Annotated in this window: 115 protein-coding genes and 1 other RNA gene (2 of these 116 running past the window's edge); 27 read left to right on the top strand and 89 right to left on the bottom strand. The window is 55.6% G+C overall.

Annotated features, from left to right (window positions below; translation table 11 throughout):
* Positions 1-1,031: the beginning of an ATP-dependent DNA helicase DinG gene (gene dinG, locus IEW65_RS05370; RefSeq protein ID WP_188638468.1), read on the bottom strand. 1,099 nt of this gene lie to the left of the window's left edge; only the first 1,031 of its 2,130 coding nucleotides appear in the window; its start codon is at positions 1,029-1,031; its stop codon lies beyond the left edge, outside the window.
* 5 nt (positions 1,032-1,036) lie between these two features.
* Positions 1,037-2,311, bottom strand: a complete 1,275-nt coding sequence (gene rhlB, locus IEW65_RS05365) for an ATP-dependent RNA helicase RhlB (protein WP_188638467.1) — start codon at positions 2,309-2,311, stop codon at positions 1,037-1,039.
* A gap of 145 nt (positions 2,312-2,456) precedes the next feature.
* Between rhlB and IEW65_RS05360 the strand changes: the two genes are divergently transcribed.
* Positions 2,457-2,705, top strand: coding sequence for a hypothetical protein (locus IEW65_RS05360; protein WP_188638466.1), 249 nt, complete (start codon positions 2,457-2,459; stop codon positions 2,703-2,705).
* A complete protein-coding gene (xthA, locus tag IEW65_RS05355) occupies positions 2,705-3,532 on the top strand; it encodes an exodeoxyribonuclease III (protein ID WP_188638465.1) in 828 nt (275 codons plus the stop codon). The genes IEW65_RS05360 and xthA overlap by 1 nt, the downstream gene beginning before the upstream one ends.
* Before the next feature lie 70 nt (positions 3,533-3,602).
* On the opposite strand, the gene IEW65_RS05350 is transcribed toward xthA, so the two are convergent.
* The 14 genes from IEW65_RS05350 to IEW65_RS05285 all read right to left on the bottom strand — a co-directional run bounded on the left by IEW65_RS05350 (position 3,603) and on the right by IEW65_RS05285 (position 16,583).
* Entirely contained in the window at positions 3,603-4,523 is a 921-nt protein-coding gene (locus IEW65_RS05350; protein WP_188638464.1) for a hypothetical protein, read from the bottom strand.
* Between the two features lie 151 nt (positions 4,524-4,674).
* Positions 4,675-5,769, bottom strand: a complete 1,095-nt coding sequence (locus IEW65_RS05345; RefSeq protein WP_188638463.1) for a tetratricopeptide repeat protein — start codon at positions 5,767-5,769, stop codon at positions 4,675-4,677.
* A gap of 83 nt (positions 5,770-5,852) precedes the next feature.
* Entirely contained in the window at positions 5,853-6,605 is a 753-nt protein-coding gene (locus IEW65_RS05340; protein ID WP_188638462.1) for an energy transducer TonB, read from the bottom strand.
* The gene (locus IEW65_RS05335; protein ID WP_188638461.1) at positions 6,602-7,009 is read right to left on the bottom strand and encodes an ExbD/TolR family protein; all 408 of its coding nucleotides are present in this window, start codon (positions 7,007-7,009) and stop codon (positions 6,602-6,604) included. Before IEW65_RS05335 ends, IEW65_RS05340 begins: the two co-directional genes overlap by 4 nt.
* Entirely contained in the window at positions 7,002-7,544 is a 543-nt protein-coding gene (locus IEW65_RS05330) for a MotA/TolQ/ExbB proton channel family protein (protein ID WP_188638460.1), read from the bottom strand. The genes IEW65_RS05335 and IEW65_RS05330 overlap by 8 nt, the downstream gene beginning before the upstream one ends.
* A gap of 1 nt (position 7,545) precedes the next feature.
* Complete coding sequence (locus tag IEW65_RS05325) at positions 7,546-8,907, bottom strand: MotA/TolQ/ExbB proton channel family protein (RefSeq protein ID WP_188638459.1); 1,362 nt, start codon at positions 8,905-8,907, stop codon at positions 7,546-7,548.
* On the bottom strand, positions 8,904-9,683 hold the full coding sequence (locus IEW65_RS05320; protein ID WP_188638458.1) for a DUF3450 domain-containing protein: 780 nt from the start codon (positions 9,681-9,683) through the stop codon (positions 8,904-8,906). Before IEW65_RS05320 ends, IEW65_RS05325 begins: the two co-directional genes overlap by 4 nt.
* 260 nt (positions 9,684-9,943) lie before the next feature.
* On the bottom strand, positions 9,944-10,915 hold the full coding sequence (gene nrdF, locus IEW65_RS05315; RefSeq protein ID WP_188638457.1) for a class 1b ribonucleoside-diphosphate reductase subunit beta: 972 nt from the start codon (positions 10,913-10,915) through the stop codon (positions 9,944-9,946).
* A gap of 41 nt (positions 10,916-10,956) precedes the next feature.
* A complete protein-coding gene (gene nrdE / locus IEW65_RS05310; protein ID WP_188638456.1) occupies positions 10,957-13,167 on the bottom strand; it encodes a class 1b ribonucleoside-diphosphate reductase subunit alpha in 2,211 nt (736 codons plus the stop codon).
* Complete coding sequence (gene nrdI, locus IEW65_RS05305) at positions 13,134-13,583, bottom strand: class Ib ribonucleoside-diphosphate reductase assembly flavoprotein NrdI (protein ID WP_188638455.1); 450 nt, start codon at positions 13,581-13,583, stop codon at positions 13,134-13,136. The genes nrdE and nrdI overlap by 34 nt, the downstream gene beginning before the upstream one ends.
* Positions 13,584-13,592: 9 nt before the next feature.
* Positions 13,593-13,814 carry a glutaredoxin-like protein NrdH gene (nrdH, locus tag IEW65_RS05300; RefSeq protein WP_188638454.1) on the bottom strand — a complete coding sequence of 74 codons (222 nt, stop codon included), beginning with the start codon at positions 13,812-13,814 and terminating at the stop codon, positions 13,593-13,595.
* 250 nt (positions 13,815-14,064) lie between these two features.
* Complete coding sequence (locus IEW65_RS05295; RefSeq protein ID WP_188638453.1) at positions 14,065-14,676, bottom strand: superoxide dismutase; 612 nt, start codon at positions 14,674-14,676, stop codon at positions 14,065-14,067.
* Between the two features lie 216 nt (positions 14,677-14,892).
* Positions 14,893-15,819: an electron transfer flavoprotein subunit alpha/FixB family protein gene (locus IEW65_RS05290; RefSeq protein ID WP_188638452.1), complete on the bottom strand. Its 927-nt coding sequence runs from the start codon at positions 15,817-15,819 to the stop codon at positions 14,893-14,895.
* A 14-nt stretch (positions 15,820-15,833) separates the two neighbouring features.
* A complete protein-coding gene (locus IEW65_RS05285) occupies positions 15,834-16,583 on the bottom strand; it encodes an electron transfer flavoprotein subunit beta/FixA family protein (protein WP_188638451.1) in 750 nt (249 codons plus the stop codon).
* Positions 16,584-16,960: 377 nt separating this feature from the next.
* Between IEW65_RS05285 and IEW65_RS05280 the strand changes: the two genes are divergently transcribed.
* Positions 16,961-18,625 carry an electron transfer flavoprotein-ubiquinone oxidoreductase gene (locus tag IEW65_RS05280; RefSeq protein WP_188638450.1) on the top strand — a complete coding sequence of 555 codons (1,665 nt, stop codon included), beginning with the start codon at positions 16,961-16,963 and terminating at the stop codon, positions 18,623-18,625.
* Between the two features lie 44 nt (positions 18,626-18,669).
* Here IEW65_RS05280 and IEW65_RS05275 read toward each other — a convergent pair whose 3' ends face one another.
* The 18 genes from IEW65_RS05275 to IEW65_RS05190 form a co-directional block, all read right to left on the bottom strand.
* The gene (locus IEW65_RS05275) at positions 18,670-20,187 is read right to left on the bottom strand and encodes a diguanylate cyclase domain-containing protein (RefSeq protein ID WP_188638449.1); all 1,518 of its coding nucleotides are present in this window, start codon (positions 20,185-20,187) and stop codon (positions 18,670-18,672) included.
* A complete protein-coding gene (locus tag IEW65_RS05270) occupies positions 20,180-20,605 on the bottom strand; it encodes a phosphate ABC transporter substrate-binding protein (RefSeq protein ID WP_188638448.1) in 426 nt (141 codons plus the stop codon). The genes IEW65_RS05275 and IEW65_RS05270 overlap by 8 nt, the downstream gene beginning before the upstream one ends.
* Positions 20,606-20,616: 11 nt before the next feature.
* Complete coding sequence (locus IEW65_RS05265) at positions 20,617-21,786, bottom strand: porin (RefSeq protein ID WP_229755479.1); 1,170 nt, start codon at positions 21,784-21,786, stop codon at positions 20,617-20,619.
* Positions 21,787-21,973: 187 nt separating this feature from the next.
* The gene (locus IEW65_RS05260) at positions 21,974-24,190 is read right to left on the bottom strand and encodes an ATP-dependent helicase (protein ID WP_188638446.1); all 2,217 of its coding nucleotides are present in this window, start codon (positions 24,188-24,190) and stop codon (positions 21,974-21,976) included.
* Positions 24,187-24,747, bottom strand: a complete 561-nt coding sequence (locus IEW65_RS05255) for a DUF1285 domain-containing protein (protein ID WP_188638445.1) — start codon at positions 24,745-24,747, stop codon at positions 24,187-24,189. The genes IEW65_RS05260 and IEW65_RS05255 overlap by 4 nt, the downstream gene beginning before the upstream one ends.
* Positions 24,748-24,776: 29 nt before the next feature.
* Entirely contained in the window at positions 24,777-25,610 is an 834-nt protein-coding gene (locus IEW65_RS05250) for a TatD family hydrolase (RefSeq protein ID WP_188638444.1), read from the bottom strand.
* A 36-nt stretch (positions 25,611-25,646) separates the two neighbouring features.
* A complete protein-coding gene (locus IEW65_RS05245) occupies positions 25,647-25,982 on the bottom strand; it encodes a PilZ domain-containing protein (RefSeq protein WP_188638443.1) in 336 nt (111 codons plus the stop codon).
* A gap of 23 nt (positions 25,983-26,005) precedes the next feature.
* The gene (locus IEW65_RS05240) at positions 26,006-26,989 is read right to left on the bottom strand and encodes a DNA polymerase III subunit delta' (protein ID WP_188638442.1); all 984 of its coding nucleotides are present in this window, start codon (positions 26,987-26,989) and stop codon (positions 26,006-26,008) included.
* Positions 26,980-27,633 carry a dTMP kinase gene (gene tmk, locus IEW65_RS05235; RefSeq protein ID WP_188638441.1) on the bottom strand — a complete coding sequence of 218 codons (654 nt, stop codon included), beginning with the start codon at positions 27,631-27,633 and terminating at the stop codon, positions 26,980-26,982. Before tmk ends, IEW65_RS05240 begins: the two co-directional genes overlap by 10 nt.
* A 54-nt stretch (positions 27,634-27,687) precedes the next feature.
* Positions 27,688-28,692, bottom strand: coding sequence for an endolytic transglycosylase MltG (mltG, locus tag IEW65_RS05230; protein WP_188638440.1), 1,005 nt, complete (start codon positions 28,690-28,692; stop codon positions 27,688-27,690).
* An 18-nt stretch (positions 28,693-28,710) separates the two neighbouring features.
* Positions 28,711-29,532 carry an aminodeoxychorismate lyase gene (gene pabC, locus IEW65_RS05225; protein ID WP_188638439.1) on the bottom strand — a complete coding sequence of 274 codons (822 nt, stop codon included), beginning with the start codon at positions 29,530-29,532 and terminating at the stop codon, positions 28,711-28,713.
* A gap of 6 nt (positions 29,533-29,538) precedes the next feature.
* Complete coding sequence (gene fabF / locus IEW65_RS05220; protein ID WP_188638438.1) at positions 29,539-30,777, bottom strand: beta-ketoacyl-ACP synthase II; 1,239 nt, start codon at positions 30,775-30,777, stop codon at positions 29,539-29,541.
* Between the two features lie 194 nt (positions 30,778-30,971).
* On the bottom strand, positions 30,972-31,205 hold the full coding sequence (acpP, locus tag IEW65_RS05215; protein WP_008956801.1) for an acyl carrier protein: 234 nt from the start codon (positions 31,203-31,205) through the stop codon (positions 30,972-30,974).
* 124 nt (positions 31,206-31,329) lie between these two features.
* Positions 31,330-32,073, bottom strand: coding sequence for a 3-oxoacyl-ACP reductase FabG (gene fabG / locus IEW65_RS05210; protein WP_188638437.1), 744 nt, complete (start codon positions 32,071-32,073; stop codon positions 31,330-31,332).
* 52 nt (positions 32,074-32,125) lie between these two features.
* On the bottom strand, positions 32,126-33,085 hold the full coding sequence (gene fabD, locus IEW65_RS05205; protein ID WP_188638436.1) for an ACP S-malonyltransferase: 960 nt from the start codon (positions 33,083-33,085) through the stop codon (positions 32,126-32,128).
* A gap of 154 nt (positions 33,086-33,239) precedes the next feature.
* Positions 33,240-34,253, bottom strand: coding sequence for a phosphate acyltransferase PlsX (gene plsX, locus IEW65_RS05200; RefSeq protein ID WP_188638875.1), 1,014 nt, complete (start codon positions 34,251-34,253; stop codon positions 33,240-33,242).
* A 40-nt stretch (positions 34,254-34,293) separates the two neighbouring features.
* Complete coding sequence (rpmF, locus tag IEW65_RS05195) at positions 34,294-34,464, bottom strand: 50S ribosomal protein L32 (RefSeq protein ID WP_009099300.1); 171 nt, start codon at positions 34,462-34,464, stop codon at positions 34,294-34,296.
* Positions 34,465-34,500: 36 nt separating this feature from the next.
* On the bottom strand, positions 34,501-35,049 hold the full coding sequence (locus IEW65_RS05190) for a YceD family protein (RefSeq protein ID WP_188638435.1): 549 nt from the start codon (positions 35,047-35,049) through the stop codon (positions 34,501-34,503).
* Between the two features lie 159 nt (positions 35,050-35,208).
* Here IEW65_RS05190 and IEW65_RS05185 point away from each other — a divergent pair, with 159 nt between their 5' ends.
* On the top strand, positions 35,209-35,811 hold the full coding sequence (locus IEW65_RS05185) for a Maf family protein (protein ID WP_188638434.1): 603 nt from the start codon (positions 35,209-35,211) through the stop codon (positions 35,809-35,811).
* 2 nt (positions 35,812-35,813) lie between these two features.
* On the opposite strand, the gene sppA is transcribed toward IEW65_RS05185, so the two are convergent.
* Genes sppA through IEW65_RS05170 form a run of 3 tightly spaced genes read right to left on the bottom strand, consistent with a single transcriptional unit; the run spans position 35,814 to position 38,586 of the window.
* Positions 35,814-36,929 carry a signal peptide peptidase SppA gene (sppA, locus tag IEW65_RS05180; protein WP_188638433.1) on the bottom strand — a complete coding sequence of 372 codons (1,116 nt, stop codon included), beginning with the start codon at positions 36,927-36,929 and terminating at the stop codon, positions 35,814-35,816.
* Positions 36,930-36,981: 52 nt separating this feature from the next.
* Positions 36,982-37,632, bottom strand: coding sequence for an HAD family hydrolase (locus IEW65_RS05175; protein ID WP_188638432.1), 651 nt, complete (start codon positions 37,630-37,632; stop codon positions 36,982-36,984).
* 12 nt (positions 37,633-37,644) lie between these two features.
* Positions 37,645-38,586 carry an RluA family pseudouridine synthase gene (locus IEW65_RS05170; protein ID WP_188638431.1) on the bottom strand — a complete coding sequence of 314 codons (942 nt, stop codon included), beginning with the start codon at positions 38,584-38,586 and terminating at the stop codon, positions 37,645-37,647.
* Between the two features lie 687 nt (positions 38,587-39,273).
* Here IEW65_RS05170 and rne point away from each other — a divergent pair.
* Positions 39,274-42,564: a ribonuclease E gene (gene rne / locus IEW65_RS05165; RefSeq protein WP_188638430.1), complete on the top strand. Its 3,291-nt coding sequence runs from the start codon at positions 39,274-39,276 to the stop codon at positions 42,562-42,564.
* A 62-nt stretch (positions 42,565-42,626) separates the two neighbouring features.
* Here rne and murB read toward each other — a convergent pair whose 3' ends face one another.
* The 7 genes from murB to IEW65_RS05130 are packed head-to-tail and all read right to left on the bottom strand — an operon-like array spanning position 42,627 to position 50,163.
* The gene (gene murB, locus IEW65_RS05160) at positions 42,627-43,643 is read right to left on the bottom strand and encodes a UDP-N-acetylmuramate dehydrogenase (RefSeq protein ID WP_188638429.1); all 1,017 of its coding nucleotides are present in this window, start codon (positions 43,641-43,643) and stop codon (positions 42,627-42,629) included.
* On the bottom strand, positions 43,633-44,100 hold the full coding sequence (locus IEW65_RS05155; RefSeq protein WP_188638428.1) for a low molecular weight protein-tyrosine-phosphatase: 468 nt from the start codon (positions 44,098-44,100) through the stop codon (positions 43,633-43,635). Before IEW65_RS05155 ends, murB begins: the two co-directional genes overlap by 11 nt.
* Positions 44,097-44,888, bottom strand: a complete 792-nt coding sequence (gene kdsB, locus IEW65_RS05150; protein ID WP_188638427.1) for a 3-deoxy-manno-octulosonate cytidylyltransferase — start codon at positions 44,886-44,888, stop codon at positions 44,097-44,099. Before kdsB ends, IEW65_RS05155 begins: the two co-directional genes overlap by 4 nt.
* Entirely contained in the window at positions 44,888-45,097 is a 210-nt protein-coding gene (locus IEW65_RS05145) for a Trm112 family protein (RefSeq protein WP_188638426.1), read from the bottom strand. The genes kdsB and IEW65_RS05145 overlap by 1 nt, the downstream gene beginning before the upstream one ends.
* Positions 45,090-46,106: a tetraacyldisaccharide 4'-kinase gene (lpxK, locus tag IEW65_RS05140; protein ID WP_188638425.1), complete on the bottom strand. Its 1,017-nt coding sequence runs from the start codon at positions 46,104-46,106 to the stop codon at positions 45,090-45,092. The genes IEW65_RS05145 and lpxK overlap by 8 nt, the downstream gene beginning before the upstream one ends.
* Entirely contained in the window at positions 46,103-47,839 is a 1,737-nt protein-coding gene (gene msbA / locus IEW65_RS05135) for a lipid A export permease/ATP-binding protein MsbA (protein ID WP_188638424.1), read from the bottom strand. Before msbA ends, lpxK begins: the two co-directional genes overlap by 4 nt.
* Before the next feature lie 56 nt (positions 47,840-47,895).
* Positions 47,896-50,163: a DNA internalization-related competence protein ComEC/Rec2 gene (locus IEW65_RS05130; RefSeq protein WP_188638423.1), complete on the bottom strand. Its 2,268-nt coding sequence runs from the start codon at positions 50,161-50,163 to the stop codon at positions 47,896-47,898.
* Between the two features lie 97 nt (positions 50,164-50,260).
* On the opposite strand from IEW65_RS05130, the gene IEW65_RS05125 reads away from it, so the two are divergent.
* A complete protein-coding gene (locus tag IEW65_RS05125) occupies positions 50,261-50,812 on the top strand; it encodes a DUF2062 domain-containing protein (RefSeq protein ID WP_188638422.1) in 552 nt (183 codons plus the stop codon).
* A gap of 12 nt (positions 50,813-50,824) precedes the next feature.
* Here IEW65_RS05125 and IEW65_RS05120 read toward each other — a convergent pair whose 3' ends face one another.
* Together IEW65_RS05120 and IEW65_RS05115 are read right to left on the bottom strand one after the other, a co-directional pair.
* Positions 50,825-51,523 carry an ABC transporter ATP-binding protein gene (locus IEW65_RS05120; RefSeq protein ID WP_188638421.1) on the bottom strand — a complete coding sequence of 233 codons (699 nt, stop codon included), beginning with the start codon at positions 51,521-51,523 and terminating at the stop codon, positions 50,825-50,827.
* Between the two features lie 10 nt (positions 51,524-51,533).
* Positions 51,534-52,775 carry a lipoprotein-releasing ABC transporter permease subunit gene (locus tag IEW65_RS05115; protein WP_188638420.1) on the bottom strand — a complete coding sequence of 414 codons (1,242 nt, stop codon included), beginning with the start codon at positions 52,773-52,775 and terminating at the stop codon, positions 51,534-51,536.
* Positions 52,776-52,973: 198 nt separating this feature from the next.
* Here IEW65_RS05115 and IEW65_RS05110 point away from each other — a divergent pair, with 198 nt between their 5' ends.
* On the top strand, positions 52,974-54,044 hold the full coding sequence (locus IEW65_RS05110; protein WP_188638419.1) for an agmatine deiminase family protein: 1,071 nt from the start codon (positions 52,974-52,976) through the stop codon (positions 54,042-54,044).
* 10 nt (positions 54,045-54,054) lie between these two features.
* Positions 54,055-54,957: a carbon-nitrogen hydrolase gene (locus IEW65_RS05105; RefSeq protein ID WP_188638418.1), complete on the top strand. Its 903-nt coding sequence runs from the start codon at positions 54,055-54,057 to the stop codon at positions 54,955-54,957.
* A gap of 95 nt (positions 54,958-55,052) precedes the next feature.
* Here the strand turns inward: IEW65_RS05105 and IEW65_RS05100 are convergent, their stop codons facing one another.
* The 4 genes from IEW65_RS05100 to IEW65_RS05085 form a co-directional block, all read right to left on the bottom strand.
* Entirely contained in the window at positions 55,053-56,009 is a 957-nt protein-coding gene (locus tag IEW65_RS05100) for a Nudix family hydrolase (protein WP_188638417.1), read from the bottom strand.
* Between the two features lie 77 nt (positions 56,010-56,086).
* Positions 56,087-57,316, bottom strand: coding sequence for a bifunctional glutamate N-acetyltransferase/amino-acid acetyltransferase ArgJ (argJ, locus tag IEW65_RS05095; RefSeq protein WP_188638416.1), 1,230 nt, complete (start codon positions 57,314-57,316; stop codon positions 56,087-56,089).
* 36 nt (positions 57,317-57,352) lie between these two features.
* Complete coding sequence (gene secA / locus IEW65_RS05090) at positions 57,353-60,079, bottom strand: preprotein translocase subunit SecA (protein ID WP_188638415.1); 2,727 nt, start codon at positions 60,077-60,079, stop codon at positions 57,353-57,355.
* Positions 60,080-60,147: 68 nt separating this feature from the next.
* Positions 60,148-60,519: a hypothetical protein gene (locus IEW65_RS05085; protein WP_188638414.1), complete on the bottom strand. Its 372-nt coding sequence runs from the start codon at positions 60,517-60,519 to the stop codon at positions 60,148-60,150.
* Positions 60,520-60,630: 111 nt separating this feature from the next.
* On the opposite strand from IEW65_RS05085, the gene IEW65_RS05080 reads away from it, so the two are divergent.
* Entirely contained in the window at positions 60,631-61,101 is a 471-nt protein-coding gene (locus tag IEW65_RS05080; protein ID WP_188638413.1) for a DUF721 domain-containing protein, read from the top strand.
* A gap of 105 nt (positions 61,102-61,206) precedes the next feature.
* On the opposite strand, the gene lpxC is transcribed toward IEW65_RS05080, so the two are convergent.
* The 17 genes from lpxC to rsmI form a co-directional block, all read right to left on the bottom strand.
* Entirely contained in the window at positions 61,207-62,118 is a 912-nt protein-coding gene (lpxC, locus tag IEW65_RS05075) for a UDP-3-O-acyl-N-acetylglucosamine deacetylase (protein ID WP_188638412.1), read from the bottom strand.
* Between the two features lie 157 nt (positions 62,119-62,275).
* A complete protein-coding gene (ftsZ, locus tag IEW65_RS05070) occupies positions 62,276-63,460 on the bottom strand; it encodes a cell division protein FtsZ (protein ID WP_188638411.1) in 1,185 nt (394 codons plus the stop codon).
* Between the two features lie 34 nt (positions 63,461-63,494).
* On the bottom strand, positions 63,495-64,784 hold the full coding sequence (ftsA, locus tag IEW65_RS05065; protein WP_188638410.1) for a cell division protein FtsA: 1,290 nt from the start codon (positions 64,782-64,784) through the stop codon (positions 63,495-63,497).
* A 311-nt stretch (positions 64,785-65,095) separates the two neighbouring features.
* The gene (locus IEW65_RS05060; protein ID WP_188638409.1) at positions 65,096-65,824 is read right to left on the bottom strand and encodes a cell division protein FtsQ/DivIB; all 729 of its coding nucleotides are present in this window, start codon (positions 65,822-65,824) and stop codon (positions 65,096-65,098) included.
* 30 nt (positions 65,825-65,854) lie between these two features.
* Positions 65,855-66,784, bottom strand: a complete 930-nt coding sequence (locus IEW65_RS05055; RefSeq protein ID WP_188638408.1) for a D-alanine--D-alanine ligase — start codon at positions 66,782-66,784, stop codon at positions 65,855-65,857.
* Positions 66,781-68,193: a UDP-N-acetylmuramate--L-alanine ligase gene (murC, locus tag IEW65_RS05050; protein WP_188638874.1), complete on the bottom strand. Its 1,413-nt coding sequence runs from the start codon at positions 68,191-68,193 to the stop codon at positions 66,781-66,783. The genes IEW65_RS05055 and murC overlap by 4 nt, the downstream gene beginning before the upstream one ends.
* A 53-nt stretch (positions 68,194-68,246) precedes the next feature.
* The gene (murG, locus tag IEW65_RS05045) at positions 68,247-69,344 is read right to left on the bottom strand and encodes an undecaprenyldiphospho-muramoylpentapeptide beta-N-acetylglucosaminyltransferase (RefSeq protein ID WP_268234701.1); all 1,098 of its coding nucleotides are present in this window, start codon (positions 69,342-69,344) and stop codon (positions 68,247-68,249) included.
* 18 nt (positions 69,345-69,362) lie between these two features.
* Positions 69,363-70,544 (bottom strand): putative lipid II flippase FtsW, encoded by a 1,182-nt coding sequence (gene ftsW / locus IEW65_RS05040; RefSeq protein ID WP_188638872.1) that lies wholly within the window; start codon positions 70,542-70,544, stop codon positions 69,363-69,365.
* Between the two features lie 11 nt (positions 70,545-70,555).
* A complete protein-coding gene (gene murD, locus IEW65_RS05035) occupies positions 70,556-71,935 on the bottom strand; it encodes a UDP-N-acetylmuramoyl-L-alanine--D-glutamate ligase (RefSeq protein WP_188638407.1) in 1,380 nt (459 codons plus the stop codon).
* 69 nt (positions 71,936-72,004) lie between these two features.
* Complete coding sequence (mraY, locus tag IEW65_RS05030; protein ID WP_188638406.1) at positions 72,005-73,087, bottom strand: phospho-N-acetylmuramoyl-pentapeptide-transferase; 1,083 nt, start codon at positions 73,085-73,087, stop codon at positions 72,005-72,007.
* Positions 73,088-73,096: 9 nt separating this feature from the next.
* Complete coding sequence (locus IEW65_RS05025; RefSeq protein WP_188638405.1) at positions 73,097-74,452, bottom strand: UDP-N-acetylmuramoyl-tripeptide--D-alanyl-D-alanine ligase; 1,356 nt, start codon at positions 74,450-74,452, stop codon at positions 73,097-73,099.
* Complete coding sequence (locus tag IEW65_RS05020; RefSeq protein WP_188638404.1) at positions 74,452-75,942, bottom strand: UDP-N-acetylmuramoyl-L-alanyl-D-glutamate--2,6-diaminopimelate ligase; 1,491 nt, start codon at positions 75,940-75,942, stop codon at positions 74,452-74,454. Before IEW65_RS05020 ends, IEW65_RS05025 begins: the two co-directional genes overlap by 1 nt.
* A gap of 16 nt (positions 75,943-75,958) precedes the next feature.
* Positions 75,959-77,665 carry a peptidoglycan D,D-transpeptidase FtsI family protein gene (locus IEW65_RS05015; RefSeq protein WP_188638403.1) on the bottom strand — a complete coding sequence of 569 codons (1,707 nt, stop codon included), beginning with the start codon at positions 77,663-77,665 and terminating at the stop codon, positions 75,959-75,961.
* Positions 77,662-77,997, bottom strand: coding sequence for a cell division protein FtsL (gene ftsL / locus IEW65_RS05010; RefSeq protein WP_188638402.1), 336 nt, complete (start codon positions 77,995-77,997; stop codon positions 77,662-77,664). The genes IEW65_RS05015 and ftsL overlap by 4 nt, the downstream gene beginning before the upstream one ends.
* 1 nt (position 77,998) lies before the next feature.
* Positions 77,999-78,952 (bottom strand): 16S rRNA (cytosine(1402)-N(4))-methyltransferase RsmH, encoded by a 954-nt coding sequence (rsmH, locus tag IEW65_RS05005; RefSeq protein ID WP_044629181.1) that lies wholly within the window; start codon positions 78,950-78,952, stop codon positions 77,999-78,001.
* 52 nt (positions 78,953-79,004) lie between these two features.
* Positions 79,005-79,376, bottom strand: an RNA gene (gene rnpB / locus IEW65_RS05000) — RNase P RNA component class A.
* A 32-nt stretch (positions 79,377-79,408) separates the two neighbouring features.
* On the bottom strand, positions 79,409-80,266 hold the full coding sequence (rsmI, locus tag IEW65_RS04995; RefSeq protein WP_188638401.1) for a 16S rRNA (cytidine(1402)-2'-O)-methyltransferase: 858 nt from the start codon (positions 80,264-80,266) through the stop codon (positions 79,409-79,411).
* A gap of 112 nt (positions 80,267-80,378) precedes the next feature.
* On the opposite strand from rsmI, the gene IEW65_RS04990 reads away from it, so the two are divergent.
* From IEW65_RS04990 to IEW65_RS04975, 4 genes are read left to right on the top strand one after another with little or no spacing between them, the layout of a single operon-like run.
* Positions 80,379-81,887 carry a penicillin-binding protein activator gene (locus IEW65_RS04990; RefSeq protein WP_188638400.1) on the top strand — a complete coding sequence of 503 codons (1,509 nt, stop codon included), beginning with the start codon at positions 80,379-80,381 and terminating at the stop codon, positions 81,885-81,887.
* Complete coding sequence (locus IEW65_RS04985) at positions 81,877-82,248, top strand: YraN family protein (RefSeq protein ID WP_188638399.1); 372 nt, start codon at positions 81,877-81,879, stop codon at positions 82,246-82,248. Before IEW65_RS04990 ends, IEW65_RS04985 begins: the two co-directional genes overlap by 11 nt.
* A 22-nt stretch (positions 82,249-82,270) precedes the next feature.
* The gene (locus IEW65_RS04980; protein ID WP_188638398.1) at positions 82,271-82,864 is read left to right on the top strand and encodes a phosphoheptose isomerase; all 594 of its coding nucleotides are present in this window, start codon (positions 82,271-82,273) and stop codon (positions 82,862-82,864) included.
* Positions 82,865-82,908: 44 nt separating this feature from the next.
* Positions 82,909-83,481 carry a BON domain-containing protein gene (locus IEW65_RS04975; protein WP_188638397.1) on the top strand — a complete coding sequence of 191 codons (573 nt, stop codon included), beginning with the start codon at positions 82,909-82,911 and terminating at the stop codon, positions 83,479-83,481.
* A gap of 79 nt (positions 83,482-83,560) precedes the next feature.
* Here the strand turns inward: IEW65_RS04975 and IEW65_RS04970 are convergent, their stop codons facing one another.
* From IEW65_RS04970 to zapE, 8 genes are all read right to left on the bottom strand, one after another.
* Positions 83,561-84,052 carry a ClpXP protease specificity-enhancing factor gene (locus tag IEW65_RS04970; protein ID WP_188638396.1) on the bottom strand — a complete coding sequence of 164 codons (492 nt, stop codon included), beginning with the start codon at positions 84,050-84,052 and terminating at the stop codon, positions 83,561-83,563.
* A gap of 61 nt (positions 84,053-84,113) precedes the next feature.
* Positions 84,114-84,740 carry a stringent starvation protein SspA gene (sspA, locus tag IEW65_RS04965; RefSeq protein WP_188638395.1) on the bottom strand — a complete coding sequence of 209 codons (627 nt, stop codon included), beginning with the start codon at positions 84,738-84,740 and terminating at the stop codon, positions 84,114-84,116.
* A gap of 150 nt (positions 84,741-84,890) precedes the next feature.
* Complete coding sequence (locus IEW65_RS04960; RefSeq protein WP_188638394.1) at positions 84,891-85,658, bottom strand: cytochrome c1; 768 nt, start codon at positions 85,656-85,658, stop codon at positions 84,891-84,893.
* Positions 85,658-86,917, bottom strand: a complete 1,260-nt coding sequence (locus IEW65_RS04955; RefSeq protein WP_188638393.1) for a cytochrome b — start codon at positions 86,915-86,917, stop codon at positions 85,658-85,660. The genes IEW65_RS04960 and IEW65_RS04955 overlap by 1 nt, the downstream gene beginning before the upstream one ends.
* Entirely contained in the window at positions 86,917-87,516 is a 600-nt protein-coding gene (gene petA, locus IEW65_RS04950; protein WP_188638392.1) for a ubiquinol-cytochrome c reductase iron-sulfur subunit, read from the bottom strand. The genes IEW65_RS04955 and petA overlap by 1 nt, the downstream gene beginning before the upstream one ends.
* A 207-nt stretch (positions 87,517-87,723) precedes the next feature.
* Complete coding sequence (gene rpsI / locus IEW65_RS04945; protein ID WP_044629966.1) at positions 87,724-88,113, bottom strand: 30S ribosomal protein S9; 390 nt, start codon at positions 88,111-88,113, stop codon at positions 87,724-87,726.
* A gap of 13 nt (positions 88,114-88,126) precedes the next feature.
* Complete coding sequence (gene rplM, locus IEW65_RS04940) at positions 88,127-88,555, bottom strand: 50S ribosomal protein L13 (RefSeq protein ID WP_044629965.1); 429 nt, start codon at positions 88,553-88,555, stop codon at positions 88,127-88,129.
* Between the two features lie 176 nt (positions 88,556-88,731).
* A complete protein-coding gene (gene zapE / locus IEW65_RS04935) occupies positions 88,732-89,913 on the bottom strand; it encodes a cell division protein ZapE (RefSeq protein WP_188638391.1) in 1,182 nt (393 codons plus the stop codon).
* 215 nt (positions 89,914-90,128) lie between these two features.
* On the opposite strand from zapE, the gene IEW65_RS04930 reads away from it, so the two are divergent.
* Positions 90,129-90,566 carry a ZapG family protein gene (locus IEW65_RS04930; protein ID WP_188638390.1) on the top strand — a complete coding sequence of 146 codons (438 nt, stop codon included), beginning with the start codon at positions 90,129-90,131 and terminating at the stop codon, positions 90,564-90,566.
* An 81-nt stretch (positions 90,567-90,647) separates the two neighbouring features.
* On the opposite strand, the gene IEW65_RS04925 is transcribed toward IEW65_RS04930, so the two are convergent.
* Positions 90,648-91,409 carry a Nif3-like dinuclear metal center hexameric protein gene (locus IEW65_RS04925; protein ID WP_268234700.1) on the bottom strand — a complete coding sequence of 254 codons (762 nt, stop codon included), beginning with the start codon at positions 91,407-91,409 and terminating at the stop codon, positions 90,648-90,650.
* Positions 91,410-91,550: 141 nt separating this feature from the next.
* Between IEW65_RS04925 and IEW65_RS04920 the strand changes: the two genes are divergently transcribed.
* On the top strand, positions 91,551-92,816 hold the full coding sequence (locus tag IEW65_RS04920; protein WP_188638388.1) for a Do family serine endopeptidase: 1,266 nt from the start codon (positions 91,551-91,553) through the stop codon (positions 92,814-92,816).
* A 32-nt stretch (positions 92,817-92,848) separates the two neighbouring features.
* On the opposite strand, the gene hisD is transcribed toward IEW65_RS04920, so the two are convergent.
* From hisD to IEW65_RS04875, 9 genes are all read right to left on the bottom strand, one after another.
* Complete coding sequence (gene hisD / locus IEW65_RS04915) at positions 92,849-94,165, bottom strand: histidinol dehydrogenase (protein WP_188638387.1); 1,317 nt, start codon at positions 94,163-94,165, stop codon at positions 92,849-92,851.
* Positions 94,166-94,178: 13 nt separating this feature from the next.
* Positions 94,179-94,832 (bottom strand): ATP phosphoribosyltransferase, encoded by a 654-nt coding sequence (gene hisG / locus IEW65_RS04910; RefSeq protein ID WP_054641296.1) that lies wholly within the window; start codon positions 94,830-94,832, stop codon positions 94,179-94,181.
* 28 nt (positions 94,833-94,860) lie between these two features.
* Positions 94,861-96,123: a UDP-N-acetylglucosamine 1-carboxyvinyltransferase gene (gene murA / locus IEW65_RS04905; RefSeq protein ID WP_188638386.1), complete on the bottom strand. Its 1,263-nt coding sequence runs from the start codon at positions 96,121-96,123 to the stop codon at positions 94,861-94,863.
* A gap of 10 nt (positions 96,124-96,133) precedes the next feature.
* The gene (locus tag IEW65_RS04900) at positions 96,134-96,385 is read right to left on the bottom strand and encodes a BolA family protein (protein ID WP_188638385.1); all 252 of its coding nucleotides are present in this window, start codon (positions 96,383-96,385) and stop codon (positions 96,134-96,136) included.
* A gap of 140 nt (positions 96,386-96,525) precedes the next feature.
* A complete protein-coding gene (locus tag IEW65_RS04895; RefSeq protein ID WP_188638384.1) occupies positions 96,526-96,858 on the bottom strand; it encodes an STAS domain-containing protein in 333 nt (110 codons plus the stop codon).
* Positions 96,855-97,508, bottom strand: a complete 654-nt coding sequence (locus tag IEW65_RS04890; RefSeq protein ID WP_188638383.1) for an MlaC/ttg2D family ABC transporter substrate-binding protein — start codon at positions 97,506-97,508, stop codon at positions 96,855-96,857. The genes IEW65_RS04895 and IEW65_RS04890 overlap by 4 nt, the downstream gene beginning before the upstream one ends.
* Before the next feature lie 36 nt (positions 97,509-97,544).
* Positions 97,545-98,009, bottom strand: a complete 465-nt coding sequence (gene mlaD / locus IEW65_RS04885; RefSeq protein WP_188638382.1) for an outer membrane lipid asymmetry maintenance protein MlaD — start codon at positions 98,007-98,009, stop codon at positions 97,545-97,547.
* A gap of 15 nt (positions 98,010-98,024) precedes the next feature.
* Positions 98,025-98,825: a lipid asymmetry maintenance ABC transporter permease subunit MlaE gene (gene mlaE / locus IEW65_RS04880; RefSeq protein WP_188638381.1), complete on the bottom strand. Its 801-nt coding sequence runs from the start codon at positions 98,823-98,825 to the stop codon at positions 98,025-98,027.
* The gene (locus IEW65_RS04875) at positions 98,826-99,647 is read right to left on the bottom strand and encodes an ATP-binding cassette domain-containing protein (protein ID WP_188638380.1); all 822 of its coding nucleotides are present in this window, start codon (positions 99,645-99,647) and stop codon (positions 98,826-98,828) included.
* Here IEW65_RS04875 and IEW65_RS04870 point away from each other — a divergent pair, their 5' ends adjacent.
* The 11 genes from IEW65_RS04870 to IEW65_RS04820 all read left to right on the top strand — a co-directional run bounded on the left by IEW65_RS04870 (position 99,648) and on the right by IEW65_RS04820 (position 107,049).
* Positions 99,648-99,953, top strand: coding sequence for a hypothetical protein (locus IEW65_RS04870; RefSeq protein ID WP_188638379.1), 306 nt, complete (start codon positions 99,648-99,650; stop codon positions 99,951-99,953).
* On the top strand, positions 99,916-100,902 hold the full coding sequence (locus IEW65_RS04865) for a KpsF/GutQ family sugar-phosphate isomerase (RefSeq protein WP_188638378.1): 987 nt from the start codon (positions 99,916-99,918) through the stop codon (positions 100,900-100,902). The genes IEW65_RS04870 and IEW65_RS04865 overlap by 38 nt, the downstream gene beginning before the upstream one ends.
* Positions 100,903-100,946: 44 nt before the next feature.
* Positions 100,947-101,489 (top strand): KdsC family phosphatase, encoded by a 543-nt coding sequence (locus IEW65_RS04860; protein WP_188638377.1) that lies wholly within the window; start codon positions 100,947-100,949, stop codon positions 101,487-101,489.
* Positions 101,489-102,061 (top strand): LPS export ABC transporter periplasmic protein LptC, encoded by a 573-nt coding sequence (gene lptC / locus IEW65_RS04855; RefSeq protein WP_188638376.1) that lies wholly within the window; start codon positions 101,489-101,491, stop codon positions 102,059-102,061. The genes IEW65_RS04860 and lptC overlap by 1 nt, the downstream gene beginning before the upstream one ends.
* 8 nt (positions 102,062-102,069) lie before the next feature.
* Positions 102,070-102,564, top strand: coding sequence for a lipopolysaccharide transport periplasmic protein LptA (lptA, locus tag IEW65_RS04850; RefSeq protein WP_188638375.1), 495 nt, complete (start codon positions 102,070-102,072; stop codon positions 102,562-102,564).
* A 44-nt stretch (positions 102,565-102,608) separates the two neighbouring features.
* Complete coding sequence (lptB, locus tag IEW65_RS04845; RefSeq protein ID WP_188638871.1) at positions 102,609-103,334, top strand: LPS export ABC transporter ATP-binding protein; 726 nt, start codon at positions 102,609-102,611, stop codon at positions 103,332-103,334.
* 105 nt (positions 103,335-103,439) lie between these two features.
* Positions 103,440-104,855: an RNA polymerase factor sigma-54 gene (locus IEW65_RS04840; RefSeq protein WP_188638374.1), complete on the top strand. Its 1,416-nt coding sequence runs from the start codon at positions 103,440-103,442 to the stop codon at positions 104,853-104,855.
* A 97-nt stretch (positions 104,856-104,952) separates the two neighbouring features.
* A complete protein-coding gene (gene hpf, locus IEW65_RS04835) occupies positions 104,953-105,261 on the top strand; it encodes a ribosome hibernation-promoting factor, HPF/YfiA family (protein ID WP_027335376.1) in 309 nt (102 codons plus the stop codon).
* Positions 105,262-105,265: 4 nt separating this feature from the next.
* Entirely contained in the window at positions 105,266-105,733 is a 468-nt protein-coding gene (gene ptsN / locus IEW65_RS04830) for a PTS IIA-like nitrogen regulatory protein PtsN (protein ID WP_188638373.1), read from the top strand.
* Between the two features lie 66 nt (positions 105,734-105,799).
* A complete protein-coding gene (rapZ, locus tag IEW65_RS04825; RefSeq protein ID WP_188638372.1) occupies positions 105,800-106,720 on the top strand; it encodes an RNase adapter RapZ in 921 nt (306 codons plus the stop codon).
* Positions 106,721-106,779: 59 nt separating this feature from the next.
* Positions 106,780-107,049 (top strand): HPr family phosphocarrier protein, encoded by a 270-nt coding sequence (locus IEW65_RS04820; protein ID WP_188638371.1) that lies wholly within the window; start codon positions 106,780-106,782, stop codon positions 107,047-107,049.
* A 29-nt stretch (positions 107,050-107,078) separates the two neighbouring features.
* On the opposite strand, the gene pmbA is transcribed toward IEW65_RS04820, so the two are convergent.
* A complete protein-coding gene (gene pmbA / locus IEW65_RS04815) occupies positions 107,079-108,419 on the bottom strand; it encodes a metalloprotease PmbA (RefSeq protein WP_188638370.1) in 1,341 nt (446 codons plus the stop codon).
* Positions 108,420-108,514: 95 nt separating this feature from the next.
* Between pmbA and yjgA the strand changes: the two genes are divergently transcribed.
* A complete protein-coding gene (gene yjgA / locus IEW65_RS04810) occupies positions 108,515-109,036 on the top strand; it encodes a ribosome biogenesis factor YjgA (RefSeq protein WP_188638369.1) in 522 nt (173 codons plus the stop codon).
* 12 nt (positions 109,037-109,048) lie between these two features.
* Here the strand turns inward: yjgA and tldD are convergent, their stop codons facing one another.
* The 3 genes in view from tldD to rng are tightly spaced (at most 50 nt apart) and all read right to left on the bottom strand, a layout consistent with a single transcriptional unit that may run on beyond the window.
* The gene (tldD, locus tag IEW65_RS04805; RefSeq protein ID WP_188638368.1) at positions 109,049-110,503 is read right to left on the bottom strand and encodes a metalloprotease TldD; all 1,455 of its coding nucleotides are present in this window, start codon (positions 110,501-110,503) and stop codon (positions 109,049-109,051) included.
* Positions 110,500-114,303, bottom strand: a complete 3,804-nt coding sequence (locus IEW65_RS04800; protein ID WP_308421445.1) for a YhdP family phospholipid transporter — start codon at positions 114,301-114,303, stop codon at positions 110,500-110,502. Before IEW65_RS04800 ends, tldD begins: the two co-directional genes overlap by 4 nt.
* A 50-nt stretch (positions 114,304-114,353) precedes the next feature.
* Positions 114,354-115,343, bottom strand: partial view of a ribonuclease G gene (rng, locus tag IEW65_RS04795; protein ID WP_188638367.1) — the 3' portion only. Its footprint extends 474 nt past the window's final position; the window shows 990 of its 1,464 coding nt (coding positions 475-1,464); the start codon falls outside the window, past its right edge; it ends in the stop codon at positions 114,354-114,356.

Genomic DNA, 115,343 nt, shown 5'->3' with positions numbered 1-115,343 from the left:
GCTTCTTCATCCGCCAGACCATTTTCACGCCCAGCTAGCTGATGCCCCATGCTAAACACGTCGCCCAACACAGGCTCTAAGCTGTGCATTAGCTCAGGCAGCCCTGCCAGTAAACGTGCAATAGTAGGCTGTGCCGCTAACCCCTGATTCAGGTCTGTGAGGCTCGTCTTTAGCGTTTTAAGCCAACGCAAACAGCCATGCACGGCAAACCGGTGGGCGAAATGCGACAGCGCCTTATCCGGCAGGTGATGGCCTTCGTCGAAAATAAAGATACAGTCTGCTGGGTCTGGGAGAATCGCGCCGCCGCCCAATGCAAGGTCTGCTAAGACAAGATCATGATTGGCCACGATCACATCGGCATTTTCTAACTCTCGACGAGAGCGAAAAAAAGCACAGGCGCCGTAATGGCCGCAACGACGCCCGGTACACTGGCGATGATCAACCGTGAGCTGGCGCCAGTGGCTGTCTTCAATAGACGCTGACCACGTATCGCGGTCGCCCTCCCACTCGCCCTTGCCGTAGGCCTCGGCCATGTCGGTGGCCAGCACGTTAAAGTCGCTGCTATCGGCTTGAAGGGATTGCTCAAATAGTGAGAGCGTTGGGTTAGGTTCACTGCCTTCTAAGGCTTGATCCAACCGCGCCACGCACACATAGCGGCCGCGCCCTTTGGCTAGCGCATAGCGAAAGGCAACACCGCTATGGCTTGCCAGTGACGGCAGGTCTTGATTCAACACCTGCTCTTGAAGCGCCACGGTGGCCGTGGAAACGATCAGCCGCTTGCCCTGCGCTTTGGCAATCGGCAAGCCCGCAATCAGGTAAGCCAGCGTTTTTCCTGTGCCCGTACCGGCCTCTAACACACACACGTGGCTGTCGCTAACACGCTTACCTTCGCTATCGCATTCGATATCGCCTAGGGTACGTGCAATCTCAGCAATCATTAAGCGCTGCCCGTAACGTGGCGTAAGCCCAAGCTTTTCCACCACGTTACGGTAAGCCTGCTGAATATCGTTTTTAAGCGCGTTATCCAACATGCCCGTTACAGCATGCCTTCCGGCGGATGTTCGCAGGGAAGCTTGCCGTTAATGTAGCGCTCAATCTCCGGCAGTGAGAAGGCATCTTCTTCACCGACAAAGCTGATAGAGACACCTTTCGCACCCGCACGCCCAGTACGTCCAATACGGTGTACGTAGTCTTCCGGGTCTTCAGGCAGCGTGTAATTGATGACGTGGCTGACGTCTTCAATATGAATGCCACGCCCGGCCACATCGGTGGCCACCAGCACCTGAATCTCTCCCTCACGGAAGCTCTCCAGGGTTTTGATACGCTGGTTCTGCGGCACATCGCCCGACAGCATCGCCGCGCTAACACCGGCTTTTTTGAGCAGGTCATCTAGCTTGCGTACGAGATCACGGCGATTACCAAACACCATGACCCGCTCGAAGCTTTCTTGCTCAAGCAGATTGATGAGTAGCCGCTGCTTATCATCATCCGAGACCAGATAAACACGCTGATCGATATCCGCCTGGTTTTCGACAGTAACCTCGATCTCTACATGAGCAGGATCAACCGTCCACTGACTGGCCAGATTGAGAATATCGTCGGTAAAGGTGGCCGAGAACAGGAACGTTTGACGCTCCTCTTTTTTCGGCGTGTAGCGAATGATGCGCTTCACATCGGGGATAAACCCCATGGAGAGCATACGATCCGCTTCATCTAGCACCAGCACTTCGGTTTCGGAAAGATCAATATCGCGCTTCTGATGGAAATCCAACAAACGACCCGGCGTGGCCACCAGAATATCGATCTTTTTACCCAGACTCTCGCGCTGTTTCTGATAGTCCATGCCGCCGACCACGCTTGCCACGCTAAGCTGCGTGAAACGGGCCAAGGCTTTGGCGTCTTTCTCGATCTGCAGCGCCAGCTCTCGGGTAGGCGCGATAATCAGCGCGCGGGGAGCCCCTGGCTTCTGACCATCAGGCGTTGGCTCTTCCATGAAGTACGCCATCACCGAGATCAAAAACGCGGCGGTTTTTCCCGTACCCGTTTGAGCCTTTCCGACAATATCGCCACCTAGCAGCGTGTGGCGCAGCGCCTCTGCCTGAATGGGTGTGCAGTACTCAAACCCTTGGGCATGAATAGCACGCATTAAAGGCAGCGGCAGATCAAAGTCATGAAAGCGCCACTTGCCGGCAACGGCGGGCACCTGAAACTGACGAAGATCCCAGTTTGACTGACGACGACGCGGTTTCCGACGACGACGTTTAGGCTTGCGGTTCTGGGCCGATGCTGTGGTCTGTTCCGACTCGCTCATAGGCTGTGTATCTGTCCATTGCTGTGGATGTTAGGCATCACGAAGTGCGCATTGTACCAGGGGTTGGCGATAAGAGCGCGCCCTGCTGTCGAAGGAGCATACATGCCTGTTAGAATGACGCATAAATTAACCCAAGGAGCGCGACATGACGCGTAAGAAAAAGACTCGTTCATTAGCGGATAAAGTGACTATCCGCACTGGTCGCCGCAAAGACTATAAGAAGTGGCGCCATGAAAACCCTGATCAGGTGACCTCATCGCGTCGCTTTGTAGCCAAAAAGCAGCAGCAGCGCAAACTGCAAGCCGTGCGTAAACTGGCGCGCCAGCAAAGCGGCCAATCCATTGTCATTCACCCCGACAAAGGGAGCGACAACTCGTCAGGAGAACCGTCGTAATGCGTTTGGTGTCGTTTAATATCAATGGCATTCGGGCTCGTCTGCATCAGCTGCAAGCACTGATCGACACTCAGCAGCCCGATGTGATTGGCCTGCAAGAAACAAAAGTACAGGACAGTGAATTCCCGTTGGCCGATGTAGAAGCCATGGGCTATCACGTTTTTTACTACGGCCAGAAAGGCCATTACGGCGTTGCGCTGATGTGCCGCCAAAAGCCGCAAGCAGTCTTTTATGGTTTCCCTGATGATGAGGAAGATGCTCAGCGCCGCATGATTGGCGTTAAGCTACTTGCCGAAGATGGCGAGGCGGTCACCGTGTGGAACGGTTATTTTCCGCAAGGCGAAAGCGTGGACCATCCGACTAAGTTTCCGCACAAGGCGCGCTTTTATCAGCAGCTCGCCAACCTGCTCAATCATCAGCATTCGCCCGATGAGCGCTTGGCCATCATGGGCGATTTTAACATCTCCCCTGAAGACCAGGACATTGGTATCGGCGAGGCCAACCGTAAACGCTGGCTGCGCGATGGAAAAACCAGCTTCCAGCCCATTGAGCGTGAGTGGCTGGAAGGCATTAAAGCGTGGGGGCTGAGCGACAGCTATCGACTTTGCCATCCGAACAATAGCGAGTGGTTCAGCTGGTTTGACTACCGCTCTAAGGGCTTTGATCGAGAGCCGAAACGCGGCCTGCGCATCGACTACATTCTGGTGTCCAAGCCGCTGGCCGAGCGCGTGACCGGGGCGGGGATTGATTACCCACTACGGGGTATGGAGCGCCCTTCTGATCACGCGCCTACCTGGAGTGATTTTTCAGTCACTCTTGCCGATTGAAGTCGCCACCGCCGCGCAACGCTCTCTAGCACACAGCGCCGGGTAAGAGCACCACCCGGCGCTGTGTGTATTAGCGGTTCGGCCCTGTCGAGCTTAACTCAGAGATACTGAGCTGATAGTTCAAATAGTCTTCACTGTAGCTACCCACATAGATACGGTACTCTCCCGCGGGCCAGTTCGTGTGTTCAATATGCTCATTCAAGCCGCTGCCGCCATCGTCATCGCAGAGCAAAAACTTACCGGGGCCATCAATAATCAGCGTGGTATCACCGTCAGCCTGGGTCCACAGCTGCAGATAAGAGAACGCGTTCACCAGCGTCATTTCATGGTCAGGCGTGGTGGCAATGTTCCCTTGGCAGCTGTTGCCCCGCATATCGGTCCCAAACTGATTTGATGCGCTCTGCGCCCCACCGGACACAAAGCTCACCCGCCAAGGGTCAGGGGAAAACCCCGGCGAAATAGCCAAGTGGCGCTCCTCACTGGTGTCAGGCAAGCTTGCATTACCTGGAGCGCTGCTACCCGGCAGCTCGCTTACGAACAGGTCGTAGTTGTGCACCCCACCACCATAGCTGCCCACATAAATGCGGTAGTCACCGGGTACCCAACCACTATGCTCGATTAGCTCATTCAACCCTTCGCCACCATCGTCATCGCACAGCAAAAAACGTCCTGGGCCGTCGATGATCAGCGTCGTATCCGCGCCGGACTGGGTCCAAACTTTCAGAAAATCAAAGCCACTGGTCAGCGTCATGACGTGATCGGGCGTTTGAGAAATACTGCCAGAACAGGCAACGCCTCGCATATCAGAACCAAAGATGCCGTTAGCCTCTTGACCGCCGCCCGACACATAGCTGCGCTGCATCGGGTCGGGCATGAAGCCTGGCGAAAGCGTTAAGTTAAGCTCTTGAGCATGGGCAGACGCCGCTGCCATTGTACCCACAGCCATCATGGTAAGCGCGCGGACACAGTGCCGCTGAGTGATTGGAGTCATAGTAGATCTGAGTCGCTAACAGGGAGGAGCGCCTTCACGAAGTAAGGCGATATGACGACCTACACAGGCCGCTTAGCTTTTATAGCACAACGCTTTTTGACAAGGGAGCGTTGATTCATAAGCACCGACGAAAGCGGCAGACGAACACCGATTAAAAGTAAGACAGCCACTGCTCCGCTTGGCGGTCGCCAAGATTAGCGGCATTCGTTAACGCTGCCTCCGCCTGCTCTTCCCTTCCCCACCCATAGGCTAACTGGCCATACTGACGCCAATCTTCCGCCGACCCGGTCAGCTCGGCCAGGGTTTGCCAAGCCCGCAGAGCATTTTCTACGTGCTTGGCCTGCTGCCAGGCGTTAGCCTGCAGCCGCAGCGTCTCTTCATCCTGTGGAAGCTGCCCCGCCTCCAGGGCGGCTTCTAAATGCTCGGCGGCACGTGCCGGCGTGCCGCCTGCCAGATGAAGCTGAATCAGCGTGCGCCGCTCATCGGGAGACGACAGCTTACCCAATTGCCAAGCGGCTTCCCACACCGCTGCCGCCACGCCCAGCTGGCCGGCCTGCTGGGCAAGCCCCGCCGCTTGACGCCATGCGTCGGGGCCACTGTCGGCATTCAAACCTTTCAACAGCCAGCTCAACGCCTGCTCGCCATCCCCAGCTTGGCGAAGCACCACATTCGTCAGCGTCTGCTGATCAGCACTTAACCCGCCTTTTTCAAGTAACGGCACCAACCACTCTAACGCCGCATCCCAACGCTCCTCTTCGGCCAGCATGCGCACTAACTGCCACACCGTTTCATCGTAACGCTCATTGCCTGTAGACTCTGACAACCACTGCTCAAACAGAGTAATGGCAGTATCTCGCTCTCCCGCGGCACGGCGCAAGGACGCCTCATCGCGCAGCCAGCGACGCCGCTGACTATCGGGAACGCTTGGCCGCTGACGGGCGCTGGTCAGCTCATCGGCAGCCGCGAGATGTTCGCCTTGGCGCACCAGTGCACTGGCTGCTAACTGATGATAAAGCGCGCTGGCCCATTGGTCGGCTCGATTACCACTGGCAAGCCGCGCTGATTGGGCGCGCGCATGACTGACAATACGATCCAGCTCTTCAGAGTCTGCCGAGCCCGCAGGCTGATTGGCCAGTTGGCTTTGTAACCCGTTTAGGTCTTGAATAATGTCGCCCGGCAACGGTTCATTCGCTGTGGCGGCACAACTCAGCACGGTCAGTAGCAAAGCTCCCACCCAACGCTGCATACCCTTCCCTCGGTTGGCGTTTTTAACTGATTTTTTTGGCGATTTTTCTCGACGAGACATCTCACCGTCACCCTTATTCACGATTACCTTAGCTGGAACTCAATACGCTGAGTAGCGCGACGTAGCTGCTGGCTCGGCTCGAACTGCCAGCGCGCAATAGCGTCGCGGGCAGCTTCTTCAAACACACGACGGGGCTGGGCATTGGTGACACGAATAGAGCCGCTATCCACGCTGCCGTTGCGCTGGATAACAAACTCCACCTCCACAAAGCCCTCCATACCACGGCGCTGGGCACGGGGCGGGTAAGAAGGATTGACCCGGCTCGTCGGTGCCACTTGTCCCACGCTCACTGGCTCATTAGAAGGCGCAGGCTCTGCCGCCGGAGCTGCCTCGCGCTGAGCAGTAGAAGGCTCCGGCAATGGTGATGGCGCGGCGGTTTCGGCAGGCTGTGGAGCAGGTTCAGGCGCGGGCTCGCGTGCAGGCTGCGGCGTGGGCTCGGGTCTGGCTTCTGTCAGCTCTGGCAGCTCACTTTCAAGCTCAACGGGCTCTACCGGCGCGTCGGGAAGCTCTACCTCTGGCAACGCAATGGTACTCGTTGCAACAGGTGCAGGTGCGGGCGTCGGCATCGGGGGCGGCGCGGGTGCCGCTTGGGCTGGAGTAGGGGGCGGTGTCTCCTGCTCTGGCGCGACCTCAGGAGCCTCCACCATGGTCATCGACATCGACATAATGGGATCGTCCACCTGCTGCTCGGGTGGTGCCACCAGCAGCGCCAGCATCCAGAAAAGTCCGACAGCCAGGGCAATACCGCCTAGCATCGAAAAGGCATGGCGCATCATGGCGCACTCCGGCTCGCTGCCACGGCCACCTGCTCAACGCCTGCCTGCTGAAGACGATCCATTACTTCAATCAGCACGCCTGTGGTGGACTCACGATCTGCCTGGATAACTACCGACCCTTCACCGCTGAGCATGCTGGCTACCTGCTGCCCAACGCGGTGTAAATCCACCGGCTGACCATCTACCCACACCGCCCCTTCTGGCGTGACGGCAATCAGCACCTGAGCGTCAGGGCGCGGCGTGGCGGCAGCGGCTTCTGGGCGATCAATCTCCACCCCGCTCTCTTTGATAAAGCTGGTCGTGACGATAAAGAAGATCAGCATGATGAACACCACATCCAGCATTGGCGTTAAGTTCACCTCATTGCTGTCGTCGGCAGCCTCTATGGAACGGCGTCTACGCATCACTCTCCTCCAAGGCACGCGCTAAGCGGTCATGCAGACGCTGATCTTCGCGACGAATAACGTGCTCTAAACGACTAATAAACAGCATACCCACCACTGCAATCGCCATCCCCGTTAAGGTAGGCAGCGTTGCCCGGGCCACGCCGTCGGCCATGGCACGGGCTTGATGGGTATCACTCATTGAAAGGCTATCGAAAACGGTAATCATGCCGGTGACCGTACCCAGCAGCCCCAGCAGCGGGCAGAGCGCTACCAACAGCTTAATCCAGGGCAGCGGGCGGCGTAGTTTGGCAACTAAAGCCTCACTCCACACATGGCGAAGCGTACGCGCACTCCAACTGCGGTGGTCACTTCGCGCCGTCCAGCGCCGGATGAGCTGGCGGCGGGCGCGACGCCAGCTCATCCGGTAGTACCACCAGCGCTCAATGGCCATACCAAACACCAGCACAGCCACCACCGCGAGCACAACCAGGACAGCACCACCCGCCTCTAACAGCCGCTCGACTGGCTCTAGCCAAAGGGGTAAGGTCGGCATACTAGTTCACCGTTTTCCCAGAATGGGTGGACTGCGCTTCTAGATGGTCAGCCAAAGTGGCGCTGGCTTCTCCTTCAATCACCTGGGTAATAAAACGGCTGCGACTGGAGAGCGCGGTTTGGGCGAACAGCAGCGGCACTGCCGTTACCAAGCCCAAAACGGTGGTCACCAGCGCCTGGCTAATACCTCCCGCCATTAACTGCGGGTCGCCCGTTCCAAATACCGTAATGGCTTGGAAGGTCACAATCATGCCTGTCACCGTTCCCAATAAACCCAACAGTGGTGCAATAGCGGCTAGCAGTTTGACGATGGGCTGACCACGCTCGATTTTCGGCAGCTCGGCCAGTACCGCCTCATCCAATCGCGCCTCGAGTGCTTCCGGCGTTTGGTGCTTATCCATCTCTTTAAAGCGCTCTAACACGCGACCCAGCGGATTATCCTTGTTCGGCTGATCTAGTGATTGGCGCTGGCGGCGCACACGGGCACTGATCATCAACAGGTAAACGTACTGGGCTAATGCCACCAGCAAACCAATACCCCCCAGCACGACCACCACGTAACCTACGTAGCCGCCTTGCTGGAATCGCTCCCAAAGCGTGGGCTGTTGCGCCAATGCTTGCAGCACGCTGCCTTGCGTAGGGTCAATGGCAAATTCACGGCTTTCGCCCTGATGGTAAGCCGCTAACAGATCGCTGATCGCCGACGGCGTGCGCGGCACTTCCGCCAGGCTATCGCCCTCTTCTTCACCTTTTCTCAACAGCGCCGTCTGCGTAAAGGCGGCGAAATCTCCTAACCGAACGACGCTACGCGGCGCGATCTCTCCACTGGCATCGGCCACTGCCACTTCCAGGTGTTCGGCGCGGCCTGTATTGAGCGTTAACGTTGCCAGGCTATCGACCACCTCTTCTATTTGCTGACGCTCTAACACATCGACATCATTCAGACGCGGCGGTAACGCATCATCATGAAGCGTTAACCAACTATCGCCTCCCAGCTCATTGCGGACTTCTTCGCTATGGCGAGTGAGGTCTGCTAATAAAGAGGTAAGCGCCTCCCCTTGCTCCTCCTGTCGCTGGGCAAGCACTTGCGCCTGTTCCGCCTGCTCTTCTTGCTGCGCTTGCAGTGCCGCTTGCTCCGCCTCTGCCGACTCATGGGCAGCGCGGGCCTCGTCTAATGCGGCGTCCAGCGCCTCTTGATTCTCTAAGAAGGATTGAAGCCGAGCTTGATCACGGCTCTCAGCCGCCTCGCGTGCTTCCCGCAGCGAATTGACTTCACCACTTTGTGCCATCGCCGCGCTACTGGTAAATGCGCCGAGTAGCAACGCTAGGCATAGCCATGCTTTCGGGCGTGACAACAGGCTCATGGCTGCCCTCCTTGATCGTTGGCAGTGATAGAGAGGGGCAGTTGCAGAAGCTCCGGCGTGCGCTGGTCATCTGCGATACGCAGGCCATTGCGCACCTGCCGACGGGCGGGCTCGTCTAGCGCTAGCCATTGGCCATCCTCTTTATCCCAAACGCCACCTTCTCGACCATCGGGCGTCAGGTAGTAAAAGCCAATACGGCCAATACGTAAGTACTCCACTTCTCTTGGCGACGCTCCCTCCATCACCAACCGACCTCGCCAGCTATCCACTTCGCGACCATAGGCAAGCTCAGCGCGCCAGGCTTCGAGCAAGCTGGCAATGCGTGCAGCGCTACCTGCCTCGGGATTACCGGAGGATTCCACGCGGGCGAGGCGTTCATCGGTTAAGAACGGCAGATCTGACTCGATCCAACGGGCTAGCTGCTCGGTCATATCCTGCTCAATCATGGGCAGCGCATCACGGGTATCGCTTAACGTATCCAGCGCTTGGCTTAACCGCTGCTGACGCTCGGCTTCGCTAGCCAAGCGGCTACTGAGCGTTGCGTTGGAGGCTTCCATCTTGCGGGTTTCCCGCTCTAAGCGGCGCAACTCTTCAATGGCGGAACGGGTAGCTTCATCCGCGCTGTCAATTTGCTGCTGCAGCTCCGACTGAGTCTGCTGGGCCTCGACACTTTGGGCCGCTTGATCCATTGTCTCATCACTTGCCATGAGCGTACCGCTGACCAGCACCCCGGCAAGCCAGCACCCACGAAAGGCAAAGAAAGGCCTTTTCAGCACGTTATGTCTCCGTTACTGCTTAGCGCACCACCACAGGCGACCCGCTAAAACTTATTAGGTATAAGAACGATTTGCGTTTAACGCGTGCACTGCCTAGCGTAACACTAATTGAATAAATGACAATATTTATCATTAACATTCAATCGGAACGTTGTCTTGAGACCAAAAAAAACGGGAGCCAAAGGCTCCCGTCTCTCTTACTACTCTTTTGACGACTCTTTTTACTGCTACCACGACGACAGCGTCATCATATCAAATGATCAGAACGACCAGTCGTCATCTTCTGTCGCGACAGCTTTACCGATGACGTAAGAAGAGCCAGACCCGGAGAAGAAGTCGTGGTTCTCATCCGCACTGGGTGACAGCGCGGCCATAATCGTCGGGTCAACGTCCGTCACGCTACTGGGGAACAGCGGCTCAAAGCCCAGGTTCATCAGCGCCTTGTTGGCGTTGTAGTGAAGGAATTTCTTCACGTCTTCCGACAGACCTACCTCATCGTAAAGCGATTCGGTGTAGCGGACTTCGTTGTCGTAAAGCTCCAGCAGCAGCTCGTAAGCGTAATCTTTCACTTCCTGCTGACGCTCAGGGGTCTCTTCTGCCAGCGCCTGCTGGAATTTATAGCCCACGTAGTAGCCGTGCACCGCTTCATCACGAATGATCAAACGAATCAGGTCAGCCGTGTTGGTCAGCTTGGCGTGGCTAGACCAGTACATAGGCAGATAGAAGCCCGAGTAGAACAGGAACGATTCGAGAAAGACGCTGGCGACTTTGCGCATCAGCGGGTCTTCCGAGCGATAACGCTTCAGAATCAGCTCAGACTTCATTTGCAGCGTCGGGTTTTCTTCGCTCCAGCGGAAGGCATCATCCACGTCGCGCGTCGCGCATAGCGTCGAGAAAATCGAGCTGTAGGAGCGCGCATGCACCGATTCCATAAAGGCGATATTGGTATAGACCGCTTCTTCATGGGGCGTGCGTGCGTCATCCATTAACACCGGCGCACCGACACTGCTTTGAATCGTGTCCAACAGGGTCAAGCCCGTAAAGACACGAATCGTGAGCTGCTTCTCTTGCTGCGTCAGCGTGTTCCACGACTGAATATCGTTAGAGAGCGGCACTTTTTCCGGCAGCCAGAAGTTGCTGGTCAGACGGTTCCACACCTCAAGGTCTTTATCATCTTGAAGGCGGTTCCAGTTAATCGCATTCACCCGCGACAAACGTTGCATCATTGTCATCAGCGTTCTCTCACAAACATCATCTTAAAAGCGTTACCCGATTACAGCGTGCAGGAGACGCAGCCTTCAACCTCGGTACCTTCAAGGGCACTTTGGCGTAAGCGAATGTAGTACAGCGTCTTGATACCTTTGCGCCATGCGTAAATTTGCGCCTTGTTGATATCCCGCGTGGTGGCTGTATCCGGGAAGAACAGCGTCAACGAGAGACCCTGGTCAACGTGCTTTGAAGCTTCTGCGTAGGTATCGATAATTTTTTCAGGGCCAATTTCATAGGCATCCTGGAAGTAATCGAAGTTCGCTTCATTCAGGAACGGCGCGGGATAGTAAACACGCCCCAGCTTGCCCTCTTTACGGATCTCGATCTTCGCAGCCACCGGATGAATACTGGAGGTGGAGTGATTGATGTACGAGATAGACCCCGTTGGCGGCACGGCCTGCAGGTTACGGTTGTAAAGCCCGTTGGCGACAACAGAAGCCTTGAGTGCTTGCCAATCTTCCTGGGTAGGCAGCGCAATGCCGCTACGCTCAAACAAGTGACGCACTTTTTCGGTGCGAGGCAGCCACGCCTGGTCGGTGTACTTATCAAAGAACTCACCCGACGCATAGGTGGAGTCTTCAAAGCCTGCAAATGTCTCACCATGCTCAATTGCGAGCTGGTTAGAGGCGCGAATGGCATGGAACGCGACACAGTAGAAGTACAGGTTCGTGAAATCCAACCCTTCGTCTGAGCCGTAGTAAATATGCTCGCGAGCCAGGAAGCCATGCAAGTTCATCTGACCAAGGCCGATAGCGCGCGATTTGGCATTGCCTTCAGCAATAGAAGGTACGCTGCTCAAGTTGCTCATTTCAGAAACAGCGGTGAGGCCGCGAATGGCAATCTCTACGCTGGTGCCGATATCGCCTGAATCCATCACCTTGGCAATGTTCATCGAGCCGAGGTTACAGGAGATATCTTGGCCAATATTACGGTAGCCGAGGTCGTCGTCATACTCGGTCGGCGTATTCACCTGCAGAATCTCAGAGCAGAGGTTGCTCATATTGATACGACCAGCGATCGGATTGGCGCGGTTAACCGTGTCTTCAAACATGATGTACGGGTAACCGGACTCAAACTGCAGCTCTGCCAGCGTTTGGAAGAAAGCACGCGCGTTGATTTTGTGCTTACGGATACGCGCGTCGGCCACCATTTCGTGGTACTTCTCGGTGACGCTAATATCACCAAACGGCACGCCATACACCCGCTCTACATCGTAGGGCGAGAAGAGGTACATATCATCGTTGCGCTTGGCCAGCTCAAAGGTGATATCGGGAATGGTCACGCCCAGCGACAGCGTCTTGATGCGGATTTTTTCGTCCGCGTTTTCACGCTTGGTGTCCAAAAAGCGCAAAATATCCGGGTGGTGAGCGTTGAGATAAACGGCCCCTGCACCCTGGCGCGCGCCCAGCTGGTTGGCGTAGGAGAACGCATCTTCCAGCAGTTTCATGATCGGGATAATACCCGACGACTGGTTCTCGATACGCTTAATCGGAGCGCCTGACTCACGGATGTTTGTCAGCAAGAACGCGACACCGCCGCCACGCTTAGACAGCTGAAGCGCAGAGTTAATGGAGCGCCCAATGGACTCCATGTTGTCTTCAATACGCAGCAAAAAGCACGATACCAGCTCGCCCCGCTGCTGTTTGCCACAGTTAAGGAACGTGGGCGTTGCCGGCTGAAAGCGGCCGCTAATAATTTCGTCTACCAACGCTTTCGCAAGCGCTTCCTCTCCACGGGCAAGTGTCAGCGCCACCATGCACACGCGGTCTTCGTAACGCTCAAGGTAGCGCTTACCGTCGAAGGTTTTTAGCGTGTAGCTGGTGTAGTACTTAAAAGCACCCAGAAAGCTTGGAAAACGGAATTTGTAGGCGTACGCCTGCTCGAACAGCGCCTTTATGAAAGCGAAGCTGTACTGCGCCAGCATCTCTGCTTCGTAGTACTGCTCTTCCACCAGGTAATCTAGCTTCTCTTCCAGTGAGTGGAAGAACACGGTGTTTTGATTGACGTGCTGAAGGAAATACTGGCGCGCAGCTTCACGGTCTTTATCCAGCTGCAGCTCACCATTGGCACCGTAAAGATTCAGCATCGCGTTCAGCGCATGGTAGTCGAGCGTGCGCTTCTCGGTTGCACCCGCAGGCCGTTTCGTTTCTGCTGAGTTCTTTGTAGCGGCGTTTTGCGCGGCTACGTTTTTAGAGACTGAGTTTGACGTTTCCAAAACTCTTCTACTCCTTTGCGGACCTTGGCGACATCTTCATCAGTGCCAAATAGTTCAAATCGATAAAGCAGCGGCACTTGGCACTTTTGGGCAATGATTCGCCCTGCCAACCCGTAGGCTTCACCAAAATTCGTATTACCAGCAGCAATGACACCTCGAAGGAGGTGCCGATTGTGCGTGTCATTTAAAAAACGGATGACTTGCCCCGGCACGGCTCCATGAGCAGAACCGCCGCCATAAGTAGGGGTCACTAATATGTAAGGCTGCTCCACGCGCGGCGTGGGTTCTTCACGATTTAACGGCAGCCGCTGGGCACGCATGCCAAGCTTTTCAATAAATCGGTGGGTATTGCCTGACTTAGTGGAGAAATAGACCAGCGTGCCCGCAAGCTGAGTGTCCACTTCGGCAGTCTGCATAGCGGTTGGTTACGCTAATGCTTGAATGCGGTCAGGACGAAAACCAGACCAGTGATCTTCACCCACCACCACAACCGGTAACTGACGGTAGCCAAGGGCCTCTACTTCTTCTTGGGCACCTGACTCTTCGGTGATATCGATCACTTTGTACGGTAAACCGTGCTTATCCAGGGCGCGATAAGTGGCGGTGCACTGTACGCAAGCAGGCTTGCTATAAATTTGGATTTCCATGGCTATTTTCCTTTTCATAGCGGCATTTTTCGGGTAATGCATCCTTGTGGCACCACCCCTATAAAATTCTCAACGCATACTATATATAGACCACGAGAAAATCAATTCAAGCATATATGGTATTTTTTCATCCACAGGTTATTGACAGCCAATGCCCAGCGCTATACCCAGACACAAAAAAACCGCCCCCATCTAGGGGGCGGTTTTTCAGCGGTAAAAACCGCTTATACCCTACTCACAAGGCGTGAGTTTAGGCAGTTGCTGCCTGGTAACGACGCTCAACGTCTTCCCAGTTGACCGCGTTGAAGAAAGCATCAACGTAGTCAGGACGCTTGTTCTGGAACTTCAGGTAGTAAGCGTGCTCCCAAACGTCCAGACCCAATACCGGCGTGTTGCCATGCATTAACGGGCTGTCTTGGTTCAGCGTGTTCTCTACCACCAGCTTTTTCTCAGGTGTGACAGATAGCCACGCCCAGCCGCTACCAAAACGGCCTAGCGCTGCTTTTTTGAAGGCGTCTTTAAACGCATCCAAACCGCCCAGCTCTGCGTCGATCGCTTTCGCAACATCGCCCTGGGGCTGGCCGCCACCGTTGGGAGACATCATCTGCCAGAACATGGAGTGGTTAGCGTGACCGCCACCGTTATTGATAACCGCTTGGCGCTTCTCTTCAGGTACGCGATCCAAGTTGGCAACCAGCTCTTCAACCGGAACGTCTTCAAGGCCAGTGCCTTCAAGTGCAGCATTCAGGTTGGTGACGTAAGTGTTGTGGTGACGAGAGTGGTGAATTTCCATCGTCATCGCGTCGATGTTCGGCTCGAGAGCATCGTAGGCGTACGGCAGTTCAGGAAGGGTATGTGCCATGCTATCTTCTCCTTGAGTGGCTTTTATTGCGTTCACTACATTAGGTGTGGTCTTACTTCACCCTTTTCAACCACCGCCACGGCAATTTTTTTGCCATGGGCGGCAAATCTTTATCCCAGTACCTTAGTCAACTATTGTCAGTTTATCGAACCCGCTAGAAATAAAAAAGCCGACTTCTGGCGAAGTCGGCTTTTGGTAGACAAGTAATTCAACAGCTTATAGCTTGCTTTCCAGCTCCGGCAGGATCTCAAACAGATCCCCCACCAGGCCGTAGTCGGCCACTTGGAAGATCGGTGCCTCTTCATCCTTGTTGATCGCGACGATTACCTTGGAGTCTTTCATGCCTGCCAAGTGCTGAATCGCACCTGAAATACCCACCGCAATGTACAGCTCGGGCGCGACGATTTTACCAGTCTGGCCGACCTGCATGTCGTTGGGCACGAAGCCAGCATCTACCGCCGCACGGGAAGCGCCAATGGCCGCACCGAGCTTGTCGGCAATGCCGTCCAGCAGCTTGAAGTTCTCGCCGTTGCCCATGCCGCGGCCGCCGGAGATCACCACCTTGGCACCGCCAAGTTCCGGGCGGTCGCTTTGCGCCAGCTCTTGTTTGACGAAGCTGGACTGCGCATTGTCAGCAACGAAATCCACCGCTTCCGTTGTGGCGCTGCCGCTGGTACCGACTGCATCAAAGCCGGTGGTACGGATGGTGATGACTTTCAGCGCGTCGTCACTTTTGACCGTGGCGATGGCGTTACCGGCATAGATCGGGCGTAGGAAGGTATCAGCGCTTTCGACGCCAATCACATCCGACAGCTGGCTGACGTCTTTCAGGGCTGCCAAGCGCGGCAGGACGTTTTTGCCGGTGGTGGAGGCGCTGGCCAGCACGTGGGTGTAATCGCCAGCGAGTTCGACCAGAAGCGCGCCCATGGGCTCGGCCAGCTGGTGGGCGTAGGCGGCGTTATCCGCCACGCGTACTTTGCTCACGCCGTCGAGTTTTGCAGCGGCGTCGGCGGCTGCCTGGACGCCTTCACCGGCGACCAGAACATCAATATCACCACCGATGGCTTGGGCCGCCGCCACGACGTGAGCGGTCGCGCCCGCCAACTGACCTTCATGAAGGTCGGCAAGTACCAGAATGCTCATGAGATCAGCTCCTTTTAAAGCACTTTGGCTTCGTTTTTCAGTTTGTCGATCAGCTCGTCCACCGAGGCGACTTTAATACCGCCTTTGCGCTCGGCGGGGGATTCCACTTTGAGCAGCGTGACCTTGGAGGCTACCTCCACGCCATAGTCGGCGGGGGTTTTGACATCCAGCGGCTTTTTCTTGGCCTTCATGATGTCCGGCAGCTTGGCGTAGCGCGGCTCGTTGAGGCGCAGGTCGGTGGTGACGATGGCGGGCAGCGTGAGGGCAACGGTTTGCAGGCCGCCGTCGATTTCACGCGTCACATTCACCTTGTCGCCGTCTACCGCCACTTCCGAAGCGAACGTGCCTTGCGGCAGGTTAGTGAGCGCTGCCAGCATCTGTCCGGTCTGGTTGTTGTCGGTGTCGATGGCCTGCTTGCCGAGGATCACCAAACCGGGCTGCTCTTCGTCCACCACTTTAGCCAGCAGTTTGGCCACCGCCAGCGATTCGACACGCTCGTCGGTCTCAATGTGGATGGCGCGGTCGGCCCCCAGCGCCAGCGCGGTGCGCAGCTGCTCTTGGGCGGCCTTGGGGCCTACGGTCACGGCCACGACTTCGGTGGCCACGCCCTTCTCTTTCAGGCGCACGGCTTCTTCTACGGCAATTTCGCAGAAGGGGTTCATGGCCATTTTGACGTTGGTAAGATCCACGTCAGAATGATCCGCTTTAACGCGGATTTTGACGTTGTAGTCGATGACGCGTTTCACCGCGACGAGTACTTTCATAGATTCCTCGCTTGGCTTGTGATAGAAGCCGTTAACCTGAACAAGGCGTCGCCATGAAAATGGCGGCGCTAAAAAATTCATGCAAGCGTTTGATAGGTGCGTAAATGAAAAACCCTATCAATTTGCCACAGCCTACCTGCTATCAACAACACTCAATGCGTGCGGCCTTGGTCGTAGCACACTGCGTTCGTCACTGATGTCGACACTTATAAAGTGTGCATTTGCCATCGTAGGGGTGACCTGACACAGGTATTATGCCTATCATGGGAGATAACCAGAAGCAAACGACCGTTTTAAATTAAGGCCATCTTTTCATAAGCTAGTGCCTATTCGCTAGTGATTAAAAAATGGCGCTTATGAGAATAAGGAGAAACCGGGTGGAAAACGTTGAACGCGATGTGATGGACTTTGACGTTGTCGTCGTTGGCGCAGGCCCGTCAGGCCTAGCCGCTGCTTGCCGTTTAATGCAGCAGGCTAACGAGGCAGAGCAGGAGCTCACCGTCTGTGTGGTAGAAAAAGGCTCCGAAGTAGGTGCCCATATTCTGTCCGGCGCAGTGTTTGAGCCACGCGCACTGGCGGAGCTATTCCCCGATTGGGAGGAGCGCGGTGCGCCTTTAAACACGCCTGCCGTTCGCGACGATGTATATCTACTCAAAGATGCCGAAAAAGCGCAGAAAATTCCTAACGCGCTCGTGCCGAAAAGCATGCACAACACGGGCGGCGACCTTACCCGCTACGTGATCAGCGCGGGCAACCTGTGCCGCTGGCTGGCGGAACAGGCGGAATCGCTGGGCGTTGAAATATTTCCCGGTTTTGCTGCTCAAGAAGTCATCATTGAAGATGACGTAGTGCGCGGCATCTTGATTGGCGATATGGGCGTAGGTGCAGATGGCACTCCTAAAGATGGCCATATGCCGGGCATGGAGCTGCGCGCTAAGTACACGCTGTTTGCAGAAGGCGCACGAGGCCACTTAGGCAAACGTCTGATTAGTGACTTCTCACTAGATGCAGGCCGCGACCCGCAGCACTACGGCATCGGCTTAAAAGAGCTGTGGGATGTGCCTGCCGATAAGCACGAACCCGGCTTGGTCGTCCATGGTTCCGGCTGGCCGCTGGACAGCAACACCCACGGCGGCTGGTTTCTTTACCACGCAGAAAATCAGCAAGTCGTGGTGGGCCTGATTATGGACCTGGGTTATCAGAACCCATGGCTCTCGCCGTTCGATGAATTTCAGCGTATGAAACACCATCCGGTACTCAGCCAATACCTGGCAGGCGGCAAACGGGTAGCTTACGGCGCGCGCGCCATCGTCAAAGGCGGGTTCAACTGCCTGCCGAAAATGACCTTCCCTGGCGGCCTATTGATTGGCTGTGATGCGGGCACGCTCAACTTTGCCAAAATCAAAGGCCTACACACTGCGATGAAGTCGGGCATGGTCGCGGCCGAGAGTGTCTTTGAAGCCATCAAAGGTGGCGATGAGGGCGGGCAAGAGCTGGCCAGCTTTACCAGCCAGTGGGAAGCCAGTTGGGCCTATCAAGAGCTCAAAGAGAGCGCGAGCTTCGGCCCGGCCATTCATAAATATGGCACGGTCGGTGGCGGTGCCTACAACTTCGTGAACCAGCTGCTGGGTAATAAGCTGCCCAACGTTCACGACACCACCACTGATCACGGGGCGTTAAAGCCTGCCGCCGAATTCGAGAAAATCAATTATCCGAAGCCGGACGGCAAGCTATCGTTTGATAAATCCACCTCGGTGTTTTTATCTAATACGAACCACGAAGAAGACCAGCCCTGCCACCTGCGCTTAGCAGATCCAGAGCTGCCCATTCGTGACAACCTCCCGACATATGCCGAGCCCGCTCAGCGCTACTGCCCTGCAGGGGTCTATGAAGTAGTAGAAGATGATCAAGGCAAGCCACGCTTCCAGATTAACTTCCAAAACTGCGTGCACTGCAAAACCTGCGATATCAAAGACCCTGCCCAGAATATTACCTGGGTAGCGCCTGAAGGCGGCGGCGGTCCCAACTATCCCAATATGTAGCACCATCTCGTCGCTTGCTGCTCCGCTAAAGGAGCAGCAAGCGACTATTTGTAGTTTTCCAACGCTGATTCAGTGTAAAAACACATACCATTTTTGCCCGCTTTTTTAGCTTGATACATCGCCATATCGGCGCATTTCATCAGCGATTTCTCATTTTCCCCATCTGTCGGAAACAGCGCCACACCGATACTCACAGAGATCTGACATGACTCTCCTGCCAACGCAAACGGCGACTGCATGGCAGCAATGAGATGATCCGTCACCCGCGTGACTTGCTCACGCTGGGTCACGTTCTTAAGCAGAATCACAAACTCGTCGCCGCCTAATCGAGCGACCACATCCTGCTCACGCACTGCCGACACCAAACGCTTGGCCGCCACTTGTAACAGCTGATCTCCGGCATCGTGCCCTAACGAATCATTGATCTGTTTAAAGTGATCTAAATCTAAAAAGAGCAGCGCAAATCCACCCTCTTGGCCATCTTGCTGATGAATAGTCTGATTCACCAGATAGCTGAAATAGGCCCGGTTAGGTAAGTTGGTCAGCGTATCGTGAAACGCTAAGTGTTCAATATATTGCGTATGGCGCAGGCGTTCGTCCGTGACCAGCTGGCGTTCGCGTTGCAGTTGAATACTCAGCCGAGCCAACAGGCCCATAATTAATAATGCCAGAGCACTGACTACGGCGGCCCGCTGCCAGTAACGCCGGGTAATCTGAGTCGCGCCGGCCAACCATTCATCAACTGAAATACCGACCACGATTGAGAGTGGAAAGAGATACAGCGGCCTGACGACGGTCGCACGCTCAACGCCGAGCCAGTTCGTCAAGAAAGGAGTATCACCGCTATTGAGTATTTCATCATGGGCGGGGAGATCTATCACAATGCTTGAATAGAGCTGCGACCCACTTCGCCCAATACGGGTCATATTGCTGGCATCTACTAACGCCAGTAATCCTTGCTCTCCCAATGCGTCTGCATCATATCCGCTAACAAAATAGTCGGCCCCTACGGTCAAGGTGACCCAAGCAGGACTCTCCTGGCTATCGGATAGCATCCTTGCAAACAGCAGTTGCTGACGACCCTCTAATAAAAATGCCTCTACCAATAGTCCTGGCACTTGGGGCAGCGAAGCAAAAGCGCCTTCCTGGATAGCCTGCTGCGTCGCGGTACTTTCTTTGATAACTCCCTGGCTATCAATAAGACTCACGGTAAAAATCAACTCTGGCGGCAACAGATTCCGCTCATGCAGCGTCTCGATAACCCCTGAGCGCTGCTGGCTAGCCACAAAATCCACCAGCTTCAATGTCGCATCGATCTCCCTCAAAGACCGCAGCACTCTGGCTTCATACGTATCCGCGATGTCACTGATCGACAGCTCGATTTGTCGCTTAACCGCTTCTTGCTCACGACTCACCAGAAAATAAGCGCTGCTAAAAATAATGAGCACCATGAGTAAGCCAATCGTGCTGAACAGCACCAACGGTTCCGCTAGCCGGTGACGCCATAAGCGCATCGACAATAACGGATCACGCCACAGCTCTGGGCCTCTGAGCTTATTCAACAGTGACCACCTTCAGCCGTTCATCCAAAAACTGAGGATCAATGTAACCGAGTGCATTAGGGTCACGAATAAGCCTTTCCACAACGGCTTGGCTGTTTGCCAGCGCTTGAGGCGGCTGGCCGCGCCCCGTAAAAATCAGCCTAGCCCAGTGCGTGCGCAATTGTGCCGGCGTTTTCTCAATATACCGCTGGTAAAACTCACTGCGTTCACGGGAGCGTTCGGACTGATCAAGAGGCGTTATTCGCCCCTGCCCTGGCAGCGGCGTCCGGCTCTCCAGATAAAGATCTTTCAACTCTTGCCGTTGAATACGACTCAAGGCCGCATCTGCGGATACCACGACCACCAGATCGGCAAACCCGGTACAAGGAAGCAGACTAAGCAGCACACAGCAGTAAAATCGGGATAGTCGTTTAGCCATCGTCACTCTCCCTAAAACACAAAGTCGAGTGCAAGGCTAAAAAGATTCATCGTTCCACCTGGCTGAAAGCTAGGCTGCTGGTTGATGAGCCCACCAGGAGAACCAGAACGAAAATCAATATGGTCATACTGTGCCGTTAAGGCCACTCCAGGGCGAAAATCCCAGCGCAGGCCAACGGTACGGCTATCTTGCTGAAGACCAGACGACAAGAGCGTGTTGAGGGTGCTGTTAAGCAAGACTGCACCTTCAGCAAAGGGAGAAGGGTAAAAAGCCGGGTTGAGCCCAGGCTCGAAGGTGTCACTGGTCACGCGTGCTCTGCCCAACGCCGCGTAAGGCGTCCACTTACCTAAGCGGTAGCCCGCCGTCATGTGCGTGCTTTCGCTGCTGCCCAGCAGCGTTGACGAGGATAGCCGAGTCCACTCCCCCTCCACAAACCACTGGCCTGGATCATAGTTAACACCCACGCTGAGAAAGCGCAGGGGTTTACCGTCCACTTCGTAGCGATCTGCTAACGCCTCTCCAGGCGGTCCAAACAACCGGTATATGTCAAAAAACTGGGTAAGCTCTTGGGCGCTGACGTTGACTTCACCGTAGCTGGCAAAGAGCGTCGTGTTGCCCCATCGAGTCTGTTGAGACACGCCCCATGAATCAGACGACTCAATATCGCCCGTTTCATACTCAACGCTACCACCGCCATAACTAAGACGGAGGTCGTTAATCAACTCCCCTATATAGTAGCGATAGCGAAGATCAACCCCATCAAAATTAGCGACAGGGACTACGCGATAAATTTCGGCAGGTGGCCTGACCCACGGCGTGGCAAAACTGACTTTACGGTATTCAGAATTCAAAAAATTGCCTTGCACCATCCGACCCACACGAAGGCTTAGATTCGGTGTCGCGTCATACTGAAGGTAGGCCCACTCAATGGCAGGAGAATAGGAACCATCGAAGCGCTTTTCACTGACGACTTGAACGGTTGCTGAAAACGCAGACGTGGCGGCAAGCGTTGCTTGCAGCCCTAGGCGACTATCGACCTCAGCACTCCAATCACCGCTGTAGCCAGCGCCAGATGAAGCGAGTGGGTCCGAGACAAAATCGGCATCAGACACATCCGAGTGGACAACACCCAACGTACCAAACCCGTTTAGCGTGAGGCTAGGCAACGAGTCATCGGCCATTGTAGCGCCGCTGCAGACTGCAAGAGAGATGGCGCAAGACCTGACAAAGTGCCTTAGCATGCCGATTACCCGCTAGGTAAATAGTTAACTGCAAAGCATTTAATCGGCAGGACTGCGTTAAGTCAAACCCCGTCTAAGCCATCAGCGTCGCCAAGGGTTAAAGCAGGGCTATTGACATTTTCAACCGCTAGCTCGCGGCGCTGTTGGCGGCATCCATCACCTCAATCGGCGCACGGCGGGCGATGAGACGACGTCTTCCCGCCTGCACAAACCGTACATCGATGACGGGATCTGAAGGGTTGCCCTCGACAGCGGCCACTTCTCCCTCCCCAAAGACCGCATGCAACAAACGCTGTCCGGGGTAATAGTGCCCCACTGCATTCACGTGGTAACCGCCTGACGGCTCTTTTACTTGAGGGGCCGCCAAGGCAATATCAGCGCGCCCCAGCCTTTCTAAATAACGTCCTACCAAGCTAGGGGATACGACTTCCAACGGCTCATCCGGCGCCTGCGGGCTAGTTAAACAAGCGGCAATACGCATTCCATCTTGCCAGGCACTTTCCGCGATAAACCGGCTTGGCCGATGGGCACCCCCATCATGCAACACCAGCAACTGCTCTTTGGCTCGGGTGATGGCAACATAAAACAGTCGTCGCTCCTCTTCTAATCGCTCATCGTTCAACGGGTTATCGCGACTGTAGTGAGGAAAGTCTTCTTCATTGACGCCTGCAACCACCACTAACGGCCACTCAAGCCCTTTCGCACCGTGCACGGTACTAATCAGCACGCCGCCTGCTTGGTTTTCCACTGGGCGTTCAAGCAGTTCAATAAAGGCATCCGGGTCTTGCACGCTCTCGGCCTGCTCAATAAGCACATCAAGTAAGCGCACATCCTCTTCACCTTTATCGCGCCGCGCGGCAGCACGCTTTAGCGTTTTTTCAGCGTCAATAGTCTCTACCACATGGCTGAGCAACTTCGCGGGCGGCCAAGCGCTGAGTCTGGGCAGTTCACACAGAAGCTCCCAGCGCTTTTTAAGCGTGCGCCGCTGTAACGGTTTTAATGATGCCAACACAGGCTCATGCCGCTCTGGCCACTGCTGAGTGGTCGCCAGTTGGTAAGCCAGACGCTGAAGGCGCTCACGGGCCACGAAAGGGGTTGGCTGAGCTAATAGCAGTAGCAATTGCTCTGGGTCGTGCAGCAGCTCTGGCCGCCTAGAGAGCTTGAGATAGCCTGCCAACGCCTGCACCAACGGCAAACGGAAGACGAAGCGATCTTCACGCAGCAGGCGAAAGGGAATTCCCGCCTGTAGAAGAGCCAACTGGAAAGGTACTGATAGCGCCCAGCTTCTTACCAGCAAGCTGGCATCGCTGAGCGCTCGCCCTTGCGACTGCCAATCCACTAAGGCACCAAGCAGCGTGCGGCTGCCCTGCCCCACCGATACGCGGGTATCGGGGTTATTCGCGTCGGCTAAACACAGCTGATCAGGCCGCCGCTGATTGGCCATAATGGCGTGGTTAGCAGTAAGCGCCAGAGCATGTCCGTGGCGAAAAGTCATGGAAAGCGGATAGTCAGTGGCTTTCCCAAACGTGGCCGTAAAGTTTTCCAGCATGGTATCGGGGCGAGCACCACGCCACTCATAAATGCACTGGTTGGCATCGCCTACGGCCATCACATTGGCGCTTGGCCCGGCAAGCACGGCTAACAGCCGCTGCTGCACCGTATTGATATCCTGGTACTCATCGACAATCACATGGTCCAAAAAGCCTTCTACCCGCTGGCGCAGTGAGGCATCGGCTTCCAGCGCTTGCAGAGGGCGATAGAGCAAATCGGCGTAGGTCATGACGCCTTCAGCGTGCAGCAGCCGTTCGGCTTCATCAAACGCTGCAGGAAAGTAGTCGGTATCCGGCTCGTAATTCAGGCGCTCATAGAGCGCCGCCGCTGGTAGCATTTCGGCTTTTACCAACCCACAGAAATGGGCTAACGCCTCCAGACGGTCCCCTTCCAACGCTGCGTCACGGCGCTCTAACTGCTCCACAAGCACATTGAGGCTGGCTTGACGCAATAAGCGCTCCATTTGCCATTCAGCAGACAGCAGCCGCCTGGGCGCAAGCGCCCCCCAGCGGCATAGACTCTGGGTCAACCGGTGGCCCAGGGAATGAAAGGTACGTACGTCGGGCAACGGTTGGCCTGCTGGGGCCATACTGGCTAGACGACGCTGAAAGTCGTCTTTCGCTGAGCGGTTAAACATCAGCACCAGCATTCGCTTGGGGGAAACGCCGCTGCCTAACAGATGGAGCACTCGGGCGGCCATGGTCGTGGTTTTACCGGCGCCCGCCACGGCGGCCACACGCGCATGCCCTTCCCTATGGTGAACAACGGCTTGCTGCTCGGCAGTTAACTTCACGGCGACTCACTTGGCACGCTATCGCTCCACTGACCCAACAGGTGCCAACGGCCCGCGCTGTAGAGCTGACATTCGCTATCGCCCGAAGCACTCTCATTGATGCGGGCCTGCTCTACTAAGCGATAAAATACGTTGCGATGCAGCCGCGCTGCCAAGCCGAACCGGAGGGCACACTCGGGGGCCAGCTCACCGCTGGGGGTGGCCGTCAGCGTCATGGGATGCTCGGCGTCCAGACGCACCACATCATCAAACTGGGTCTTTAGCCACCAGGCGTCATCGTGAAAATCTGCTTCGACCATCACAAACGGACGATCCACGACGCTAATGCGCCAGCGCTCCACGGGAGTCACCAAGCAATAGCCATCATCATCTAAGCGCAGCAGACTAGACAGCAGCTTGGCAATCGCTGGACGTGCAAAAGGCTGACCTTCATGAAGCCAGGAGCCGTCTTCCTGCACCAGGATATCTATCTCACCCGACAAAGCAGGCTGCCAAGTATCCACTGGGGGGATAGCGGCCGAGCCTTCTGAGTGCTGCACTAGCCGATCAATATTCATCGCCGACCTCCCATGGTGACCACTACGCGTTATACCACTAGCCCAGACTGCGCCAAGGCCTCTTTCACATGGGCGGGCGCATCTGGCGCGGCATGGCGGAACAGTTGGTAAAAATTAACGGTCGTTTGCATGGCAACCTCATCCACGCTGATGCCACGCTCGCGAGCAATGCACTCTGCGACTTCAACGACCCAAGCAGGCTCATTCGGCTTACCGCGATAAGGCACTGGCGCTAAATAAGGGCTATCCGTCTCGATTAACAGCCGATCCAAGGGCAGCTGACGCGCCAGCGTTCTCAGCGAGGCGGCATTGCGAAACGTGATAATTCCCGAGAGGGAAATATAGAAGCCCAGCCGCACCGCCTCACGTGCCATATCCAAGTCTTCTGTAAAGCAGTGAAGTACGCCCCCTACCTTAGGGTCGCTGTATTCACGCAGCAGCGCCAGCGTATCTTCTTTTGCCTCTCGAGTATGAATAATGACAGGCAGCTCCAGTTCATTTGCCGCGATCAGGTGGCGCTTAAACCGCTCATGCTGAACGCTAACCGGTACGCTCTCGTGGTAATGATAATCCAGCCCTGTCTCACCAATGGCCACCGCGCCAAACTGCTCAGCCGCGTCCACAATATCCTGCACGGTAGGTTCATGAGATGCTTGATGGAGCGGATGCAGACCGGCGGAGATAGCGACATCGTGATGCTCTCTTGCAATAGCAGCCAATCCCGGCAGCTCTTCTAGCGACGTAGAGATAGCCAAAAACTGACTCACATTGGCAGCGCGTGCAGCCGCCAGCGTAGCGGCGACATCCCCACCATGCGTGTGTTCAGATAAACGGTCTAAATGACAGTGAGAGTCGACAAACATGCAGTACTCTTTGGAGGTAAATAGAAGGAAGCAGGCTTAGAGCGTAAACGAGGGAGGTGCTTTATCGAGCTGTCCAGCCAGCAGCGTTTCAATACGGTCACGGACAGAGTAATCCTGCTGGCTAAAGTGCACGCCAATACCCGGCATACGCCGACCGCTCACGCCTTCTGGGGAGATCCAAATCACATGTCCGGAAACAGAGAGCCGTTCGCTCTCTCCCGGTAACGTTAACAGCAGCATGACGGATTGGCCGAGGCTATACAGCGTTTTGGTAGGCACAAAAATGCCCCCTCGATCCAAAAACGGCATATAGGCAGATAGCAGCGTGGGCACGTCGGGTATCGTTAAAGAGAGCGCTTTTTGAGCAGCCATCACTACCTCGTTAGATCAGATTGTCAGGAGCGCAGCAGTGCAGACCAACGCACCAGCCAAGCTTCTAATACGAGCTGTGGGTTCGGATTTGCCCCCACGGCCAGCAAGCGGCGCTGCTCTCTAGCGTAGTCGAGTAAGCGAAACCAATCCTGTACCCGACCGTTCTTCACCGCCTGACGGTAGAGGGGTGCCAAATCAGGATTGTGCAGCACACTCTGCTCACCAGACAGCCCTAAACGAATCAGGTCTTCAAGCCAAGCAATACCGTACCATAAGATGGCATCAATCGCCTGGCGATCCAGCCTTGCGGCCTCTGAAACGGGCTCCGCCCCACGCACTAACTGTTCAAAACAGTCGTGAAGCTGGTGGCGCAATGCACGCTCATCAGGGGCGGCTAGCTCCACCGCTAAAAGGGGCAGCCCACCCGATACCTGCCACCAGAAATGCGCCTCATCACCGCCTAACTGCTGAGTTAGCCACCCTTTACACTCATCAAAAGGCACGCTTGCCAGCGACCACTGCTGACAGCGAGAGCGAATGGTTGGCAAGGTACGGGAGGGCACGTCCGATAGCAGGATAAATAGGGTTTTATCGCCGGGCTCTTCCAGGCTTTTCAGCAGCGCGTTAGCGGCTGCAATATTCATCGCCTCGGCTGGCGAAATAACAATCACCCGGTAGCCGCCCTGCTGGGCCGTCTGAGAAACAAACCGATTAACCTCACGAATCGGGTCAATGCGGATTTGGCGCTTGCCCTCTTCCGGCGATACGCGTAGCAAGTCGGGGTGATAGCCGGACGCCAGCATGGCGCAACTGTGGCACTGCCCGCAGGCCTGATCGCTGGGCTTGGCGCATAGCGTTCGGGCAATCAGAGCTTCTGCCAACTGCTGCTTACCCACGCCGTGCGCGCCGCTTATTAGCAAGGCATGGGGCATCCGCCCACTATTCGCCAAGCGTACAAGCTGCTGCCAGGTAGCCTGATGCCAGGGCAACACGCCGGTTATTGCCATTGGGCGACCCGCTCTTTCAATACATCACTTAGCGCTGTTTGCACCGAGGCGAGCGGCTGCGCTGCATCGATCAGCGCAAAGCGTTCGGGGGCGGCGGCGGCTCGTTCTAGATATGCGCGACGCACCGCCATAAAGAAGTCTGCCTGCTCCTGCTCAAACCGGTCACGCTGAGTATTTAGATCGCGTAAACGCCCTTCTAGGCGTTCTTTGGCAGCCTCGGGAGGCATATCCAATAACAGGGTAAGATCAGGAGAAAGGCCTTGCTGAACAAACTGCTCTAACTGGGCAATGCGCGCGGGATCAATACCCCGCCCACCGCCTTGATAGGCAAAGGTGGCATCAGTGAAACGGTCACATAGAACCCACGCGCCACGGGCTAGCGCTGGCAGAATTTTTTCTGCTAGGTGCTGGGCGCGCGCTGCAAAGACCAGCAGTAGTTCGGCGTCTACGCTCAGTGGCTCTTGTGGCGAAGGGTCAAGCAGCAGCTCACGAATTGCTTCGGCACGCGGTGTGCCACCCGGTTCTCGTGTGCGCACCACCTCAATTCCTTGAGCTGTCAGCCACGCTTCGACAAACGCCACATTGGTCGATTTACCCACTCCTTCACCGCCTTCAAGGGTGATGAAGCGTCCGCGCTTGCTCATTGCGGCTCCTCACTCAATAGGTACGCTCTCATCATGTTCAACATTGACAGCCACTTAACGATTCCGAATATAGCGATTCACCGCATTATTATGCTCGCGCAAGGTGCGCGAAAACTGGTGCGTCCCATCACCTTTAGAGACAAAGTAGAGCGTCTCACCGGGTAGTGGTTTCACCGCCGCTTCAAGCGATGCTCGCCCAGGCATAGCAATCGGCGTGGGGGGCATACCGTTAATCACGTAGGTATTGTAAGGAGTCGCTTCACGCAGGTCAGCTCGTGTAATACGCCCTTCATAACGCTCCCCCATACCGTAGATAACCGTAGGGTCGGTTTGTAGACGCATGCCACGCTCCATACGACGCTTAAACACCCCGGCAATTTCACGACGCTCTTCAGGCGCACCGGTTTCACGTTCAATCAGCGATGCCATAATCAGGGCGTCATAGGGTGTTTCAATGGTCAGGTCGTCATCACGCTCCGCCCAAACCTCTTCCAAAATACGCTCCATGCGGTTAAGGGACTGGCGCAAAATATCCACATCACTCATACCCAGGTGATAGCGATACGTATCAGGGAAGAACCACCCCTCAGGAAAAGTGCCTTCGCGACCGAGTAATGCCATGACTTCGTCGTCGCTCATGTCTGCAGTAAGGTTTTCAAGCTTCGGTGCACTATTGAGTAGCGCTCGCATTTGGCGGAAGGTCCAGCCCTCGGGTACCGTAAGCGAGTAAGTGACAACGTTATTACTACCCAACAGGGCCATAAGCTCCAGGCCACTCATACCCGGCAATAGGCGGTACTCACCCACCCGCAGGCGCGGCACCTGCTCGGGGTCTATCCGCGCCAGCACCTGATACGCCCAGGCATCCTCAATCACCCCTTGGGCTTCTAAATCGCGGATGACCTGATGAAAGCCAGCGCCTGCAGGCACTTGGTATAGCGTTGGCTCCTCTACTGCAATGGGTGCCGTTAAACGCGCCTGCCAATAGGCATAGCCGCCAGCAGCGGCGGCAACGGCCAGCACAACTAATACCCCTAAGACGGCAAATAACCGTTTCACGTTGACACCTCAATCAATTTATTTGGACTCTGACGCGGGAAACTCGCGGTAACCCAGTAACCGATGCGCCTCGCCCTGGAGTGGATCAGGGGCGTTGTGCATCGGCCAAGTGGCCAGCACATTATCATGTGCATCTAAAAGCTCACTAACGGGCCACACACCTTGCACTGAATTACCTACCCATAGGCGCTCACTGTGAGGTAAGTCATCTATCGACAGCGTGCCTTCTCGGATCACACCCTGAGCCAGCAGTGCAGCACGCAGCGTTCCCGCCACGCCACAGTGGTCGACAGAGGGTGTCCAAAGCACCCCATTGGACGACCAGAACAGATTCATACTGGTGGCTTCCACCATCTTGCCTGACGAGTCAGCCAATAGGCCTTCGGCAATACGGCTATCCTGCCACTCTTGGCGAGCCAGCACGTTTTCCAGGCGGTTAAGGTGCTTGATACCGGCCAGCAACGGCTGGTGCCCTAAGCGTAAATGGCATAACCGCACACAAACCCCTCCCTGCCAACGCTCTGCGTTAGCGGCAAACGGCATCCGACGGCTTATCAATCGAGGCTCAACGTGCTCAGGCAGTGCATAACCTCGACCTCCACTACCACGGGTCAAGATGAGCTTGAGCACTTCCAGCGCTGATGTTGGCGGCGACTGCCACGTCTGAACCAGCTGTTGAGCAGAAGGTAACGGAATATTCAATCGCTGGCAGCCCTGCTCTAAACGAGCGCGGTGGTAATCCCAGAGCACAGGCTGACCGTCGCGAAGCAGTACTGTTTCAAATATTCCGTCACCATACGCTAGCCCGCGGTCATCGAATGGCACCTGGGGCATTGGCATCAAGCGTTACACCTTTTTAAACAGCAGCGAGCCGTTGGTGCCACCAAATCCAAACGAGTTGGAGAGCGCGACTTCAATGCGCATTTCTCGCGCAGTGTGGGGCACGTAGTCCAGGTTACAGCCTTCTTGCGGGTTATCCAGATTGATAGTGGGCGGCGCAATCTGATCACGAATAGCCAGAATGCTGAAGACCGCCTCTACTGCGCCAGCGGCTCCCAATAGATGACCAATCATCGATTTGGTAGAGCTCACCGCCACCTGCTGGGCAGCGCTGCCCAACACTTTCTCGATAGCACGGCTCTCGGCCAAATCTCCAGCAGCCGTCGACGTGCCGTGCGCATTGATGTAGTGAACGTCCGCCGGGGAAATACCCGCATCTTTCACAGCGTTACTCATGGAAAGCGCCGCACCACGGCCATCTTCAGGCGGTGCGGTCATGTGATAGGCATCATCACTCATCCCAAAGCCCGCCAGCTCCGCATAAATGTGAGCGCCACGTGCTTTTGCGTGTTCATACTCTTCCAGCACCAGCACACCCGCACCATCCGAGAGCACAAAACCATCGCGGTCAGCATCCCATGGGCGGCTCGCCGCTTGTGGATCGTCGTTACGGGTTGAAAGCGCACGAGCCGCCGAAAAACCACCTAAACCAAGCGGCGTAGTGGCCATTTCAGCCCCACCGCACACCATCACATCTGCATCGCCATAGGCGATGGTACGTGCACTGTAGCCAATGTTATGGGTACCCGTGGTGCACGCTGTGGTAATGGCAATGTTGGGGCCTTTAAAGCCGTGCTGGATCGCCATATTGCCCGAAATCATATTAATGATGGAGCCCGGCACAAAAAACGGAGACACCCGGCGTGCGCCCCCTTTATTGAGCGCGTTATGGTTATGCTCAATCATCGGCAGCCCGCCAATGCCTGAACCAATCGCAACACCAATACGCTCAGCATTCTCTTCGGTACACTCTATGCCTGAATCCTGAACCGCTTGGGCACCGGCCGCCATACCGTACTGAATAAACAAATCCATTTTGCGAGCGTCTTTGGGGTTCAGGTAAGGGCTGATATCAAAATTCTTTACCGAACCACCAAACCGCGTATTGAAGCCACTGGTATCGAAGTGCTCAATAGGTGCAATGCCGCTTTTGCCGGCGACAATATTCGCCCACGACTCATTTACGCTATTGCCCACTGGGGTCACCAGGCCTAACCCAGTTACCACTACCCTTCTTCGCGCCATCAGCTTTCCTCCAGGCATCCATGGTGACACGACCCATCTGGGTCATTTGCTGCAGAAATTTGGTGACTAGTATAACGGAGATTGAACGTTATATTCATTGTGACCGTAAAGCAAAAAAGCCGCCCTGTATCAGGACGGCTTTTTAGATACGGGTGGTTAACACCCCACCCTGGTTCACAGCGTCGACCGTGCCCTTACTGGTGGGCGTTTACGTAGTCGATAGCTTCTTGAACCGTGGTGATTTTTTCAGCTTCTTCATCAGGAATTTCAGTGTCGAATTCCTCTTCCAACGCCATCACCAGTTCAACGGTGTCAAGAGAGTCAGCACCCAGGTCTTCAGTGAAAGAAGAGCTGTTCTGGATGTCTTCTTCTTTAACGTTCAGGCGCTCTGCTACTACTTTCTTTACGCGCTCTTCAATAGTACTCATCAACGTACTCCAGTCGTTCACATTAGCCGTTAGAGATAACCAGCTATTTGGAAACCGCAAGCCAAAAGCTGCGGGGTAGTTTATAGACGCCCTTAAGCTGACGCAACCGCCAAGCCCAAGGCCATCAACGCATATTCATACCGCCGTTCACGTGCAGCGTTTCACCAGTGATATAGCCTGCGCCATCGCTTGTCAAAAAGCCAACGGCAGCGGCAATTTCTTCTGGCCCACCCAGACGCGCCAGCGGGATCTGTTTCAGCAACATTTCGTGCTGCGCTTCAGGAAGCGCTTCGGTCATATCAGTCGCGATGAAACCTGGCGCAACGGCATTCACCGTAATCGCACGGGAGGCCACTTCACGCGCTAACGCACGGCTAAAGCCTTCCATACCCGCTTTAGCAGCGGCGTAGTTAGTTTGGCCCAGGTTACCCATGGTGGCCACAACAGAGCTAATAGACACAATACGCCCAAAACGCGCTTTGGTCATGCCTCGTAGGCACGCCTTGCTGACACGGTAGACAGATTTGAGGTTGGTATCCATAACGGAGTCCCACTCGTCCTCTTTCATCCGCATCAGGAGGTTATCACGGGTGATGCCCGCATTGTTAACCAAAATAGTCGGTGCACCAAAACGCTCGGCGATCGTCTTCAGCACCTCATCGATGCTAGCTTGCTCCGTCACGTTCAAGCACATGCCTGCACCTTCAAAGCCATTCGCTTTGAGGTCAGCATCAATTTTTTCAGCGCCAGATTCGCTGGTGGCCGTTCCGATAACGATTCGACCCTGGCGACCAAGCTCATGGGCAATGGCGCGGCCAATGCCTCGGCTGGCACCCGTTACCAATGCAACTCGTTTTTCTTGCGTCATAACACTCTTCCTTCCACTGAACTAAGCAAGGGTAGCTGAAAATAGCCGTTTATCACGCATTACCCGCTAACGTTTCTCGCGCAAGCTCGAGTGCTGCGTCCAAACTGTCAGGGTCATTGACCGCAAGCCCTTTGGCTCCGCGCACAATACGCTTATTCAAACCTGTCAGCACTTTGCCGGGCCCACACTCGATAAAGACATTAGCACCCTGCTCAGACATCGCTTCAACGCAAGAGGACCAACGAACCGGCTGATAAAGCTGCTCGATCAAACGAGTACGCAGCGTATCAACATCCGCATGCGCCTGAGCGTCGACGTTTTGAATAACAGTGTAGCGGGGTGCACGCAGCTCAATCGCCTGCATTGCTGCAGCAAGGCGCTCTGCGGCAGGCCGCATCAGGGCACAGTGGGAAGGTACTGACACAGGGAGCGCAAGCGCACGTTTCGCACCTGCTTCTTGGCACGCAGCAATAGCACGCTCAACAGCGGGCTTGCTACCGGCAATCACCACCTGACCGGGAGAGTTATAGTTCACGGCAGAAACAACGTCACCTTGTGCAGCATTAGCACAAGCGGCCTCTACGGCAGCGTCATCAAGCCCTAAAATAGCAGCCATGCCGCCCTGACCTGCTGGCACAGCGTCCTGCATGGCCTCGCCGCGCAAGCGTACAAGCTGCACACCTTCCGCAAAACCCATGACGCCAGCGCAGACCATCGCACTGTATTCACCCAGACTGTGCCCCGCCATAATACTGGGGCGAGGCCCTTCCAGCTCCTGCCATACACGCCAAATGGCGACGCTTGATGTCAGTAGCGCGGGCTGGGTGCAGGCCGTTGCATTAAGTGCATCTTCAGGACCTTCCTGGACGACTTTCCACAAATCGTAGCCCAGTGCGTCGGATGCTTCCTCAAATGTCGTTCCCACCACACTGTAGCGCTCGGCTAGCTCTCGCAACATCCCAAGCTGCTGAGAGCCTTGCCCGGGAAAAATGAGGGCAAGGGGTTGAGACATGTCGTTCACCTTTGCTCTTGTAGGCATTTGCTCAGTTGAGCGATAAGCGTGGTTATTGGCACTGCTGATAAACAGCGTTAGGCATATCCTGCTGCCGCCAATAACCCGCAAAAATCATACAACGCATTGTTGCCTCCCGCTCAGGCCAAGTGAGCTAAGCCCAGCGCTTGGCAAGTTGAGCAGGCAGATCATGCTCCACTTCCTGCAATGCTCGCTGAATAGCATAGTAGAACCCGTCTGCACGGGCACCACCGTGGCTTTTCACCACAATACGTTTTAACCCAAGTAGGCTTGCGCCATTGTAACGAACGGGATCAAGCTCCTGCTTGAGCCGCTTCAGCACAGGTTTGGCCAGTAAACTTGCTAACCGCCCACAAAGACGTGACTCAAACGCCATTTGCACACGCTCTACCAGCATACGGGTCAAACCTTCGCTCGCCTTGAGCGTTACATTCCCCACGAAACCGTCGCAAACCATGACATCAATGTCACCCTGAAAGATGTCACCACCCTCGGCATACCCCTGATAGGCAAAACGCAACGTGTGAGAGCATTCACGCAGAAGCCGGTCCGCTTCACGCACCGTAGCGCTTCCTTTCGTTGCTTCTGCACCCACATTCAGCAACGCCACCCGGGGACATTCGATACCATCGACACATTGAGACATCGCCGCACCCATCATGGCGAAATCGACTAAACGCGACGCAGGCGAATCCACATTCGCGCCTAAATCCAGCAAATAGCAGCGTCGGCCACCCCGCGAGGGAATCGCCGTACTGATAGCAGGCCTCGAAAAACCTGGCAGCATACCAAGCTCACGCCTAGCCAGCGCCACAAGCGCACCCGTGTTTCCCGCACTCACACCGGCAGCTGCATTACCATTGGCAACGGAGCGCAACATATACGCCATGCTGGTCTCGTGCCCATGTCGCAACGCCCAGGCCGCAGAGGCATCTTGCAACACAGCATCAGGCGCATCGCTGGCCACTAAACGTGACACTGCCGCAGCCAAGGGCTGCGGCAAGCGCGAAAGCTCAGCGATAATACGCTGATGCGGGCCAAACAGAGTGAGCTCTAGGTCAGGACGCTCTATCACTGCCCTGGCAGCCCCCTCAATGATGGCACGGGGGCCTTGGTCACCCCCCATGACATCAATGGCTAGGCGCACTGCACCCACTCTGCTTCACCACTCGATCAAGAGTTAAGGATTAAACCTCAACTACCTTACGACCACGATAGAAACCATCCGGAGATACGTGGTGACGCAGGTGAGTGGTGCCGGTTTCTTTGTCCTGGGACAGAGTCGGTGCGCTCAGCGCATCGTGGCTACGACGCATGCCGCGCTTGGAACGAGTTTTACGGTTCTGTTGAACTGCCATGGGTGTTTACTCCAAGGTATGTAGGGTAAGTGATGCTTACTTTTTGCCCTTCAAAGCGCCACTGCTTTTCAAAGCATTGAGCACCGCGAAAGGATTCTTGGCTGAAGCGGACTCCGCCGCCGCGCCTTCGGTCTTGCTGACCAGCTGCTCCGCCGAGACATAGCATTCGGTCTCATCGTGATAGACCACCTGCGGCAAGCTGAGGATTAATTCATCCTCTATTACCGTCAGCAAGTCCAGCCGTTCATTTTCCACCAGCACCGGTTCATGACTGGCAGGCAGCTCGGCCGCCAAGGCTTCATCTGTAATCATTCCAAGCAGGAAGTTACTGGAAACGTCTTGGCTAAGCGGCACCATACAGCGGCGACAAGGCAATGCCAGGGTCGCTTGCAAATGGCCACGAATTTCGCGACGGCCTTGGGCATCTACACCAAACTCAAGCACGACGTGACAGTCGCCAGTTTGGTCACCTGCTTCTTCAGCAAGGCGGGGCAGCTTATCCAGCGCCACTAAGCCTTCAAGTCGTTCGCGGCGGGCTGCAAGCTTATAAGGCTCAACCCGGCTGGGGAGTTGTGAGGTCAACATAGGCGCGCAATGATAGGCACTCGCCCTCCTGGTGTCAAAGCTCATGGCATAATTCTTATCGGTTTATCGATGGAAACAGCGTCATTAGGCATGCCGCTGCGCTTTCGCTACACTCATTGCCGATGCATATTACGCCATTTAGGCCACTAGGAGACGATAGTGCCACAAACACCCGACGCCCCTCTTGTACTCGCCTCTAGCTCGCGCTTTCGTCAAGCGCTGCTGGATAGGCTACACCTTCCCTACCAGTGCTGCTCCCCCGATATTGATGAGACACCGCTGACTGATGAGTCACCCCAGGCATTGGTGCACCGCCTAGCGCTGAGCAAGGCAAACGCCGTCGCCGAGCGCTTTCCCCACCACTGCATTATTGGCTCTGATCAAATAGCGCTGTTTGAAGGTGACATTCTCGGCAAACCGCATACCGCTGAGCGAGCCCGGGCTAACTTAGCGCGCTTTTCAGGCCATAAAGTCACGTTTTTGACTGGCCTTGCCCTGGTAGATACGCGCCACCAGCGCCATCAGGTGCATATCGAGCCGTTTGACGTCGTTTTTCGCACACTGAGCGAGCAGGAAATTGAGCGTTACGTGGCACTGGAGCAACCGCTGGATAGCTCAGGCAGCTTTCGTATGGAAGGGTTAGGCATTGCGCTGTTTGAGCGCTTAGAAGGACGCGACCCTAATGCGCTGATCGGCCTACCACTCATTGCGCTGTGCAACATGCTTCGCCAAGTGGGTATGAACCCACTTGGCGATCACTAACGTTACTGCACCTGAAACTTTAAGGGCGCATGACCACCCTGCAGACCGAGCACTTCTGCCGCCGCTTGGGTAAAACGGCGCGTTAGGCGCTCGAAGGGGTCTAGACGAGGCGTATAGTTTTCCCACGACGCCTCGCCAACCTGCGCCCGCGCCACTTGCTCAAGGCTTGCCAGCTCATCGACTAATCCTAATTCAAGCGCCTGCTCACCGCTCCAAATCAGCCCGGAAAAAATCTCCGGGCGATCACTCAAACGTTCACCACGCCCAGCCTGCACATCACTGATAAACTGCTCGTGGGTTTGAGTGAGCACGCTCTGCCAGAAACGGGCCACTTCCTCATCGAGAGGCTGAAACGGATCCAAAAACGCTTTATTTTCGCCTGCTGTCATCACCCGGCGCTCAACGCCTAGCTCAGCTATCGCCTCTTGAAAGCCAAAACCAGCGTAGATCACGCCAATCGAGCCCACCAAACTGGCAGGAGAGGCCACGATTTCATCGGCCGCCGCTGCAATGTAATACGCCCCACTGGCACCGACATCCTCAATCACTGCAATAATGGGTTTATCGCCCTGCTCTCGCAGCCGGATAATCTCTGAATAGATGCGCTGAGATTGCACCGGGCTTCCACCAGGACTATCAATATGCAGCACCACTGCCGATGCACTTTGATTCTCCCAGGCGCGGTTCAAGCCCTTAATAATACGCTCCGCGTTCGCCGGTGAATCGCTGGCAATCACGCCATGCACCTCCACTAAAGCAAGGTGCTGCTGTGCGGGCACCGAGGCGGCTGGCTCGGCCAAAAACACTCGGTATAAAGTGGTAGTAAGAGAAACCAGCACTAGCGCTAGCAGCATCAACCGAAAAAACAGCTTCCAGCGACGGGTTCTGCGCTGCTCGGTCAGCACGCCTCCGATCCAGCGATCCATCATCTCCAACTGCGCAAGACGCTGGCGCTCGCGGAGCGTTTCCGCATCGTCATCTCGCCCACCCACTAACGGAGGCTCCTGCGCTTCTTGGGAGACATCAGGCCCTTGGGTCCAGCGATCATCAGCGTCGCGCTGATCTTCACGCTGAGGAGACTCTTCCCTGCTATCGCCGCGCTGCTGCTCATCACTCATCGTCGGTTCCTACTGTTTGTTTCATCACGTCCTGAGCCACCCATAGCGCTGGCTACTCGTACAGCCAGTCAAACAGTGACGGTACGTCTTTTGCGACCCACACCGGCTGGCTAGCCGCTAAACGCGCAGGCGTATGCACCCCATACGTTACCCCTACGCGATCCATGCCAATCGCACGCGCCATCTCCAGGTCATACTCGGTATCACCCACCATGACCGCCCGTTCTACGGGAACTTGCAGCTCTGTCAAAATCTCTGACAGCATCTGCGGGTGTGGCTTAGAACGCGTCTCATCAGCGGTTCGGCTGGCATGAAAAAAAGCCCCACTGCCGGTTTCATGGAAGACACGATCTAACCCTCGACGGCTTTTACCCGTGGCAACGGCCAGCCGCTGCTGAGGACGAGCCCGCAACCTTGCCAGCTGCGCTTCTACACCATCGAAAAAGGGCATGGGCGTGGTGTCACCCTGCACAAAATGGTGAGAATAGCGTTGCCGCAACCGCTCTGCCTGCTCAGCCCCAATGCCCGGGCAGAGCTTAGCGATGGCCTCAGGCAGCCCTAAACCAATAATGTCCTCAATGGCGCTAACATCAAGTTCGCCCCATTCAGCGTCTGCTGCCGCCGCCTGCATACAGGCAACAATCTTCGGCACTGAATTCATGAGCGTGCCATCCCAATCGAAGATAATGAGCTCGTAACGCATAACAGCCCTCTTTTATTGACGTGCGCGCTTGAGCGTCTCTTCCAGCGCATCCGGCAGCGGTGCCTTCACCGTTACCGGCCGACCATTACCCGGCTCGGGAAAAGTAAGCGAGCGAGCATGCAAAAACAGCCGCCCTAACCCCAACTGCTTGGTTAGCAAGCCACTCTCTCGAGTTGCGTATTTATCATCGCCCAGCAGTGCATGCCCAGCATGGGCAGCGTGGACACGAATTTGATGGGTGCGCCCAGTCACGGGCTCAGCTTCAATCAGCGTGACCTTCTCAAACGTTTCTACAACCGAGAAGTGGGTTCGGGACACCTTACCATTAGGATCCACCCGCACTCGGCGCTCACCATTGCCGGCTTCAAAACGATCTAATCGGGCGCTTTCGTAGGTTTTGCGAGCAGGCCAACGACCTGCCACCAAGGCTAAATAGCGCTTATCCATCCCATGCTTCTTTAGCGCTTCGTTGAGCGTTACCAGCGCATCGCGCGACTTTGCAAGCAGCAGGCAACCCGATGTATCACGATCTAAACGGTGTACCAGCTCTAAAAAGGTCAGGTCGTCGCGCACCTGGCGCAGCGCTTCGATCAAACCGATTTTCACACCGCTACCACCATGTACCGCTAAACCTGATGGCTTATTAAGCACCATCCAATCGGGCCCCTCCATAATCACGCTACCTACCAACAGGTCACGAAGATTATCACTGACTTCTTTGACGGCCTCTTTAGGCGCCAAGCGCAGCGGTGGCACCCGCACTAAATCGCCCGCCTGAAGGCGATAATCCACCTTCACCCGCTTTTTATTAACCCTAACTTCACCTTTACGCACGATGCGATAAATCAAGGCCCGCGGTGCACCCTTTAAACGTGTCATTAAAAAATTATCAATTCGCTGACCCGCTTGTTCCGGGGCGATATCCACCCACTGTACTTCACGCCCTTCGGACATTGCCGCTTACTCCTGGTGACATTCTTTCATGTCAGACTAAAAACGGCATTCTAACGTAGACCAACGGGCATTGCGTCAATTGCTGGTGGTTGTCTTTACTGTTATATTCCAATGCGCTCATCGGCCAACGTGGCCGGGCCGAACGTGGCCCGCTTATATATCTATTGTATGGCGAATGATTCCCCACGTTTTGCCTTCGCACCTGCCCGACAAACACGCAGGTCAGAGCGAAAAGTATGGACCAGTGTACGCACTCCCTGCTTATAACGTATTGAAATGCAGTAACTCTGTCGTTCAGCAAAAGTTTAACGACAGAGAGCGTCAGGTCATGTCAGCAACGGCAGGCCCGTCATTAAATAAACGTCACGCCCTTGCCAGTAGCCCCTTTTCGTCACAAGGCGCTGCCATGCAGGGGCGCTAAGATCAACGCTGTGCCGATACCGGCGTTGGTGAATCGATGTATGCCAGGTGTGGGCGGTGTCAGCAGAGCCGGATGGACGTGACAGCCACCGAAACATGTTCTGCCACCGCCACGTACTCAACGCCCTTTCGGCCGGGTCGGCACGACTGCCTTCCCGGCTTAATGCGTCAGCATAATCATGCGCCGAGCACAAGCACGCAGCACCCAGCGATTCGCCGACGCTAGCTTTTAAAAGCACGTCGGCACGCCATGCTACGTGAGACAACATGAAACGGATGCTAATTAACGCAACCCAGCCTGAAGAGCTGCGGGTTGCACTGGTAGATGGGCAGCGCCTGTACGATTTAGACATTGAGTCAGGTGCGCGCGAACAGAAAAAAGCCAACATTTATCGGGGTAAAATTACCCGTGTAGAACCCTCCCTTGAAGCTGCTTTTGTCGATTTTGGCGCCGAACGCCATGGCTTCCTTCCGCTGAAAGAAATTTCCCGCGAATATTTTATTAAAGATGTGTCTGGGCGCCCGAGCATTAAAGAAGTGCTTAAGGAAGGCCAGGAAGTCATCGTTCAGGTAGATAAAGAAGAGCGCGGCAACAAAGGGGCAGCGCTGACTACCTTTATTAGTTTGGCGGGCCGTTTCCTGGTACTGATGCCGAATAACCCCCGCGCCGGCGGTATTTCGCGCCGTATTGAAGGGGATGATCGCAGCCAGTTAAAAGACGCCATGGGCCAGCTCACTGTGCCCGACAAAATGGGTCTCATTGTTCGCACCGCAGGCATTGGCCGTAGCCCAGAAGAACTTCAGTGGGATCTGGACTACTTAGTCCAAGTGTGGGAATCCATCACCACGGAAGCCGGTAAGCGCTCTGCACCGTTCTTGATCTACCGTGAGTCCAACGTCATCATTCGCGCCATGCGCGACTACCTGCGCCAGGACATTGGCGAGGTACTGATCGACAGCCCCGAGATTCACGCTGAGGCGCTGGCCTTTATTCGCCAGGTGATGCCCTCCTACCAGCAAAAAATTAAGCTGTACGCGGATGAAGTGCCCCTCTTCTCTCGCTTCCAGATTGAGTCGCAAATTGAGACCGCTTACCAGCGGGAAGTAAAACTGCCGTCCGGTGGCTCGATTGTGATCGACCACACCGAAGCTCTGGTGTCTATCGACATCAACTCCGCGCGCGCTACGCGGGGCAGCGATATTGAAGAAACCGCCCTGCAAACCAACTCCGAGGCCGCCGACGAAATCGCTCGCCAGCTGCGCCTGCGTGATATCGGCGGCTTGGTGGTGATCGACTTCATCGACATGGGCCCTGCGCGCAACCAGCGCGAAGTAGAAAACCGCATGCGCGATGCGCTAAAACTGGATCGTGCACGCGTTCAGATCGGGCGCATTTCACGCTTTGGCCTGATGGAAATGTCCCGCCAGCGCCTGCGCCCGTCGCTAGGCGAAACCAGCGGTGTGGTGTGCCCGCGCTGTAACGGCCAAGGCACCATTCGCGACGTACGCTCTCTGTCGCTCTCCATCATGCGCCTTATTGAAGAAGAGGCCATGAAAGAGCGCAGCGCACAGATTCGCGCCATCTTGCCGGTCTCTGTCGCCACTTATCTACTGAATGAAAAACGTAGCGTGTTGGCAGACATTGAGTCGCGCCAAGGCGTACGCGTGGTGCTGCTCCCTAACCCGGATATGCACACCCCGCATTACGACGTTCAGCGCCTACGGGTAGACCACCTTGATGAAGATGAGAGCCAAACCCTCTCAAGCTTCGAACTCTCTACCAATACAGAGGTTGGCAAAGAGCCAGATCCTAGCTTTGCGGCCCCCGCACAGCGTGCCGAAGCCGCCGTAAAAAGCGTTGTGCATAACGCGCCTGCTCCGGCCTCGCTGCAAACAGAAGAAGCGCCTGCAAAAGCGGCTACCGCACCGACGCCAGCGCCAGCGCCTGCAGACCCTGAGCAACCCAGCGTACTGGGTCGCTTTATCCGCGGCTTTGCCAAACTGTTAGGGGGCGATGACAGCACCCAGCCGCCTGCACCAGAAGCGCCCGCACCGCGCAAACAGGAAGCGGCCTCCAGCAACAGCCGTCCGCCGCGCAATGAGCGTCGTTCAAAGCCGGCTCAAGAGCGCAACGATAGCGCTTCGAAAAATGAGCAGCGTAGCGATAACACGGCGAAAAATGAGCAGCGCAGCAGCGAGCAGCCCAACAACACCTCACGCAATGACGACAGCAGTGATAAGCGCAGCGGCCCTAGCCGCACACGTAATCGTCGCCGTCATCCGCAGCAAGAGGATGCTAAACAGCAAGACAACGCACCTAAGAGCGCTCGCCAGAAAGAGTCCTCTGCGAAAGATGCGCCGAAAGAGGACGTTGAGAAACCTACGCCTCAGCCGGAAAACCGTCGCGAGAAGCAGCGGGATCCCAAGCCGAAGAGCGAAGACACACGGACGGCTCCCGCTGCTGACGATAGCAACCAGGACGACGGTAAGCCAAAGCGCACCCGCAACAACCCGCGCACCCGTTCGCGCAAGCAGGCTCTCAACCCTCAAGCAGAAGCCGAGCAACTGAAACTGCAGGCTGAAGCAGCCCAGGCTCCTCAGCCGCAAGACGTCACAACTGCATCTGACGATGCAGTCGTGGCTCCGGCAGCCTCTGCTGCTCCTGTGGCGAATGAGACAGCCCCTGAGCAGGTCGCAAGCACCACCAAAGACGAAAGTGCTGAGCAGGCAACGTCAGCGGCTGAAGACGATACGACCGCAGAGCGCCCGGCTAAGAGTGCAGATAAAGCACGCAAGTCAACGCGTCAACGTCGCAACGCCCAGCCAGAGACTGCCGAGAGCGCACCTACGGCTAACGAAACCGTCGCTGAACAGCAACAGGTAACACACGACGCGCTACCAGAAACGGCCCCCGCCGTAGAGGAAGCACCGAAAGCAACTGACGCAGACAGTTCTGACAGCCAGCCTGCAATGGAGAGTGCCGCACCTGAAGAAGCGGTACGCACCCCAGAAGCTGACACACAAAGCACGGCACCTGCTGAGGAGCTCCACACTCCGCAAGAAGAGCAGAAAACTGCTGAGACTGCTGAGACTGCTGAGACTGCTGAGACTGCTGAGACTGCTGAGCAGGATAGTCATCAACCTCAGCAATCAGAAGCGCCTGTCGCTCACAAGCACGAAGCGACACCTTCAGTAGCTGATCAGCCTGCTGTGGCCGAAGAGCCTGCAGCGGTTGAAGAGCCCTCAGCAGAGGCACCTGCACGCGCAGCTAACGAAGAGCCAGCTGTTGCAAACGAGCCAACCCCAGCGGCAATGAGTGAAGAAGCACCTCGCCAAGATGCTGCTGTTGAGACTCAAGCAGAGGCAGACTCTGTGCCGAAAGTGCAGCAACACGAATCGGCTCAACCTACCGAAGAAGCGCCAGCAGCTGAACCTACTAGCGCAGCACCCACGGCTGAGGTTGAAGAAGCAGCCAAACCGCGCCGTCAGCGCCGTCGTGCCCATAACGACCCGCGTGAACTCCGCAAGCAGCAGGCGCAACAAAACTCGCAAGAGTAATCGTTAGCGTCAAAAAACCCCGCTTCGGCGGGGTTTTTTTGTGGCTAAAAAAGCAGCAACGATTAGACCACTCGAGGCTCGGGCTCTAGGGTAACGGCAAATCGATCCCATACCGCCCGGGCAATGGCACCTGCAAAACGCAACAGCCCAGGACGGTCGCCTCCCCCAAAGTGCACCAATACCAATGCCTGACGATCATGAACGCCAAAGGCTCCCTCTCGGTGCCCTTTCAAGCCACACTGATCAATCAACCAGCCTGCTGCCAGTTTGGTTTGGCCATTGGGCTGAGGAAAGTGCGGAATCCCAGGGTACTCTTCCAACAACCGTTGAGCCTGATCGTTACTTACCAACGGGTTCTTGAAAAAACTGCCTGCATTCGCCAGCTCGGCTGGATCAGGCAGCTTTTCCTGACGAATGGCACACACTGCTTGGGCAACCGCTAACGCCGTGGGCGACGCGGGCACGCGGGCGGCTAAATCGCCATAACCCAGGACGGGCTTAGGAGTCACAGACAGCCTTAACGCTAGCTGGGTAATCACCACGCTTCCCGCCAGCGCCTGCTTAAAGAGACTGTCGCGGTAGCCAAACTGGCATTCGTCCACTCTCAGCCAGCGCATCTCCCCCGTTGCCAGCTCAACGATTTGCACCGATTTCAGTACATCGCTCAGCTCGACACCGTACGCACCAATATTTTGCACGGGCGCGGCACCGCAATCACCGGGAATTAGAGCAAGGTTTTCAGTGCCCCAAAGGCCACGCGCTGCCAGTGCCATCACCAAGGTGTGCCAGTTAACGCCTGCACCTACGTAGGCAATAACGTTCTCTTTGTCAGACTCCAGCCACCAGTGACGAAACGCAGGACGAACCGCGATGCCATCAAGCTGAGGTGGCAGCAGTACATTACTCCCACCACCTAACAGAGTAACGGGCCAGTGGTGGTCACGCGCCTCTTTTAACACTACCTGCAAAGAAGACAGCGATGCAGGGGCTGCGTAACGCTCAGCCTGACAAGGCAACCTCAGCGTATTGGCCGCCGAGAGATCTACCCAAGTGGACGTAGATTGCCTATTAGCGCCCACGGGTCAGCTCTTCAATCAATCCGGCACTGGCCTGCTCAATCATATCCAGCACCTGCTCAAATCCCGACTCCCCGCCGTAGTAAGGGTCGGGAACATCGGTATCAGGCAGCCCTGCATACGCTAAGAACAGGCCTACCTTTGCTTGGCTATCAGCAGGCTTTAGCAATTGCATAGCAGCCAAATTCTCGCGATCCATCCCCAGCACATAGTCAAATTCAAGGAAATCGCTTGCGTTTAGCTGTCTGGCACGTAGATGGCTAATATCGACGCCACGTCGCAGTGCAGCCGCTTGAGCGCGTGCATCCGGCGCTTTACCCACATGCCAATCGCCCACACCGCAGGAGTCGATAGACACGCGTTTACTCAGCCCTGCACGGTCAAGGGAGCGCTGAAAAACACCTTCCGCCGTAGGCGAGCGGCAAATGTTGCCTAGACATACGAAGAGTACGCGGGTCATAGGCCACCTCCTTCGTCCTGCACGGCAAACAGCGCCCTCACCCGCTCTAAATCCTCCTGGGTATCCACTCCGGCAGGATTCACTGTGTTTGCCAACGCCACTTGAATCGCATAACCATGCTGCAGCGCGCGCAGTTGCTCCAGCTGTTCCAACTGCTCAAGGCTTGAAGGAGGAAGGTCTTGATACGCCGCGAGGAAGCTTGCGCGATAGGCGTAAATGCCGATATGGCGTAGCCAGGCATCGGTTTCTAGCAGGTTTGGCTGTGTCTTAAAGTGCTCACGATCCCAGGGAATCGGTGCCCGGGAAAAGTACAGCGCCCGCCCTTGCAGAGAACGCACCACTTTCACCACGTTAGGATTGAACAGTGTCTCAACGTCTGCAATGGGCTCGGCAAGGGTTGCCATCGCCGCATCCGGGTCATCCGCAAGGCGAAGCGCCACCTGATCAATAAGCGCAGGAGGAATCAGCGGCTCATCCCCTTGCACATTCACCACTAACGCGTCGCCACTGAGGCCTAATTGCTCTGCGACCTCGGCCAGTCGATCTGTGCCCGATGGATGGTCATCGCGGGTCATCACCACCTCAGCGCCATAGGGCAGCATGGCATCGCGAATCCGCGCATCGTCGGTCGCGACCACTACCCGGCTGGCCTGGCTTTGGCAGGCACGACGCCAAACGTGAGCCACCATGGGCTCACCTGCAATCTCAAGTAGCGGTTTGCCCGGCAGGCGCGAAGAGCCAAACCGAGCGGGTACAACAGCAATAAACTGCGGTGTCACGTCAGCCATTACGCCTCCCCGGTGCGACCAGGCGAGGTAGATAGCTTTTCATCGACATCCATTTTTCGTGCTTCTTCAGGCAGCATCACGGGGATGCCATCCTGAATCGGATAGGCTAAGCCGTCGTAATGGCAGCAAAGTTCCTGCGCCTCGCGGTCATACTTCAGCTTACCGTTACAGAGCGGGCAAACCAACATTGCCAATAGTTCCTTATCCATCGATGCGACCCCTTTGTGTTAGTACGGACAGCCTGTTTAACAGCCAGTCCTCAAATGCTTGCGGAAGCTGTGCTTCTACCTCTAATACCCAACTATCCGGCGGCGCAAACGCCTGACACTTTACAGCGTCTTTAGCCGTCATAATGATTGGGCGCAGCGGCGTAAACTGAACGGTGCGTTCATTAAATGGTTGGTGGTCCTCAAAGGGGTGCATGTCCCCTTGAACGCCCAACGCCTGCAACGTATTAAAAAACCGCTGAGGATTGCCAATGCCAGCCAGCCCATGCACGGGCAGCGTAAACGGCAACGGCTGCAGCGGATAGTGCTGACCGGTGGCCAAATAACGCCAGCGCTGCGGCACCAGTTGCATCGTCATATGGGGCACCTCAAGCGGGTGCTGCAGCGCTCCATTGATAATCACCGCATCCACACTGGCAAGCCTAGCGGGCGCTTCTCTTAATGGCCCGGCAGGCAGGCAACGTCGATTGCCAAGCCCGCGAGCGCCATCAATCACGACTAACTCAATATCACGCCCTAAGGCCAAGTGCTGCAAGCCATCGTCGCTAATCACAATGTTGCAGCCCTGCTGCACCAGCGCTTGTGCGCCGCGAGCGCGCTGGGGATCCGCGATCACCGGGACCCCCGTTTGCTGTGCCAGCATGAGCGGCTCATCACCACTATGCTGCGGGTCGGTTGATGGTGTGACCAATAGCGGGTAGTGAGGTGCTTTGCCGCCATAACCACGGGTCACAATGCCGGGAGAGTACCCCTGCTCTTGCAACCAGCGGCTCAGCCAAGCCACCAACGGCGATTTCCCCGTACCGCCCAGGGTAATATTGCCGACCACAATCACCGGCACCGACGCTTGCCATATTGGTGCGTTACCCCGTCGGTAGCGTTGCTCTCTACGACACGCAAGATAACGGTATAAGCTACCTAACGGGTAGAGCGGAGCCAGCCAAGCACTGCCCCCATAAGCAGCCTTTAACCAGCGCTGCGCAAGGCTCATTCACTCTCCTGAAACTGAAGTTGATGCAGCGCGGCGTAAGCCCCGCCTTTATCCAGCAGCGCTTGGTGGGTGCCTTGCTCAATAATGCGGCCTTGATCCATCACTAAAATACGGTCGGCCCGTTCAATGGTGGAGAGTCGGTGGGCAATCACCAGCGTTGTGCGGCCCTCGCACACGTGCTCTAGCGCTTTTTGAATATAGCGCTCTGATTCGGTATCCAAGGCAGAGGTCGCTTCATCCAAAATCAGAATGGGGGCGTCTTTAAAAATTGCCCGAGCAATGGCCAGTCGTTGGCGTTGTCCACCTGACAGCATGACACCGTTCTCACCAACAACCGTTGCATACCCTTCTGGCAGCTTTTCAATGAACTCGCTGGCATAGGCTGCTTCGGCAGCTGCTTTAACGGCAGCAATGTCAGGGTCGGTCACGCCATAGGCAATATTGTGGGCGATAGAGGCGTTAAACAGCGTCACTTGCTGGGATACCAAGGCAATATTCTGGCGAAGCGGCCCCAAGGCATACTCATCAGCGTTTACGCCATCAATCAGAATGCGCCCTTCACTGGGTCGGTAGAAGCGTGGCAACAGGCTAACCAAGGTAGATTTACCACTCCCTGAGCGGCCTACAATGGCCACCAGTTCGCCTGGGGCAACGTTCAGCTCCACACTATGCAGCACGTTAGGCTGGTCATCACCGTAGCGGAAGCTGACGTTCTCAATCACCACATTGCCCGTCAACTTACTGGGAATACGCTTACCTTCATCTTGTTCGGGAGCTAGGTCGAGCAGCCCAAAGAGCTCTGAGGCTGCGGCAATTCCTTTCTGAATCTCGCTATTTACCTCGGTGAGCTGGCGCACCGGCTTGATCATTAAGGCAGCGGCAGTAATAAAGGCGACAAACTCACCCGGCGTCATGTTTTCCATCAACGAGGGGGCCATGGCCAGCCAAACCAGCAGCGCCATCGAGAGGGCTACCAGCATAAGCACCACGGGCGAGCTGACGGCACGGGTCATCGCCTCTTTCATGCTTTGCCGACGGTTCTCTTCGCTTACCCGCTCAAAACGCTGCTTCTCATACGCTTCCGCGCCGTGAGTACGCACCACGCGATAGCCCGAGAGCGCCTCTGACGCCACATGGGTAACATCACCCATGGAGTGCTGAATACGCTTGGAAATACGCCGAAAGCGTTTGCTTACATAGCTCACCACCCCGGCAATAATGGGAGTCACGCCCAAAAACAGCAGCGTTAGCATCCAGTTTGTCCAGAACAGATAACCGATCAACCCCACGACGAATAGCCCTTCCCGCAGGATGATGGTGACGGCGTTGGTCGCCGCCCCTGCCACTTGTTCAACGTGGTAAGTCACTCGCGACACCAGATGGCCGCTGGAGTGATGATCGAAAAACCGTCCTGGCAGATGAAGCAAGTGAGCAAACACATCGCAGCGCAGCGTATGAATCACGTAGCGCCCCACATAAGCCATAAAATAGGTACTTAAAAAAGTCCCTAACCCGCGAGCGGCAAACATCAGCACCACGAACAGCGGCAGGAAAAACCGAAAGGCGGCATCTGGGTTTTGAATCCCGTCAATGAGCCGCTTCATCATCTCCGCCAGCGCGGTACTTGACGCCGCATAAATCACAAAACCAACCACGGCCAGTGCGAACGCACGCCAGTGTGGCTTTACGTAGCCCAATAAACGTTTATAAAGCATCCAACCTGAGTCAGTCACACGCGCTCCCGGCAGTAGTGTGCAGTGTGGGCGATTCTACCTGATGGTGACGCGCTTCAACACCGCTTCTGGCCACCGACCAAGTTGCGCACTGGTTGAAGCGTTACAGACTGCTGGGGGATCAGCGAAAATGTTAGCGCGCCATCTTGGGCAGTGCTCCATAAACAACTCTGCTGCTGGCGAAAGCGGCGCACAACATCATCGACGGGATGCTGGAACGCATTATCTCGCCCAGCACTGAAAACAACATGCTGCGGCCGCGTCTCACGAACAAACTGAACGCCCGAACTGGTCGCGCTACCGTGATGCCCCGCCACTAGCACGCTAACGCTTCCTTCCAGCTGTGTGAGCAGTTGCCGCTCCACTTGGCGGCCCACGTCACCAGTGATCAATAAGCTGTGCTCACCTGCATACACTGCCAGTACACAAGAGCGATCATTAGAAGATAGCTCATTCACACCGCCAGGCGGCCAGAGCACTCGATACGTAATACCATCATGCTGCCAGTGCTGTCCTTGCTCGCAGCGCTGCCGGGGAACAGATAGGGACTCCCCTGCCGGTGCAGACCATTGTGCCACTTGGTGATCTGCTAATAGCGCATCAACACCTCCGGCATGGTCAGTATCTGCGTGGCTCACCATCACGTGATCAAAGAATTGGCCCGGCGGCCAAAGGCTTTGTAGCGGCATGAAACCGCTGCGAAAGCGAGGGCCAGTATCGTATAGCAATCGAAAGTTAGCACTGCGCAGCTCTATTAATTGCCCTTGCCCCACATCATAAACGGTCACTTGCAACTGCCCAGCAGAAATCGATTGCTCTCTTGGCCACCAGGGAATCGTCATTACCAGCGCTGCCGTGCCAACACGCAGCCAGCCGGGAACGGAAGGCAGCCCCCAACACAGCGCCAACAGCACAAGACTACCCGCTAATGGGTAGGCCAAATGTGCCGGCGGCTGCCAGAGCGGCGCTGACGCTACCGCAACCACTAACCATTGATGAAAGACTGCCAACGCTTGTTCAAACACCCACCAGGGCAACAGGCCAACAAACGGCAAAGGTGACAGTAACCAGCCCAGCAGCGCGGTAGGCACCATGACAGAACTCACCCAGGGCACGGCCAAGAGATTAATGAAAGGGGCGGCTGGAGCCACACGACCAAAAGCAACCAGTACCGCGGCAGCCATTAATGGTGCCAGCAGTAATTGAGAACGCAGCAGTGCCCAGCACCAGCCTTTTACACCCTGTGGCCGAGCCCTCCCTTGCCAAATAATAATCAGCCATCCCACCGCCACAAATGAGAGCCATAGCCCTGGCCGCCAAAGCGCCAACGGGTCGATCATCAGCACCAATGCAAACGCAAGCCACCAGGCTTGCCAAGGCCCCGGGGCATGACGGCCACTGAGCACCCACAAGCCCAACAGCGTCATAATCATCGCTCGCATCGCCGGTGGAGCAAGGCCTGCCAGCACCGCGTAACCAACAGCTGCCGCACCAGCAAGCCACCAGGGCCAGGTGCGAAGCCGCCAGTTGGTTGAAGATAGTAAACGCGCGCTATAGCGGCTGAGCAGCAATACAAATGACGCGACTAGCCCTACGTGGAGACCTGATATCACAACCAGATGGGTGGTGCCTGTAGCATTTAACAGTGCCCAGTCATCTTGGGTGAGCTGCTCGCTATCCCCAAGGGTCAACGCAGCTAACCAGCGCTGGGTACGCGACTCCAATGGAAGCTGAGCAAGAAAGTCGAGCGCCCGCTGACGTAACCGAGGTGAGGCCTGTTCCAGCCGCTGAGGGGTAGGCTCTGAACGGACATACCCAGTGGCATGAATGCCCTCCCGCCAGAGCCACTGCTCAAAATCAAACGTGTCAGGGTTCTTAAAACCAGCAGGAGGGCGCAGGCGCAGCGTCATCTGCCAGCGCTCACCGACTCGGTACGCATGTTGATCGTAGGCACTCACCCGGACATGGCGCACTTGATCACAGGGAAGTAAATGAGCGGGAGCCGTACAGCGTTCAATAGTTAAGCGCAGCCGTTTGGCATCTTGATGATGTTGAACGTCGACAACCTTGGCATACACAGCAAGATCTTGGCCACTTAACCCCGAAGGTAACCTGCGTGCCCATTCCTGCTGAATACTAAAGGCAACTCCCCCGCCAATTAGCAGCCAAATCAACGCTTTTGGCCGCCATGCGCTGACAAACAACAGGGCCATTAAGAACGCGACTGGCACCAGCCAAACACCACTCGAACCACCCCCCCACCCGGCCAGAAGACCACCGCCAAGCGCCGCCAATGCGGCAGGCATTGCAATCCCTTGCCCCATGCGCCCCTCCCTGCTGTTCAACCATTACTGTCCGCGCCGTAGCCGAAGCCCTACGCTATATGGATAATAGAAACGACTTATAGCAAGAGTACCTGACATGCCGCGCCGTTTCCTGCAGCGCTACATGCCAAAACCCGATACGTTAAGGCGTCAGCGTTCACTGCGCTTTATAGCGCCGCTGATCGCGGATCCGGGCTTATGGCTATTAACTCGACGCAGCGTTGCCAACGCTTTTAGCGTCGGGCTTTTTTGCGCGATGCTTCCCATCCCGTTTCAAATGGTGGTGGCAGCGCTGGGTGCGCGGCTAAGCCGTTGCAACTTAGCGCTCTCAGTGGGGCTTGTCTGGGTGACCAACCCGCTCACTATGCCGCTTATTTTTTATGTCAATTATCGAATAGGTACCTTTCTACTTGGAGCACCTGCACGAGAGGCTCCGTCCCGCATCTCGACTCGTTGGATCGCCGAGCAGATGCACGATATTTTGCCTCCCTTGATGCTAGGTTCACTCATTACTGCGATTGTGCTCGCCACCGTGGCCAATATAGGTATTCGCCTCATTTGGCGCTGGCATGTCTCTCATAACTGGAAGCGCCGCCGCCTTAAAAGACGGCGGCGCAGGGCTCGCATCGAATCAGAATTTGACGATTAAGTTAACTCATCGCTATACCTGAGCGACCAAGCGCCCACCATCCAGTTTCATGACGCGATCCTGGTGGGCGGCCAAGCTGACATCGTGCGTCACGATAACAAACGCACAGGCGCTCTCCTTAGCCAACTCATCCATGAGCGCCAGAATGGTCGCAGCGGTAGTTTGGTCTAGATTGCCGGTCGGCTCATCCATCAACACCAAGCTTGGATCGGTGACCAGCGCACGGGCAATCGCTACCCGCTGGCGCTCACCGCCCGACAGCTCACCGGGCTTATGGTCAGCGCGTGCCTTCATTCCTACGCGTTCCAATATCTGCATGGCGCGCTGTTCAGCCGCTTTTTTCGACTGCCCGCGAATAATCAGCGGCAACGCAGCGTTTTCCACCGCCGTAAACTCCGCGAGTAGGTGGTGAAACTGATAAACGAAGCCAATATATTGATTACGAAAACGGCCAAGCGCGGCTTCATTCAGTCCGGACAACGGCTCACCACCGATCACTACGCTTCCAGCACTGGGGCGATCCAAGCCCCCCAGCAAATTTAACAGCGTGGTTTTACCAGACCCAGAGCTACCCACAATGGCGACACGCTCACCTGCATGCACGGTCAGGTCAAGCTGATCCAGCACGGTGAGATCTTGCGGGCCTTCACTGTAAACGCGGGTTAGCTCACGGCATTTCAGCATGACGGCATTAACGTTGGTTGACGTCATCGGAGCATCCTTATTCATAGCGAAGTACATCGGCAGGTTGAACACGAGCAGCCCGCCATGCGGGATACAAGGTAGAGAGGAACGTCAAACCAAACGCGGCAATGACGATATCACGCACATCACTCCATTCCAGGCGCGACGGCAGGTCACTGATAAAGTAGACCCCCGCATCCAAGAACTGGATACCAAACGCGCTCTCAAACCAGCCAATCAAATCAGAAATGGTGAGTGCCAGTAAAATACCCACCGCGACACCTACCGCAATCCCGATCAGCCCAATCGCCAGCCCCTGCACAATAAAAATGCCCATGATTGAGCGTGGCGTCGCGCCAATGGTACGTAAAATAGCAATATCAGCACGCTTATCCGTCACGACCATCACCAGCGTCGACACAATATTGAACGCGGCAACCGCGATAATGACGGTCAGCAGTAGCGCAATCATGCGCTTCTCCATCTGAATCGCCTGGAAGAGATTGCCATGGGAGAACGTCCAGTCGGTGCCGCGGTAGCCTGAGCCCAGCTCATCGACAATAGCCTGGGTCTCACTTCCGGCCACAAATAAGTCATCTAACTCCAGGCGCAAACCACCCACTGCATCGCCCATACGGGCCAGTGTTTGCATATCTTCAATGTTGGCGTAAGCCAAGTTGGCGTCCAAGTCAGCCCCTACGCTAAAAATGCCGCTGACGGTGAATCGCTTAAGGCGCGGAAAAACGCCTGCTGGGGTAATAGACGCTTCTGGCACCAATAGGGTTACACGGTCACCAACGCCAACGCCCAGCCTGCGCGCCAGCATAGACCCCAGCACCACATTCCATTCGCCGGGCACAAGATCGGCCAGTTCACCCTGGCGCATATGCTCACCAATAATGGAAACTTGGCTTTCCCAATCGGGATGAATGCCGTTGACCATCGCGCCCTGGTTGCGGCCACCCGAAGAGAACATGCCCTGCTGTTCTACGTAAGGGGCGGCACCAATCACTCGATCACGCTGTACTAACTGCTCTGCCAACGCCTCCCACTCTACCAGCCCTTCCTGCGACTCGATTTTAGTGTGGGGCACCATGCCTAAAATGCGCGTGCGCAGCTCATGATCAAAACCGTTCATCACCGACAAGACGAGAATCAGTACGGCAACGCCCAGCATCAGCCCAAGCATTGAAGTCAGAGAAATAAACGAAATAAAGTGGTTCCGGCGTTTAGCGCGCACATAGCGCAGCCCCACCAGAAAAGGCAAACGATCAAGCATGGCTTCATTCCTTAATAATGGGCGTCCATGGTACGGTTTTTTTAGCATGGCTGCATGTGCAAACGCTGCCTTAGAGTCGCCCCCTTCCGGGCCGTTCCCTTAAACACGGTATCGCTTGCAAGTTCAGAGGCAACCCCCTAAATTGCGCCCGTCCCTCTTGCCCACCGGGTAAGCTTATTTTGACTAGTGAGAGTACCTTTGACGTTGGCTACCAAGACTCACCGCTTATTGCCCGAATGGCACCCTCAAGATGGCCTACAGCTCACCTGGCCCCGCCCCGACGGCGACTGGGCGTACATGCTGTCGCGAATTGAAGCAACGCTTGAGCGCATTGTGCTTGCCACGGCGCGCTATCAGCGCGTGATCATTAGCGTACCAGACGAGGCGACCCATCAGCGCCTGACCGCGACGTTTGATGCCTACGGCATCCCCAAACATCAGCTGCTGCTTATTGTCGCACCCACTGATGATACCTGGGCTCGGGATCATGGGCCGATCACGGTAGTAGATGAAGATAATCAACCCCTGTTGCTGGATTACACCTTTACCGGTTGGGGCGGTAAATTTCCCGCCGAACGGGATAATCAGCTCACACAGTGGCTAGCCGATGCAGGCGTGTGGGCCTGCCCGGTCTCTTCTCGAGAGATGGTGTTAGAAGGCGGCGCTATCGAGACTGACGGCGAAGGCACACTGCTCACCACGGAAGCGTGCCTGCTCAACCCAAACCGCAATCCGCTGCTCTCTCGGGAAGACGTTGAAGCGCTTTTGGCGGATGACTTTGGCGTAGACCGCGTGCTGTGGCTGGCCAATGGGCATTTGGAAGGCGACGACACGGACAGCCATGTGGACACCCTGGCACGTTTTTGTAACCCCTCTACCATTGCCTATGTGCGCTGCGATGACCCCACCGACCCGCACTATGCGGCGCTGCAAGCAATGGAGCAGGAGTTGAAAGCCTTTCGTCAGCGCAACGGCGAACCCTATCGGCTCATTGCACTACCCTGGCCTCAGGCCTGCTTTGACCCGGAAGACGGGCATCGCCTACCGGCGACCTATGCCAATTTTTTAATTATTAACGATGCGGTGCTGGTACCTACCTATGGTGATCCGGCCGATGTCACCGCGCTGCAAGCGTTGGCCGTTGCCTTCCCCGAACATACGTTGATCCCTATTGAGTGCGTCAGCGTGATTCGCCAACACGGCAGCCTGCACTGTTTAACCATGCAGCTACCCAAAGGTACGCTTGCACCTGCTACCACTCACTCTTAAGGAGGGCAGCATGTCCCAGACACTTAACGTTGCGGTGATTCAACAAGCCGCCTGGCCCGATAAAGCACGCAGCCTGGCGGAAAGCGAAGCGGGCATCCGCAAAGCGGCCAGCCAAGGGGCGCAGCTAGTGCTACTGCAAGAGCTGCATGCTACGCACTACTTCTGCCAATACGAAGACCCAGCGCTGTTTGATCTCGCCGAGCCGCTGGATGGCCCGACCGGCCAGCGGTTAGCCGCACTGGCCAAAGAGCTAGACATCGTGCTGGTGGGCTCGCTGTTTGAAAAACGCGCAGCAGGGCTCTACCACAACACTGCGGTGGTGTATGACCGCGCTAAGGGGCGCGTTGGCCAATACCGTAAGATGCACATTCCCGACGACCCAGGGTTCTATGAGAAGTTTTACTTCACCCCTGGCGATGCTGACGACGCCCGCAAAGAGGGCTTTACGCCGATTGACACCTCGGTGGGTCGATTAGGCATTTTGGTGTGTTGGGATCAGTGGTACCCAGAAGCCGCCCGCTTAATGGCACTGGCGGGTGCTGAGTTACTGCTCTACCCCACCGCCATTGGCTGGGATCCTAACGATGACGACGCGGAAAAAACCCGCCAGAAAGATGCCTGGACGCTGATTCAGCGCTCCCACGGGGTCGCTAATGGCCTGCCGGTGCTGGTTGCCAACCGCGTGGGCTTTGAGGCTGACCACTCTGGCGTCGGCGATGGCATCGCGTTTTGGGGCGGCAGCTTTATTTGCGGCCCGCAAGGTGAACTGCTAGCCCATGCCGGTGAAGAGACTGAGCAGTTGGTAGTGAGCCTGGATATGGCACGTAGCGAAAACACTCGCCGCATATGGCCCTACCTGCGTGACCGCCGTATCGACGCTTACGGCGACCTAACCCGACGCTATCGCGATTAAATTTGAGTGATCTGAAAACCAAAAACGCCTGCTCTGTCACCAGAGCAGGCGTTTTGCTATCAGCGCTTAAGCCGACATCGCTTATTTCTCGGCACTTATTTCCAGAAATCGCGAATCGATGCAATACCCTGAGCACCCACCGCACGCGCGTGGTTGGCGTCAAAGCGGGTCATACCGCCCAGCGCGAATACCGGCATACCGGCACGCTCCACCAACTGCTGGAAGTCGTGCCAGCCCATCGGGGCCACTTCCGGATGTGATGGCGTGGTGCGTAGCGGAGAAAGCGTGACAAAATCACAGCCCAGCACGGCCGCTTGGGAGAGCTGCTTTTGATCGTGCGTGGAGGCCGACAGCCATTTGTTTTCCGCAATCGGGCGACGATCCAGCTGCATTAACCGCGCGCTGGTCAGGTGGATACCATCCGCATCCACCTGATCCAGAAGCGCTGGCTCGCCGTTGAGCAGCAGCTTTGCACCAAACTCACGACAAAGCTTAAGCGCACGCTCAGCACGGGCAATATAGGCTGCTTCGTCCAAGCTTTTAGCGCGCAGCTGCACCAAGCGAATATTGTCTTCACGCAGAGCACGCTCTAACAGCGCCTCGAAGCGCTCGTCGTCGGCTTCCTCACCGGTAATCAGGTACTCAGTGGGCAGCATGACGGCACGTAAGATGGGCAGGTTTGCTGCTGGGAATGGGTAGTTCACCAGCTCATTCATCGGCACCCAGCGCACTGCCTGGCCTTCACGACCAAACGGCTCGCCAGCAAACTCATGCACCTGCCATACATCCAGCAGGATATGTTTGTCAGGGTACTCATGATGAACGCGAATGAGCGGCTGGGCGCGCACAATCTCAACGCCTAACTCTTCATGAAGCTCACGTTTCAGCCCCTCTAGCCCCGTTTCATAAGGAGCCAGCTTGCCACCAGGAAACTCCCACAAACCGCCATGATCGACGTTTGAAGGCCGACGCGCGATCAGCACGTGCTTTTGATCGGCGCTAATCATTGCAGCTGCCGCGACATGAACCCGTCGTTTTACCATTACACTCATTACGTCTTATCCACTTTGTGCGCGCCGCCTTCATACTGCGCGGCGCTATCTCGCTGCGTTAGCACGTTGCCACAGCCTTAGCTGCGGTAATCCGCGTTGATGGACACATAGTCATGGGAGAGATCAGAGGTCCATACAGTAGCCGCCTCGTCACCACGCCCCAAATTAATGCGAATTGTGATCTCTTCCTGGGCCATCACGGCACTGCCGGCCGCTTCGGTGTAGCTAGTGGCGCGGCCTCCGTTCTCGACCAGGCGTTCATCGCCTAGATCAATCACGACCCGACTGACGTCAAATGCTTCGACCGGCGCACGACCCACCGCTGCCAAAATGCGCCCCCAGTTAGCATCTGAAGCGTATAAGGCGGTTTTTACCAGCGGCGAGTGAGCCACGGTAAACGCCACATCTAACGCTTCTTGGCGAGAGCTGGCCTCGTTCACCTGTAGCGTGATGAATTTGGTAGCCCCCTCCCCATCACGAATAATCGACTGTGCAAGCTCGGTCATCACCCGCTGCAGAGCGTTACGGAAGATAGCAACGTGCTCTTCACTCTCGATACGCGCGCCGGTGCCCGTAGCCGCTAACATACAGGCATCATTGGTTGAGGTATCGCTATCCACAGTGATGCAGTTGAACGAGCGATCCACCGTTTCTCGCAGCAGGGTGGCCAATAGCGGCTGATCAATCGCCGCATCCGTCGCGACAAAGCCCAACATGGTCGCCATGTTGGGCTTAATCATGCCCGAACCTTTAGTGATCCCGTTGATGGTGACCTGCTGGTCGCCAATGGCAACTGTCACCGTCGCACCCTTTGCGCGGGTATCGGTGGTTAAAATGCCCTCACCTGCCTGCTGCCACGCTTGGCTTGAATCGGCTAGCGTCGCTAATGCACTGGGCAAACCCGCCAGCAGGCGGCTCATTGGCAGCGGCTCGCCAATAACGCCCGTGGAAAAAGGCAGCACCTGTGACTGCTCAACACCCATCTGCTCAGCCAAAGCGGCACAGCTGGCATAAGCATCCTGCAGGCCTGTCTCACCGGTGCCCGCATTGGCATTACCGGTATTAATTAGCCAATAGCGCGGCGCAACGCCGCTGCTGGAGCACCGTTCAAGATGCTCCTTGGCGACGATGACGGGGGCTGCGCAAAACGCATTGCGAGTAAAAACTCCCGCCACGGTGGCCGTTTCAGGTAGCTCAATCACCACCATATCACGACGATCCGGCTTTTTAATGCCCGCCATTGCAGTGCCCAGGCGCACCCCATTAAGGGGTGGCAATTCCGGAAAGGGAAGATTTCCCACCGCCATGTTTTTCTCCTCTACGTTCGCTTTCGCCAGACGTGGTTAGCTCAGTTTGCCGCAGCACTGCTTATATTTCTTACCCGAGCCGCATACACAAGGATCATTACGGCCCACTTTTGGGTTTTCACGACGTAGCGGACGCCCATCAGCTCCCGGTAGCGCCGCCTCGTTGGCATCGGCATCAGGCGCATCATGGCGGCTGGCTGCGGTCGCTTTTTCACGGGCAAGCTCTTCACGACGTTTCTGTTCCAGGGCGTCCACTTCTTCTGGCTGGCGCACTTGAACGTGACTGAGAATACGCGTCACATCAGATTTAATATTGGTCAGCAAGTGTTGGAAAAGCTCGAAGGATTCGCGCTTATACTCTTGCTTGGGATTCTTTTGTGCATAGCCACGCAGGTGAATACCACGGCGCAGGTGGTCCATTGACTGCAGGTGCTCTTTCCAGCGCGTATCCAGCACTTGGAGCATCACCTGCTTTTCAAAGCGTTGGATGAGGGCAGCACCTGCCGACTCAATCTTGGCGTCGTAGGCTTCACGATGCATGGTTTGCAGGCGCTCGCGTAGCTTCTCTTCGCTAAAGCGCTCATCTTCTGCTGCCCACTGTGCAACCGGCGCATCAAGATTAAACTCAGTTTTCAGATGGGCTTCTAAACCGTGCAGATCCCACTGCTCGGCCAGGCTCTGAGGCGGTACATAATCGCTGATCGCCTCTTCCATCACCTCTTCACGAATACCCACCACGGCAGCAGACACTTCATCCGCAGCGAGAATTTCGTTGCGCTGCTCGTAAATCACGCGACGCTGATCGTTGGCAACGTCATCGTACTCCAAGAGCTGTTTACGAATATCAAAGTTGCGGCCTTCCACTTTTTTCTGGGCGCGCTCAACGGCATTGGAGACCATTTTGTGCTCGATGGCTTCGCCACGCTCCAGACCCAGCGCCTGCATTAAGCGCTTCACACGATCAGAGCCAAACAGGCGCATCAGGCTGTCTTCTAAAGAGAGGAAGAAGCGTGTAGAGCCCGGGTCGCCCTGGCGACCCGCACGGCCGCGGAGCTGGTTATCGATACGCCGTGATTCATGGCGCTCAGAACCCACCACATGAAGGCCGCCCGCTTCCAGCACCGCTTCATGGCGTTTTTTCCATTCCGCCTTCAGCGCATCAATTTGTGCTTGGCTTGGGTTTTGCAGCTTCGCCGCTTCCGCTTCCCAGTTACCGCCCAACATAATATCGGTACCGCGCCCGGCCATGTTGGTGGCAATCGTGATGGCCCCAGGACGCCCGGCCTGGGCAATAATTTCCGCTTCGCTCTGGTGCTGTTTGGCGTTCAACACGTTAAATTTCAGCCCGGCTTCGCGCATGAGGCGCGCCAGGTATTCAGACGTTTCGATAGAAGCGGTACCCACGAGCACAGGGCGGCCAGCTTCCGTTTCGGTTTTTACGTCCTTGATAATGGCTTCGTACTTCTCTTCCGCACTCAGGTACACAAGGTCATTCAGATCCTTACGTGCCAATACGCGGTTCGTCGGAATAACGATGACATCAAGGCCATAGATTTGACGGAATTCGAACGCTTCTGTATCTGCGGTACCCGTCATACCCGACAGTTTTTCATACAGACGGAAGTAGTTCTGGAAGGTCGTAGAGGCCAGCGTCTGGCTTTCACGCTGCACGGTAACGCCTTCTTTGGCTTCTACAGCTTGGTGCAGGCCTTCTGACCACCGACGCCCAGGCATGGTACGGCCAGTGTGCTCATCAACAATCACCACCTGACCTTCGGCCACGATGTAGTCAACGTCCAGGTGATAGAGATGGCGAGCGCGTAGCGCCGAATGCATGTGCTGCAGCAGGTTCAGGTTTTGGGCAGCATAGAGCGATTCGCCCTCACCCAGCAGCCCTTCGGCCCGCATGAGCTCTTCCACTTTATTGTGGCCCTGCTCGGTCAGCTCTACCTGCTTTTGCTTCTCTTCAAGCACGAAGTCACCGCTCACCGGTGCCTCATCGTCCTCAGAGACTTCACCCTGTTCAAGCTGCTGGGCCAGACGATTCACAATACCGTATAGATCGGTATTTTCGTCGACCGCGCCAGAGATAATCAGCGGGGTACGCGCTTCGTCAATCAAGATGGAGTCGACTTCATCCACAATGGCGTAGTGCAGACCGCGCTGCACCTTATCTTCCAGCGAGAACGCCATGTTGTCGCGAAGATAGTCGAAGCCAAACTCGTTGTTGGTGCCGTAAGTAATATCGCACTGGTAAGCGTGGCGCTTCTCTTCCCCTGTTTGACCGGCAAAGATAACGCCTACCGAGAGGCCCAAAAACTCGTACAGAGGACGCATCCACTCGGCGTCACGACGTGCCAGATAGTCATTGACCGTCACTACGTGAACACCCTTGTTTGGCAATGCGTTCAAGTACACTGCCAAGGTGGCTACCAGGGTTTTACCTTCACCGGTTTTCATCTCTGCAATACGGCCACGATGCAGCGTCATACCACCGACCATCTGTACATCGAAGTGACGCATACCCATAACACGCTTACTGGCTTCACGAACGACAGCAAATGCTTCGGGAAGAAGACTATCAAGCGAGGCTCCCTCCTCTAATTGCTGACGCAGTGCCGGTGTCTTCGCTTGGAGTTCCGCATCGCTTAGGCCCGCCAGGGTCTCTTCCAGCGCATTGACGCTCTGCACGCTTTTTTGCATGCGTTTGACTTCACGGTCATTTTTAGAGCCGACAACTTTACGTAACAAATTATTAAGCATGAAATTTCCAAGTCATCATGAGCGACCCATCCAGGTGCGCCCTTTATGTAAGTCAAATGCAGGTAAATTTAGACAAGATGATGCAGCTGGGTGGGCGGCCCACGAGGGGTGATCACATCGCTGGCGGCAACAAAGCGCAGCGTGATCAGCGGTAACCAGAGAGGACGGCGGCGAACACTGGATAACCAGCGCGTTTGGCGTGAGACCCAGCGACGAAGTGCGCGACGCTTCTTGGCAATCCAATGCGATTGGGCACGCAGCATCGCTGGCATCCAAAAGCAGATGCAGACATTACGGTCGCTGCTTCGCAGCGCATCTGAAGGGTGTAAACTAGCGGGCAGTAAACAGCTCACCAACAGACCAGCCAACCACCAACGTGCTAAGCCATAGCGTCGTTGACGCCGGGGCGAAGCAGAAACGATTTCTGACGTTGATGGCATGCTGTGGACTGGCTCCCGAGCGTGTTAGGCTCTTTTCATTGGCGGTCAATCACAGGCGCTGTTTGTATTCGCCAGTACGACGTTACTAGCAACACCCTAGGAATCAAGTTGATGAGTATAAAGGTTAAGCGTTCTCGCGCACAGCCCATTGCCCAACTGCTGACCAAGTCTGGCGGTGTCGGGCAACTCATGCGCCAGTCACGCCTCATTGATCAAGCACAGCGCCATCTTCGCGCCCATTTACCTGAAGAAATGCGCGAACACATTTTTGTCGGCGGCTTTAGTAATGGGCGACTCACATTGATCAGTGGGCAAGCCAGCTGGTTAACGTGGTTACGCTATGAACAGTCACGCCTACTGGACTTACTCCACCAGCTGCCCGGCTTTGAAGGGGTCACAGGGTTCACCCTAAAAGTTCGCCCAATACGCCCCATCGAAACGCCTAAACGCTACACACGTACGCTTTCAGATGATGCGGGAAAAACCCTGGCCGAGTGCGCCAAAGACACTGACAACCCTAAATTAAAAAACGCCCTTGAGCGGCTTGCTTCACACGCTGCTCGCCCTATAGAACCCAAATAGTAACGCCCTAAAACGCATAAAGCACCGCCGTAGCGATGCTTTATAAGGTGGGGTGCCGTTTCGTTATTTCAACTCCACTCCCCCAACATTTTACTTTATACCAAGCTACGCCATGGCAGGAGCCGCGTAGGAGATAGGTGCCACTGCCTTCTCTTCTTCAAACGTCACAATTTCAAATGCGTCAGGCTGCGCCATCAGCTCGCGGCATAGCTGGTTATTTAATGCATGACCCGACTTCACGCCACGGAACTCGCCAATCAGGCTATAGCCAAGCTGATACAGATCACCAATGGCATCTAGCACCTTATGCTTAACAAACTCATCTTCGTAGCGCAATCCACCCTCGTTCACAATGCGATAGTCATCTACCACAATGGCATTTTCTAAGCTGCCGCCTAGCGCCAAATTGTTGGAACGTAGATACTCTAAATCGCGCATAAACCCGAAAGTACGTGCACGGGAGACTTCTTTTACGAACGAGGTGGTCGAAAAGTCGATCAGTGCTGTCTGTTTTTGCTGCTCAAACACCGGATGATCAAAATCGATCGCGAACGATACTTTGAAGCCCTGGTGAGGCAAGAAAGTAGCCTCTTTATCACCATCAGTGACGCCGATACGGCGCTTAATGCGGATAAACTTCTTCGCTGCATCCTGCTCCAAAATGCCCGCTGATTGGATCAGAAAGACAAAAGGACTGGCGCTGCCATCCATAATAGGCACTTCAGGCGCGCTAATATCGACGTAAGCATTGTCGATACCTAAACCAGCAAAGGCCGACATCAAATGCTCAACCGTCGCGACTTTGACGCCTTCATAGGAGAGCGCGGTGCACAGCGTGGTGTCTTCTACCAATTCGGCACGAGCAGGGACGTGCACCACTGGGTCCAGATCGGTTCTGACAAACACAATACCGGTATTGGCCGGTGCCGGACGCAAAGCCATATGGACTTTTTTGCCAGAGTGCAGACCCACTCCAGTGGCGCGAATGACGTTTTGTAATGTGCGTTGTCTGATCATGGGTAGTGGTCAAGCTCTGATGACGGCGGTTCGCAGCTTAATGCTACAAAGCCCGCAGGGGAAAGAAAGTTATCAAACAGTGTTCACTTTAACAGCAAACGAGTGTTTTAACCAATAAAACTCTCGTTTGCTGCCTCAATGATCCTGATAGCGGGGATTAATCCGCTTGGCGACGCAAAAATGCGGGGATATCGAGATAGTCGTCAGCATCGACTGAGCGACGTTTTTCAGCGCGGGGCTTAGGTGCCGGTTCTGGAGCCTCAGCACGTGCCGTTGCCTGCTGGCGCATGACGGTCGGCTGCTGCAACTTGCGGTAGTCGGAAGAGGAGCCAGTATCGGCTGCGGAGCGGCGTGCTGGTTCACGAGTTGCTGCTTTCGCCTTACTGCCGTCTAAGCCTGCCGCAACGACCGTGACGCGCAGTTCATCGGACATTTCCATATCAATGGAAGTACCCACCACAATGGTTGCTTCTGGTGAGGCAAACTCTTGTACCGTGGCACCGACGTCGTTGAACTCACCAATGGAGAGGTCTGGGCCAGCAGTGATGTTGACCAGAATACCGCGCGCACCGTGTAGGTCGATATCTTCCAACAGCGGGCTGCGAATCGCTTTTTCAGCCGCTTCACGGGCACGGTTCTCACCTGTAGCGCCGCCTGTGCCCATCATCGCCATGCCCATTTCGGACATCACAGTGCGTACGTCGGCAAAGTCGACGTTAATAATACCGGGACTGGTAATCAGCTCGGCAATGCCCTGCACTGCGCCTAGCAGCACGTCGTTCGCTGCACTGAAGGCCGTCAGCAGCGTGGCATTTTTTCCCAACACTGACAGCAGTTTTTCGTTGGGAATAGTGATCAAAGAATCAACGTGTTCAGAGAGCTCTTTCATGCCCTCTTCAGCCGCACGCATACGCTTAGGCCCTTCAAACGGGAATGGGCGAGTAACGACCGCCACCGTGAGGATACCCAGCTCTTTTGCCACCTGCGCCACAACAGGTGCGCCACCAGTACCGGTGCCGCCGCCCATGCCGGCGGTGATAAAGACCATGTCTGCGCCGCTAAGTAGCTCAGCAATACGCTCACGATCTTCCATGGCAGCTTGACGCCCTACCTCTGGGTTAGCGCCAGCACCAAGCCCTTTGGTGATTTCGCTGCCTAGTTGCAGTACTGTTTTTGCCGATACGCGCTTAAGCGCCTGAGCATCGGTATTGGCGCAAATAAATTCGACGCCTTCAATATTGCTCTCGACCATGTGGTTGACAGCATTACCGCCGCCGCCGCCAACACCCACTACTTTGATGACCGCACTGCTCGAGGGTGCGTTATCTACCAATTCGAACATAAGCCCCGTCTCCTGAACCGCGCTTGCGGCCCTATCAGAAATTTCCTTTGAACCAGCCTTTGATTCTTGCCAGCGCCGAATGGCCATCCTTGATATCACGCCGGGCTAATTCGTTACGTCCTTTGTGGGCCGCAACGACTCCCCCGTGGCTTTCTAGGCCTTGCCCATGACGCGTTTCCTGCAGTGCATAATGCAGTAAACCAACGCCCGTCGCATAGATAGGATTGCGAACCACATCTGCCAAGCCTCTGACATTTTGCGGGCAGGCAATGCGAACTGGCATATGAAAAATCTCCTCTGCTAGCTCGCTTACACCCTCCATGCGCGAGGTGCCGCCGGTGAGCACCACACCCGCTGCGACCATATCTTCATAGCCACTGCGGCGTAATTCGTCTCGTACTAAAGTAAACAGTTCTTCATAGCGTGGCTCGACCACTTCGGCCAACGCCTGACGCGAGAGATCTCGTGCCGGGCGGTCGCCTACGCTAGGCACCTTAATCATTTCATCACTTGCAGCCAGCTGAGTTAGAGCACAAGCATACTTAACTTTTATCTCTTCCGCATGTTGCGTTGGCGTGCGTAATGCCATGGCAATATCGTTGGTGACTTGATCACCCGCGATAGGAATAACGGCCGTGTGGCGAATGGCCCCTTCTGTAAAGATAGCCATATCCGTGGTGCCACCGCCAATATCTACCATGCAGACGCCTAGCTCACGCTCGTCTTCTGTCAGCACGGCCATACTCGAAGCCAACTGCTCGAGAATGATAGCGTCAACGTCTAAGCCACAGCGGCGTACGCATTTTTCAATGTTTTGAACCGCATTCAGCGCGGCGGTCACTAGATGCACCTGCGCCTCTAGCCGCACCCCAGACATGCCGAGCGGCTCGCGAATACCACCTTGGGCATCAATGGAAAACTCTTGCGGCAATACGTGCAGTACGCGTTGCCCTTCAGAAATCGCTCTGGCCCGAGCAGAGTCAATCACGCGCTCAATATCCGAAGGCGTCACTTCACGCTCTTTAATAGCCACCACACCATCGGAATTCATAGAGCTGATATGACTACCTGCTACGCCCACATATACCGAGTGAATATCACAACCTGCCATCAACTCGGCTTCTTCGACCGCACGCTGAATTGACTGAACTGTGGACTCAATATTGATGACAACGCCGCGCTTCATGCCGCGGGAGGGATGGGAACCGATACCGGCAATCTCAATCCCACCATCATCAGTGGGTTGACCGACTATCGCGACGACCTTGGACGTTCCAATGTCCAGCCCGACAACCATATTGGATGCGTTGGGTGAGCCTGCCATGAGTCGGTAAATCTCCTTGACGTCGTTTAAATGAACGCAGAGGGCAGGTTATTTGCCGCAGCAAACAAGACTTCCCCCAACTTTAATGAATAAATATAAATTTAACACTCGTTGATCGAGCTAACCGCTGACAGGATAATAAAAACTCACCCACATCACCGCTAGGGACATAGTATAGAAACAATAGTCGTAATACGACTAGCCCACACCTACGATAATTGGCTTGGGAGTCAAATTAAACCCTATTGGCGGGTTTTTCGGCGTTGGCAACCACTCACCTTTTCCTACTTCTTGCACATTGTCATCTGTTGTTACTCTTCTGGCCCTTGCTCCTCACTCTCTTGAAAATCGGTTTCACCATGCCAAGCGACTGCAACGCCATTAGGATAGCGTAAGTCAATATAACGGATATGGTCGCTTAAACTGGCGAGTTCGCGCTGCCAAGATGCGGATAGCCTCGCTAATCGCTCACCATGCTGACGCCTACCTAACATTACCCAGGCACCATCCCCCAACTGCAAACGCCATGCACCTCGGGGTTCAAGGCGAAGCTGAGAAAGGGAAAGAGCGAGTCCTGCAAAGTGAGGCATCAAACGATTGTAGTAGGCCAACACCTCTTCACTGCTGCCCGCCGGGCCTGCTAAATCAGGCAGCCCACTAGGCACTTCCAGAGGAGCAAACGCAAACGGCTCGCCCTCTGGGTTCAATAGAAAATCATCATTCCAGCGGGCGACGGGCGTTTGCTCGATAAGCTCAAACACGAGCGCATTGGGCCACTCGCGCGAGATACGCACTTCGTATAGCCAACCAATATCCATAGCTCGGCGACGAAGCGCTCCTAAATCTGCCGAGAGCCACGTCGCCTCCTGCACTAAGGGAGCTAGCTGCGTACGCAAGTAATCCGCACTGACGTACTCCCATTCACCTCGGATTGATACACGTTCAATGGGGCGATCAAGCCAAAGCCATAAGGCACGACTGCCAGCAACCAGCAGCAGTACCAGCAGTACAACGCCCAGCCATGCGTTGCGTTTTTTCATAACGTTCCTATTGCCCAGCGACTCATCACGTCAAGCTCGCTGAACGGCGGTCTGTAAGATACGCAGAACCAACTGATCAAAGTCGATACCCGCATGGGCAGCCGCCTGCGGTACTAAACTGTGGTCAGTCATGCCCGGCACGGTGTTGACCTCAATGAGCCAAAACTTGCCCGACGCATCCCGCATGACATCAATACGCCCCCACCCCTCGCCTCCTACCGCTAAAAAGGCGTCTTTGCACAGCGCGGCAAGCGTCTGCTCGTCCTGCTCTGACAGCCCACAAGGTAGGTGGTACTGGGTAGTATTCGCGATATATTTGGCTTCATAGTCATAAAACCCACCCGGCACCTCTACTCGAATGGCAGGCAGTACGTCATCCCCGAGAAGCGCAACGGTGTACTCATCACCGACGATAAACCGCTCTGCCATTACCCGGGCATCAAACTGAGCGGCGGCGGTGTAGGCTGCTTTTAATTCATCGTGGTTTTTGACAATACTAATGCCCAGGGTAGAGCCTTCATGCACTGGCTTCACCATCATCGGCAGCCCCAACTGGTCAACCACGGCTGACCAGTCAGCATGCTCACTGAGCATAATACTTTCAGGCGTGGGCAGCCCAACGGCCTGCCAGACTTGTTTAGTGCGCTGTTTATCCATTCCCAACGCGGAGGCCAACACACCGCTGCCGGTATAAGGCACGCCCAGAAGCTCTAATGCTCCCTGGAAGGTGCCATCTTCACCGCCGCGCCCGTGTAATGCTACAAACACGGCACTGGGCGCGAGACGCTCAAGCCCCGTGAGCCCTTCCTCTTTAGGGTCATAACCCACGGCATCGACTCCCTGGCGCTGCAGTGCTGCCAGAATCGCCGCACCGCTTTTCAGAGAGACGTCGCGCTCTGCCGATGTGCCGCCATAAACCACGACAACGCTGCCCACAGAATCGGTTTTTCCACCGCTCATAGCGCCACCTCGTCCAGTTCCAATGTTGCCTGGGCCAGGCGAAGTGAAATGCCGCCTACATCCCCCGCTCCCTGAGTAATCAAGATATCACCAGGACGCAGCACATTCTTCAGCAAGGCAGGCAGCTCCTGCTTATGCTCAACAAACAGCGGATCGACCTCGCCACGTTGACGAATAGAGCCCGCCAGTGTTTTCCCCTCGGCACCCGGCAAAACCGCCTCACCGGCACTGTATACATCCAGCAGCACCAGGGTATCCACTTGGGAAAGTACACGCACAAAATCCTCATACAGATCCCGGGTGCGACTGTAACGGTGAGGCTGGTAAAGCATCACAAGGCGTCGATCCGGCCAACCCGCACGTACGGCTTTAATCACCATATCCACTTCACGGGGGTGATGCCCGTAGTCGTCCACCAGCATAATGTCGCCGCCGCCAGAAGGTGCCGGGTAGTGACCATGCACCTGAAAGCGCCGACCCACTCCCGCAAACCCTGCCAAACCGCGCTGAATAGCGTCATCACTCACGCCCGCATCGGTAGCCACGACAATGGCGGCCATGGCGTTGAGCGCATTATGGCGACCGGGCATCGCGAGACGAATCGCTAGAGGCGCAGCACCTCCGGGGCGAAGGGCAGTAAACGAGACTTCTGCCGCCTGCTGAGAGAAGTCAACGATGCGGTAATCGGCATCTTCATCAAACCCGTAAGTTACAAACTGTCGTTTAATCTGATCACACAGCACGCGCACATGGGGGTCATCAATACACAGCACCGCAAGGCCATAAAATGGCAAGTTGTGTAAAAACTCGATGAAGGTGCTCTTTAAGCGCTCAAAATCGCCGCCATAGGTCGCCATATGGTCAGCATCGATATTGGTGACAATCGAGACCATAGGCTGCAAATGAAGAAAAGAGGCGTCTGACTCATCTGCTTCCGCTACGAGATAGTCACCCTCGCCTAACCGCGCATTGGCACCCGCACTGGTCAGCTTTCCACCAATCACAAATGTCGGATCAAGCCCACCCTCAGCCAGCAGCGTCGCGGTTAGGCTGGTCGTCGTCGTTTTACCATGCGTGCCCGCAACCGCAATACCATGGCGAAAGCGCATCAGCTCAGCCAGCATCTCAGCCCGGCGTACTACTGGCACACGGTGCTCATGAGCCCAACGAATCTCAGGGTTGGTTTCATCAATAGCACTGGAGACAACCACGACATCGGCACCCTGCACGTGCTCTTCGGCATGCCCAATGGCCACGCTCACGCCACACTGTCGCAGGCGTTCGACGACGGCAGAGGCCTTCGTGTCGCTTCCGCTGACTTGGTAGCCTTGGTTCGCCAACACTTCGGCAATCCCACACATGCCTGCACCACCGATACCTACAAAATGCAGCCGCTTGATACGACGCATGCCGGGGCCGGTTGGACGAGCCCCCTGCGGCGACAGGTTAGTCACTGAATCGGTCACGCAGTTTCTCCTTGCTTTACCAAACCCAAACAGCCTGCTGCTAGACGCTCAGTGGCATCTAAATATGCGGCTTGGCGCGCCTTAGACGCCATTTCCGCCAGCCTGTCGGGATGAAGTAATTCATCTAATAATTGAGTTAAACGCTCAGGCGTAAGAGCTGACTGGATGACACACTGCGCCGCCCCCGCCTTCACCAGCACATCCGCATTAACCCGCTGATGGTCATCGACGGCAAAGGGGAACGGTACTAAAAGTGAAGGTTTTGCCGCTGCTGCCAGCTCGGCAACCGTTAACGCCCCTGCACGGCACACAACTAAGTCGGCCCATGCGTAGGCAGTCGCCATATCATCAATAAAGGGGCTGACATCGGCCACAATGCCAAACTCTGCATAGGCGTGTGCTGTTGTGACGTCACGCTCTTTACCGGCTTGGTGTCGCACCTCAGGACGTCGCTCTGGCGGCAACGCGGCAAGAGCTGGCGGTAAACGCTCGTTGAGCGCTACCGCACCGAGCGAGCCGCCCACAACCAATAGCCTGAGCGGTCTGTTCACCAGCTCGGCTGCCTGCTTAGGACGCTCACCCAGCGCCGAAATATCATCGCGCACAGGATTACCAATGACCTCGGCCCGACGGCCAAATGCATCTTCAAAAGCGGCATAAGTGCGCGACGCTAGTCGTGAAAGCACTTTGTTGGTTAAACCTGCCACGGCATTTTGCTCGTGAATCACTAGCGGCACGCCTGACAGCCACGCCGCAAGCCCCCCAGGGCCACTGGCAAAGCCACCTAAACCAACCACAACATCAGGCTTAAAGCGTTTAATAATGCGCCGTGCCTGGATAACCGCACGGGAGAGATTAAGAGGCGCTTTACACCAACCTGCCAGACCTTTGCCCCGCAGACCTTCAACCGCGATGGTGTGCAGCGTAATACCAGCCTTGGGCACTAGCCGATTTTCGATACCACGCGGGCTTCCCAGCCATTCAACGTCGACACCTTTGGCCTGTAACGCATGCGCTAACGATAGCGCAGGAATAACGTGCCCACCGGTTCCACCGGCCATGATTAATATCCGTCGACGCAGGTTCGTCGCCACAAACGACTCCTTAAAAAATTACGATAGCCGAGGCTCGCGGCGTGCTCGATAGGGAGTAGGCGTACGCCGTGGGCGATGCCGAGTTTCAGCATCCACGCGCAGCAATAATCCGATCATCATCCCAGTTACCAGCAGACTAGAGCCACCATAACTAATTAACGGCAGGGTAAGCCCTTTTGTGGGTAGCAACCCTGCGCTAACTGCCATATTGATGAATGCCTGCGCCGCGACAATAAAGCCAATCCCGTAGCTGACATATGCTCCAAACAGATGCCCTGCCAGCTCAGCACGACGCCCAACCCACATGGCACGTACGATAAAAAGAGTAAAGAGCAGAACAACCACAATGGCACCGATCATACCTAGCTCTTCCGCCACCACGGCAAAAATAAAGTCGGTGTGAGCTTCGGGCAGGTAATGAAGCTTTTGCACGCTATTGCCAAGCCCCGTGCCGGTCACATGCCCCCGGCCAAAGGCAATCAACGCCTGAGTTAACTGGTAACCCGTCGCAAACTGATCCGCCCAGGGGTCAAGAAAGCTTGTCCAGCGAGCTAAGCGGTAGGGCTCCATAACGACCATCATCACCGCTCCAAAGCCCAACACTCCTCCGCTGCCAAGCAGTAGCGTTAGCGACGCGCCACTCATCATCAACATACCAATGACACAAACGGTATAAACCACCATGCCCCCAAAATCCGGGGCTAAAAAAAGCAGCCCCGCTGGCACGGCTAGCACCGCCAACGGTCGCCACATGGTGAACGCCCGCTGACGTAACTCATAGGTGAATCTTGACATAAACGCGGCCATGTAAAAAATCAGACCGATTTTCGCCAGCTCAGACACCTGCAAACTAGGTAATGGTCCAGGCAGTGAAATCCAGCGCTTACTACCATTCACTTCTTGGCCGATGACCAGCACTAACATCAGCATAAAAATACTGAACAATAAAATGAGCGCCGCATTCTGTCGCCATAGTTCCAATGGCACGCAGAGCATAAATAGGCAGGCCATAATGGCTAGCAATAGAAAAACACCGTGCTGGCGGGTGTAGTGAAAACTATTTTCCAGCAGGCCCACCGACGCGGAGCTCACCATGATCCAACCGAGTCCCGCCAGCGCGACCACCGCTACGATTAGCCAAATATCGCAAGGCAGATGCTGGGTCGTCAGCGCAGCGCGCCAGCGCTGTATTCTGCTCAGGGATTCATCACTCATGGCATCATCTCGCTGCTTTTTTGCTCGACCCAGTGGCGAAATGCATCGCCACGCGCTTGATAGTTAGCAAACTGATCCAGGCTGGCGCAAGCCGGTGAGAGCAGCACGCAGTCGCCGGGCGTTGCCATGGCGAAGGCCATCTCCATCGCTTGCGTTAAATGGCCGACATGCTCAATAGGCAATGCCCCTTCCAGGGCCTTCGCTAGCTGTGGCGCATCGGCACCGAACACAATGGCAGCGCGCGCACACTTTGCCAGAGGTGCCGCCAACGGCGAGAAATCAGCCCCCTTTCCAACTCCCCCTGCCAGCAGAATCAGTTGCCCGTCCAGCGTTGGCCCAATCCCACTAATGGCGGCCAGCGTAGCGCCTACGTTGGTACCTTTTGAGTCGTTGATCCAACGAACACCTTTCAGCTCTGCAATCGTTTCACTGCGGTGCGGCAAGCCCGCAAACGCTGTTAAGGCACGGCACATACGGGTTTGATCAAAGCCTAATGCTTGCCCCATGGCCAGCGCAGCCAGCGCATTGGCGTAATTATGTTGCCCGGTCATACGCAGCTCATCGGCAGCCTGCCAGGGCGTACTGCCCTGCATCAGCCACCAACGCCCGTGCCGCTCCATAAGCCTCCACTCCGCGTCATGGGAGGCTTCTACGCCAAAGCGCTCGATGCGTTTCAGCGGCTGAGTCGGCCATGTTTGTGGATCATCAGCATTCACTACGGCGTGCTCTGCGCCGATGAAAATTCGCTGCTTCGCCTGACGGTAGCCCGCAAGATCGCCGTGACGGTCCAGGTGGTCGTCACAGAGATTTAAGAACGCGACCGAGGCAGCGCCCAAGTAAGGCGTGGTTTCTAACTGAAAGCTGGATAACTCTAAAATGTAGAGGTCCGCATCCGGATGAAGGGATAGAAGATCCAGGGCAGGCGTCCCGAGATTGCCCCCTACGGCCGCGTTAACGCCTGCTGCAGCGGCCATTTCACCCAACAGGGTGGTGACCGTCGATTTAGCATTCGAGCCCGTAATCGCAGCAATCGGCGCTTTAACCACCCGTTTGAACAACGCGATTTCACCCACCAGCATCGGCTCGCCAGTGGCGGGATTATGGCGCTCAAGCAAGCCTTCCAAGCCTGGCGTGCGAGGATCAACGCCTGGGCTAAGCACCACTTCATGCGCTTGGCTTACGTCCAGTGACGTGAGCGGGCCACAGTGCACGGTAATACCGGGGTAAGTCTGGTAAAAATCCTCTAGCCCAGGCGGTTTTTCGCGGGTATCAGCCACCATAAACGGCATACCCTGTCGGGTAAGATGTCGGCATATTGCCTGACCAGAAAGCCCTAGCCCGACCACCAGCGTATATCCGTTAGGTACCTGCACCATGCGGCTCCTTATGCCATGCGCCAAAGGCGGCGAACGCCGCCCGCTGTTTCTCTTATCAACGAACGTTTATTAACGAACTTTGAGCGTGGCTAAGCCTAGCAACACCAGCACGACGGTAATAATCCAGAAGCGCACAATGACCCGTGGCTCTGGCCAGCCTTTCAGCTCGTAATGGTGGTGTAGCGGTGCCATACGGAAAATACGACGGCCGGTCAGCTTATAAGAGCCCACCTGCAAAATCACTGAGACGGTTTCCAATACAAAGATACCGCCCATAATGAACAGGACGATCTCTTGACGGACAATCACCGCGACCACGCCTAAGGCAGCCCCCAAGGCAAGTGCGCCTACATCGCCCATAAAAACCTGAGCAGGATAGGTGTTAAACCATAAAAACCCGAGCCCTGCGCCTGCGATCGTGGCGCAGAACACCGCCAGCTCTCCGGTGCCGTGTATAAACGGGATATGCAGATAGTTAGCGAATACCGCATTACCGCTGGCGTAAGCAAACACAGAAAGCCCCATCGCCACCAACACCGTGGGCATGATCGCTAGACCATCCAAACCATCGGTGAGGTTCACAGCATTCGAACTGCCCACAATGACAAAATAGCTCAGGACGATATAGAACACGCCCAGCGGTAACGCCACATCCTTAAACATGGGAATCAGCAGGCTGGTTTCAGCTGGCGTAGTGGCCGTCAGATAAAGCACCACAGCGGCACTGATACCCACCACCGACTGCCAGAAATATTTCCAACGGGCAGGCAAGCCGCGGGGATTCTTCTCAACTACCTTGCGGTAATCATCGACCCAACCAACCGCCCCAAAGCCCAGGGTAACGAGCAACACTACCCAAACGTAATAATTGGTTAAGTCACCCCATACCAACGTACTGATAGCAATGGCGAGCAAAATCATTGCCCCACCCATGGTGGGAGTGCCCGCTTTAGAAAGATGTGACTGCGGGCCATCATCGCGCACCGCCTGACCAATCTGGCCTTCTACCAGGCGACGAATCACCCACGGGCCTAGCCAGAGACAGAGCATCAGTGCGGTGAGTGCCGCCAGAATGACACGCAGTGTTAGATAGTTAAAAACTTGAAACGCAGATTGATATTGGGCTAAAAAATTCGCCAAATGAAGTAACATGAACGGCGCTTACCTTGTTTCATCCGCACGTAGCGCGGCAATGACGGTTTCCATGCCTGCGCTACGCGACCCTTTCACCAACAGCGTGGCGTTAGGCGGAAGAGTATTAATAACATGACGCACTAGCGTCTCGTGGTCGTCAAAATGCTGCCCGCGACCAAAGGCTTCCGATGCCGCGCGCGCCGCCTCGCCATAAGTGAGCAAGGCATCCACCCCTAACGACGCGGCATAGCGACCGATCTCTGCATGCAAGGCATGCGACTCGCCACCCAGTTCACCCATTGCCCCCAAGGCACACCAGCGTGGCGCAGGAAAACTAGCCAGTGCATCCAAGGCAGCTTTCACCGCCCCTGGATTGGCATTGTAAGTATCATCCAGCAGGGTGGCTTGGCGCAGGCCTGGCACGACGCTCAATCGGCCAGACAGCGAAGCAAGGCGGCTTAATCCAGACACCACTTGCTCTGCCGAAACCCCGAGCGCCAATGCCGCAGCCGAAGCGGCCAGGGCATTACTCACATTATGCTTACCAATAAGCGGCAGTTGCACGTCACCCAGGACGTGACCGTTCGCAACAAGCGTGAAAGCATACCGCCCCTGGGGGTCACAGGAAAGTGCCCGTGCGTGAACGTCCGCATCCTCATGTAAGCCATAGCTTACAATCTGCCGCGGAGTAGCGCAGGCAGCCCAAAAGCTGTAGTAACGGTCATCACGATTAATAACGGCGGTACCCTGGGTGCCAAGACCGGCTAAAATTTCACTCTTTGCCTGAGCAATCTGCCCCATACCACCAAACTCGCCCACATGGGCACCCGTCACATTGGTGATAATGGCGACTTGCGGGGCCGCTAGCTGGCTGGTCCAAGCGATTTCACCCAGGTGGTTAGCACCCAATTCAACAACACCCGCTTGATGTTGAGGGGATAAACGCAGCAGCGTTAGCGGGGCACCAATATCGTTATTAAGATTTCCTTCAGTGGCTAACACGCTGCCCAGCGGAGCGAGCAGCACAGCGGTCATCTCTTTCACGGTGGTTTTGCCGCTATTGCCGGTGACCGCTACCAGCGGCAATGTAAATCGCTGACGCCACGCTCGTGCGACCAGACCCAGCCCAAGCCGGGTATCCGCGCAAATAAGTTGAGGCAGCGCACTATCAACAGCGCGTTCAACCAAAGCGGCGGCTGCCCCCTGCTCCCGGGCTTGTTCAACAAACTCGTGGCCATCAAAGCGCGGCCCCTTTAGGGCAATAAACAGACACCCAGGCTCAATCTTGCGCGTATCGGTGACGACCGATGAAATAGGCAAGGAGGCATTTTCTGCCGAGACATGGCAGCCAAGCGCTGCGGCAATTTCTGCCAATGCCCACATTAGGCAACTCCCCGCGTCGCCAAGGCTTGCAGCACCTGCTCGTCATCCTGGAAAGCATGCCGAACGCCCTCAATCTCTTGATACGCCTCATGCCCTTTTCCAGCGATCAAGATAACGTCGTCAGCGGCAGCCTGATGCACGGCGTAAAGGATGGCTTGACGCCGGTCGCCTATATCATCTACCGCCACACTGCCCGTAAAGCCCGCATGAATCTGCTGTCGAATCTGCTCGGCGACTTCATGACGGGGATTATCGTCGGTCACCACGATGCGATCCGCCAACTGCTCAGCCACTTTGGCCATCTCAGCACGCTTACCGGTATCCCGCTCACCGCCACATCCAAATAAGCACCAGAGCTTTCCTTGCCCCCCCAGATGGGCGCGCAAGGCACCCATGGCACTGTGCAGCGCATCAGGTGTATGCGCGTAATCCACTACCACACTAGGGGCTTTATTGCCGCCGTAGCACGCCATGCGCCCCGGCACAGGGGCAAGTTTGGCCGCAACGGCAAAGAGATCGTCAAGAGACTCTCCCAGCCCATAAAGCACGGCGATCGCCAGCAGCACGTTATCCAGATTAAAGCGGCCCATTAGGCCCAGCTGCAGTACTTTTTCACCCTCAGGGGTGGCGACCAACGCCTGCTGTCCAAGCGCATGAGGCTGCCAATCAAGAACACGCAGCGTCACCGCCTCGTCTCCACCCGTCGCCAGCACACGCACGCGGCTATCACAGCCTGCCAACATCAGTTTCGCGAGCGGATCGTCGCCGTTAACCACGGCAAGGGTGAGCTCTGCACGTCGAAACAGCTTGGCTTTTGCGGCCGCGTAAGCCGCCATACTGCCGTGATAATCCAGATGGTCACGCGTTAGATTGGTAAAGACCGCTACATTGACGTCTACTGCGTCTAGGCGATGTTGATCTAACGCATGGGAAGATGCCTCAAGTGCAACGCGCTTTACGCCCTGGCGGGCCAGCTCTCCCAGCGTCGCCTGAAGCGCCAGCGGGCCTGGCGTGGTTAAGCCGCTTTCCAATAAACGGCCTGGTCGACCCACTCCCAATGTGCCAATGACACCGGCCGAGGTACCTAGCTGCTCACTCAGCTCAGCCAAGTAGTGCGTTACAGAGCTCTTACCGTTAGTTCCTGTGACGGCAATCACCTCTAGGTCACGCGGCACATCAAATAGCGCCCGCCCAAGCTCGCCTAGACGCAGCGACAGGTGTGGCAGAAAGAGCACATATCCTTCCAACCACATATCACTATCTTTGGTGTGCGCCAGCACCAGCGAGGCTCCCCTGGCCAAGGCTTGATCAATATATTCGCGCCCATCGCGCTGGCTCCCAGGCACGGCTACAAACACGTCACCAGCCGTCAGCGAACGAGAGTCAGTGATCAAGTTGAACTGCTCAGGCAGGTTAGGCCACGGGGGCAACTCTGCACTTGGCCAGACGTGGTGCAACGCTTTCCGTAACTGGTCGGGGCATATCGTCATGCCATCTCCTTAAACACTATTCGGCATCGTGGTCTGGCGGTACATCAAGTAACCGCAAGGCATTACCGGTGACGCTGGAAAACACCGGTGCTGCCACTGCACCGCCATAGAATTCGCCCGCTCGGGGATGGTCAATCATTACCACGGTCACAATGCGCGGATCTGAAATAGGGGCAATACCTGCAAACACGCTTCGGTAGGCATCAGTTGCATATCCCTGCTGACCTGTTTTACGCACGGTGCCGGTTTTACCGCCGACACGATACCCCTCCACTCGAGCACGCCGCCCGCCCGTGTAAGCCCCTACGGACGTCTCAAGAATATCCAGTAAATCGTTTGCAACGTCTGGCGATATTGCAGGAATACCTTGAGGAGGTTCTGACAACCTTAACAGGGAGGGAGGCAGTCGTTCACCGCCGTTCGCCAACGCGGTATAAGCGCTCGCCAATTGCAGTGCGGATACCGACAAACCATAGCCGTACGAGAGTGCGGCACGTTCGCTTCGTGACCACTGAACAGGCGCAGGCAAGCTGCCCGTTGACTCTCCCGGAAAGCCCGTACCAGGGCTTTGCCCTAAGCCAAGCTGATTATATTTTTCCCAAATAGCCGTGTCGCTGAGCTGCAACGCTAACCGCGACATACCAATGTTAGAGGACTTTTCAAGAATTCCGGGAAGATCTAACTCACCGTAGTTGCGGAAATCTCGGATAGTGAACTGATCTATCCTCATCCAGCCGGGTGATGTGTCCACCACCGCATCACGTCCGACAATACCACTTTCAAGAATCGCAGCCATGGCCAGGGGCTTCATGACAGAGCCCGGCTCAAAGACATCCACGACAGCCTGATTACGCAATCCTCTAGGATCCAATCCCGCGCGGTTATTGGGGTTATAAGAGGGAAGGTTTGCCATGGCTAGAACTTCACCCGTGCGGGCATCCATCATTACCAGCACGCCACCGTCCGCCTCATGCTCAGCTACTGCAGCACGCAGCTCTCGGTAAGCCATGTATTGGATGCGCTGATCAATGGCAAGGGCAAGTTCCCCGCCGGGTTGCGCATCACGAATAACGCCTAACTCGCGCACCAACCGACCGCGCCGGTCTTTAATGACACGTCGCTGACCTGGATGGCCCGCTAGATAGGGTTGATAAGAGAGCTCTAGCCCCTCCTGCCCCACATCATCCACATTGGTAACACCCAGCAACTGAGCGGCCACTTCACCCGCAGGGTAGTAACGCTTATATTCGCGCTGAGGGTAAACTCCCGGCGTGCGTAAATCGAGTATACGTTGGGCCGCTTCTGGGGTCATTTGACGGCGCAAGTACATAAATTCTCGGCTGCTATAGCGAGACACACGCGACTCAAAGTCATCCAGTGACATGCCTAACGCCTGCGCCAGCATGACACGCTGAATGGCGTCAGAAGGAAGCTCTTGCGGGTTTGCCCACAGCGTTACCACCGGCGTAGAAATGGCCAGAGGCTCACCGTTACGGTCAGTAATCATCCCGCGGTGTGCGGGGATAGCTTCATGGCGGAGCGTGCGAGCATCGCCCTGACTCTGTAGAAATGGGCGATCAATCACCTGCAACAGCGTGATTCGCCCAATCAAAATGACAGAGGCGAGCGCTACTGCTAGTAAAATAAAGGAAAAGCGCCCACCGGCAAGTGGCGGCGCAATAGGGTATTGGCGGGATTTCCCTCCCCGACCGTCACGCCTCATGGCCGGATCACCTCGACATCATTTACGTCAGGAATGCGCATCTCTAGCCGTTCCGTGGCAATTTGCTCAATACGGGCTGGCGTTGACCAAGCCCCCTCTTCCAGCAACAGCTGGCCCCACTCTGTCTGCAGCTGGTTTTTTTCCTGCTCTAACCGCTGTAGCTCAGCAAACTGTACCCGCGTCATGTGCGTCGTAGCGACTACCGTAAGTCCGGTCAACAGGCAGGCAAAAAACAGCACAATAACAGTGATGGGCCACAGGCGAAGACGTAGTTTAAACGGCCACTCTGCCCGCAGTGTGGAAGCCCAATGCACTAGCCGCTCAATGCTCATATTACCCTCGTTTACGCGCCGCCCGCATGACGGCACTACGCGCGCGCGGATTAACATCCACTTCCTCGTCGCTAGGGCGACTCCCTTTTCCAAGCGCTTCAAGACGACGATTCAACTGATCATCGCGGATGGGTACGCCTCGTGGTAAGTGCGTGTCACCGCGCACATGGTGTCGAATAAACCGCTTCACGCGACGGTCTTCCAGGGAGTGGAAGCTAATCACAACAAGATGACCACCCGGTGCCAGCGCTTCAAGCGCTGCTTCTAAGGCGGCATCTAGTTGATCAAGTTCCCCATTGAGATAAATACGCAGGCCTTGGAAGGCTTTCGTGGCGGGGTGACGGCCTTTTTCCCAGGCGGGGTGGGCAGTTTTCAACACCTCGGCCAAATCGACCGTATGGGTAAAGGGCTTTTCGACGCGACGTTTCACCACGGCATTGGCTAGCCGTTTGGCATAACGCTCTTCACCATAGGTTTTAAAGACGCTGGCGATATCTGCTTCGCTGGCACGCGCCAAAAACTCAGCGGCGCTTTCACCCTGGGTGGGATCCATGCGCATATCTAGCGGGCCGTTGCGCATAAAGCTAAAACCGCGCTCAGGGTCGTCCAATTGCGGGGAAGAGACACCCACATCCAGAAGCACACCGGATAGCTTGCCATAAAGCCCCTGCTCTTTGGCAAACTCAGCTAAATGAGCAAATTCGCGCTGGGTAATCTGGAAACGGGCGTCTTCTATCTCATCCGCAGCGGCAATGGCTTGCGGATCACGGTCCATGGCCATTAAACGGCCTTGCTCGCTTAAGCGCGAAAGAATCAACCGGGAGTGACCTCCACGCCCGAAGGTGCCGTCTAGGTAGGCTCCATCCGGGTCATGCACCAGTGCATCTACCGCACCTTCCAATAAAACGCTGGTATGACGAAAGCGGGTGACCTGATCAGCGTCAACAGAAGGCATGTTACTCTCACACAAAAATTGGGAAGGCGCGCTTGGCGCGCCTTTCATGGAAATGGGGAGTCGGCCGATAAGCCGGGTTCTGTCGTGGACAGTCATTCCTCTAGGCGCTGCGTCACCACAGCGCTCAAGCAACCTACCCGGACCCAGCGCGGGCCACGCCATTGGGTCCCTATTTGGTCTTGCTCCGAGTGGGGTTTACCATGCCACGCACTGTTGCCAGGCGCGCGGTGCGCTCTTACCGCACCCTTTCACCCTTACCGGCCCCTGAGGTTTATTTCAGGGACTTAGGCGGTCTACTCTCTGCTGCACTTTCCGTCGGCTTACGCCGCCCAGGCGTTACCTGGCACTCTGCCCTATGGAGCCCGGACTTTCCTCCCCTAACGGCTCTTACAAGCACATTAGCGGCGACTGTCTGGCCGACTCCGGCGGCAAGCATACCAGCGCCCTGCCCTCGCCTCAATGCTGACCTTTCATTGCCTGCAATCGGGCGTACCACTCTTGCTTGCGTCCGCCCAACATTCTGGCCGCAATCGACGCCCCCTGCTTGACCCCCACCCCTTCAGCCAACATGGCAGCCAATAGTTCGTTGGCGTCAATCGACTGCTCATCTCCCTGCACGGCTGGGGGCGCACCGGAAATAATCACTACAAACTCACCGCGACTCTGATTAGGATCCGCCTCCAGCTGGTCACGCAGCGATGCGGGCGAGCCCTGCAAAAAAGTTTCAAAGGTTTTCGTCAACTCCCGCGCCAGCACCACCATACGTTCGGGCATTTGCTCACAAAGAGACTCAAGGGTGTGCACAATACGGTGAGGAGACTCGTAAAAAACCAATGTTTCTTCACGGCCCTGCCATTTTTCCAGCGCTTGGCGGCGTGCGCTGGGCTTCGCGGGTAGAAAACCACCAAACGTGAAACGGTCGGTGGGTAGCCCTGCCCCTGAAAGCGCGGTCACCAGAGCACAGGGCCCTGGTAATGGCACAATATGCCGACCTCGGGCACGCAATTCGCGCACCAGCACAAACCCCGGGTCGCAAATTAATGGCGTACCCGCATCGCTAATCAGCGCGATACTCTCACCAGCGGCTAAGTAACCATCGAGCGTATCGACGCGCTGCGCTTCATTATGCTCGTGCAAAGAAATCATCGGCGTATTCACCCCAAAATGGGCGAGTAAACGTGCGCTATGACGCGTATCCTCCGCCGCAATACGGGAAACGTCGGCTAATACCCGAGCGGCACGCGGCGTTAAGTCGTCCAAATTCCCAATTGGCGTGGCAACCACGTACAATGTGCCCGGATGTTGGTGTGTCATCGTGACTCCCGATTTGTTAATGGCTTGCCCTGACGGTGCGCTATGCTTGTGGAAAGCAACGCTAACCTGCTGATTGACCGCGACAGCGCAAATGGAAACTAAGGAAGGATACATGAAACAGTCACTTCGTGGCCTGTTGGCCACTGCCTTCATGGCACTTCTCATCACCGGGTGTGCCATGCAGCCACCGAGCGTGGTTGATCGAGTACCCGATCAGGATGCTGGCCGCTTGCTGAGCCAAGCTGAACAGCAAGCCCCCGATCAAGCTGCACGCACACGCTTGGAAGCCGCCAACATTTTGGCCCGCCAGGGCCAGCGTGAAAATGCCTTTGAGGCCGCCAACAGTATCGACGAAGCGCTACTCAACGATACCGACCGCGTACGCTGGGCCATGCTATTTTCTGAGCTTGCTCGCGGTCTGGACGACCCGCGCGCGGTATTACGCGCAACGCAGGTTCTGAATGATGAGCTGCCCATGCAGGCTAATCAGCAGCAAACACTGGCCGAACGCCAACAGTGGGCACAGCAAGCCCTTGACCAACAGCCTGATCAACTTCAAGTCACGCTACCGGAGCTGGATGGTACTGAGGTTCGCCGGATTGCCGTTGCGCTACCCGAGTCTGGGCCGTTGAGCAGCGTTGCCAATACCATTGCCACCGCCATGCGCCGCCATAACGAGATAAGCGCTGACGGAGTTCAGCTCACTTTTATCGATGCTGCGCAGTACTCGCTAGACGAGCTGTATAGCCGCGCGCAGCAAATGAACGCTCAACTCATGATAGGCCCGCTTGATAAAGATCAAGTGACCCAATTAGAGCAGCGCGATAGCGTACCCCTACCGACGCTGGCACTGAATTATGGCAGCGGTGCCAGTAACCAAGCTCAGCGATTGCTGCAGTACGGCTTATCCGCGGAAGATGAAGCGCGCCAAGCAGCACGCCGCGCCTATCAAGATGGTCATCGCCAGATGTCATTAATGGTGCCGGATAACGACTGGGGCCGCCGGGTGGGTGAAGCCTTCTGGAATGAATACCAACGACTAGGCGGTGAAGTCACCAATGCGGTGCGCTACAACCCAAGTAGCCCCGTCTCTAATGCGGTACAAACCGCACTGAATGTCAGCGGCGAACGCGCTCGCCTGGGCAATATTGACGCGCTGTTCCTATTAGCGCTACCCGACTACGCACGCCAAGTGCCACCGACAATGGACTACTATTACGCACCCGACCTGCCCATTTACGCCACTTCACATTTACATGAAGGCCGTCTGCAAACGCGCCTGGATCAAGACCTCAACGATGTGATGTTTATCGATATTCCCTGGCAAATTCCGGATGCAGCCGTGGGCGGCGAAGAGGTACTGCCCTACTATTCCACCTACCAGCAGCTGCGCGATGAAGCAGATGCTTCCATGTTCCGTTTGATGGCCATGGGTGTTGATGCCTACGAGCTCGCCAAACGAATGTCAGACTTATCTGGCCTGAATGGTTTAAACGGCAGCACCGGAACGCTCTCGCTATCAAACGATGGACGAATTCATCGCGAATTGCCCTGGGCAAAATTCCAAAACGGCACGCCGTCTCCCATTTTAATTCCAGGCTTACTGGGTGATGAGCAGTAGCCCGCAAACTGCCCGCCACCGAGGCGCAGCCATTGAGCGCTTAGCCGCTCAATGGCTGCAGCAGCGTGGCCTTCGATTGGTCGCCCACAATCACCATGTCAAAGGCGGCGAGCTTGACCTAGTGATGTATGAGCAGGATATTTTGGTCTTTGTCGAGGTCAAATACCGCGCCACTACGCGCCACGGGCACCCGTTAGAGATGGTTAACGCGCAAAAGCGTCGCCGCTTAATACGAGCGGCGACACTTTATATCGCGCGACACAACCTTTCCTGCCCTTGCCGCTTTGATATTCTAGCTATTACAGGCACACCGCCGGCTCTCGAGTTTCATTGGGAGAAGGCGGCATTTGACGCTTATTAATACTTTTAACTAGGAAGCCCTGATGGACTTTCAATCCCGCATACTCAGCCATTTCAATGCCAGCATTGATACCAAAACCTATGCCAGCGAAGTACTGCCCCCTTTTATTGAAGTGGCTAGTCAAATGATGGTGCAGTGCTTGGTCAATGAAGGAAAGATCCTTGCGTGTGGTAATGGCGGTAGCGCCGGCGATAGCCAGCACTTCTCTTCTGAGTTACTGAATCGTTTCGAGCGAGAGCGTCCTAGCCTCCCTGCGTTAGCCCTGACCACCGACACCTCAACGCTAACCTCTATTGCCAATGACTACAGCTACAACGAGGTGTTTTCAAAGCAAATTCGCGCACTAGGCCAACCTGGTGACGTCCTGCTAGCCATTTCCACTAGCGGCAACTCAGCCAATATTGTTCAAGCGATCCAGGCTGCTCACGACCGCGATATGACCGTCGTGGCGCTAACCGGACGTGACGGCGGCAATATGGCCTCTTTGCTAGGGCAGGACGATTGCGAAATTCGCGTTCCTGCCACCTCTACCGCGCGCATACAAGAAGTCCATTTGCTCGTCATACACTGCCTTTGTGATTTAATTGACGAACAACTGTTTGGTGGCGCTGACTAATAGCGTGCGTCTTGCGAATAATTACTGATCAAGGAGTCATCCTTATGGCCCTGCGCTTTTCATCGAAAACTCTATTAGCCGCTACACTTTGCAGCGTAATTGCCCTCAGCGGCTGCGCCAACAATAGCGCCTCTAACCCCTCCAACTACGGCCAGCGCAGCAATGACGTCGAAGCCGTTGATGCCACCATTGAACGCGAAGTCGAGCGTGCGCTTGCCCGCGCCGATGCACGCTTGGGCGACGCACGCATTCGTGCCCATAGCTATAACGGCTCTTTATTACTGGTAGGCCAAGTCCCCAGCGAAGAGCTTAAAGGCATGGCAGGCAATGTCGCCTCTAATTTGCGCGGTGTCGATAAAGTACATAATGAACTGACAGTTGCTGCAAACTTACCAGCCACGCAGCGATTGACTGACACATGGTTGACCACCAATGTCATTAGTCATCTGGCCACGAATGATCGCATTGACTCATCAAAGCTCAAAGTGACGACAGAGAATGCCAGCGTCTACTTAATGGGCATGGTCACTCGTCAAGAAGCTGACCGCATCGTGAATGCCGCTTCTTCTGTGGGTGGCGTACAGCGCATTGTGAAGGTGTTCGATTACCTCGACTAACGCCTCTCACGCACAAAAAAACCTCGCCAGCTAGCTGGCGAGGTTTTTTGTATTCGGCTAACAAAACAACAGCGAATGATTACTTTACAACGCGCAGCGTTGGTTTTTTCTTGGATTTCCCATCGCCGGACACTTTATCGGGCGATGTTTTAGGTGCTTGCTCTGACGTTGACTCCGTTAGCGTCAACTCAGGCTTCGGCACCTCTGCGACCGAGTCACCTGCCGCGTCATCTTGCTCATCCAACCCAGCTTCATCCAGCTCGGGCTCATGACCAAACACCATACCTGCACCATTCTCACGCGCATAAATGGCGATCAGCGCAGGCGTTGGGATCATCACCTGCATCGGCTGACCGCCAAAACGAGCGTTAAAACCAATGGCCTGATTTTCCATAAACAAATCACGCACCGCGGTTGGCGCAACGTTCAGCACAATCTGCCCGTTTTGCACAAACTGGCGTGGCACCTCCACCCCGGGCTGGGTGGCATCAACGACCAAGTAGGGTGTTAACTCATTATCTAACAGCCACTCATAGAGGGCTCGGGCGAGATAGGGACGGCTCGATTTCATAAGACTCCCTCCTCCTAACAAGTATGGCCCCTTGCCCACCGGGCGAAGAGGCCGAATGAATTCAAGCGCGCATCTCTTTTTCACGCTCGTTCAAAGATGCTTTAAACGCTTCACGCTCAAATACCCGCGACATATAACCGAGCAGCGGCTTCACCTGTTTTTCAGGCAGCTCAATGTTTAGCTCAGGCAAACGCCACAAGATCGGCGCTAAGCAGCAGTCTACCAGCGTAAACTCTTCACTCATGAAGTAAGGCATATCTTCAAAGATAGGCGAAATACCAATGAGGCTTTCACGCAGCTCTTTACGCGCCTTGTCTGCCTCTTTCTTACCACCGGTGCGAATCTGCTCCAACATCGGGCACCACTCACGCTCAATGCGATGCATCCACAGACGGCTTTGGGCTCGTGCTACTGGGTAGACTGGCAACAAAGGCGGATGAGGAAAACGCTCATCCAGATATTCCATCATCACCTTGGATTCATACAGCACCAGGTCGCGATCCAACAGCGTTGGAACGCTGTTGTACGGGTTGAGGTCTGCTAACTCTTCAGGCGGCTGCTCTTCAGCAACATCGACGATGTCGACCGCTACTCCCTTTTCAGCCAGAACAATGCGCACTCGATGACTGAAATGATCATCATTACCTGAGTAAAAGATCATTGACGACCGCTTGGCCACAACACCCATGAAAGCATCCTCGCATCAAAACAATTTTCGATAATAACATGCCAGCGCCCTCTTATGGGAAGGTAGCCAGCGATACATAACGACACTGCAGACAAGCAAAAGGCGCACGACTCTCGCCGTGCGCCCGTACTGCTAATCCTACTTCACGAATTAGTGGACGTCTCGCCAGTACTCACGCTTGAGCAGGTAAGCAATCACACCAAAAATAAAGATAAAGATAAGCACTTTAGGTGCCAGAGTTTGCGCCTGCAGCTTGGAAGGCTCACCCACATAGGCCAAGAAGTTGGTGAGGTCATACACCGCTTCCTCGAACTCCGCAGGCTCCATAGCGCCGGGCTGAGTCACCTGCAGCACATCGCAAGACTGGTACTTACCTGACAGCGGATCAGGAGACTGCCCAGCCACTGGCTGATCAGTTTCTGAACATACCATTTCCTGAACACCCTGGAGGGGCTCCAGCACGTTAGGCATAGCAACCAAGTCAAACACGGTGTTGTTGACACCCGTGGGGCGACTCGGGTCGCGATAGAAACCTAACAGGTAGGAGTAAATCCAGTCTGTACCGCGCAGGCGACCGTGCAGCGTCAAATCAGGGGGCGGCGCGCCAAACCAGGACTCCGCATCGCCACGATCCATCGCAATATGCATTTGGTCGTTGAACGCGAGATCCGATGAGAAGATTAAGTTCTCTTCTACCAGGTCTTGCGGAATCCCCAGATCATCTGCAGCACGCGCAAAACGCTGATGCTCAAGCGAGTGACACCCCATGCAGTAGTTGACGTACAGCTGCATACCACGCTGCAAAGACTCCTGATTACGCAAATCAGGGGTCATTGAATGCGGTACGTCAGCGGCAGGTGCCGCAAAAGCAGCCATAGGCACCAGCGCAAACAGCAGTGCAATCAGTTGTTTTTTCATTAGCCAGTCACCCTTTCTGGAACGGGTTTAGTCTTCTCCAGCTTGGTGTAAATCGGCATCAGCAAGAAGAAGGCGAAGTAAATGGCTGTACACACCTGCGCAAGGATGGTGCGACCCGTTGTTGACGGCAGCACACCTAAAACACCCAGAATCACGAAGCTGATACAGAACAGCAACAACATGACTTTAGACATCCAACCTTTATAGCGCATGGAGCGCACCGGGCTACGATCCAGCCAAGGCAGAACAAACAGAACTGCAATGGCAGCGCCCATGAACAGCACACCCAGGAATTTGGCATCCAACCCAAAGAAGGAGAAGGTAATGGCACGCAAGATCGCGTAGAACGGCGTGAAATACCAAACAGGTGCAATGTGATCAGGTGTTTTTAGTGGGTTAGCCGGCTCGAAATTCGGCCGTTCAATGAAGTAACCACCCCCTTCCGGGAAATAAAACACCACGACACTGAATACAAACAAGAAGATCGCAATACCCACCAGATCCTTAACGGTGTAGTAAGGGTGGAAGGCAATACCATCAAGCGGCTTACCTGTCTCATCTTTCTTCTGTTTGATATCAATACCATCAGGGTTGTTAGAACCCACTTCATGCAGCGCGATAATGTGTAGAACTACCAGCGCCAAAATGACGATAGGCAGTGCAACAACGTGTAGCGCGAAGAAACGGTTCAGCGTGATGCCTGAGATAAGGAAGTCGCCGCGCACCCACTGGGCAAGATCCGGACCGATACCAGGAATGGCCGAGAAGAGCGAGATAATTACCTGGGCACCCCAGTAAGACATTTGCCCCCAAGGTAGCAAATAGCCCATAAAGGCTTCTGCCATTAGCAGCAAATATATCGTCATACCGAAAATCCACACCAGCTCTCGGGGCGCTCTGTAGGAACCATAGAGCAACCCGCGGAACATATGCAGATAAATCACCACGAAGAAGGCTGACGCCCCCGTTGTGTGCATATAGCGGATGAGCCAACCCCACTCAACATCACGCATGATGTACTCGACCGAAGCAAATGCGCCTTCAGCAGAGGGGTTAAAGCTCATCGTCAACCACACACCGGTTAAGATTTGGTTGACCAGCACCAATAACGCCAGCACACCAAAAATATAGAAGAAGTTAAAGTTCTTCGGTGCGTAATACTTGGTCAGGTGGTCCTGCATCATTTGCGTGGCAGGAAAGCGGTCATCCACCCAGCGCATGATACCGCTTTCGGCCTTCGCTTTATTTGGATTAGCCATTAGGCACTCTCCTCATCTTCGCCGACCACGATGATGTCATCGCCTTCAAAGCGATAGGGCGGCACTTCAAGGTTAGTCGGTGCAGGTACGTTACTAAAGACGCGACCGGCTAAGTCAAAGCGAGAACCGTGACACGGGCAAAAGAAACCACCCGGCCAGTTACTAACGCCCACCCCTTCTGCATCTGGCTCAGGCCGATACAGAGGAGAACAGCCCAAATGGGTACAGATACCAATCAGTACACCAATTTCAGGTCTTATGGAGCGCAGACCACCCTGAATATAAGCAGGCTGCTGTGGCACTTCTGATTCTGGATCCGCCAGGCTATCCGCACCCAGCGCCTCTGTACGCTCGATCATCTCAGGCGTACGGTTAATAATCCAAATCGGGCGACCACGCCACTCGACGGTCATACGCTGACCCGGCTCAAGCTTAGAAATATCTGCTTGAACCGGCGCGCCTGCCGCCCTTGCCTTGGCACTAGGCTGCCAAGATGCCACAAAGGGGACCGCAACCCCGACAGCGCCCACCGCCCCCACAACGGAGGTGGCGCCTACGAGGAAACGGCGCCGGCCTTTGTTTACGCCGTTATCTGCCATTTCTGGTTTCTCCCATCAGCTTACCCGTTCCGTCGCAAAGGCGTCTTGCGACGACGAATATCAAATACAGTCTATGTTAAAAAAACAAAGCGCTCTGCACAAGAACAACCGCCCCGGACCATGGTGGTACGAGCGTTATAATTTTTTGATATTCCAATAAAAAACGCCCAGGTCTTTGACCTGGGCGTTTTTGCCGCATAGCGTAAATTAACGCTTGGAGAACTGCGGACGACGACGTGCTTTACGCAGACCAACTTTCTTACGCTCAACTTGGCGAGCATCGCGGGTCACATAACCAGCGGCACGCAGCGTAGGACGTAGGTCTTCGTTGTAGTTCATCAGGGCACGCGTGATGCCGTGACGAATAGCGCCAGCCTGTGAAGAGCCGCCGCCGCCTTCAACGGTTACGTAGACGTCGAACTGGTTCAGAGTCTCTGTCAGCTCTAACGGCTGACGAACAACCATGCGACCAGTAACGCGACCAAAGTACTGGTCAAGCTCGCGGTTGTTGACGGTAATTTTGCCGGAACCCGGCTTCAGGAACACACGAGCGGTGGAAGTCTTGCGGCGCCCGGTACCGTAATACTGCTGTGTCATGGCGAAGATTTCCTCAGATGTTCAGTTCAAGCGGCTGCTGGGCAGCATGCGGATGCTCGGCACCGGCGTACACTTTTAACTTGGAGTACATGGCGCGACCCAGCGGACCTTTCGGCAACATGCCTTTAACGGCAGACTCGATGATACGCTCAGGAGCGTGGTCGAGCATTTTGTCGAATGTCATGGAGCGCAGACCGCCCGGGTAACCTGTGTGGCGGTAGTAGGTTTTAGCCTTCGCCTTGTTACCGGTTACTTGGACTTTCTCTGCATTGATCACAACGATATAGTCGCCGGTATCAACGTGAGGGGTAAATTCGGGCTTATGCTTGCCACGCAGGCGGCGAGCAATCTCGGTTGCCAGACGACCGAGCGTTTTGTCCGTAGCGTCGACAATGTACCAGTCGCGCTGGACGGACTGCGGCTTAGCACTGAACGTCTTCATGGATGAAATCACCAGATTAAGTGTGTTGGGCGACTCACACCGCTAAGCGGCGTAGCACCATCCCTATTTTTTTTGGTTGCAGACCTTAGCCAGCAACATGTAGCGAGGCGGCATTCTACAGTAAGCATCCGCCCAAGTTAAGTGTTCTATTACTTTTTTTAGCGCGTGCTACTACCCTAGGGCTTATGCGGCAATGCTAGGTACTCACGAGACTGCATTTCCTGCAACCTTGACAGAGTGCGCTGGAATTCAAACGTGAGTTTGCCATCGCTATAAAGCGACTCTACCGGCACCTCGGCGGACATCAATAGCTTCACGCCGCGATCATAAAACTCATCGACCATATTAATAAAACGCCGCGCCTGATCGTCCGTTTTGCCATCCATTTGGGGCACATTGGCCACCAGCACCGTGTGAAACTCCCGCGCAAGCTCAATATAGTCATTTTGGCTGCGGGGGCCATCACACAGCTCAGCAAACTCAAACCACACGACATCCTCATGTAAGCGGCGAGTTTTCAGCACCCGATGGTTGATTTCCAGCGGCGCGTCTTCCTCTCCTGGCTGCCCTGCAATTTCTCTAAAGCTGCGAGCTAACTCTTGGTTGGCGGCATCATCTAAGGGCGCATGAAAAATTTCTGCCCGCTCAAGCGCACGCAGGCGATAATCAATACCTGAGTCGACATTAACCACGTCACAATGACGATTGACAAGCTCAATCGCAGGCACAAACCGCGCACGCTGCAAACCATCTTTATAAAGATCGTCTGGCACAATATTAGACGTTGCGACCAGCACCACACCGCGCTCAAACAGCGCTTCCAATAAATTAGCCAAAATCATGGCATCGGTAATATCTTTGACAAAAAACTCATCAAAGCAGATCACTCGCGCCTCAGCGGCAAACTTACTTGCAATTAGCGTAAGCGGATTTTTTTGCCCTTTATAGTGCGTGAGCTCGTTATGCACCCGCTGCATGAAACGATGGAAATGCGTGCGCATCTTTTCTGGAAAAGGCAACGCTTCATAAAAAGTGTCTACCAGATATGTTTTACCACGCCCCACGCCACCCCAAAAATAGAGCCCCTTGACCTGTGGCACCGGCGGTTTGACAGATTCGCTCTTTTTACCCAGCAGCCCTGCCATCTTGGCTTTGATACCTTTACTGGCAACCACTGCTTTTGGCACGGTGGTGGGCACGGACAAGAGCTCATCATAGAGACGCTGAAGATGCTTTACCGCCTGCTCTTGAGCAGCATCATATTGAAAATCACTTCGCTTGAGATCGGCTTGATAGCGCTCAAGGGGCGTTGGCCGACGGGTTGAATCGGACGCCTGACGCGCAGATACTGATGGCATTAATGTGCTCCCTCAACGCATTGTCTAAGCCGTATCGTCGACGCGCCGCCGCACGTCTGACAAAGCTTGCTCAACAAAATGAGGCTAATTATACGCCCCTTACACGCTAAGCGCATGAGCGGATTGACCCAACCGACTGACACGCGCCTATAATGGGGCTGTATTTCAAAGCCTCGCCCTGTGTTCAGCGGCGCACATTACTTAGGGAGAAGACTGTGGAAGCAAGCTCGCCACTCACTTTTGCAATCATTGGCTTAATCGTCGGTTTTATTATCGGCTTGGTGTGCTATCGCCTTTTCAGCAAAGGTGCGCGGGATGTCTCTTCACTTAAGCAGACCCTGCTTGAACGTGAACACCAAATCGCTGATCTAAAAAAAGGCATGAGCAGCCACCTCACCAGCATACAGGAGCGCCTGGAGAATATTCGCCATGAAGCTGACCTGCTTGAACAACAGGTAGAGAGTGAGGCCACTCAGTGGAAGCTGAGCAATGTGAAGCCGTTATCACAGCCAGCCTCCAACCCGGAAAATGACCAAGGTGTCGCCATGCCAAGAGATTACGCGGCTGGAAAAAACGGCACGCTGTCAGAAGATTTCGGTTTAAAAGAGAACAAGTCACAAGACAGCACTCCCGCCCAGCCTCCTCGCTACTAAGCCTTTGGCCAGAAAACACATTAAAGCACCGGCAACCGTCCGGTGCTTTTGCCTAGGCGAGCAACACCGACATCACCGCCATTAAGCCGGATTATCAATATCCACAAAGCGATGCTCCACATCGAACTCACTGGCCAACCACTCCCCCAGCGCCTGTACGCCGTAGCGCTCGGTGGCATGATGGCCAGCCGCAATGTAGTGGATACCCATCTCTCGCGCTAAGTGCGTCGTTCTTTCCGAAATCTCCCCCGATACAAACACCTGCGCTCCTGCGTCATAGGCGTCCACGATCATGTCCTGGGCCCCACCGGTACACCAAGCAATGCGCTCAATGGGTTCACTATTAAACGCTTCAATGACCAGTGGCTCACGCTGAAGCGTCACCCCCACCTGTTTCGCCAACTCACCAATAGTCTGCGGCACCACCAAACGCCCCGACCAGAGCAAACCCTCACCTAGCTCACCGTCCAAACACCCTTCTACCTTCCACCCCAAACGCTTGGCCAACTCAGCGTTATTTCCCATCTCCGCATGAGCATCCAGCGGTAAGTGATACGCCAAAAGACTGATATCGTTGGCCAGCAGAGTCTTGATGCGACGCTGCTTCATACCGGTAATGGGTACCGGCTCGTTCTTCCAGAAATAGCCATGGTGCACAAGCAGCAAATCTGCCTGCCAAGCCACAGCCTCTTCAAGCAACGCTTGGCACGCGGTGACTCCCGACATTACCCGCTGCACTTGTTCACGCCCTTCAACCTGCAGGCCATTAATGGTGAAATCTTTGAACTGGCCAGCGCGCAATTGATGGTCGCAGGCCGCTACTAGCTGATCACGGTGATTCACACTCACTCCTTTATCGCAATTAAGCCAGCCCCCGTGAGGCACAGTGGCATTCAGTGTTACCATAGCGCCATTGTAAAACTCGCTTCACGTTATCGCGAACCTCGCGACCGTTTAGACTGCCACACGCTGAGGAACTTTCGCATGCACCGTTTTGTGCTGCCCTATTTATGGCCCATTATCACGGGGCTCTTGCTCGCCTCCGTGCTACTGCTCGCATTCCCAGAGCAGCTCCCCAACCCGTTCCGGCAGACACCACCTGTTACGGTGGAAACACCCCCTATAGTAGACCCCCCCCCAGCACTGGTACCCACTACCAGCAACGAACCAACGGCTAACCGTCCTGCGCCCGATGTTCGTCAAGCAGCGCCGCTAACCCGCAACCAAGGCCCAGCCAGCTACTCCAATGCGGTTAATCAAGCAGCGCCTGCCGTGGTAAACATCTACTCTTCACGAATTGTGGAGCGTGACCAGCACCCACTCATGTCAGACCCTTTTTTCCAACAGTTCTTCAGCGGTGACGATGCCACCACCCACCAACGCATGCTATCGAGTCTTGGCTCGGGCGTTATCGTCAGCAACGACGGCTATGTACTGACGAACCACCACGTGATTAATGGTGCTGACCAAATCCAGGTAGCGCTTCGGGATGGGCGAGAAACGCTAGCGGAAGTCATAGGCACTGACCCAGAAAGCGACTTGGCGGTACTGCGAATCGACCTTGAGGACTTACCGGTGATTGAACTGGCTGATTCTGAAGAGGTTGCTGTCGGGGATGTTGCACTCGCCATCGGAAACCCTTTTGGCGTCGGCCAAACGGTAACGATGGGCATTATTAGCGCCACTGGCCGTAGCCATTTAGGGCTTAATGCCTACGAAGATTTTATTCAAACCGATGCAGCGATTAACCCCGGCAACTCTGGCGGCGCATTGGTCAATCCTGACGGCGCACTGGTAGGCATTAATACGGCCATCTTCTCGCGCTCAGGCGGCTCTCAAGGGATTGGCTTCGCCATTCCTGCCAACCTTGCTCACAGCATTCTGGACGAGCTTGTCACCCGCGGCCGCGTGATACGTGGCTGGCTCGGCATTGAGGCACAGGCGCTATCAAGGGAGCTGGCGGCCTCATTTGGCCTACGCACACCTCAAGGCGTCATCGTAGCAGGCGTGGTTAGCGGCGGGCCCGCGGCACAAGCAGGCCTACAGCCAGGAGATGTGCTGCTGTCTATTGATGACCAAGTCATTTTAGATGCCAGAGCCACCATGAGCGACATTGCCTCCATCCCTCCCGGGACATCCCTACCACTGACCATTGTCCGTGGCGGCGAGCGAATGGAGATGACACTAGAAGTGGGAGAAAGGCCGGTACCGACCAACGCCACATCAGCTGACAGGCAGAGCGGCTCTTAACACCGCTCTGTCTGCGCTGACATCACTGCTCGTTAATCGCGAATCCGATACTCGGCAGAGCGAGCATGAGCAGTGAGGTACTCCCCACGAGCCAACACAGAGGCAACTTTACCAAGCTCGGATGCCCCTTCCGGGGAGCAGTGGATGATGGAAGAGCGCTTCTGAAAATCGTACACGCCAAGGGGCGAGGAGAAGCGCGCCGTTCCGGAGGTAGGCAGGACATGGTTCGGCCCTGCGCAGTAATCCCCTAACGCTTCAGAGGTGTGGCGACCCATAAAGATAGCGCCAGCGTGGCGGATATCGTCCAGCCACGCCTCAGGCGCGGCCACCGACAGTTCCAAATGCTCTGGGGCAATACGATTGATCATCTCCACCGCCTCTGCCTGGTCTTGGCAAAGAATCAGCGCGCCCCGACGATTCAACGATGCTCGCGCAATCTCTTCGCGCTCAAGCGTCGGCAACAACCGCTCTATGGACTCTGCCACGGCATCTAGGTGCGCGGCATCCCAACTGACCAGAATCGCCTGAGCATCTTCGTCATGCTCTGCCTGAGAGAAGAGGTCCATGGCAATCCAGTCCGGGTCGGTTTGCCCATCTGACACCACCATAATTTCGGAAGGCCCAGCAATCATATCAATGCCTACCTGACCGAATACCGCCCGCTTAGCGGTCGCCACATAGATATTCCCCGGCCCAACGATCTTATCGACACGCGGAACACTTTGCGTACCGTAGGCCAGGGCAGCAACTGCCTGTGCCCCACCAATAGTGAACACGTAGTCCACGCCGGCTAAGTGGGCAGCAGCCAGCACCAGATCGTTCAGCACCCCATCGGGGGTAGGCACCACCATCACGATCTCACGCACTCCCGCCACATGGGCAGGAATCGCATTCATCAACACAGAGGAAGGGTACGCCGCCTTTCCACCCGGGACATAAATACCCGCCCGATCCAGCGGCGTTACTTTTTGCCCTAACACCGTGCCATCGGCCTCTTCATACTGCCAAGAGGTCGGTTTTTGCCGCTCGTGGTAGCGCTTGATGCGCTCAGCAGCAGTCGCCAGCGCATCGCGCTGCTCGGCTGGCAAGCCATCGTATGCTTTTTTTAACTGCTCTGGCGTCAAACGCAATTGAGTCATCGACTCAACCGACAGGCGGTCAAAGCGGTTAGTGGCTTCAATCACCGCTTGGTCGCCGCGCTGCTTGACGTCTGCCAGAATTTCTTCAACACGAGCCTGGACCGCTTTATCAGAGACGCCCTCCCAATCCAGCAGCGCATCTAGACGCTGATGGAACGCCGACTCACGCGTAGAGAGACGGGCAATGGTGGCTGTGGTTGTATCGCTCATGATGAACCTCGTGTCATTCAATAGGCTGCGTCTGACGCTTTTTCACGGCGCTTTCCAGGCGGGCTAGCAGCGGCTTGATACGGTCATGCTTCATGGTCATAGCCGCTTTATTCACCACTAAGCGCGTGCTGATATGCGCAATAAGCTCGCGGGGCTCCATTCCGTTAGCGCGCAACGTGTTACCGGTATCGACGATATCGACGATCTCATCGGCCAAGTTCATCAGCGGGGCGAGTTCCATCGCACCATAAAGCTTGATGACCTCTGCCTGAATACCCTGCTCGGCGTAGTAACGGCGCGCCACATTAACAAACTTGGTCGCCACGCGGCGGCGAGCTTTGGCAGGGGGCTGCCCGGTAACGCCCGCGGTCATCAGCTTGCAGCGGGCAATCTCCAAATCCAGCGGCTCATACAGCCCTTCAGCACCATGCTCCAGCAGCACGTCTTTGCCCGCAATACCGACGTCTGCCGCACCCAGCTGTACGTAGGTGGGCACATCGGTGGCGCGGATGATCACCAGCTTCACGTCAGGCAAGTTGGTATCGAAGAGCAATTTGCGACTTTTGCTTAAATCTTCGGCGGGCGTAATGCCCGCATCTGCCAATAGCGGCAGGGTTTCATCCAAGATACGCCCTTTTGAAAGGGCTAAAATCAGTTGCTTACTCATGATGTAAGGCCAGTGTTGTCCGCGTGGCTTAACCGGGAATGCGGCGAATCTTCGCCCCCAGCAGCTGTAATTTTTCCTCGATGCACTCGTAGCCACGATCAATATGGTAGATGCGATCGACGAGGGTCTCGCCCTCAGCCATCATGGCTGCAATGACCAGCGACGCCGACGCGCGAAGATCCGTTGCCATGACCGGGGCACCCGAAAGTTTATCGACACCCTTAATTAAGGCGGCGTTACCTTCTAAAACGATGTCTGCACCCATGCGATTCAGCTCTTGAACGTGCATGAAGCGGTTTTCAAAAATCGTTTCAACGACGCGTGAATGCCCTTCAGCGACTGCATTCATGGCCACAAACTGGGCCTGCATATCGGTTGGGAACGCGGGATACGGCGCGGTACGGATATTGACCGCTTTTGGACGCTTGCCGTGCATATCCAGCGAAATCCAATCTTCACCGCTGTCGATCTCGGCACCCGCCTCTTCGAGCTTAGCAAGCACGGCTTCCAAAATATCGGCACGCGTGCGCTTCACTTTGACACGTCCACCGGTCATGGCAGCCGCTACCAGGAAGGTACCGGTCTCGATACGATCGGGCATCACGTCATGTTCGCAGCCATGCAGCGAGGCCACGCCATCAATGATGATCGTGTCGGTGCCGTGACCACGAATCTGGGCACCCATCTTAATCAGGCACTCTGCCAGATCGACCACTTCAGGCTCACGAGCGGCGTTTTCAAGAACAGTTCTGCCATCGGCGAGCGTTGCCGCCATGAGCAGGTTTTCGGTACCGGTCACGGTCACGGTGTCAAAAAAGATGGTCGCGCCTTTTAAGCGACCATCGACGCGGGCGCGAATATAGCCTGCCTCAACGTGAATCTCCGCCCCCATGGCCTCCAGGCCACGCAGGTGCAAATCCACCGGGCGTGAGCCAATGGCACAGCCGCCAGGCAAGGAAACGTCCGCTTTACCAAAGTGCGCCAGCAGTGGCCCCAGCACCAAGATAGAGGCGCGCATTTTTTTCACCAGCTCGTAGGGCGCGTGACACTGAGTCACCTGAGAGCCATCCAGCTGAATGGTCATCTTTTCACCCATCACAGGCTCAACGCCCATGCGGCCAAGCAGCTCCAGCGTGGTAGTAATATCCTGCAAATGCGGCAAATTGCCGATCACTACCGGGCCATCGGCCAAAAGACTTGCGCACAAAATCGGCAGCGCTGCGTTTTTCGCACCGCTTGCCCAGACTTCGCCATCTACCGAGCCATTGCCCGTAATAATGAGTTTATCCATGGAGCGGCCGTTACTCAGCGTTTTCCGACGCAGTTTGCCACTGCGTCGGAGTAAACGTTTTGATGCTGATAGCGTGCAGCGCGCCGGAGGCAATTTCCTCGCTTAGCGCGGCGTATACGAGCTGTTGTCGCTTCACTGGAGAAAGACCTTCAAAGGCTTCGCCAACCGCAATCACCTGAAAATTGCAGCCTTCACCCTGGATGTGAAACTCACAGCCACTGATGCGGGATTCAAGCAGTGCTTTTACCTCGTTGGGTTGCATGAGACAGGAAACTCCTTTGGGGTCATTGAAATAGTAAGCAATAGGCGAACATGATAAAGAAAAGCAGCACGCTTGGCGATGCTGGGTAACCCCATCAATCAACAGAGCAGCCCGAAGGCTGCTCTGGAAGGTCACTCGTATTAAGTAGAAACGGCGGGGGGCGAAGTCAACGCGTCTAGCTCTGCCAGAGAAGCTAGACGCTCAAGCGGGGCTGACAGCACGATTGATCGCACCGTCACTTCAAGTGCCTGACAAGCACGGAGCCACTCAAATAAAACACTGATAGCAACGCTACTGGCCTTGTTGACCTGACCAAAGTCAAAACAAACCTCTGAATACTGCGCACCACGCAGCCACTTCACACCGGCAGCAGCCACTTCAGCCGCCGCACTCATGGTGAGGTCGCCCGTCGCTACCAGCGTGTCACCCTGCACGGTCAAAGACACCTCTGAACGGGAAAGCAACGACGTCACGCGTCGCCTCCCTGCTCTAACTCATCCACACCAATTTCTGGTGCCCAACCACGAATCACTGCATCGTAGTCGCGGTTATTTTCGCGCATGGCCTGGTCAAATTGATTACGGAAGGTCAATCCTAGGTTAATGCCATTTACAATCACGTTGACGACGCGCCACTGGCCATCAGAAAGACGCAGGCTGTAGCTGACGGGGTAAACCTGACCATTGTTGGCAACGACTTCCATATCAACGCTGGCCTGGTCTTCATGACGCTGGCCGCGCTGGTCACTCAGCACACGCAGCTCATCGTAATCAAACGTGACTAATCCCCGTGTGTAGGTATCAATCAGCGTTTGACGAAATACGTTGGCAAACTGGCTGCGCTGCTCGGGCGTTGCATTGCGGAAGTAGCTACCCATCACACTCGCCCCGATGTAGCGAAAATCGGCCACTTCGTTCAGGCTGTCGTTCACCAGCGCTTTCAGCTCATCCAAGTTATTGGCATAGTAATCTTCTTTGCCATTAATCTGACTCATAAAGGATTCGATGTTTTCACGAATCATCGCTTCTGGTGACGCTGTTTGCGCCTGGGCCATCAGTGGAGTCATTAGCAGCATGACGGCGAGCGTGAATCGCTGAATAAACGTCGATAAAATATTTTGCATCGTAGTGACCTCTTTGCTGAAAGTGACCAACGGTGTTTAGTTGCTGACCATATTGGATACAAATTGCTGAATTAGTTCTTCAAGCACCAGCGCAGACTGCGTATCGCGAATCACATCGCCCTCCTGCAGCATCTCGGGCGCGCCGCCCACACTTAAGCCTATGTACTGCTCACCCAGCAGGCCCGCCGTTAAAATGGCCGCCGTTGTATCTTGAGAAAGCTGCCCTTCAAGCTCACTGTTCAAACTGAGCGTAACGCGGGCGTCGTACCACTCTGTATCCAACTCTATTGCCTCTACACGGCCCACCGTCACCCCTGCCATCGTGACGCGAGCGCGCGGCTTTAACCCACCGATGTTGGCAAAATTTGCCTCAAGGCGGAACGTATCTGAGGGCGCTGAGAGCGTTAAGCCGCTGACACGCAGGCCAAGAAACACCAGCCCAACAATCCCTGCCAACATAAACAGGCCAACGCCAAACTCCATGGTTTTACTGCGCTTCATGACATTACTCCACCTTTAAAGGCCGCCGAACATGACGGCGGTTAAAACGAAATCCAGCCCCAACACCGCCAGTGAGGAGTACACCACCGTACGCGTTGTCGCTCGAGAAATCCCTTCTGACGTAGGCACTAAATCATACCCCTGAAACACGGCAATCCAGGTCACCACAAGCGCGAACACCACACTTTTGATCATGCCGTTACCAATGTCATCGATAAACGAGACACTGGCCTGCATGTTGCTCCAGTAAGAGCCTTCAAAGACCCCCAACCACTCAACGCCTACCAAGTAACCGCCCCAGATACCCACCACGCTAAAGCCGACGGTGAGAATAGGCAGCGCCACAAAGCCTGCCCAAAGCCTGGGTGCCACCACACGACGCAACGGGTCTACACCGATCATCTCCATACTGGTGAGCTGTTCGGTAGCCTTCATTAAGCCAATCTCAGCGGTCAAAGCCGACCCCGCTCGCCCCGCAAACAGCAGCGCTGCCACCACTGGGGCCAGTTCACGTAGAAGCGATAACGCCACCATTTGACCCAGCGCCTGTTCCGCGCCGAAATCCACCAAAATGGTGTATCCCTGCAGCGCCAGCACCATACCAATAAACAGCCCTGACACCAGCACGATAGCCAGCGACAACACACCCACAAAGTGCATTTGACGTAGCCAAAGCGACCACCCTTCTCGTGAGGGCACACCGACGGCCGACTGGGCGAGAAATACCGTGGCGCGCCCAAGGGCCTCGACCACATCGCACCCTTTACGCCCTAGACCAATCACTCGCGCCGCGTAGTGTGAGAATTTAGACTGCATCTACCCTGCCTTTATCGCTAAATCGTGACCAAGGATATCCCTGTAGAGCGTCTCTGCGGGATAGTGAAACGGCACCGGACCATCTGGCTCGCCGTGCATAAACTGGCTTACCCGAGGATCTTGGTTCACCTCCAGCGTACTTGGGGAGCCGTGAGCCACCACCTGACCATCTGCTATTAGATAGAGATAATCCGCAATACTCAGCGTCTCTTTAATATCATGTGACACCACGACCGACGTCAGCGAAAGCGCTTGATTAAGCCGCTTAATCAGTTGCACCAGAACGCCCATCGAAATAGGGTCCTGACCGACAAAAGGCTCATCATAGAGAATCAGCTCAGGGTCCAGCGCCACGGCCCGCGCCAACGCCACACGGCGCGCCATACCACCGGAAAGCTCAGCGGGGGTTAGATGCCGTGCGCCTCTCAGCCCTACCGCCTGAAGCTTTAACAAGACCAAGTCGCGAATCATGGTATCGGGAAGATCCGTATGCACTCGCAGCGGGAAAGCAACGTTCTCGAATACATCAAGATCCGAAAACAGGGCACCACTCTGGAACAGCATGCCCATCCGCTTGCGTAGCGCAAACAACGCCTTACGCGAGAGACGGTGCACATCCTGCCCATCAATAAGAATGCGCCCACGATCGGGAGTGAGCTGACCACCTATAAGCTTCAACAGCGTCGTTTTACCCGTGCCGCTTGGCCCCATAATCGCGGTGACCTTGCCACGCGGGATAATCATACTCACGCCGCGAAAAATATCGTTATCGCCACGGGAAAAGTGAATATCTTCGACCTGTATGAAGGGAACATCCGTCATATGCTGATTGACCTTCATCTCGATGCCAAAGCGCGTCAGTATAAACCGGCTAAGCGCGGGCAGTTTAAAAAACAGTGTTTTCGAAATATTATCGAACATCGTATCCTAACGCTACTCTCAGTAACAGTCGCGCAAATCACTGCTGCACAAGGCATGCCCGGGCAGCGCCAGCAAATCCCGCTGGCTAAGGGGCATGCTTTAGCTAAACACCGCGCCAAGATGTTATTCTTACTTGTCACCCAACCACATCATGAAAACGAGACACCTCATGCGCCAGCCACTCTCTACACCCAGCCAACTGCGTGAAAGTGCGCTGCGCACCTTGCAAATCGAGCAGGCGGCTATTGGGGGCCTGCAAGCCAAGCTAGATGAAGGCTTTGACCACGCCTGCCAACTGATTCTTGCCTGCCAGGGCCGTGTCGTCGTCACCGGCATGGGTAAATCTGGGCATATTGCAGGCAAGCTGGCCGCGACCCTTGCCAGCACCGGCACTCCTGCTTTTTTTGTTCACCCCGGCGAAGCCAGCCACGGTGACTTAGGCATGATTACCCGCGCTGATGTGGTACTCGCCCTCTCCAACTCCGGAGAAACAGCCGAAGTCACCGCCCTGCTGCCGCTACTCAAACGGCTTGGCACACCGCTGGTGAGCATGACAGGACGCCCAGGCTCGACCCTGGCGCGACATGCTGACGCCCACTTAGATAGTGGCGTAGAGCGTGAAGCGTGCCCCCTTGATTTGGCACCCACCAGCTCTACGACAGCGGCACTCGCCCTGGGCGACGCGCTGGCTGTCGCGCTACTTGAAGCACGTGGCTTTACTGCTGAAGACTTTGCCCTGTCTCACCCCGGCGGCAGCCTGGGTAAGCGGCTACTTCTACGCGTACGAGATCTGATGCACGATGGCGCGCGGCTACCGCAGGTTGCCTTAGGCAGCCCGCTGCGCGATGCGCTATTAGAAATTACCCGCCAGGGTCTTGGCTTCACCTGTGTAGTGGATAGCGAAGGCCGCCTTGCAGGGGTATATACCGATGGTGACCTGCGCCGCACGCTTGACCAATTCCATGACTTACGCGACGTATGCGTTGACGATGTTATGACACGTCCAGGCAAACGCATTGGCCCTGACGTGCTGGCCGCCGAAGCCGTTCGTATTATGGAAGACAGCCGGATTACCGCCCTCGCAGTGGTGGATGAACAGCAACGCCCGATTGGCGCGCTGCATATGCACGACCTGCTCGCCAGCGGTGTGATTTAACGGCGTAATGACGCTTTTTTTGCCATGGATGTTATGGAGGCTATATGGCCCTACCTGATGCACTACTCGACCGGCTTCGCCGCGTAAAACTGCTTGCCCTGGATGTAGACGGCATACTGACCGATGGTCGCCTCTACTTTCAGGCCGACGGCATCGAAATTAAAGCGTTTCACACCCAAGATGGGCATGGCCTGAAACTGCTGAAGCGCGTTGGCATCCATGTCGCCCTCATCACTGGCCGCGACTCACCAATGGTCAGCCAACGGGCGGTCGCTTTAGGCATTAGCCATGTATATCAGGGGTGTGAAGATAAGCTGACCACGCTGCGGGCACTCTGCCAACGCCTCGACATCACCTTAGAGCAAGTTGCTTACTGCGGTGACGACCTTCCCGATCTTGCGCCCATCAAACGTGCTGGTGTGGGCATTACAGTGCCTAACGCTCCGGATTACATGCACACCCACGCCGACTGGATCACCGATCGTCTTGGCGGCCATGGAGCGGTGCGTGAAATTTGCGATACGCTGTTAACCTCTCAAGGGCACTGGGATGCCGTGCTCGATACGTACCTACACGGGCACTCATAATGGGCTTTAGGGTAAAAAAGCGGGTTTGGATCACGGTGATGGTCGTCGCCTTAGGCGGCGTCCTCGTCTGGCTAGACCCCCGTGGCCCCCAGGAGAGTGAGATTGACCAGGAGGCACGTGCCCAGGAGCCCGGGCACGCATTAGAGAACGCCGAGATTACCCTATTTGGCGAATCGGGCGCTATTCAACAGTCCTTGGTCGCCCCACGACTGGTGCATACCCCACAAACCGCCATCACTGACGTAACATCACCACGCGCCACGCTGTTTGACAGCGAACAGCGAGAGTGGCTAGCCACCTCAAACACCGGGACCTTAAACACCGACACCCAGGCACTGACACTCAACGGCTCTGCGCGACTACTCGCCCCGGAAGAGGGCTGGCAGCTCGACACAGAGCAATTAAACTATGATGGCGTCACGCGCCATGCCTGGAGTGATACGCCCGTGTTACTGCAACAGCCGCCTCAGCGCATGGAAGCATCACGTATGGATGTGTGGCTAGATGACAGCCAGGTCCGTTTGACCAACAACGTGCGCGGCGTCCATCCGCCTGCCACTCGTTCCCCCTAGGAGTCGCGATGAATGCCTCAATCCGCACTGCCCTCTTTGCACTGACCCTACCGCTAGCCACTGCTGCCCTGGCTCAAAGTCAAGCACCGATCCAGGTAGAAGCTGACCGCCTCGACCTCGACCAGCGGGCAGGCACAGCCGTCTATTCCGGCAATGTGGATATTCGCCAGGGCGAAATGCAATTGCGCGGCGAACGCGTAGAGATCCTGCGCAATGATGCTGGTGAGCTTTCTCAAGCCATCGCTACCGGCGAACGTGCCTACTTACGCAACCAGCTGGATGACCAAGAAACGCCCATGGAAGGCTGGGCACGGCGGATTATCTACCACGTATCAGAGCGTCGGGTAGAGTTAATCGATCAGGCAGAGCTGACCCAGCAAGGGGACCGTTTTCAGGGCGGGCGCTTAGAGTATTTTATTGACCAGGAAGTGGTTCAAGCACGCTCTGATGTTAGCGGCAGTGACAACCAGCGTATCCGTATGACACTTCAGCCTGAACAATAGGGAGCGGCCACGTGGCAGCATCAACCCCCACAGATTCTACCCCGGTGAAAACGCTCTACGCGCATCATTTAGCGAAGAGCTACAAACGTCGCCGTGTTGTAAAAGATATTAATCTAGAAATCACCCAGGGCAGCGTCGTTGGGCTACTGGGCCCTAATGGTGCTGGCAAAACCACGTCGTTCTACATGATTGTGGGGCTAGTCAAATCCGATGCAGGTAGTGTCGGCATTGACGACCTGGATCTCACTCACGCGCCTATGCATGAGCGCGCGATAGCAGGAATTGGCTACCTGCCCCAAGAAGCCTCCATTTTTCGCAAGCTTTCGGTGGCCGATAACATCATGGCGATCCTGGAGACGCGTAAAGAGCTGGACCGCAGCGCCCGAGAAGCACGCCTTGAATCCTTGCTAGAAGATTTCCACATTACCCACATTCGCGACAACCTGGGCATGAGCCTTTCCGGGGGCGAGCGTCGACGGGTGGAAATCGCCCGCTCCTTGGCCACCGAGCCCGCTTTTATTCTGCTGGATGAACCCTTTGCAGGGGTAGACCCTATTTCCGTCGGTGAAATCAAAACCATCATTCGAGCACTGAAGAAACGCCATATTGGCGTATTGATTACCGACCACAACGTGCGTGAAACGCTGGATATTTGTGATATTGCCTACATTGTTGGCGACGGACATATCATTGCCAGTGGAAACTCCCAGGAAATACTCAATAACCAGAAGGTTCGAGAGGTCTATCTAGGGGCAGATTTCCGCCTTTAATACGCGACCCGCACAAACTTTTCTTTTAGTGGCATGCTTATTGCACTTGCACCGAGCCATAACTCGCTCTAGGGTGGAGCTTTCTGATTAACGAGTGGTTCTCAGATGGTCATGAAAGCTTCTCTCCAATTGCGTATCGGCACACAGCTGACCATGACACCTCAGCTGCAGCAGGCGATCGCTCTGCTACAGCTATCGACGCTGGACCTTCGTCAAGAAATTCAGCAAGCGCTGGATGCCAATCCCATGCTCGAGCAAGAGGACGAGTTTGGTGAGCAGGCGGTCAGCGAGCCTCAAGAGGCCGAGTGGTCTGAGAGCATTCCTAATGAGCTCTCTGTAGACAGCGACTGGTCGGACACCTACCAAGACATGGGCAGCCTGGGCGGCAGCAGTGAAGGGCCTGACTTTGAGCGCCAAGCCGCTGGACAAAGCCTTCACGGTCACCTGCTATGGCAACTGGCCATGACCGACTTCAGCCCGCGGGAATATGCAATCGCGGAAAGTCTGATTGATGCACTAGATGCCAATGGTTATCTCACCCAACCGCTTAACGACATCCGTGAAGGGTTAAAAGCCCAAGGCCACGACAGCTTAAGCCAACGGGAAGTGGAAAACACACTGTTGCGCTTACAGCAATTTGAGCCCACTGGCGTGTTTGCCCGCGACCTACGCGAATGCTTAATGCTGCAGCTCGCGGCACTACCCGAAGATACACCGCTATTGATGCCCGCTAAACGACTGGTGCGCCAGTTTCTAGAAGCGCTGGGCAAAGATGATATGCGGTTACTCAAACGGCGTTTAAGCCTGGATGACGAGCAGCTTGATGATGTCATCCGTTTAATTCGCAGCCTTGACCCACGCCCTGGCAGCGCCTACGGCATCACCGACGACAGCTATATCACCCCTGATTTAGTGGTGCGTCATGATCATGAAGGCTGGCATTTAGAGCTAAATCCAGAAGCGCTACCGCGATTGCGCATTCAGCCCGATTACGCCAGCTTGATCAAACGGGCGGATAAAAGCCAAGACAACCAGTTCCTCAAAGAGCACTTGCAAGAAGCGCGCTGGCTAATCAAAAGCCTCTCCAGCCGTAACGACACGCTGTTACGCGTCGGCCGCGAGATCATAGCGCGCCAGATTGGCTTTCTAGAGCATGGTGAGGAGGCGATGAAGCCGCTGATTCTGGCGGATATTGCCGAAGCGGTAGAAATGCATGAATCCACCATTTCCCGTGTGACCACCCAGAAATTCATTCATACGCCCCGGGGCGTATTTGAGCTCAAGTACTTCTTCTCAAGCCAAGTGAGCGGCCAAGACGGCGGTGACAGCCACTCTAGCACTGCCATTCGCGCGCGTATCAAAAAGCTGATCCAGGAAGAGTCGTCTGGCAAGCCGCTGTCAGATAGCCGCTTGGTGACGCTGCTGGAAGAGGGCGGTATTAGCGTTGCACGACGCACAGTGGCGAAATATCGCGAGTCGATGGGTATTCCTTCATCGAGTGAGCGCCGCCGTTTACGCTAGTTAAACGGTACGCTGATACAAACTCGTCGTGAGGGCTTTGCAATAGCTCAAAAAGGGTTACAATCGAAGTACAGCCCGATGGATAAGGAGCACGTCAATGCAAGTAAACATCACTGGTCATCACGTTGAACTGACTGACGCCTTGCGTGACTACGTTAACGAAAAGCTGGAACGCGTCGAACGCCATTACGACAACATCACCACGGTGCAAGTAACCTTATCTGTTGAGAAGGAGCGCCAGCAGGCAGCCTGCACACTGCATGCCGCCGGAGCAGACCTTCACGCCGAAGCGCTTGATAACGACATGTATGCCGCCATTGATGCGCTAGCGGACAAAATTGATCGTCAACTCGTTAAACATAAGGAAAAAGCACAAGCTCGCGCCCAGGGCGCTGGCGTGCGTTAACTCAATGACGTTGGAAACCATCCTCCCCCCGGAGCGCGTGCTCTATGATGTGCCCGGGGGCAGCAAAAAACGGGTGCTGGAGTTCTTCAGCACCTTTATCGCCCAAAACACACCCAGCCTAGACAGCCAAGAGGTGTTTAGTCGCCTTATTGGTCGCGAGCGTCTAGGCAGTACGGGGATAGGCAACGGGGTTGCTATCCCCCACGCTCGCAGCCCCCACTGCAGCGCACCTATCGCTGGCTTTTTAAAACTCGCGGAGCCAGTCGATTTTGACGCCATTGATGGCGACCCAGTGGACTTGGTCTTTGTTTTACTGGTACCAGAAGAGGCAGATGACACTCATCTTGCGCTACTGGGCCAAGTAGCCACTATCATGAACGATGCCAACACGCGTCAGCAGTTGCGTAAGGCCAGCAGCCAACGAGAGCTTCTGGCATTGATGACCGCTAAGATTCGAGAGCAAGCAGCGTAAGGTTTTAGCGGATTCATACAGCGCAGCCACTACTTATTTCCACGTTTAAAAGCCAAGAGAAACGCTATGCAACTGGTGATCATTAGCGGCCGTTCTGGGTCCGGTAAATCTATCGCCTTACAAGCGCTGGAGGATCTTGGCTATTACGCTATCGACAACTTACCCGCCATGCTGTTGGGCTCGCTCATTGATGAGCTACGAGAACAGGGTGAACGCACTCGCATAGCGGTTAGCATTGATGCGCGCAACCTACCAACAGCGCTTGAACGCCTGCCAGCACTGCTGGAAGAGCTGCGTCAGCGGGAAATCCGCTTTCAAGTGATCTATCTGACCACGGATGCGCGCATTCTTTTGGAGCGCTACTCCGCGACTCGCCGTCGTCACCCGCTAACGCGGGATAGCGACATGACCTTGGAAGAGGCTATCGATAAAGAGGAAGAAACACTCAATGAGATCCGCGATCTCGCCGATTTATTGATCGACACCTCACGCCTATCTGTCCATGATCTGCGCCGCCGCATTACTGACCAAGTCGCTCACCAACGAAAAGATCAGTTAACCCTGACGTTTGAGTCGTTTGGCTATAAGCGCGGTGTACCCATGGATGCCGATTTAGTCTTTGATGTTCGCTGCCTACCAAACCCTTACTGGGACCCTACTCTCCGCCAATATACGGGACGAGATGCGAATATCGTGGCTTTCCTCAGCGGCTACCCTATCGTCGAGGCAATGTCGAAGGATATCCAGGCGTGGCTGGAAAAGTGGCTACCTGCCTATCAGAATAGTCAACGTAGCTATATGACCGTGGCGATCGGCTGTACCGGCGGCCAGCACCGCTCTGTCTATATGGTGGAACAGCTCGCACAAAAGCTGGTCAAACAAACTGGCGAGGTGCAGCTACGACACCGCGAGCTAGGCCTACAGTACACACTGAGCGAAGAGCCAGCGGCCCCCTGCCTCACACCTACCGCTATCAGCACGCCCTGAGCGATAAGACCCAGAGCAAGACTCAAGCATCAAGACCCACTCGGCAAAAAGGAACCAGAGTGCCCGAAAGAACGTTAACCCTTACCAACCAGCGCGGCCTTCATGCACGCGCGGCCACCAAACTGGTGAAATGTGGCCAGCAATTTTCTGCGAACATTGTCGTTTACAAGCAGCAGCAGAAAGCCGATGCCGCCAACATTATGTCGCTACTCATGCTGGCGGCCCCTTGTGGCACTGAGCTGATCGTCGCTGCTGAAGGAGATGACGCCGAACAGGCGCTTGACGCGATTGAAGCCCTGTTCGACGCTCGATTTGATGAACACCAGTAACCTAACTCATCAAACCTATCTCAACAGTGTTAGCTGCCCGCTACTGTCATCGCATCAATAAGCCAACTGCCCGTGTGAATACTGCCACGGGTATCGGTATCGTCTCCTACGCCAGCCAGCCCCGCGAACATCTTGTTTAGATTACTGGCAATCGTAAACTCCTCAATAGGGTACTGAACCTCGCCATTTTCCACCCAGAACCCTGCCGCACCGCGGGAGTAATCGCCGGTCACGCCGTTCACACCTTGGCCCATCAGCTCGGTCACCCAGATACCACGCCCCATCTGTTTCAACAAGTCGGCCCTCGGCGTTAACGGTGCCAACAGACGCAGGTTTCGCGCCCCTCCTGCATTGCCTGTTGACTGCATACCCAACCGACGCGCGCTATAAGCAGAGAGCATGTAGCTTGCGACGTGGCCTTGATCAATAAATCGGTTATTGCGCGTTTGCACCCCTTCCGCGTCAAAGGGTGAGCTCGCCATTGCCCCTACCTCCATCGGACGCTCTTCTAGCCCAAGCCACTCAGGAAATAACGGACTGCCTAAGCGGTCACATAAAAATGACGCTTCCCGGTAGAGCGCGCCACCCGCCAGTGCACCCATCAGATGGCCAATTAGGCCGCTGGCAAGCGTTGGGTCGAACAGCACCGGAAACGTGCCAGTGGGGGGCTTCTGAGCACCAAGCCGACGCAGCGTGCGTGCCGCTGCTTCGCGACCTACCGCTTCCGGCTCTCGCAAGTGCTGAGGGTTACGCGCCGAGGTATAATCATAATCCCGCTGCATCCCCTGCTCATCTTGAGCAATCAGCATGCAGGAGAGCGAATGACTACTCCCTTTCTGCGTCCCTAAAAAACCGTGGCTATTGGCATAGACACGCACGCCCTCTCCACTGGAGAGAGAAGCCCCTTCCGACTGGTGAATACCCGTCACCTCTCGGCCTGCCTGCTCACAGCGCAGTGCCAGGTCAATCGCTTCATCGGTGGAGAGCGCCCAAGGATAGTGCACTTTAAGGTCTGGCAAATCGGTTGCCATTAACGCTGCATCCGCCAAACCAGCGGCAGGGTCTTCACCCGTATAGCGCGCAATGGCCAACGCCTTTTCTACCGTGGCTCGGATAGAGGCACTGCTGGCATCGGTTGATGAAGCACTGCCTTTACGTTTCCCGACATACAGGGTCACCGCAATGCCCTGGTCGCGGGAAAGCTCAACGGTTTCCACCTCTCCTAAGCGAACACTGACGCCTAGCCCCTGGTCCACACTGGCGCCTACTTCAGCGGCATCTGCCCCTAGCTGCTTTGCCAGGGCAAGCGCCTCTTCCGCGCGCTTTGTCAGCAGCGACTGCTGCGCCGATGCATCAAATGCCTGTGCCATATGGCCTCCTTTTCGCCTGAATCGCATTGGCGAATCAATGTTGTGGTCGCAGCCTGATATAATGCTGCGAACGAATCTAATCTGTGAGTTCTTATATGCCGAAGCAACGCCCCGAGCCTATCGATATCGATGAACAAGAAGAGCGCCCGAGTAAATCTCAGCTAAAGCGTGAAATGCATGCTCTTCAAGCACTTGGCGAAACCTTAATTGCCATGAGGCCCGCTGAGCGGGCGCGCTTCCCTCTCTCAGACGACATGCTGCGAGCCATCGAAGAGACATCGCGTATTCGCTCTCACGAAGGCCGTCGCCGCCATATGCAATACGTTGGCAAACTGATCCGTAAAGAGGATCTGACGGCCATTCAGGGTGTTTTCGATGCCATCGAACAAGAGAAAGAGCAGCGCGACCACGCGTTTCACCGCCTGGAAAAATGGCGTGACCGTATGGTCGATGAGGGTGATGACGGCGTCGACCTATTTATGGCCGACTACCCTAACGCAGACCGACAAGCGCTGCGCCAGCTAGTGCGCAACGCTCGCAAAGAACGCGAACAGGGCAAGCCCCCCACGAGTTCACGCAAGCTGTTTAAACACCTGCGCGATACGCTCGCCTTGTAAATAAAACGGCGCTTAAGACGACTGCGTGCCACCTACGGTCAGCTCATCCAGTTTTAGGGTGGGCTGGCCAACCCCCACCGGCACGCCTTGTCCCTCTTTACCACACACGCCAATACCGGTATCCATTTCCATGTCATGGCCAATCATTGACACACGACCCATGGCCTCAGGCCCATTGCCAATCAACGTGGCACCTTTTACCGGGACGGTAATTTTACCGTCTTCGATCATATAAGCTTCACTGGCAGAAAAGACAAACTTACCCGAAGTAATATCCACTTGGCCGCCACCAAAGCTCACGGCATAAATACCGCGTTTTACACTTTTGATAATGTCAGCAGGGTCATCCTGCCCCGCCAACATGACCGTGTTGGTCATACGTGGCATGGGGAGATGCGCAAAGGACTCACGGCGAGCGTTGCCCGTGGGAGCCATCTTCATTAAGCGTGCGTTTAGCTTGTCCTGCATATAGCCGGTCAAAATGCCGTCTTCAATCAATGGCGTGTACTGCCCGGGAGTGCCTTCATCGTCAACACTAAGCGCACCGCGACTATCCGCCACCGTGGCATCATCAACCACCGTGACACCCTTAGCGGCCACGCGCTGGCCCATACGGCCCGCAAAGGCGGAGCTGCCTTTACGGTTAAAATCACCTTCCAAACCATGGCCTACCGCTTCATGCAGCAGAATGCCCGGCCAACCAGCGCCTAACACAACGGGCATCTGCCCTGCTGGCGCATCCACCGCCTCAAGATTCACCAGCGCTTGGCGCACGGCCTCTTTAGCGTAGCGCTCAGCAACGCCCTCATCACGTAGACGCGACATGGAGTAACGGCCGCCGCCGCCAGCGCTACCACGCTCACGACGGCCATTTTTAGCGGCAATCACGCTCACGTTAAAGCGCACCAGAGGACGAATATCAGCCGCTAAGGTGCCATCGCTTGCATGGATCAATACTACTTCGTAGGTGCCCGACAATGACGCACTGACCTGGGTAATACTGGGATCAGCCGCCCTGGCAACGCGGTCGGCCTCTTTTAGCATGGCCACTTTGTCTTCTGCCGAAAGGCCCGCCAAAGGGTCAATCCCAGCGTAACGGGACGCCGCGCTTACGGGCGTCACTTTCTGGCTTGGCAGCTGCTTACCGCTACGCACAATGCCGGACGCGGTGCGGCCAGTGTCCATCAGCGCATCAGCGGTAATTTGGTTGGAGTATGCAAACCCAGTTTTTTCGCCGGCCAGCGAGCGCACGCCAACGCCGCCATCAATGTTGTAGCTAGCCTCTTTCACTTCGCCATCTTCCAGCACCCAGCCCTCTTGCCAGGTACGCTGAAAGTAAAGGTCTGCATAGTCAATCCCCGCTCCCATGGCGTAGCCAAGGCCTGCATCCAGAGCGTTCAAATCGAGACCACCTGGCGTTAGCAAAATGGAAACAGCGGACTCTATATCGCTTTTATGTGCGGTCATTGGGGGCCTTCTAAAGTCACTTGCGGCGAGGTCCAAGGGCCTCGCACGCGATAATAAATAGTGGTCGCTTGATCCAACGCATCGCCAAAAAGTTGGTCGGCAATGAAAAGTGCGCCTCCCACAATGGGAGCACCGACAGCAATGGCGGCAATGGGTAAACTTTGGCTCACGGGCAGTGTGACGCCGAGACGCTGATCAAGTTCACGCGCTAAGAGGTTAACACTTCCCGTCAGCGTGAGCGTGGTGGCGGGGGCATCAATTTGTAGGGGGCCACGCAGTAGCAGCTGGCCCTGCGCCACATCGGCAGCACCATGCACACGATCAAAGGCAGTCCCCTGACCGGTTAAATCCGAAAAATCAAATCGTAGGCGACGCAGAATGTTATCAAAGTTGAGCAGCCCTACTAAGCGGGCAGGCGTTGATTCAAGCGTTACAAAACGTCCGTCACGAATATCTGCACGCATTTCGCCACCCGCTCGACTTAAATCCATTTGCCAGGGAGCACCAGGCCACGTTAATTCAGCGGCAAGATCCGTGGTACGGCTACGCATAGCGACGGGCTGATTGAGTCGTTCTAACGCGGTGCCTACATCGCCGCCTTGAATGGAAATATCCGCTCGGGTACGGCTATTGACGGCATTGCCTTCCCAAACCAGTTCGCCACGCGCAGAAAGCTGACCAAGGGTTAAGCCCACCGGTGATAACGAAAAACGACGATCATCGGTTTGCCAATAAGCCGTTAATGGGCCCAAGCGCGTATCTTCAACGCTCAACTCCGCCAAACGAAGCCTGCCATTGGGCAACGCTGCCAGCCAGTCAGGGATCGGCACCGCTGGCGCATGCTGCGTCTCTATGGCGTCTACCCAAGAATTTGGCGCGGCAGCCGTAGCATCGTGCTGCTTGGCGGGCAGGTCCAATAAGCGATCCAACACCAGCCTGCTAATGGCAATATCAAGCGGCCTCTCACTTGCTGGTTGGTAATCGACACGCCCTGACAATATGTCGCCACTAAGCTCAAGCGCTGCACGCTGACCTGTGAGCGTGCCGGAGGCATTAAACGAACCAAAGCACTCATCTCTAAAGCGCAAGCAGTCAGCGCGCAATGCAATGTCTAATGGTGTGTTCTCGCCACCGGAGGGAGAGACCGATGCCCTGCCGGACATCAGCGGCGACAGTGCCGCGTACCATGCCATGGGGTCGAGGGTTTCAACCCCGGCCTCCAAGCGCCAACCGGGCTGACTAGGCCAGTTGGGGCGCTGCACTGCGTTTCCAAGCACGGCCTCTATCGCAAGAGAACCGTCATCTTGCATCAAGAATCTTGCCGCTGCTTTATCAGCAATCTCGGTGGACACTCGCCCCCTATCAAGCTCAGCTTGCAGCCGCCACGGCCATGGCTGCTCACGGGTTTTAGTAAAGGGTTCGGGCAAAGAACTGGTAATGCCTATCAAGCGACTCTCTAATGATAACGTTGGGTTGGGAGCCAGGGAGACCATACCCTGCCACTGGGTTTGCCCATTGATCACTTGGCGGGCTTGCTCAGCTGGTAGCCCTGCCAGCGCCAACAGCGCAGAAGCCTCAACACCCCCCTGTAGAACAATGCGCTCATTGGTCATCAGCTCTGCACGAATATCGCCACCTAACCACTGCGCCACCAACACTCCCAACACTGAATGCTCTTCACCGACCTGCTGCCAGTTGAGTGCGCCGCCCACATGACGAAGGTCAATGGGTGCCGATGCATACGTCACATTCGCAAGGGCTGGCCGTGCATTAATCTCCAGCTGGAGCGCCTCCACATTATCCAGCGGAAGCACCAGGGCAATATCCCCCTCGATAGTGCCGTTAACAGACAGGTCACTGAGTGGTAGCGCCCCCATCTCCGGCATCGCCTGCACAAAATTCAGCAGTGAGGAACCATCACTGTTCAGACGCCCCGACAGTTGCAGCGGCTGCTCTTCCTCCATGCGGATAGCCCCCTGGGATACTTCAACCCCCTGGCTTTGGGCATGATCCACCTCCGCTTGCAACACGCCTCCCTTCCATAACAACCGCCCTGCCACGTCTTCTAATCGCGGCCACTCCGGCGCAATGGGCAAGTGGCCTTGGGTAATCTCTAACGCCAGTGTTGCCGAGAGTTGATCCGATGAAGCTGCAGGCCCTAGGGGCTGGCTAAGCTTTAGCGACCCCTGAGGCACCACACCACCAATATCATTGGCCAACCACTCCCTAAGCGATGGCTCAAATGCCTTCATAGGTAGCCACTGGGAAAGCGGGCGAGACAGCGCATCCACATCGGCAAACGTAATGTCCAAGCCAAATTGCCCGCTCTGTTGACCCGTAATAAGGCCAAACCCGCCACTGATCCGAGCGCCGTCCCAGTCCACATTCAGGTCGCGGCCGCTAATCATGGTGTTGGGGCCGTCGTACACCCACTCCACCACGCCCTCGGCATGACGCAGCTGCATCGGCACTTCAAACAGTTCAGGGAAATAAAGGATGCTGTCGCCTGCACTACTAAAGGTCACGCGACCACGAAGATCTCGAGCCTGCACCCAGGCATCCAAGGGCCCGCCTCCTGGCGCCTGCTGCCAGGGAAGCACGGCTACGTTGGTCAGCGCCGCGTCGACGCCCCAGCGCCCCTCTCGCTGCCCCAGGCGAAGGCCCTGCACCTGCCCTCGTGGCGAGAGCGTTTGCAGTACACGTGTCAGCGACTCTGGCAGTAACGCATACTCACGCCAGGCGGCTAGTGATGAGAGTTCAAAGGCGCTGGTTCGAAGCTCCCACCGCCCCGGCTGATGTGACAAGTACCAGTGGCGCGGTAGCGCCGGACCATCACTAATTCCCTCAGGCTGAGCCCACTCAACGGTTTCAGCATTGCCACTGAGCCAGGCCTCGCCGCCTTCGCCATCACGTAGCCACTGCCCACTGGCTTGAATATTGCGCAATACCGCATACTCAACATCCTTACGCAGCGTTAACTCAGGAATATCGAGCGCCAATCGGGCATCGGCGAGTGCGCCCTTATGCCAGCGCCCCCATAGCTGCACCTGCCCCCCTACTTGTTCCACAAAAGGCATTTGATCGGGTCGAAACAGAGCCGCTAACACCACCAGGTGATCGAGCTGCATATCCAGCTGTAAGGCCGCGGAGAAATCGCGAAAGCCCTGCTCGCCGGGCTGCATTTCAGCGCGCATGGACATCGCGGGAAGTTCGGATTCAGCCGTATCAGGCGCATCAACAATGTTCAGAGCCCCCTCCAACCGGGTGCGGCGCTGATCACCATTTAACAGCAGCGAGGGAGCATGCAGCATGACCGTTTGCTGCTGGCCGTGCAGCATGACACGGCTGTTATCCACCCATAACCGCTGACGCAGTAACAGGCCAGCCCAGGCATCTAACGACTCAAGATTGACGTCAGGCTGGGGGGCAACACCCAGCGGCAGTGTGGCCGGCGCAGGCCACCCCCAAGCAGCATCATCCTGCTGGTAGAGGTGGAATTCGAGACCAAACATACGGGCGTCACTAAAAATCGGCGCTAGCTGTCTTAAACTTGCCCAGACATCCAGACGCAACGACAAACGATCAAGCGATATCAACGCCTGATCGTCTAATGTTTCCGCATGGAGGCTGTCGAGCTGAAAATGCAGGTCGTTACGCTCTAGAGAGAGCGCAACATGCTCAATCGTCACGGGCACGCCCATTCGCGCTTCCAGAAGTGCTTCTAGACGCGGAGTGAGCGCATCTACTTGGCTGGCGAAGAGCCGCAGCACTAATAGCAGCGCCGCCAGCGTTCCCAGCAAAGCGGCACTCCCTATGAGACAACCGCGTAAAAAGGCGCGTGATGCCATCATTACATCAGTACGATGTCGTACTGCTCTTGGGAGTAGTGTTGCTCTACCTGAAAACGAATCGTTTTATTAATAAACGTTTCCAGATCAGCAACAGCAGCCGATTCTTCATCTAGTAGGCGGTCCACCACCGGCTGTGATGCCAACACCATGTAGGTTTCAGCACTATACGCCCGCTCTTCCCGAAGTATCTCGCGGAAAATCTCATAGCAGATGGTTTCAGGCGTTTTAAGCGTACCGCGCCCACCGCATGTAGGACATGCTTCACAAAGCGTCTGTTCAAGACTTTCGCGGGTGCGCTTACGGGTTAGCTGCACTAACCCAAGCTCGGTAACACCGGTACATTTGGTTTTAGCATGGTCACGCTCTAGCGCTTTTTCAAGCACCCGCAGTACCTGGCGCTGGTGCTCCACATCAATCATATCGATAAAGTCGATGATGATGATGCCACCTAAATTGCGCAGCCGAAGCTGACGCGCAATCGCCGTCGCTGCCTCTAAATTGGTTTTGAAAATAGTCTCTTCGAGATTGCGGTGCCCTACATATCCACCGGTATTCACATCGATGGTGGTCATCGCCTCGGTGGGGTCAATGACGAGATATCCGCCTGACTTGAGCTGCACCTTGCGCCCGAGCGCCTTTTGGATCTCATCTTCAACGCTATAAAGATCAAAAATCGGGCGCTCACCGGGGTAGTACTCGATGCGGTCAACGGCATCGGGCATAAACTCTTCAGCAAACTCTACGAGCTTGACGAAGTTTTCCCGGGAGTCGATGCGTACTTTCTCAATATCATCACGCATCACATCCCGAAGCGTGCGCATGAACAGAGGCAGGTCGTCATAAATCACGCTAGGAGGCGTGGCGGTAATCTTGCGCTCGCTCACCTTGCGCCAAATACGTAGCAAGAAGTACATGTCGCTGGCCAGCTCTTCGTCGCCAACGCCCTCTGCCGCCGTTCGGACAATAAAGCCCCCCGTCACCTCAATAGT

The sequence above is a fragment of the Vreelandella lutescens genome, from assembly GCF_014640815.1.
GTDB lineage: Bacteria > Pseudomonadota > Gammaproteobacteria > Pseudomonadales > Halomonadaceae > Vreelandella > Vreelandella lutescens.
Note: the sequence above shows the minus strand (reverse complement) of the source record. Positions and strands in the feature narration are given on the sequence as shown.

Coding starts and splice junctions, on each gene's coding strand:
- IEW65_RS04970 (WP_188638396.1), bottom strand. CDS start 84,052: ATGAAATCGAGCCGTCCCTATCTCGCCCGAGCCCTCTATGAGTGGCTG.
- nrdI (WP_188638455.1), bottom strand. CDS start 13,583: ATGCAGACTGCCGAAGTGGACACTCAGCTTGCGGGCACGCTGGTCTAT.
- IEW65_RS05015 (WP_188638403.1), bottom strand. CDS start 77,665: ATGAGGCGTGACGGTCGGGGAGGGAAATCCCGCCAATACCCTATTGCG.
- mlaE (WP_188638381.1), bottom strand. CDS start 98,825: ATGCAGTCTAAATTCTCACACTACGCGGCGCGAGTGATTGGTCTAGGG.
- IEW65_RS05105 (WP_188638418.1), top strand. CDS start 54,055: ATGTCCCAGACACTTAACGTTGCGGTGATTCAACAAGCCGCCTGGCCC.
- fabF (WP_188638438.1), bottom strand. CDS start 30,777: ATGGCGCGAAGAAGGGTAGTGGTAACTGGGTTAGGCCTGGTGACCCCA.
- hisG (WP_054641296.1), bottom strand. CDS start 94,832: ATGAGTAAGCAACTGATTTTAGCCCTTTCAAAAGGGCGTATCTTGGAT.
- IEW65_RS04960 (WP_188638394.1), bottom strand. CDS start 85,658: ATGAAAAAACAACTGATTGCACTGCTGTTTGCGCTGGTGCCTATGGCT.
- IEW65_RS05295 (WP_188638453.1), bottom strand. CDS start 14,676: ATGGCACATACCCTTCCTGAACTGCCGTACGCCTACGATGCTCTCGAG.
- tmk (WP_188638441.1), bottom strand. CDS start 27,633: ATGAGCAAGCGCGGACGCTTCATCACCCTTGAAGGCGGTGAAGGAGTG.
- IEW65_RS05250 (WP_188638444.1), bottom strand. CDS start 25,610: ATGTTTGTCGACTCTCACTGTCATTTAGACCGTTTATCTGAACACACG.
- IEW65_RS05055 (WP_188638408.1), bottom strand. CDS start 66,784: ATGAGCGGTGGAAAAACCGATTCTGTGGGCAGCGTTGTCGTGGTTTAT.
- IEW65_RS05335 (WP_188638461.1), bottom strand. CDS start 7,009: ATGCGTAGACGCCGTTCCATAGAGGCTGCCGACGACAGCAATGAGGTG.
- IEW65_RS04890 (WP_188638383.1), bottom strand. CDS start 97,508: ATGCAAAATATTTTATCGACGTTTATTCAGCGATTCACGCTCGCCGTC.
- IEW65_RS04980 (WP_188638398.1), top strand. CDS start 82,271: ATGGACTTTCAATCCCGCATACTCAGCCATTTCAATGCCAGCATTGAT.
- murD (WP_188638407.1), bottom strand. CDS start 71,935: ATGGTGCAGGTACCTAACGGATATACGCTGGTGGTCGGGCTAGGGCTT.
- fabD (WP_188638436.1), bottom strand. CDS start 33,085: ATGTCTCAACCCCTTGCCCTCATTTTTCCCGGGCAAGGCTCTCAGCAG.
- hpf (WP_027335376.1), top strand. CDS start 104,953: ATGCAAGTAAACATCACTGGTCATCACGTTGAACTGACTGACGCCTTG.
- xthA (WP_188638465.1), top strand. CDS start 2,705: ATGCGTTTGGTGTCGTTTAATATCAATGGCATTCGGGCTCGTCTGCAT.
- rpmF (WP_009099300.1), bottom strand. CDS start 34,464: ATGGCAGTTCAACAGAACCGTAAAACTCGTTCCAAGCGCGGCATGCGT.
- IEW65_RS05130 (WP_188638423.1), bottom strand. CDS start 50,163: ATGGGGCAAGGGATTGCAATGCCTGCCGCATTGGCGGCGCTTGGCGGT.
- pabC (WP_188638439.1), bottom strand. CDS start 29,532: ATGCCAATGCCCCAGGTGCCATTCGATGACCGCGGGCTAGCGTATGGT.
- rsmH (WP_044629181.1), bottom strand. CDS start 78,952: ATGCCTTCTGTTGACGCTGATCAGGTCACCCGCTTTCGTCATACCAGC.
- IEW65_RS05115 (WP_188638420.1), bottom strand. CDS start 52,775: ATGCTTGATCGTTTGCCTTTTCTGGTGGGGCTGCGCTATGTGCGCGCT.
- ftsL (WP_188638402.1), bottom strand. CDS start 77,997: ATGAGCATTGAGCGGCTAGTGCATTGGGCTTCCACACTGCGGGCAGAG.
- rhlB (WP_188638467.1), bottom strand. CDS start 2,311: ATGAGCGAGTCGGAACAGACCACAGCATCGGCCCAGAACCGCAAGCCT.
- IEW65_RS04865 (WP_188638378.1), top strand. CDS start 99,916: ATGCGCCAGCCACTCTCTACACCCAGCCAACTGCGTGAAAGTGCGCTG.
- petA (WP_188638392.1), bottom strand. CDS start 87,516: ATGGCAGATAACGGCGTAAACAAAGGCCGGCGCCGTTTCCTCGTAGGC.
- IEW65_RS05340 (WP_188638462.1), bottom strand. CDS start 6,605: ATGATGCGCCATGCCTTTTCGATGCTAGGCGGTATTGCCCTGGCTGTC.
- lptA (WP_188638375.1), top strand. CDS start 102,070: ATGAATGCCTCAATCCGCACTGCCCTCTTTGCACTGACCCTACCGCTA.
- IEW65_RS05265 (WP_229755479.1), bottom strand. CDS start 21,786: ATGGCCGATGACTCGTTGCCTAGCCTCACGCTAAACGGGTTTGGTACG.
- IEW65_RS05325 (WP_188638459.1), bottom strand. CDS start 8,907: ATGAGCCTGTTGTCACGCCCGAAAGCATGGCTATGCCTAGCGTTGCTA.
- rplM (WP_044629965.1), bottom strand. CDS start 88,555: ATGAAGACGTTCAGTGCTAAGCCGCAGTCCGTCCAGCGCGACTGGTAC.
- lptC (WP_188638376.1), top strand. CDS start 101,489: ATGGGCTTTAGGGTAAAAAAGCGGGTTTGGATCACGGTGATGGTCGTC.
- murC (WP_188638874.1), bottom strand. CDS start 68,193: ATGCGTCGTATCAAGCGGCTGCATTTTGTAGGTATCGGTGGTGCAGGC.
- IEW65_RS04985 (WP_188638399.1), top strand. CDS start 81,877: ATGAGCAGTAGCCCGCAAACTGCCCGCCACCGAGGCGCAGCCATTGAG.
- IEW65_RS04840 (WP_188638374.1), top strand. CDS start 103,440: ATGGTCATGAAAGCTTCTCTCCAATTGCGTATCGGCACACAGCTGACC.
- IEW65_RS04900 (WP_188638385.1), bottom strand. CDS start 96,385: ATGCAACCCAACGAGGTAAAAGCACTGCTTGAATCCCGCATCAGTGGC.
- yjgA (WP_188638369.1), top strand. CDS start 108,515: ATGCCGAAGCAACGCCCCGAGCCTATCGATATCGATGAACAAGAAGAG.
- IEW65_RS04955 (WP_188638393.1), bottom strand. CDS start 86,917: ATGGCTAATCCAAATAAAGCGAAGGCCGAAAGCGGTATCATGCGCTGG.
- IEW65_RS05345 (WP_188638463.1), bottom strand. CDS start 5,769: ATGCAGCGTTGGGTGGGAGCTTTGCTACTGACCGTGCTGAGTTGTGCC.
- IEW65_RS05080 (WP_188638413.1), top strand. CDS start 60,631: ATGAGTATAAAGGTTAAGCGTTCTCGCGCACAGCCCATTGCCCAACTG.
- nrdF (WP_188638457.1), bottom strand. CDS start 10,915: ATGACAATGATGCAACGTTTGTCGCGGGTGAATGCGATTAACTGGAAC.
- IEW65_RS05360 (WP_188638466.1), top strand. CDS start 2,457: ATGACGCGTAAGAAAAAGACTCGTTCATTAGCGGATAAAGTGACTATC.
- ftsZ (WP_188638411.1), bottom strand. CDS start 63,460: ATGTTCGAATTGGTAGATAACGCACCCTCGAGCAGTGCGGTCATCAAA.
- rsmI (WP_188638401.1), bottom strand. CDS start 80,266: ATGACACACCAACATCCGGGCACATTGTACGTGGTTGCCACGCCAATT.
- IEW65_RS05060 (WP_188638409.1), bottom strand. CDS start 65,824: ATGAAAAAACGCAACGCATGGCTGGGCGTTGTACTGCTGGTACTGCTG.
- IEW65_RS05085 (WP_188638414.1), bottom strand. CDS start 60,519: ATGCCATCAACGTCAGAAATCGTTTCTGCTTCGCCCCGGCGTCAACGA.
- murA (WP_188638386.1), bottom strand. CDS start 96,123: ATGGATAAACTCATTATTACGGGCAATGGCTCGGTAGATGGCGAAGTC.
- IEW65_RS04870 (WP_188638379.1), top strand. CDS start 99,648: ATGCTGATTGACCTTCATCTCGATGCCAAAGCGCGTCAGTATAAACCG.
- ftsA (WP_188638410.1), bottom strand. CDS start 64,784: ATGGCAGGCTCACCCAACGCATCCAATATGGTTGTCGGGCTGGACATT.
- IEW65_RS05240 (WP_188638442.1), bottom strand. CDS start 26,989: ATGGCAATAACCGGCGTGTTGCCCTGGCATCAGGCTACCTGGCAGCAG.
- acpP (WP_008956801.1), bottom strand. CDS start 31,205: ATGAGTACTATTGAAGAGCGCGTAAAGAAAGTAGTAGCAGAGCGCCTG.
- mlaD (WP_188638382.1), bottom strand. CDS start 98,009: ATGAAGCGCAGTAAAACCATGGAGTTTGGCGTTGGCCTGTTTATGTTG.
- IEW65_RS05255 (WP_188638445.1), bottom strand. CDS start 24,747: ATGAATATTGATCGGCTAGTGCAGCACTCAGAAGGCTCGGCCGCTATC.
- IEW65_RS04860 (WP_188638377.1), top strand. CDS start 100,947: ATGGCCCTACCTGATGCACTACTCGACCGGCTTCGCCGCGTAAAACTG.
- rapZ (WP_188638372.1), top strand. CDS start 105,800: ATGCAACTGGTGATCATTAGCGGCCGTTCTGGGTCCGGTAAATCTATC.
- IEW65_RS05155 (WP_188638428.1), bottom strand. CDS start 44,100: ATGACCCGCGTACTCTTCGTATGTCTAGGCAACATTTGCCGCTCGCCT.
- IEW65_RS05330 (WP_188638460.1), bottom strand. CDS start 7,544: ATGCCGACCTTACCCCTTTGGCTAGAGCCAGTCGAGCGGCTGTTAGAG.
- IEW65_RS05025 (WP_188638405.1), bottom strand. CDS start 74,452: ATGTGGGCATTGGCAGAAATTGCCGCAGCGCTTGGCTGCCATGTCTCG.
- rpsI (WP_044629966.1), bottom strand. CDS start 88,113: ATGACACAGCAGTATTACGGTACCGGGCGCCGCAAGACTTCCACCGCT.
- IEW65_RS05120 (WP_188638421.1), bottom strand. CDS start 51,523: ATGACGTCAACCAACGTTAATGCCGTCATGCTGAAATGCCGTGAGCTA.
- zapE (WP_188638391.1), bottom strand. CDS start 89,913: ATGCCATCAGTATCTGCGCGTCAGGCGTCCGATTCAACCCGTCGGCCA.
- lpxC (WP_188638412.1), bottom strand. CDS start 62,118: ATGATCAGACAACGCACATTACAAAACGTCATTCGCGCCACTGGAGTG.
- argJ (WP_188638416.1), bottom strand. CDS start 57,316: ATGGCGGTGGGAAATCTTCCCTTTCCGGAATTGCCACCCCTTAATGGG.
- IEW65_RS04875 (WP_188638380.1), bottom strand. CDS start 99,647: ATGACGGATGTTCCCTTCATACAGGTCGAAGATATTCACTTTTCCCGT.
- sppA (WP_188638433.1), bottom strand. CDS start 36,929: ATGAGTGATGAGCAGCAGCGCGGCGATAGCAGGGAAGAGTCTCCTCAG.
- kdsB (WP_188638427.1), bottom strand. CDS start 44,888: ATGGCTGACGTGACACCGCAGTTTATTGCTGTTGTACCCGCTCGGTTT.
- IEW65_RS05245 (WP_188638443.1), bottom strand. CDS start 25,982: ATGGCTGCTCAAAAAGCGCTCTCTTTAACGATACCCGACGTGCCCACG.
- rne (WP_188638430.1), top strand. CDS start 39,274: ATGAAACGGATGCTAATTAACGCAACCCAGCCTGAAGAGCTGCGGGTT.
- fabG (WP_188638437.1), bottom strand. CDS start 32,073: ATGACGCAAGAAAAACGAGTTGCATTGGTAACGGGTGCCAGCCGAGGC.
- IEW65_RS05175 (WP_188638432.1), bottom strand. CDS start 37,632: ATGCGTTACGAGCTCATTATCTTCGATTGGGATGGCACGCTCATGAAT.
- IEW65_RS05100 (WP_188638417.1), bottom strand. CDS start 56,009: ATGAGTGTAATGGTAAAACGACGGGTTCATGTCGCGGCAGCTGCAATG.
- tldD (WP_188638368.1), bottom strand. CDS start 110,503: ATGACCGCACATAAAAGCGATATAGAGTCCGCTGTTTCCATTTTGCTA.
- IEW65_RS05170 (WP_188638431.1), bottom strand. CDS start 38,586: ATGTCCGAAGGGCGTGAAGTACAGTGGGTGGATATCGCCCCGGAACAA.
- IEW65_RS04990 (WP_188638400.1), top strand. CDS start 80,379: ATGAAACAGTCACTTCGTGGCCTGTTGGCCACTGCCTTCATGGCACTT.
- secA (WP_188638415.1), bottom strand. CDS start 60,079: ATGCTTAATAATTTGTTACGTAAAGTTGTCGGCTCTAAAAATGACCGT.
- IEW65_RS05145 (WP_188638426.1), bottom strand. CDS start 45,097: ATGGATAAGGAACTATTGGCAATGTTGGTTTGCCCGCTCTGTAACGGT.
- IEW65_RS05290 (WP_188638452.1), bottom strand. CDS start 15,819: ATGAGCATTCTGGTACTTGCCGACCTTCATGAAGGTCAGTTGGCGGGC.
- IEW65_RS05125 (WP_188638422.1), top strand. CDS start 50,261: ATGCCGCGCCGTTTCCTGCAGCGCTACATGCCAAAACCCGATACGTTA.
- lpxK (WP_188638425.1), bottom strand. CDS start 46,106: ATGAGCCTTGCGCAGCGCTGGTTAAAGGCTGCTTATGGGGGCAGTGCT.
- nrdH (WP_188638454.1), bottom strand. CDS start 13,814: ATGGAAATCCAAATTTATAGCAAGCCTGCTTGCGTACAGTGCACCGCC.
- IEW65_RS05285 (WP_188638451.1), bottom strand. CDS start 16,583: ATGAAAGTACTCGTCGCGGTGAAACGCGTCATCGACTACAACGTCAAA.
- mraY (WP_188638406.1), bottom strand. CDS start 73,087: ATGTTACTTCATTTGGCGAATTTTTTAGCCCAATATCAATCTGCGTTT.
- hisD (WP_188638387.1), bottom strand. CDS start 94,165: ATGAGCGATACAACCACAGCCACCATTGCCCGTCTCTCTACGCGTGAG.
- IEW65_RS04975 (WP_188638397.1), top strand. CDS start 82,909: ATGGCCCTGCGCTTTTCATCGAAAACTCTATTAGCCGCTACACTTTGC.
- sspA (WP_188638395.1), bottom strand. CDS start 84,740: ATGGGTGTTGTGGCCAAGCGGTCGTCAATGATCTTTTACTCAGGTAAT.
- IEW65_RS05350 (WP_188638464.1), bottom strand. CDS start 4,523: ATGACTCCAATCACTCAGCGGCACTGTGTCCGCGCGCTTACCATGATG.
- IEW65_RS05270 (WP_188638448.1), bottom strand. CDS start 20,605: ATGGCTAAACGACTATCCCGATTTTACTGCTGTGTGCTGCTTAGTCTG.
- IEW65_RS05190 (WP_188638435.1), bottom strand. CDS start 35,049: ATGTTGACCTCACAACTCCCCAGCCGGGTTGAGCCTTATAAGCTTGCA.
- ptsN (WP_188638373.1), top strand. CDS start 105,266: ATGACGTTGGAAACCATCCTCCCCCCGGAGCGCGTGCTCTATGATGTG.
- IEW65_RS04920 (WP_188638388.1), top strand. CDS start 91,551: ATGCACCGTTTTGTGCTGCCCTATTTATGGCCCATTATCACGGGGCTC.
- IEW65_RS05020 (WP_188638404.1), bottom strand. CDS start 75,942: ATGACGATATGCCCCGACCAGTTACGGAAAGCGTTGCACCACGTCTGG.
- pmbA (WP_188638370.1), bottom strand. CDS start 108,419: ATGGCACAGGCATTTGATGCATCGGCGCAGCAGTCGCTGCTGACAAAG.